Source organism: Methylobacterium sp. Leaf456 (assembly GCF_001425465.1).
In the GTDB taxonomy this organism is placed as follows: domain Bacteria; phylum Pseudomonadota; class Alphaproteobacteria; order Rhizobiales; family Beijerinckiaceae; genus Methylobacterium.
Genome location: NZ_LMQV01000044.1, coordinates 279839 through 391610, shown reverse-complemented (window position 1 = coordinate 391610; position 111772 = coordinate 279839). Strand labels below are relative to the sequence as shown.

At 70.1% G+C, this 111772-nt stretch carries 105 protein-coding genes; 50 read left to right on the top strand and 55 right to left on the bottom strand.

The features are described 5' to 3' along the window. Window positions 1-82 precede the first annotated feature (82 nt). Window positions 83-226, top strand: coding sequence for a hypothetical protein (locus ASG52_RS27565; RefSeq protein ID WP_156384118.1), 144 nt, complete (start codon window positions 83-85; stop codon window positions 224-226). 16 nt (window positions 227-242) lie between these two features. On the opposite strand, the gene ASG52_RS25685 is transcribed toward ASG52_RS27565, so the two are convergent. From ASG52_RS25685 to ASG52_RS25675, 4 genes are all read right to left on the bottom strand, one after another. Then, window positions 243-449, bottom strand: coding sequence for a hypothetical protein (locus ASG52_RS25685; RefSeq protein WP_056249850.1), 207 nt, complete (start codon window positions 447-449; stop codon window positions 243-245). Between the two features lie 80 nt (window positions 450-529). Beyond that, a complete protein-coding gene (locus ASG52_RS28580; RefSeq protein ID WP_286159170.1) occupies window positions 530-730 on the bottom strand; it encodes a dihydrofolate reductase family protein in 201 nt (66 codons plus the stop codon). 290 nt (window positions 731-1020) lie between these two features. Then, window positions 1021-1194, bottom strand: coding sequence for a hypothetical protein (locus ASG52_RS28575; protein ID WP_286159169.1), 174 nt, complete (start codon window positions 1192-1194; stop codon window positions 1021-1023). A 23-nt stretch (window positions 1195-1217) separates the two neighbouring features. Then, complete coding sequence (locus ASG52_RS25675) at window positions 1218-1427, bottom strand: hypothetical protein (protein ID WP_082552732.1); 210 nt, start codon at window positions 1425-1427, stop codon at window positions 1218-1220. 137 nt (window positions 1428-1564) lie between these two features. On the opposite strand from ASG52_RS25675, the gene ASG52_RS28110 reads away from it, so the two are divergent. Next, window positions 1565-1726, top strand: coding sequence for a hypothetical protein (locus ASG52_RS28110; RefSeq protein ID WP_210170421.1), 162 nt, complete (start codon window positions 1565-1567; stop codon window positions 1724-1726). Here the strand turns inward: ASG52_RS28110 and ASG52_RS25670 are convergent. Further along, window positions 1698-2066, bottom strand: a complete 369-nt coding sequence (locus ASG52_RS25670; protein ID WP_056249847.1) for an HVO_A0114 family putative DNA-binding protein — start codon at window positions 2064-2066, stop codon at window positions 1698-1700. The genes ASG52_RS28110 and ASG52_RS25670 overlap by 29 nt on opposite strands. A gap of 169 nt (window positions 2067-2235) precedes the next feature. On the opposite strand from ASG52_RS25670, the gene clpS reads away from it, so the two are divergent. The 3 genes from clpS (at window position 2236) to ASG52_RS25655 (ending at window position 5525) form a co-directional block, all read left to right on the top strand. Next, on the top strand, window positions 2236-2634 hold the full coding sequence (gene clpS, locus ASG52_RS25665; RefSeq protein WP_056249844.1) for an ATP-dependent Clp protease adapter ClpS: 399 nt from the start codon (window positions 2236-2238) through the stop codon (window positions 2632-2634). Window positions 2635-2656: 22 nt separating this feature from the next. Further along, window positions 2657-5155: an ATP-dependent Clp protease ATP-binding subunit ClpA gene (clpA, locus tag ASG52_RS25660; protein WP_056249841.1), complete on the top strand. Its 2499-nt coding sequence runs from the start codon at window positions 2657-2659 to the stop codon at window positions 5153-5155. Window positions 5156-5252: 97 nt separating this feature from the next. After that, window positions 5253-5525, top strand: a complete 273-nt coding sequence (locus tag ASG52_RS25655; protein ID WP_056249837.1) for a hypothetical protein — start codon at window positions 5253-5255, stop codon at window positions 5523-5525. 108 nt (window positions 5526-5633) lie between these two features. Here the strand turns inward: ASG52_RS25655 and hemA are convergent, their stop codons facing one another. Genes hemA through bchF form a run of 14 tightly spaced genes read right to left on the bottom strand, consistent with a single transcriptional unit; the run spans window position 5634 to window position 21177 of the window. Continuing rightward, window positions 5634-6851: a 5-aminolevulinate synthase gene (gene hemA / locus ASG52_RS25650; RefSeq protein ID WP_056249835.1), complete on the bottom strand. Its 1218-nt coding sequence runs from the start codon at window positions 6849-6851 to the stop codon at window positions 5634-5636. Between the two features lie 50 nt (window positions 6852-6901). Beyond that, complete coding sequence (gene puhE / locus ASG52_RS25645; RefSeq protein ID WP_056249832.1) at window positions 6902-7708, bottom strand: putative photosynthetic complex assembly protein PuhE; 807 nt, start codon at window positions 7706-7708, stop codon at window positions 6902-6904. A gap of 1 nt (window position 7709) precedes the next feature. Next, window positions 7710-8798: a magnesium-protoporphyrin IX monomethyl ester (oxidative) cyclase gene (gene acsF, locus ASG52_RS25640; RefSeq protein ID WP_056249830.1), complete on the bottom strand. Its 1089-nt coding sequence runs from the start codon at window positions 8796-8798 to the stop codon at window positions 7710-7712. Further along, a complete protein-coding gene (locus tag ASG52_RS25635) occupies window positions 8795-9091 on the bottom strand; it encodes an O2-dependent cyclase accessory protein (protein WP_056249827.1) in 297 nt (98 codons plus the stop codon). Before ASG52_RS25635 ends, acsF begins: the two co-directional genes overlap by 4 nt. A 13-nt stretch (window positions 9092-9104) precedes the next feature. Continuing rightward, a complete protein-coding gene (puhC, locus tag ASG52_RS25630; protein WP_056249825.1) occupies window positions 9105-9590 on the bottom strand; it encodes a photosynthetic complex assembly protein PuhC in 486 nt (161 codons plus the stop codon). Window positions 9591-9608: 18 nt separating this feature from the next. Then, on the bottom strand, window positions 9609-10277 hold the full coding sequence (gene puhB / locus ASG52_RS25625; RefSeq protein ID WP_056249821.1) for a photosynthetic complex putative assembly protein PuhB: 669 nt from the start codon (window positions 10275-10277) through the stop codon (window positions 9609-9611). Then, complete coding sequence (puhA, locus tag ASG52_RS25620) at window positions 10274-11047, bottom strand: photosynthetic reaction center subunit H (protein ID WP_056249818.1); 774 nt, start codon at window positions 11045-11047, stop codon at window positions 10274-10276. The genes puhB and puhA overlap by 4 nt, the downstream gene beginning before the upstream one ends. Before the next feature lie 14 nt (window positions 11048-11061). Then, window positions 11062-12498 (bottom strand): BCD family MFS transporter, encoded by a 1437-nt coding sequence (locus ASG52_RS25615; protein ID WP_056249815.1) that lies wholly within the window; start codon window positions 12496-12498, stop codon window positions 11062-11064. Next, on the bottom strand, window positions 12495-13217 hold the full coding sequence (bchM, locus tag ASG52_RS25610; RefSeq protein WP_056249812.1) for a magnesium protoporphyrin IX methyltransferase: 723 nt from the start codon (window positions 13215-13217) through the stop codon (window positions 12495-12497). The genes ASG52_RS25615 and bchM overlap by 4 nt, the downstream gene beginning before the upstream one ends. A 12-nt stretch (window positions 13218-13229) precedes the next feature. Beyond that, on the bottom strand, window positions 13230-14123 hold the full coding sequence (gene bchL / locus ASG52_RS25605) for a ferredoxin:protochlorophyllide reductase (ATP-dependent) iron-sulfur ATP-binding protein (RefSeq protein WP_056249809.1): 894 nt from the start codon (window positions 14121-14123) through the stop codon (window positions 13230-13232). Beyond that, window positions 14120-17836 (bottom strand): magnesium chelatase subunit H, encoded by a 3717-nt coding sequence (locus ASG52_RS25600; protein WP_056249806.1) that lies wholly within the window; start codon window positions 17834-17836, stop codon window positions 14120-14122. Before ASG52_RS25600 ends, bchL begins: the two co-directional genes overlap by 4 nt. Then, a complete protein-coding gene (gene bchB / locus ASG52_RS25595) occupies window positions 17811-19403 on the bottom strand; it encodes a ferredoxin:protochlorophyllide reductase (ATP-dependent) subunit B (RefSeq protein WP_056249802.1) in 1593 nt (530 codons plus the stop codon). The genes ASG52_RS25600 and bchB overlap by 26 nt, the downstream gene beginning before the upstream one ends. A gap of 2 nt (window positions 19404-19405) precedes the next feature. Continuing rightward, window positions 19406-20677, bottom strand: coding sequence for a ferredoxin:protochlorophyllide reductase (ATP-dependent) subunit N (locus ASG52_RS25590; protein ID WP_056249799.1), 1272 nt, complete (start codon window positions 20675-20677; stop codon window positions 19406-19408). Then, a complete protein-coding gene (gene bchF, locus ASG52_RS25585; protein ID WP_056249797.1) occupies window positions 20674-21177 on the bottom strand; it encodes a 2-vinyl bacteriochlorophyllide hydratase in 504 nt (167 codons plus the stop codon). The genes ASG52_RS25590 and bchF overlap by 4 nt, the downstream gene beginning before the upstream one ends. A gap of 252 nt (window positions 21178-21429) precedes the next feature. Here bchF and ASG52_RS25580 point away from each other — a divergent pair, with 252 nt between their 5' ends. From ASG52_RS25580 to ASG52_RS25525, 12 genes are all read left to right on the top strand, one after another. Beyond that, window positions 21430-22317, top strand: coding sequence for a cobalamin B12-binding domain-containing protein (locus ASG52_RS25580; protein ID WP_056249794.1), 888 nt, complete (start codon window positions 21430-21432; stop codon window positions 22315-22317). 27 nt (window positions 22318-22344) lie between these two features. Then, window positions 22345-23811, top strand: coding sequence for a transcriptional regulator PpsR (gene ppsR / locus ASG52_RS25575; protein WP_056249793.1), 1467 nt, complete (start codon window positions 22345-22347; stop codon window positions 23809-23811). A 177-nt stretch (window positions 23812-23988) separates the two neighbouring features. Then, complete coding sequence (chlG, locus tag ASG52_RS25570; protein WP_056249790.1) at window positions 23989-24876, top strand: chlorophyll synthase ChlG; 888 nt, start codon at window positions 23989-23991, stop codon at window positions 24874-24876. Beyond that, a complete protein-coding gene (locus ASG52_RS25565; RefSeq protein ID WP_056249787.1) occupies window positions 24873-26228 on the top strand; it encodes a BCD family MFS transporter in 1356 nt (451 codons plus the stop codon). The genes chlG and ASG52_RS25565 overlap by 4 nt, the downstream gene beginning before the upstream one ends. A 4-nt stretch (window positions 26229-26232) precedes the next feature. Beyond that, window positions 26233-27426, top strand: coding sequence for a geranylgeranyl diphosphate reductase (locus tag ASG52_RS25560; protein WP_056249783.1), 1194 nt, complete (start codon window positions 26233-26235; stop codon window positions 27424-27426). Continuing rightward, complete coding sequence (locus ASG52_RS25555) at window positions 27423-27920, top strand: TspO/MBR family protein (protein WP_056249781.1); 498 nt, start codon at window positions 27423-27425, stop codon at window positions 27918-27920. The genes ASG52_RS25560 and ASG52_RS25555 overlap by 4 nt, the downstream gene beginning before the upstream one ends. Before the next feature lie 13 nt (window positions 27921-27933). Then, entirely contained in the window at window positions 27934-28197 is a 264-nt protein-coding gene (locus ASG52_RS25550) for a hypothetical protein (protein WP_286159168.1), read from the top strand. 136 nt (window positions 28198-28333) lie between these two features. Continuing rightward, window positions 28334-29929: a c-type cytochrome gene (locus ASG52_RS25545; RefSeq protein WP_056249776.1), complete on the top strand. Its 1596-nt coding sequence runs from the start codon at window positions 28334-28336 to the stop codon at window positions 29927-29929. Window positions 29930-30190: 261 nt separating this feature from the next. Continuing rightward, on the top strand, window positions 30191-31183 hold the full coding sequence (gnd, locus tag ASG52_RS25540; protein ID WP_056249771.1) for a phosphogluconate dehydrogenase (NAD(+)-dependent, decarboxylating): 993 nt from the start codon (window positions 30191-30193) through the stop codon (window positions 31181-31183). Next, window positions 31180-31911 carry a 6-phosphogluconolactonase gene (pgl, locus tag ASG52_RS25535; RefSeq protein WP_082552731.1) on the top strand — a complete coding sequence of 244 codons (732 nt, stop codon included), beginning with the start codon at window positions 31180-31182 and terminating at the stop codon, window positions 31909-31911. The genes gnd and pgl overlap by 4 nt, the downstream gene beginning before the upstream one ends. Before the next feature lie 154 nt (window positions 31912-32065). Further along, window positions 32066-32572: a hypothetical protein gene (locus tag ASG52_RS25530; RefSeq protein ID WP_056249768.1), complete on the top strand. Its 507-nt coding sequence runs from the start codon at window positions 32066-32068 to the stop codon at window positions 32570-32572. An 82-nt stretch (window positions 32573-32654) separates the two neighbouring features. After that, on the top strand, window positions 32655-33464 hold the full coding sequence (locus ASG52_RS25525; protein ID WP_502691113.1) for a DUF1194 domain-containing protein: 810 nt from the start codon (window positions 32655-32657) through the stop codon (window positions 33462-33464). 245 nt (window positions 33465-33709) lie between these two features. Here the strand turns inward: ASG52_RS25525 and ASG52_RS25520 are convergent, their stop codons facing one another. Next, complete coding sequence (locus tag ASG52_RS25520) at window positions 33710-34807, bottom strand: 2'-deoxycytidine 5'-triphosphate deaminase (protein WP_056249763.1); 1098 nt, start codon at window positions 34805-34807, stop codon at window positions 33710-33712. Continuing rightward, window positions 34804-35274: a hypothetical protein gene (locus ASG52_RS25515; RefSeq protein WP_056249759.1), complete on the bottom strand. Its 471-nt coding sequence runs from the start codon at window positions 35272-35274 to the stop codon at window positions 34804-34806. Before ASG52_RS25515 ends, ASG52_RS25520 begins: the two co-directional genes overlap by 4 nt. Window positions 35275-35411: 137 nt before the next feature. On the opposite strand from ASG52_RS25515, the gene apaG reads away from it, so the two are divergent. The 3 genes from apaG to ASG52_RS25500 are packed head-to-tail and all read left to right on the top strand — an operon-like array spanning window position 35412 to window position 37893. After that, the gene (gene apaG, locus ASG52_RS25510) at window positions 35412-35804 is read left to right on the top strand and encodes a Co2+/Mg2+ efflux facilitator ApaG/CorD (protein ID WP_056249756.1); all 393 of its coding nucleotides are present in this window, start codon (window positions 35412-35414) and stop codon (window positions 35802-35804) included. 1 nt (window position 35805) lies between these two features. After that, the gene (argE, locus tag ASG52_RS25505; protein WP_056249754.1) at window positions 35806-36969 is read left to right on the top strand and encodes an acetylornithine deacetylase; all 1164 of its coding nucleotides are present in this window, start codon (window positions 35806-35808) and stop codon (window positions 36967-36969) included. 3 nt (window positions 36970-36972) lie between these two features. Then, a complete protein-coding gene (locus ASG52_RS25500; protein WP_056249752.1) occupies window positions 36973-37893 on the top strand; it encodes a bestrophin family protein in 921 nt (306 codons plus the stop codon). Between the two features lie 91 nt (window positions 37894-37984). On the opposite strand, the gene ASG52_RS25495 is transcribed toward ASG52_RS25500, so the two are convergent. The 3 genes from ASG52_RS25495 to motA all read right to left on the bottom strand — a co-directional run bounded on the left by ASG52_RS25495 (window position 37985) and on the right by motA (window position 40301). Beyond that, window positions 37985-38284, bottom strand: a complete 300-nt coding sequence (locus tag ASG52_RS25495; RefSeq protein ID WP_056249750.1) for a hypothetical protein — start codon at window positions 38282-38284, stop codon at window positions 37985-37987. Beyond that, complete coding sequence (locus tag ASG52_RS25490) at window positions 38268-39281, bottom strand: flagellar motor switch protein FliM (RefSeq protein WP_056249966.1); 1014 nt, start codon at window positions 39279-39281, stop codon at window positions 38268-38270. The genes ASG52_RS25495 and ASG52_RS25490 overlap by 17 nt, the downstream gene beginning before the upstream one ends. A 147-nt stretch (window positions 39282-39428) precedes the next feature. Further along, entirely contained in the window at window positions 39429-40301 is an 873-nt protein-coding gene (gene motA / locus ASG52_RS25485) for a flagellar motor stator protein MotA (protein ID WP_056249748.1), read from the bottom strand. 180 nt (window positions 40302-40481) lie between these two features. On the opposite strand from motA, the gene hslV reads away from it, so the two are divergent. From hslV to ASG52_RS25470, 3 genes are all read left to right on the top strand, one after another. After that, window positions 40482-41012 (top strand): ATP-dependent protease subunit HslV, encoded by a 531-nt coding sequence (hslV, locus tag ASG52_RS25480; protein ID WP_056249745.1) that lies wholly within the window; start codon window positions 40482-40484, stop codon window positions 41010-41012. A gap of 101 nt (window positions 41013-41113) precedes the next feature. After that, window positions 41114-42427 (top strand): ATP-dependent protease ATPase subunit HslU, encoded by a 1314-nt coding sequence (gene hslU / locus ASG52_RS25475; protein WP_056249742.1) that lies wholly within the window; start codon window positions 41114-41116, stop codon window positions 42425-42427. 303 nt (window positions 42428-42730) lie between these two features. Beyond that, the gene (locus ASG52_RS25470) at window positions 42731-43585 is read left to right on the top strand and encodes an EamA family transporter (protein WP_056249740.1); all 855 of its coding nucleotides are present in this window, start codon (window positions 42731-42733) and stop codon (window positions 43583-43585) included. On the opposite strand, the gene ASG52_RS25465 is transcribed toward ASG52_RS25470, so the two are convergent. Continuing rightward, window positions 43582-44025, bottom strand: a complete 444-nt coding sequence (locus ASG52_RS25465; RefSeq protein WP_056249736.1) for a DMT family transporter — start codon at window positions 44023-44025, stop codon at window positions 43582-43584. The genes ASG52_RS25470 and ASG52_RS25465 overlap by 4 nt on opposite strands. A gap of 111 nt (window positions 44026-44136) precedes the next feature. Between ASG52_RS25465 and ASG52_RS25460 the strand changes: the two genes are divergently transcribed. Further along, window positions 44137-45024 (top strand): LysR family transcriptional regulator, encoded by an 888-nt coding sequence (locus ASG52_RS25460; protein WP_056249733.1) that lies wholly within the window; start codon window positions 44137-44139, stop codon window positions 45022-45024. 6 nt (window positions 45025-45030) lie between these two features. Here the strand turns inward: ASG52_RS25460 and ASG52_RS25455 are convergent, their stop codons facing one another. The 4 genes from ASG52_RS25455 to ASG52_RS25440 all read right to left on the bottom strand — a co-directional run bounded on the left by ASG52_RS25455 (window position 45031) and on the right by ASG52_RS25440 (window position 49810). After that, the gene (locus tag ASG52_RS25455; RefSeq protein ID WP_056249730.1) at window positions 45031-46731 is read right to left on the bottom strand and encodes a methyl-accepting chemotaxis protein; all 1701 of its coding nucleotides are present in this window, start codon (window positions 46729-46731) and stop codon (window positions 45031-45033) included. A 119-nt stretch (window positions 46732-46850) separates the two neighbouring features. Further along, window positions 46851-47912, bottom strand: coding sequence for an MBL fold metallo-hydrolase (locus tag ASG52_RS25450; protein WP_056249727.1), 1062 nt, complete (start codon window positions 47910-47912; stop codon window positions 46851-46853). A 52-nt stretch (window positions 47913-47964) separates the two neighbouring features. Beyond that, on the bottom strand, window positions 47965-48378 hold the full coding sequence (locus tag ASG52_RS25445; protein WP_056249722.1) for a DUF1036 domain-containing protein: 414 nt from the start codon (window positions 48376-48378) through the stop codon (window positions 47965-47967). A 118-nt stretch (window positions 48379-48496) separates the two neighbouring features. After that, complete coding sequence (locus ASG52_RS25440; protein WP_056249719.1) at window positions 48497-49810, bottom strand: glycerate kinase type-2 family protein; 1314 nt, start codon at window positions 49808-49810, stop codon at window positions 48497-48499. Window positions 49811-50014: 204 nt separating this feature from the next. On the opposite strand from ASG52_RS25440, the gene ASG52_RS25435 reads away from it, so the two are divergent. Beyond that, window positions 50015-50785: an N-formylglutamate amidohydrolase gene (locus tag ASG52_RS25435; protein WP_056249717.1), complete on the top strand. Its 771-nt coding sequence runs from the start codon at window positions 50015-50017 to the stop codon at window positions 50783-50785. Window positions 50786-50831: 46 nt separating this feature from the next. On the opposite strand, the gene ASG52_RS25430 is transcribed toward ASG52_RS25435, so the two are convergent. Beyond that, on the bottom strand, window positions 50832-52007 hold the full coding sequence (locus ASG52_RS25430) for a hypothetical protein (RefSeq protein WP_056249714.1): 1176 nt from the start codon (window positions 52005-52007) through the stop codon (window positions 50832-50834). A 101-nt stretch (window positions 52008-52108) separates the two neighbouring features. Further along, window positions 52109-53518: a malonyl-CoA decarboxylase gene (locus ASG52_RS25425; RefSeq protein WP_056249709.1), complete on the bottom strand. Its 1410-nt coding sequence runs from the start codon at window positions 53516-53518 to the stop codon at window positions 52109-52111. Between the two features lie 284 nt (window positions 53519-53802). Between ASG52_RS25425 and ASG52_RS25420 the strand changes: the two genes are divergently transcribed. From ASG52_RS25420 to ASG52_RS27730, 3 genes are read left to right on the top strand one after another with little or no spacing between them, the layout of a single operon-like run. Then, window positions 53803-55116, top strand: a complete 1314-nt coding sequence (locus tag ASG52_RS25420; RefSeq protein WP_056249704.1) for a pilus assembly protein — start codon at window positions 53803-53805, stop codon at window positions 55114-55116. Beyond that, window positions 55113-55715 carry a TadE/TadG family type IV pilus assembly protein gene (locus ASG52_RS27735; RefSeq protein WP_056249698.1) on the top strand — a complete coding sequence of 201 codons (603 nt, stop codon included), beginning with the start codon at window positions 55113-55115 and terminating at the stop codon, window positions 55713-55715. Before ASG52_RS25420 ends, ASG52_RS27735 begins: the two co-directional genes overlap by 4 nt. After that, window positions 55715-56341: a TadE/TadG family type IV pilus assembly protein gene (locus tag ASG52_RS27730; protein ID WP_056249694.1), complete on the top strand. Its 627-nt coding sequence runs from the start codon at window positions 55715-55717 to the stop codon at window positions 56339-56341. The genes ASG52_RS27735 and ASG52_RS27730 overlap by 1 nt, the downstream gene beginning before the upstream one ends. A 49-nt stretch (window positions 56342-56390) precedes the next feature. Here ASG52_RS27730 and ASG52_RS25405 read toward each other — a convergent pair whose 3' ends face one another. Continuing rightward, a complete protein-coding gene (locus ASG52_RS25405) occupies window positions 56391-56591 on the bottom strand; it encodes a hypothetical protein (protein WP_056249692.1) in 201 nt (66 codons plus the stop codon). A gap of 244 nt (window positions 56592-56835) precedes the next feature. Between ASG52_RS25405 and ASG52_RS25400 the strand changes: the two genes are divergently transcribed. Further along, the gene (locus ASG52_RS25400; RefSeq protein WP_056249689.1) at window positions 56836-58011 is read left to right on the top strand and encodes an MFS transporter; all 1176 of its coding nucleotides are present in this window, start codon (window positions 56836-56838) and stop codon (window positions 58009-58011) included. Here ASG52_RS25400 and ASG52_RS25395 read toward each other — a convergent pair. Next, the gene (locus ASG52_RS25395; RefSeq protein WP_056249965.1) at window positions 58004-58996 is read right to left on the bottom strand and encodes a threonine-phosphate decarboxylase; all 993 of its coding nucleotides are present in this window, start codon (window positions 58994-58996) and stop codon (window positions 58004-58006) included. The genes ASG52_RS25400 and ASG52_RS25395 overlap by 8 nt on opposite strands. 4 nt (window positions 58997-59000) lie before the next feature. Between ASG52_RS25395 and cbiB the strand changes: the two genes are divergently transcribed. Both cbiB and ASG52_RS25385 read left to right on the top strand, forming a co-directional pair. Then, window positions 59001-59996 (top strand): adenosylcobinamide-phosphate synthase CbiB, encoded by a 996-nt coding sequence (cbiB, locus tag ASG52_RS25390; protein ID WP_056249685.1) that lies wholly within the window; start codon window positions 59001-59003, stop codon window positions 59994-59996. 223 nt (window positions 59997-60219) lie between these two features. Beyond that, on the top strand, window positions 60220-61320 hold the full coding sequence (locus ASG52_RS25385; RefSeq protein WP_056249679.1) for a DUF3616 domain-containing protein: 1101 nt from the start codon (window positions 60220-60222) through the stop codon (window positions 61318-61320). Here ASG52_RS25385 and ASG52_RS25380 read toward each other — a convergent pair. Beyond that, window positions 61296-62762 carry a cobyric acid synthase gene (locus ASG52_RS25380; RefSeq protein ID WP_056249963.1) on the bottom strand — a complete coding sequence of 489 codons (1467 nt, stop codon included), beginning with the start codon at window positions 62760-62762 and terminating at the stop codon, window positions 61296-61298. The two genes, ASG52_RS25385 and ASG52_RS25380, sit on opposite strands and share 25 nt — an antisense overlap. Before the next feature lie 386 nt (window positions 62763-63148). On the opposite strand from ASG52_RS25380, the gene ASG52_RS25375 reads away from it, so the two are divergent. The 6 genes from ASG52_RS25375 to ASG52_RS25350 all read left to right on the top strand — a co-directional run bounded on the left by ASG52_RS25375 (window position 63149) and on the right by ASG52_RS25350 (window position 71206). Next, window positions 63149-64411, top strand: a complete 1263-nt coding sequence (locus tag ASG52_RS25375) for an FAD-dependent oxidoreductase (protein WP_056249674.1) — start codon at window positions 63149-63151, stop codon at window positions 64409-64411. Between the two features lie 9 nt (window positions 64412-64420). Next, window positions 64421-65332, top strand: a complete 912-nt coding sequence (gene ppk2, locus ASG52_RS25370) for a polyphosphate kinase 2 (RefSeq protein ID WP_056249671.1) — start codon at window positions 64421-64423, stop codon at window positions 65330-65332. A gap of 192 nt (window positions 65333-65524) precedes the next feature. Continuing rightward, window positions 65525-67888, top strand: a complete 2364-nt coding sequence (gene rnr / locus ASG52_RS25365; protein ID WP_056249667.1) for a ribonuclease R — start codon at window positions 65525-65527, stop codon at window positions 67886-67888. Between the two features lie 29 nt (window positions 67889-67917). After that, complete coding sequence (locus ASG52_RS25360) at window positions 67918-68406, top strand: DUF983 domain-containing protein (protein WP_056249960.1); 489 nt, start codon at window positions 67918-67920, stop codon at window positions 68404-68406. A gap of 31 nt (window positions 68407-68437) precedes the next feature. Beyond that, on the top strand, window positions 68438-69130 hold the full coding sequence (locus tag ASG52_RS25355) for an NUDIX hydrolase (RefSeq protein WP_286159166.1): 693 nt from the start codon (window positions 68438-68440) through the stop codon (window positions 69128-69130). A 123-nt stretch (window positions 69131-69253) separates the two neighbouring features. Beyond that, window positions 69254-71206 (top strand): methyl-accepting chemotaxis protein, encoded by a 1953-nt coding sequence (locus ASG52_RS25350; protein WP_056249661.1) that lies wholly within the window; start codon window positions 69254-69256, stop codon window positions 71204-71206. A gap of 169 nt (window positions 71207-71375) precedes the next feature. Here ASG52_RS25350 and ASG52_RS25345 read toward each other — a convergent pair whose 3' ends face one another. From ASG52_RS25345 to ASG52_RS25335, 3 genes are all read right to left on the bottom strand, one after another. Next, window positions 71376-72251 (bottom strand): SDR family oxidoreductase, encoded by an 876-nt coding sequence (locus ASG52_RS25345; protein ID WP_056249656.1) that lies wholly within the window; start codon window positions 72249-72251, stop codon window positions 71376-71378. Between the two features lie 127 nt (window positions 72252-72378). Continuing rightward, window positions 72379-73548, bottom strand: coding sequence for a tRNA epoxyqueuosine(34) reductase QueG (queG, locus tag ASG52_RS25340; RefSeq protein WP_286159173.1), 1170 nt, complete (start codon window positions 73546-73548; stop codon window positions 72379-72381). A gap of 32 nt (window positions 73549-73580) precedes the next feature. Continuing rightward, on the bottom strand, window positions 73581-74273 hold the full coding sequence (locus ASG52_RS25335; RefSeq protein WP_056249650.1) for a glutathione S-transferase family protein: 693 nt from the start codon (window positions 74271-74273) through the stop codon (window positions 73581-73583). A 253-nt stretch (window positions 74274-74526) separates the two neighbouring features. Between ASG52_RS25335 and ASG52_RS25330 the strand changes: the two genes are divergently transcribed. Both ASG52_RS25330 and ASG52_RS25325 read left to right on the top strand, forming a co-directional pair. Beyond that, complete coding sequence (locus ASG52_RS25330) at window positions 74527-75378, top strand: undecaprenyl-diphosphate phosphatase (RefSeq protein WP_056249646.1); 852 nt, start codon at window positions 74527-74529, stop codon at window positions 75376-75378. Between the two features lie 144 nt (window positions 75379-75522). Next, window positions 75523-77340, top strand: coding sequence for a methylmalonyl-CoA mutase subunit beta (locus tag ASG52_RS25325; protein WP_056249645.1), 1818 nt, complete (start codon window positions 75523-75525; stop codon window positions 77338-77340). 173 nt (window positions 77341-77513) lie between these two features. Here ASG52_RS25325 and ASG52_RS25320 read toward each other — a convergent pair whose 3' ends face one another. Then, window positions 77514-77888, bottom strand: a complete 375-nt coding sequence (locus ASG52_RS25320) for a flagellar biosynthesis regulator FlaF (protein WP_056249640.1) — start codon at window positions 77886-77888, stop codon at window positions 77514-77516. 169 nt (window positions 77889-78057) lie between these two features. On the opposite strand from ASG52_RS25320, the gene ASG52_RS25315 reads away from it, so the two are divergent. Next, window positions 78058-78306: a hypothetical protein gene (locus tag ASG52_RS25315; protein ID WP_056249637.1), complete on the top strand. Its 249-nt coding sequence runs from the start codon at window positions 78058-78060 to the stop codon at window positions 78304-78306. 13 nt (window positions 78307-78319) lie between these two features. Here ASG52_RS25315 and ASG52_RS28570 read toward each other — a convergent pair whose 3' ends face one another. The 7 genes from ASG52_RS28570 to ASG52_RS25285 all read right to left on the bottom strand — a co-directional run bounded on the left by ASG52_RS28570 (window position 78320) and on the right by ASG52_RS25285 (window position 82674). Continuing rightward, complete coding sequence (locus ASG52_RS28570; RefSeq protein WP_286159175.1) at window positions 78320-78454, bottom strand: hypothetical protein; 135 nt, start codon at window positions 78452-78454, stop codon at window positions 78320-78322. A 159-nt stretch (window positions 78455-78613) separates the two neighbouring features. Continuing rightward, entirely contained in the window at window positions 78614-78928 is a 315-nt protein-coding gene (locus tag ASG52_RS25310; RefSeq protein ID WP_056249635.1) for a hypothetical protein, read from the bottom strand. Window positions 78929-79055: 127 nt separating this feature from the next. Continuing rightward, entirely contained in the window at window positions 79056-79625 is a 570-nt protein-coding gene (locus ASG52_RS25305; protein WP_286159165.1) for a metallophosphoesterase family protein, read from the bottom strand. A 79-nt stretch (window positions 79626-79704) separates the two neighbouring features. After that, window positions 79705-80832, bottom strand: coding sequence for a cell envelope integrity protein TolA (tolA, locus tag ASG52_RS25300; RefSeq protein ID WP_056249631.1), 1128 nt, complete (start codon window positions 80830-80832; stop codon window positions 79705-79707). A 4-nt stretch (window positions 80833-80836) separates the two neighbouring features. Further along, entirely contained in the window at window positions 80837-81301 is a 465-nt protein-coding gene (tolR, locus tag ASG52_RS25295; RefSeq protein ID WP_056249627.1) for a protein TolR, read from the bottom strand. Window positions 81302-81422: 121 nt separating this feature from the next. Beyond that, window positions 81423-82127, bottom strand: coding sequence for a MotA/TolQ/ExbB proton channel family protein (locus ASG52_RS25290; RefSeq protein WP_056249622.1), 705 nt, complete (start codon window positions 82125-82127; stop codon window positions 81423-81425). 88 nt (window positions 82128-82215) lie between these two features. Continuing rightward, on the bottom strand, window positions 82216-82674 hold the full coding sequence (locus tag ASG52_RS25285; protein WP_056249619.1) for a hypothetical protein: 459 nt from the start codon (window positions 82672-82674) through the stop codon (window positions 82216-82218). Window positions 82675-83167: 493 nt separating this feature from the next. Here ASG52_RS25285 and ASG52_RS25280 point away from each other — a divergent pair, with 493 nt between their 5' ends. Further along, window positions 83168-83599 carry an Hsp20 family protein gene (locus ASG52_RS25280; RefSeq protein WP_056249615.1) on the top strand — a complete coding sequence of 144 codons (432 nt, stop codon included), beginning with the start codon at window positions 83168-83170 and terminating at the stop codon, window positions 83597-83599. Window positions 83600-83710: 111 nt separating this feature from the next. Further along, window positions 83711-83983 carry a BQ00720 family protein gene (locus ASG52_RS25275; RefSeq protein WP_056249613.1) on the top strand — a complete coding sequence of 91 codons (273 nt, stop codon included), beginning with the start codon at window positions 83711-83713 and terminating at the stop codon, window positions 83981-83983. A 129-nt stretch (window positions 83984-84112) separates the two neighbouring features. On the opposite strand, the gene ASG52_RS25270 is transcribed toward ASG52_RS25275, so the two are convergent. After that, entirely contained in the window at window positions 84113-86260 is a 2148-nt protein-coding gene (locus ASG52_RS25270; RefSeq protein ID WP_056249611.1) for a S9 family peptidase, read from the bottom strand. A 409-nt stretch (window positions 86261-86669) separates the two neighbouring features. On the opposite strand from ASG52_RS25270, the gene ASG52_RS25265 reads away from it, so the two are divergent. Both ASG52_RS25265 and ASG52_RS25260 read left to right on the top strand, forming a co-directional pair. Then, window positions 86670-87107, top strand: a complete 438-nt coding sequence (locus tag ASG52_RS25265; RefSeq protein ID WP_056249606.1) for a Ros/MucR family transcriptional regulator — start codon at window positions 86670-86672, stop codon at window positions 87105-87107. Between the two features lie 660 nt (window positions 87108-87767). Further along, window positions 87768-88604, top strand: a complete 837-nt coding sequence (locus ASG52_RS25260) for a DUF6456 domain-containing protein (RefSeq protein ID WP_056249604.1) — start codon at window positions 87768-87770, stop codon at window positions 88602-88604. A gap of 260 nt (window positions 88605-88864) precedes the next feature. Here ASG52_RS25260 and ASG52_RS25255 read toward each other — a convergent pair whose 3' ends face one another. From ASG52_RS25255 to ASG52_RS25245, 3 genes are all read right to left on the bottom strand, one after another. After that, the gene (locus ASG52_RS25255) at window positions 88865-89290 is read right to left on the bottom strand and encodes a SufE family protein (RefSeq protein ID WP_056249600.1); all 426 of its coding nucleotides are present in this window, start codon (window positions 89288-89290) and stop codon (window positions 88865-88867) included. 65 nt (window positions 89291-89355) lie between these two features. Next, window positions 89356-90405: a sensor histidine kinase gene (locus tag ASG52_RS25250; RefSeq protein ID WP_056249596.1), complete on the bottom strand. Its 1050-nt coding sequence runs from the start codon at window positions 90403-90405 to the stop codon at window positions 89356-89358. Between the two features lie 174 nt (window positions 90406-90579). Further along, on the bottom strand, window positions 90580-94224 hold the full coding sequence (locus ASG52_RS25245) for a PAS domain S-box protein (RefSeq protein ID WP_056249592.1): 3645 nt from the start codon (window positions 94222-94224) through the stop codon (window positions 90580-90582). Window positions 94225-94882: 658 nt separating this feature from the next. Here ASG52_RS25245 and ASG52_RS25240 point away from each other — a divergent pair. Both ASG52_RS25240 and ASG52_RS28020 read left to right on the top strand, forming a co-directional pair. Continuing rightward, window positions 94883-95386 (top strand): hypothetical protein, encoded by a 504-nt coding sequence (locus tag ASG52_RS25240; protein WP_056249957.1) that lies wholly within the window; start codon window positions 94883-94885, stop codon window positions 95384-95386. A gap of 87 nt (window positions 95387-95473) precedes the next feature. Continuing rightward, on the top strand, window positions 95474-95638 hold the full coding sequence (locus ASG52_RS28020) for a hypothetical protein (protein WP_200945662.1): 165 nt from the start codon (window positions 95474-95476) through the stop codon (window positions 95636-95638). Window positions 95639-95920: 282 nt separating this feature from the next. Here ASG52_RS28020 and ASG52_RS25235 read toward each other — a convergent pair whose 3' ends face one another. Together ASG52_RS25235 and ASG52_RS25230 are read right to left on the bottom strand one after the other, a co-directional pair. Beyond that, a complete protein-coding gene (locus tag ASG52_RS25235) occupies window positions 95921-96361 on the bottom strand; it encodes a VOC family protein (RefSeq protein WP_056249589.1) in 441 nt (146 codons plus the stop codon). A gap of 76 nt (window positions 96362-96437) precedes the next feature. Next, window positions 96438-97199 (bottom strand): cupin domain-containing protein, encoded by a 762-nt coding sequence (locus tag ASG52_RS25230; RefSeq protein WP_056249586.1) that lies wholly within the window; start codon window positions 97197-97199, stop codon window positions 96438-96440. 379 nt (window positions 97200-97578) lie between these two features. Between ASG52_RS25230 and ASG52_RS25225 the strand changes: the two genes are divergently transcribed. The 3 genes from ASG52_RS25225 (at window position 97579) to ASG52_RS25215 (ending at window position 104055) form a co-directional block, all read left to right on the top strand. Continuing rightward, window positions 97579-98523, top strand: coding sequence for a hypothetical protein (locus tag ASG52_RS25225; protein ID WP_286159164.1), 945 nt, complete (start codon window positions 97579-97581; stop codon window positions 98521-98523). A gap of 265 nt (window positions 98524-98788) precedes the next feature. Further along, a complete protein-coding gene (pepN, locus tag ASG52_RS25220; protein WP_056249583.1) occupies window positions 98789-101446 on the top strand; it encodes an aminopeptidase N in 2658 nt (885 codons plus the stop codon). 182 nt (window positions 101447-101628) lie between these two features. After that, on the top strand, window positions 101629-104055 hold the full coding sequence (locus tag ASG52_RS25215; RefSeq protein ID WP_082552727.1) for a PAS domain-containing sensor histidine kinase: 2427 nt from the start codon (window positions 101629-101631) through the stop codon (window positions 104053-104055). A 136-nt stretch (window positions 104056-104191) separates the two neighbouring features. On the opposite strand, the gene ASG52_RS25210 is transcribed toward ASG52_RS25215, so the two are convergent. The 4 genes from ASG52_RS25210 to ASG52_RS25195 form a co-directional block, all read right to left on the bottom strand. After that, window positions 104192-104437 (bottom strand): DUF6894 family protein, encoded by a 246-nt coding sequence (locus ASG52_RS25210; protein WP_056249581.1) that lies wholly within the window; start codon window positions 104435-104437, stop codon window positions 104192-104194. Window positions 104438-104511: 74 nt separating this feature from the next. After that, complete coding sequence (gene zwf, locus ASG52_RS25205; RefSeq protein ID WP_056249576.1) at window positions 104512-105990, bottom strand: glucose-6-phosphate dehydrogenase; 1479 nt, start codon at window positions 105988-105990, stop codon at window positions 104512-104514. A gap of 99 nt (window positions 105991-106089) precedes the next feature. After that, a complete protein-coding gene (locus ASG52_RS25200; RefSeq protein ID WP_056249573.1) occupies window positions 106090-110364 on the bottom strand; it encodes a glycosyltransferase in 4275 nt (1424 codons plus the stop codon). Between the two features lie 456 nt (window positions 110365-110820). Further along, window positions 110821-111243 carry a PilZ domain-containing protein gene (locus tag ASG52_RS25195; protein ID WP_056249571.1) on the bottom strand — a complete coding sequence of 141 codons (423 nt, stop codon included), beginning with the start codon at window positions 111241-111243 and terminating at the stop codon, window positions 110821-110823. A 257-nt stretch (window positions 111244-111500) separates the two neighbouring features. Here ASG52_RS25195 and ASG52_RS28015 point away from each other — a divergent pair, with 257 nt between their 5' ends. Next, a complete protein-coding gene (locus ASG52_RS28015; protein ID WP_200945661.1) occupies window positions 111501-111662 on the top strand; it encodes a hypothetical protein in 162 nt (53 codons plus the stop codon). Window positions 111663-111772: the final 110 nt, after the last annotated feature.

Here is a 111772-nt window from a genome sequence, read left to right as displayed (position 1 = left end):
CGCATAGCGGCCAAGCTTGCATCGGACACAGCTACAGTAATAATTGCCCCAAGCCGGCAAAGCCCGGTAGGGGGTAGGCATCATGACGTTTGAGATTTTTCTGGCCGCGATGCTGATGGTGTCGCTCGTGTCGGTGCTGGTGCTGTACTCGCGGGCGTCGGAGGGGCCGACCTATATGCGCCGAGGGGGGAAGGCGATCCGTTGGGACCCGCCGACGCGGTGCTAACCGAGTCGAACAGGGCTCAATGAAACTGAGGCCCGTCTTCGTCGCGGGACAGATGCGCTGCCTCCCGCACGATGCGCGTTTCCAGAGCGCTCGCATTCGCCTCAAACTCGTCGGCTATGGCGCGGAGCTGATTAGCGATTTGATCGTGCTGTCCAATGAAGGTATCCGCCAGCTGCTGGAACAGTTTGGCCTTTTCACGGAAGTATGCGGCAGCGACCTTCATGCCGGCTGCATATCATATCTTGATTTGCGAGAGCTGGTCACGACTTCGCGAGGCTAGCCCGTTAGGTGCAGGTGAGCTTGCTACCTAATTCCGCAGATGTGGCGGAGCGCCTGCCCTGCCCCTGGGCGCTCGTCGGGCCCGCCCTGGTACTCGAAGATGCTCTGCACGCCGGCGAGGCCGTCAACGGCCGGCTGGATAAGCACGCTGATTTCGTCGATCAGCCCGGCCTTCAGGAAAGCGCCGTTAATGGCTGCCCCGCCCTCCAGCACGAGGGTCTCCATGCCGAACGTCTCGCCGAGCGCATCAGGGCCTTGGCGAGGTCCCGTCCGTCCGGGCCGGCGAGCACATAGGATACGCCGTCCTTCCGCAATTCAGTGAGGTAGGCGTCGGGCACCGCCTCCGACAGCACGGCGACGGCATGGTCCCCATGCAGGTGATCCTGCCCGTAATGGACCTTGCCGTTCGGGTCGATGGCGACCGCGAGGTCCCGGTCCCGGCGGTCGCCGACGAACGGGTCGCGCGAGGAGACGCCCGGGCCGGCCGCCGTCCGTGCCTTGCCTTTCGAGATGTCCTACATGGTCACACGCCCGCACATCCAGCCGTGTGCGCCGAGCCGGGGCGAGACCTCGTCGTAGTGCTTGCGGAGCCGTGCGGCGTCGACGCCGGCGGCCGGCACGGTGAATCGGCTCGGATGCAGCTTGCCGTCGATGGACGTCACCCTGTGGCAGATGATCTTCAGACGCATCGCGTGGCCTCCTTCGCCTCGCCTCATGCCGCCTCCGGCATCCGGTCGAGAAGCTTGTTCAAGGTGATCGGGTAATCGCGCACGCGGATGTCGGTGGCGTTGTGGACGGCGTTCGCCGCCGCGGCGCCGACCCCGCAGATGCCGAGCACGGCCTCGACCTCCGGGGCGGCCAGGGCCTCGTGTAGGCCACTCGCCCCGAGCATCCCGGAGGCGCCGAGAACGATGAGCGTCATGAGGGTGTGCGGTGGTCCGGGTCGAGGATCCGCTGCACCTCCCCTCGCGACGGCTAGGCGTTCAGCCGCGCCTACGCTCAGGCGGCCCGCAAGCTGACCTCCCGAGGGTCCGCAATGGGTCGAAAGCAGCCCCTCGCATGGTCAAGCTGATCGAGATTTGGGCCCTTGAGGCCTTTACCGGCCCTGCCTCAAGCCTCGTCATTCTCGACGCGATCGACCCCTTCCGTCAGGCGCTCGAAGCGGAAGTGAAGGCGTTCGGAGCGCCCGGATTCAGGCGGCGATCCGGATGGTCGAGGTGATCGCATCGATCTCACGCGACAGGCGCCCGCCCTCGCCGCGCAGCACGAGGCCGAGTTCGGCCAACGTCGTCACATCCTCGTGGACGCGCCGCACATCGCGGTTCAGGGCGCGTGCCGGCGCGCGAACCCCGCTCTCGGGCGTGCGCCGGAGATGGCGCAGCAGCTCGGAGCGCTTCGGGGTCATGACTGCGTAGAGAGCCGACCGATCCCGGACGACGATGCGGCCGTCACCCGCGACCGCTTGGCCGTCCTGCGCCGCCTTCCGGGCCTCGGCGACATCCGCCGCCACCGCGCGCAGGTCGCGGCCGACCTCGGTTTCGATCGTTCGTCCGCTCGCCATCGGCCCACCTCCTAAAATCACGCGCGGCGCAATCGTCATTCCCAGGCACGGACAGTTTCACGCACCTCACTGGCGCACTCGTTTTCCGGCCTATAGATTGCCTGGTAAGGGCGCCGCTCCCGTCGGGGGCGGGCACGAAAAGACCGCCAACAAGGTCGCTGCGATTCAGATGACTCTTACGTCGATCCAGGAGGGCGCGGCATCGCGGGCGGAGCGGGGGCTCCGGCCCGTCGTCGCGGCCTCGACCCCGCGCGGGCCGGGCGACGACGACCGGTCCGGCACCGCCATCATCACCCGCACCAAGCCGCGGGCGAAACGGCCGAGCCTGTACCGCGTGCTACTGCTGAACGACGACTACACCCCGATGGAGTTCGTCGTTCACGTGGTCGAGCGGTTCTTCAACAAGAGCCACGACGACGCCTACCAGATCATGATGCACGTCCACCAGAACGGTGTGGGGGAGTGCGGCGTGTTCACCTACGAAGTGGCGGAGACGAAGGTGACGCAGGTGATGGATTTCGCCCGCAAGCACCAACACCCGCTTCAGTGCGTTATGGAAAAGAAATAGGCATCCAGCGAAGGCCAGAGCATTGCCCAGCTTCTCACGTAGCCTCGAGCAAGCCCTCCACCGCGCCCTCGCGCTGGCCGGCGAGCGCCGCCACGAATACGCCACCCTCGAACATCTCCTGCTCGCCCTGGTGGACGATCAGGACGCCGCCGCTGTGATGCGGGCCTGCAACGTCGAACTCGACGTGCTGCGCCGCAACCTCGTCGAATACGTCGACACCGAACTGTCGAACCTCACCGGTGACGGTCGCCAGGACGCCAAGCCCACGGCCGGCTTCCAGCGGGTGATCCAGCGCGCGGTGATCCACGTGCAGTCGTCGGGCCGCGAGGAGGTGACCGGCGCCAACGTGCTGGTCGCGATCTTCGCCGAGCGCGAAAGCCACGCCGCGTATTTCCTGCAGGAGCAGGACATGACGCGCTACGACGCCGTGAACTACATCAGCCACGGCATCGCCAAGCGCCCCGGCGCCTCCGAGGCCAAGCCCGTGCGCGGCGCCGAGGAGGAGGGCCCGTCCGAGCGCCCGAGCGGCGGCGACGACGGCGAGGCGCGCCCGAAGAAGAAGGGCGACGCGCTGGACGCCTACTGCGTCAACCTCAACAAGAAGGCGAAGGACGGCAAGATCGACCCGCTGATCGGCCGCCACTCGGAGGTCGAGCGCACGATCCAGGTGCTGTGCCGCCGCCAGAAGAACAACCCGCTGCTGGTGGGCGACCCCGGCGTCGGCAAGACCGCGATCGCGGAAGGCCTCGCGCGAAAGATCATCCAGAACGAGGTGCCCGAAGTCCTGGCGGACGCCACGGTCTTCTCCCTCGACATGGGCACGCTCTTGGCCGGCACCCGCTACCGCGGCGACTTCGAGGAGCGCCTCAAGCAGGTGATGAAGGAGATCGAGGCGCACCCCAACGCCATCATGTTCATCGACGAGATTCACACCGTGATCGGTGCGGGCGCCACGTCGGGCGGCGCGATGGACGCCTCGAACCTCCTGAAGCCCGCGCTCGCCTCCGGTAGCCTCCGCTGCATCGGCTCGACCACCTACAAGGAGTACCGCCAGTACTTCGAGAAGGACCGCGCCCTGGTGCGCCGGTTCCAGAAGATCGACGTCAACGAGCCGTCGGTGCCGGACACCATCGAGATCCTCAAGGGGCTCAAGCCGTACTTCGAGGAGTTCCACAAGCTCAAGTATACGACCGATGCAGTGAAGGCCGCGGTCGAGCTGTCGGCGCGCTACATCAACGACCGCAAGCTCCCCGACAAGGCGATCGACGTGATCGACGAGACCGGCGCCTCGCAGATGCTGGTGCCGGAGGCGCGCCGCAAGCGCACCATCGGCGTCAAGGAGATCGAGGCGACCATCGCGACGATGGCGCGGATTCCCCCGAAGACCGTGTCGAAGGACGACGCGGTGGTGCTCAAGAACCTGACCGAGAACCTGAAGCGCGTCGTCTACGGCCAGACCAACGCCATCGAGGCGCTGACCTCGGCGATCAAGCTGGCCCGCGCAGGGCTACGCGATCCCGACAAGCCGATCGGTGCCTACCTGTTCGCGGGCCCGACCGGCGTCGGCAAGACGGAAGCGGCCAAGCAACTCGCCTCCTCGCTCGGCGTCGAGATGCTGCGGTTCGACATGTCCGAGTACATGGAGCGCCACACGGTCTCGCGGCTGATCGGTGCGCCCCCCGGCTATGTCGGCTTCGACCAGGGCGGCCTGCTCACCGATGGGATCGACCAGCATCCCCACTGCGTGCTCCTGCTCGACGAGATCGAAAAGGCGCATCCGGACCTGTTCAACATCCTCTTGCAGGTGATGGATCACGGGAAGCTGACCGACCACAACGGCAAGCAGGTCGATTTCCGCAACGTCATCATCATCATGACGTCGAATGCGGGCGCCGCCGACATGGCGCGCTCGGCCTACGGCTTCACGCAGACGAAGCGCACGGGCGACGACGTGGAGGCGATCAACCGGCTGTTCGCGCCGGAATTCCGCAACCGCCTCGACGCGATCATCTCGTTCGGTCACCTGCCGAAGGAGGTCGTCGCCAAGGTTGTGGACAAGTTCGTCCTGCAACTCGAGGCGCAGCTCGCCGACCGCAACGTCACGATCGAACTGTCCGACGAGGCGCGCGACTGGCTGGTGGAGAACGGCTACGACGACGCCATGGGCGCCCGCCCCATGGCCCGCCTGATCCAGTCCACCATCAAGACGCCGCTGGCCGACGAGGTGCTGTTCGGCAAGCTCAAGGATGGTGGCGCCGTGCGCGTCGTGCTCCAGCGGCCCGAGGGCGAGGACGCCAAGGTGCTGGCCAAGGGCAAGGGGGCGCTCGGCTTCGAGTTCCCAGCCGGCCCGGTGACCCCGAAGCCCGAGAAGGACGTGACCAACGCAGCCAAGCGCCACAAGCGCTCGAAGCCCCGCTCCGCGCCGCGCAAGAAGGCGACCAAGGGCGACGGCGGCAAGGGCGGCCCCGCGAATGGTGGCGGCGGCGTCCGCACCGTGCCGAAGGTGCCGCTGAAGGTGTGATCCCAAGGCGGCACGGGTTGCGTTCCCGTGCCGCCTTGCGGATATGAGCGGCCTCGCGGCCATGTCGGCGCCGCGGGGTCGAGAAGATGGGGGACGCATGACGAGCGACGCGCAGGAGGAGCCCCTCAGGCCGGTCGCGACGCCGCCCGCTCCACCACCGAAGCCCAAACCCTCCGCCCGCGAGCAGCGCCGCCGCCGCCGCCGCGCCCGCCACCGCGGCGAGGAAATCCTGGGTTGGATCCTCGTGCCGGTGATCCTGTTCGGAATCTACTGGGGCGTCACCGCCGGGCTCGAGGCCATGGGCACCAGCCCCGGCGTGGTCTGGGACCAGCTGATGCAGGTGAAGGCGGCGCTCGAAAAGAAGATGTGACGGCGCGGGTTGGCGGGAGCCGGCGCAGCAGCGCCCGCGCTGCACGGCGCGATGCGGCCGGGATTATCGCCCGGCCGCCGTCTCAATCCTCGAAAAAGTCCCGAAAAACTACTCGGCCGCCTGACGCTGCAGGCCGATGCGGCCCCAGATCGTGCTCAGGGCATCGACCAAGTGGTCGATGTCGGCGTTGGAGTGCAGCGGCGAGGGCGTGATGCGCAGGCGCTCGGTGCCGCGCGGCACGGTCGGGTAGTTGATCGGCTGAACGTAGATGCCGAACTCGTCGAGCAGGCTGTCGCTGATCGCCTTGCACAGCACCGGATCGCCGACCATCACCGGGACGATGTGGCTGCGGTTGGCCAGCACCGGGATGCCGGCGGCATCGAGCGCCTGGCGCACCCGGGCGACCCGCTCCTGATGCCGGGCACGCTCGACGCTGCTGCCCTTGAGGTGCCGGATGCTCGCCGCCGCACCCGCCGCGACCGCCGGGGGCAGCGAGGTGGTGAAGATGAAGCCGGAGGCGAAGCTGCGCACGAAGTCGCACAGGCGGCTCGACCCGGTGATGTAGCCGCCGTGGACCGCGAAGGCCTTGCCGAGCGTGCCCTCGATCACGTCGAGCCGGTGGGCGAGCCCCATCCGCTCGGAGATGCCGCCGCCGCGCGCGCCGTAGAGGCCGACCGCGTGGACCTCGTCGAGATAGGTCAGCGCGCCGTGCGCCTCGGCCACGTCGCAGATCTCGTCGATCGGGGCGATGTCGCCGTCCATGGAATAGACCGACTCGAAGGCGACGAGCTTGGCCCGGCCGGGCTCGATCAGCGACAGCTTGCGGTTCAGGTCCTCCGGGTCGTTGTGACGGAAGATCTGGCGCTCGGCTCGGCTTGAGCGGATGCCCTCGATCATCGAGGCGTGGTTGCCCTCGTCGGAGAAGATCACGCAGCCGGGCAGCTTCGAGCCGAGCGTGCCGAGCGCCGCCCAGTTCGAGACGTAGCCGGAGGAGAAGATCAGCGCCGCCTCCTTGCCGTGGAGGTCGGCCAGCTCCTGTTCGAGCAGCACGTGGTAGTGGTTGGTGCCGGAGATGTTGCGGGTGCCGCCCGCGCCGGCGCCGCAGCGCTCGATCGCCTCGTGCATGGCGCGCACCACGGACGGATGCTGACCCATCCCGAGATAGTCGTTCGAGCACCAGACCGTCACCTCGCGCTCGCCCGCGGGGCTATGGTGGGTGGCGTAGGGGAAGCGCCCGGCCTGCCGCTCCAGATCGGTGAAGACCCGGTAGCGACCCTCCCGGTGCAGACCGGTGATCTCGCTGTCGAAGAAGGCTTCGTAGTCCATGGCCGTCCTCCCATGCCCGCGGCTCTCGCGTCCGCCTGAGGTCTGAATCGTCAATCGTGGGGCGTGGCGCCGCCCTCCGGCGCGTCGGCGGCGGGCGCGGCCCGCCCCGGCAGGCTCCAGTTCCACAGGGCCGCCGAGGGCAACGGCAGCATCAGGAACCAGTGCTCGAGGGTGGCGAGCGCGCTGAGCGTCGCCAGAAGGGTGAGGCCGGTGGCGGGGCCGGCGGCGATGTCGGGCGCCAGCGCCCCCTGGATCAGCAGGGCGGTGATCGCCGTGCCGAGGGTCACCGAGAACGGGAACAGCGGGTTCATCGGCCGCCGCGACAGGTAGCAGGCGAGGTAGCCGAGATGGGCCGGGAGGAACTCGGCATGCAGGTTGCGCACGCCGAGGAACAGGTTGAGCCGGGCCGAGGCGTTCATCAGCGTCAGCAGCGCGTAGGTCCACAGCGCGATGCGGTTCTCCTGGCCCCAGGTGAGGCAGAGGATGGCCAAGCCGCCGGCCAGGATCGCGAATTCGTGCCACAGGCTGGTGGCGAGCGCCGCGAAGAACCGGTCGAGCCCCCGCACCGACGGGGCGCAAGCGGCAGGCCGCGGGCCGGAGACGAAGCCCATGTAGTAGCTCATCTCCTGCCAGCCCCACACCGCGATGGCGGCGCTGAAGCCGAGATAGGCGCCGGTCTCCGACGGGTCGCCCGCGCTCGCCCGGATCCCCCAGAACGCGCCCGCCAGCCCGACGCTCGCCGCCACCATCAGCCGGGCATGGTGCGGCCGCGGCCGATGCTGGAGCACCAGCACCAGCCCGGTGGCGGACCACCACAGCAGGACGGCGTAGAGCGCCGGGGCGGCGAGGTCGCCCACGCTACCAGACCGGCTGGAGGCGGATGTCGGCGGGCATCGCGTGTTCTTTCACCGGCAGCAGGTAGAGCCGGGCGAAGATGCCCGCCGCCCGCAGGGACTGGACGCCGTGCTTCAGCTTACCCGCGACGCCGCCTTGCGCCTTCGCCTCCGAGATCTTCCGGGCGCAGTCGAGCAGCCGGTCGAGTCCGGCCTTGAAGCGCGGATCGTCGATGTCGAGGGTGATCGGGAAGGTCTGCTTCGAGATCTCAGACGTGATGCGGAAGACCTTGAAGTCGTACTCGCTCGGATCGACGCCGAGCGCCTTGTGGAACGCCGGGCGGCAATGGTCGCGCACGTACATCGTTGCGTAGACGGCGAGCAGGAAGAAGCGGATCCAGTAGCGGTTGACGCCCGAGGTCAGCTTCGGGTCGGCCCGCATCAGGAGCGCGAAGGCCTCGCCGTGGCGGAACTCGTCGTTGCACCACTTCTCGAACCACTTGAAGATCGGATGGATGCGCCGGTCGGGATTGCGTTCCAGCTCGCGATAGATGGTGATGTAGCGCGCGTACCCGATCTTTTCGGACAAGTACGTCGCGTAGAAAATAAACTTGGGCTTGAAGAAGGTGTACTTCTTCGACTTTGTGAGAAAGCCCAGGTCGACGCCGATACCGAAATCCTTCAGCGTGTCGTTGATGAAGCCGGCGTGGCGCGCCTCGTCTCGGCTCATGAAGCCGAACAGCTCCTTGATGTCCTTGTTCTTGGCGCGCTTGCGCATCTCGGCATAGAGCACGCAGCCGGAGAACTCGGCGGTGATCGAGGAGACGAGGAAGTCCAAAAACTCCTTCCGCAATTCGGGATCGAGATGCGACAGGTCGCAATCGAATTCCTCGTTGCGGGTGAAGTGGCGCTTGTTCGGGTCGGAGCGCAGCTCCTCGATCAGGATGTCCCATTCCTTGCGCACCGGCTCGACGTTGGTGCGGTCGAGTTCGACGAAATCCGTCGTGTAGAAGCGCGGACTGAGGAAGGTGGTCTCCTGGGCGGCCTTGGTCGATTCGTTGACCGGCTGGCGCGGGAGCGGGGTCCCGGCCTGGGGCTGGACATTGGCGTTCACAGCGTCCTCCGTTCGGAAAAGCTCACCTCGTAGAGCTCGGTCAGCTCGAGATGGGCGATCAACTTGGTCCAGGCTCGCTCCAGGCGGCCGGCGCGGGTGACGGTGGCCGTGCGGCGGACAATGAGGCGCTCGCCGTAGGGCACTTCGGTCGGTGCGTCGTGGACCTGCACCTCGTCGCCGGGCTCGATGTCGAAGCCGGCATCCAGCGTGACGTGGGCGTGCAGGCTCTCGGGCGTCTGCTCGATCTCGACGGTGCAGGGCACCTCGACGATCCGTTTGCCGATCCATGTCATGGACGGCCCTCCCCTATTTCGTTTCGTAGCCGGGCAGGAGGCGGGCGAAGGCGGCGGCGTTGGTGGCGCCGAAGGCCTCCAGCGCGACATGGCGCCCGGTGGCCGCATCCTCCAACGCCAGAGTGCCGTTGTCGAATCGTGTGAGCGTGAACGGCTGCTCCGGCCCCAACCCCTCGCGCTGCCGGGCCTGCGCCAGACCCCGCAGGGTGCCGCGCATGAAGCCCCCCTCGCCCGGATTGATGCGGGCGACGAGCCGGTTGTCCTCGGCGCCCATCAGCTCGACCGCGCCGTCCGGCCGGTCCTCGGCACGAAAGCCGAGGCTCGCGACCGGGCGGCCGGGGGGCAGCTCGGTGAGGCCGACGCCCTCCCGGCGACCGACGAACACCGCGAGCATCACGACCCCGAGCAGCACGCCCATGCCGATCACAGCGTACGATTGGGGCGAGCGACGCGGAGGCGGCGGGCTCGACGGGCGGCGGGCGGGGAGTTCGACCGGCATCGCTCACACTCCTCGTTGTCAGCCGGCGGCGGCGAGGCGACCCGGCCGCGAGGCGGGGCGCGGACGCTCGGCCGGCGCGACGGAGACACCTTCGACGACGCGCGGCCCCTGGGCGGCCAGCGCTCCGACCAGGATTTCGGCGACCGCGCGGGCGTCCGGCACCGAGCGCAGCATCGGCTCGGGGCGGCTCACGCGCCAGGGCCGGGCGTGGGGCCACAGATGCAGGTAGGCGATCCGCTCGCCCGGCGGCAGTTGCAGGGGGATGTCGCCGCTGCCGTCGGCGAAGAGATGCAGGCCCGCTCCCTCCGTCCGCGCGTGGGGAAGGTTGAGCGTGATCGGCAGGGCGATGCCGACATGCATGACCACGCGCCGGTCGGTGACCGTGTAGACGGTGGTGCGGTGGACGAGCCATGCCAGCACGGTCAGCAGGGCGATGCCGCTCGCGCCGATCAGCAGCGTCGGCGCGACCACCGTGAGCGCGCTCACCGCCCCGCCCTGCGCGGCAGCGGCGATGCCGAACAGGGTCGCGGTGCCGGCAAACCACGCCAGCACCGGGCGGACGTGGAAGACCTGGGTGAGCACGCCGCGCCAGGTCGGGGCGCCGCGCCACAGGATGCGTTCGCCCGCAGGCAACGGGCCGGGCATCCCGCGCAGGGTGCCCTCGGGGAGGAATTCCGACTCGCTCACAGCAGCGGCTCCGCGCGGGCCGGCGTGGCGTAGAGGGTGCCGGCGCCGAAATAGGCCATGACCCGCTCCTCTTCGAGCAGCGTCACCGAATCCGGGTCCTTGTGGTCGGGAATGTCGGCGAATTGCGAGGCCAGCAGCGCCTCGGTCGTGACCGTCTTGGTGAAGATGCTGGTCGAGCAGAAGGTCGACGGCATCAGCACCTTGCGCCCGCCCGCGCCGAGTTCGACCTCGTAGTAGCGCACGAACGACTCGCCGCGATCGACCCAGAGATCGACGACCGTGCCGGCGACGTTGCGGTCGGCGCCGAGCACCGACATGCCGATCGGGTTCGGTCCGTCCTCGTGCACGACGAAGCTGTCGGCGACGCGCAGCGGCACGATGCGGTAATGGCCGTCCCAAGTGCGGTCGTGCTCGTCGTGGCGCGGCGTCCACGAGCCCGGTCCGACGCCGGCCCGCAGCGAGGTGTCGGTGCGGTCATACGGGGCACCGGGCCACGGCTCGCGCTTGGCCGCCGGGATGCCGGTCTCGTAGGCGACGTCGGTGCGCGGCGCATACATGGTGTGGCCGCTCGACAGCTTGAACGCCTTCGGCGTCGGCAGCAGGATCGGGTCGTAGGCCTTGAGGCGGCCGGCGGCCTCGTTCTCGAGAGGGTAGCCCTCGCGGCGGTCCTCGCGGCGCAGGTAGAACACCAGTCCCGCAAAGAAGAGAAAGAACGCGTAGAGCGTCACCTGTGCGACGTCGATATAGCCGGTGATCTCGCCTCTGGGCATGGCGCTGCTCCCGATCAGGTGGGACGGTTGACGAGGGGGTCGAAGGTGCGCGCGCGTCCCTTGTCCGGGCGCGCGGAATCGATGCGGACCAGGGGGCCGATCGCCACCAAGGTGGCGAACAGCAGCGCGATCTCGACGTGGTAGACGATGAGGTAGCCGATGGCCGGCTCGTTCATGCCCTCGCCGAGCACGCCCGATTGCGCCACCGCGGCACCCACATCGCGCAGGATGCCGCTCGCCGCGATCGCGAGGCCGGCCGCCGTGGCCTGGACGGCGCCCCAGGCGCCGAGCGCCAAGCCCGTATCGTCCGGGCCGGCCTTGGCCATGGAGGCCGTGAGCGTGCCGTGGGCGAACAGCCCGCCGCCGATGCCGATCAGCGTCACGCCTGCGGCGAACAGCCGAGCGGAGGCCAAGGGGGCTGCGAAGATCACCGCCGAGAAGGCCAGGATGCCGATGACCGAGCCGACCGCGGCGACGCGGTAGGGATCGCCGCCGCGGGCGAGCCAGCGCGCCGCCGCGACGAGGCCGAGGCCGCCGCCCGCCGCGAGCATGGTGGTGAGCGCCGTGGTCTGGCCGACGCTGAGGTTGAGGATCTGCCCGCCATAGGGTTCGAGCAGGATGTCCTGCATCGAGAAGCCCGCGGTGCCGAGCCCGATGGCGACGAGGCGGCGCCGGGCCGTCGGCTCGCCGGCATAACCATGCCAGGATTCCGAAAAGGTCGGGCGCGGGGCGTCGCGGGCGGTGCGGGCCGCATTGCGCGGCTCCTGCTTCCACAGGGCGATGCCGTTAAGGACGATGGTGACGAGGGCCGCCCCCTGGATCACCTGGATCAGCCGGATGGCGGAGAAGTTGGCGAGCGCCAGCCCGAACAGCAGGGCGCTGCCCATCATGCCGACGAGCAGCATGGCGCAAAGCAGCGCCACCACCTTCGGCCGGGCATGCGCGGGGGCGAGATCGGTGGCGAGCGCGAGGCCGACGGTCTGCGTGGTGTGGAGGCCGGCGCCGACCAGCAGGAAGGCGAGCGCGGCGGCGACATGCCCGACCCAGGCCGGGCCGGTGGTGTCGCCCGACAGGATCAGCAGGGCGAACGGCATGATCGCCAGCCCGCCGAACTGCAGCAACGTGCCGAACCAGATATAGGGCACGCGCCGCCAGCCCAGCACCGAGCGGTGCGTGTCGGAGCGGAAGCCGACGAGCGCACGCAACGGCGCGAACAGCAGCGGCAGGGACAGCATCACCGCCACGATCCAGGCCGGGACCGCCAGTTCGACGATCATGACGCGGTTGAGCGTGCCGATCAGCAGCACGGCGGCCATGCCGACCGTGACCTGGAACAGCGACAGTCGCATCAGCCGCCCGAGCGGCAGCTCCTTCGTCGCGGCGTCGGCGAAGGGAAGGATCGCCGGGCCGAGGCGCAGGAGGGCCTGCGTGAGGGCGAGGCCGGTTTTCATCGGCGCTCCCCTGCGGGGGAGGTCCGGCCGTTCCTCAGCTCGATCGCGTTCGAGAGATAGAAGCCGCTGTTGATGCGCCGGGTGCGGCCGACCGCGAAGCGTTCCAGGGCCGGCTCGCGGGCGATCCGGCGGCGTAAGGCCCCCTCGGTGATCGGGACGATGGCGGGTGCCCGGTCGGCCTTCGGGAAGAATTGTCCGGCCGCGTGCATCAGCGTCAGCAGCGCGGTGCGGGGTGCCACCGTGAAGACCACGCTACCGTCGGTGCGCAAGCTCAGTTCGGCCAGCGCCCGGACGATGTCGGGCGCCTGATAGTGGATCAGCGAATCCATCGCGACGACGTGGTCGAAACGGCCGAGCCACGGATCGAGCATGTCGCCGACCCGGAAGTCGATCGAGCCAGGGCCCGCGATCTCAGGCAGGCGCTCGCGGGCCAGCCCGATCAGCGTCGGCGACACGTCGATGGCCGTCACCGTGGCGCCGCGGCGAGCGGCTTCAACGCTCAGCGCGCCGGTGCCGCAGCCCGCGTCGAGCAGGCGCAGGCCCGTCATGTCGGCGGGCAGCCAGTCGAGGAGCGTCGCCCGCATGGCGTCGCGGCCGGCCCGCACGGTGGCGCGGATCTTCGAGACCGGCGCATCGGAGGTGAGCCGCGACCACGCTTCGACCGCGGTGCGGTCGAAGTAGGTCTCGAGCTGGGTGCGGCGGGTGGCGTAGCTGCTCATCGCGCGAACCGATCAATCGAAGCCGAGGAATTCGAACAGGTCGCGGTCCTTCATCGGCACCGCCTCGCAGGGGTCCTCCCCGGCCCAGAGCGTCTCGGCGAGTCGCATGTACTCGTCGGTCACGGCCCGCAGTTCGGGCGTATCCTCCATCTCGAACAGGGTCGACTTCTTGAGGCGCGAGCGGCGCACCACGTCGAGATCGGGGAAGTGAGCGAGGCGGCGCAGGCCCACCGCGTCGTTGAAACGGTCGATCTCGTCGGTCTTGGCCGAGCGGTTGGCGATGACGCCGCCGAGCCGCACGCCGTAATTCTTCGACTTGGCGTGGATCGCGGCGACGATGCGGTTCATCGCGAAGATCGAATCGAAGTCGTTGGCGGTGACGATCAAGGCCCGGTCGGCATGCTGGAGCGGCGAGGCGAAGCCGCCGCAGACCACGTCGCCGAGCACGTCGAACACGACGACGTCGGTGTCCTCCAACAAGTGATGCTCCTTCAGGAGCTTCACCGTCTGGCCGACGACGTAGCCGCCGCAGCCCGTGCCCGCGGGCGGTCCGCCGGCCTCGACGCACATGACGCCGTTATAGCCCTCGACCACGTAATCCTCGGGCCGCAGCTCCTCGGAGTGGAAGTTCACCGATTCGAGGGCGTCGATGACGGTGGGCGCGAGGCGCTTCGTCAGGGTGAAGGTCGAATCGTGCTTCGGGTCGCAGCCGATCTGGAGCACGCGCTTGCCGAGCTTCGAAAAGGCGACCGACAGGTTCGACGAGGTGGTCGACTTGCCGATGCCGCCCTTGCCGTAGACGGCGAAGACTTTTGCCGTCTCGATCTTGTCGGTCGGATCGAGGGCGACCTGGACGCTGCCCTCCTCGCGGCGCAGCGGCACGGGATTCCGAATGGCGATGTTCATGCCGCGACTCCTGCGGTGATGCCGGGTGTCACGCCCTCGAGCCGGTCTTCCAGCTCCTCCTCGGCGCGGTCGAGCGCGTCGCGGGTGGCGGCGTCGGGGGTCCAGAAGCCTCGGCGGTGGGCTTCGATCAGGCGGCTCGCGACCTTGGCGCAAGCCGTGGGATTCAGCGCCGCCATGCGCTCACGCATGGCGGGGTCGAGCACATAGGTCTCGGTGATGCGCTCGTAGATCCAGGGCTGGACCGCGCCGGCGGTGGCCGACCAGCCGACGGTGTTGGTCAGCGTCGCCTCGATCTGGCGCACGCCCTCGTAACCGTGGCCGAGCAGGCCCTCGTACCATTTCGGGTTGAGCATGCGGGTGCGCGTCTCCAGCGCCACCTGCTCGTCCAGCGATCGCACCCGGCCCTCGCCCCGCGTCTGATCGCTGATGTAGACCGGCACCGCCGTGCCGCGGGCGCGGGCCACCGCCCGGCTGACGCCGCCGAGTCCGTCGAAATAGTGATCGACACTCGTGACGCCGAGTTCGACCGAATCGAGGTTCTGGTAGGCGAGATCGACCTTGGCGAGCACCGCCCGCATCAGCTCGCGCTGCGGCGCCGGGCGGCCGTTGCGGCCGTAGGCGAAGGACTTGCGCTTGGAGAACGTCTCGCAGAGTTCGTCCGCGTCGTCCCAGCGACCAGACTCGACGAGGTGGTTGACGTTGGCGCCGTAGGCGCCTTCCGCATTGGAGAAGACGCGCAAAGCCGCCGTCTCCATGTCGCAGCCCTGCTCGGCCTGGATCGCCAAAGCGTGCTTGCGCACGAAATTCTTGTCATCGGGCTCGTCGGCCGTTGCCGCGAGATAACTCGCTTCGGCCAGGAGCTTGGTTTGCAGCGGCAGCAGATCGCGAAAAATGCCGGAAAGAGTGACGACCGCGTCGATGCGGGGGCGGCCGAGGGTTTCGAGCGGGATCAGCTCGGCACCGGTGAGCCGGCCGTAGCCGTCGAAGCGCGGCGCGGCGCCGATCAAGGCGAGCGCCTGGGCGATCGGGCCGCCCTCGCTCTTGAGGTTGTCGGTGCCCCACAGGACGATGGCGACACTCTCCGGCAGGGGTTGCCCCTCGGAGGTGTAGCGTTCGAGGATCCGCGCGACTTGGCGGGCGCCGTCGGCGACGGCGAAGGCGGAGGGCAGGCGGTAGGGGTCGAAGCCGTGCAGGTTGCGCCCCGTCGGCAGGATCGCCGGGTTGCGCAGCAGGTCGCCGCCGGCGACCGGGGGCACGAAGCGGCCGTCGAGCGCCCTCAGCAGCGCCGGAATCTCGTGGTCGCGCGACAGGTCGCGGTCGATGCGGGCCAGATCCGCGAAGGCGGTGCGGCCGGTCTCGTCGAGGGGCAGGCCCGCGGCGGAGAGCGCCTCGTTGAAGGCCGCGCCCTCGATCAGCCGTTCGATGCCGGCGCGTGCCGGCTTCAGGCCGTGCGAGGCTTCGGCCAGCGCCATCAGCAGATCGACGCGCTCTTCCGCCGGCATCGCCTCGCCCACGATGTGGAGGCCGTGCGGGATCAGGGTCTGTTCGAGCTCAGCAAGCGCTGCGGCGAGCGCCGCGACGCGGGCCGGGACATCGCCGTGCCACGCCGGCTCGGCGGCGGTGAGATCGAGCGCCGCGCCCTGCGACTGGATCACCTCGGCGAGGCTCGCCCGCTCGGCGACGGCTTCCGGCTCCAGCGCGCGCCAGCGCTCGACCGAGGCCTTGAGGTCGATGAGCCCGCGATAGAGGCCGGCGGCGGCGAGGCTCGGGGTCAGGTAGCTCACCAGCGTCGCGGCCGAACGACGCTTGGCGATCGTCCCCTCGGAGGGGTTGTTGGCGGCGTAGAGGTAGACGTTCGGGAGCGGGCCGATGAGCCGCTCGGGCCAGCACCGCTCCGACAGGCCGGTCTGCTTGCCGGGCATGAATTCGAGCGCGCCATGGGTTCCGAAGTGGAGCACCGCGTCGGCAGCAAAATCCTCGCGCACGTAGCGATAGAAAGCGCTGAAGGCGTGGGTCGGGGCGAAGCCGTGCTCGAACAGCAGCCGCATCGGGTCGCCCTCGTAGCCGAAGGCGGGCTGCACCCCGACGAACACGTTTCCGAGTTGGACGCCGAGGACGAGGATGTCGGCGCCGTTGCTCTGGTGCCGGCCGGGCGCGGGCCCCCATTGCGCCTCGATCTCGGCGAGATGCGGCTCGCGGCGGACATGATCTTCCGCCGAGATGCGGGTGTGGACGTTGGCCTGCGTGCCGAAGCGCGCGGCGTTTCCGCCGAGAATCCTTTCACGCAGAGCATCGACGCTCTCGGGCACCTCGACGTCGTAGCCGTCGGCGGCCAGCCCCCGCAGGGTGTTGAGGAGCGAGGCGTAGACCGAAAGGAAGGCGGCGGTGCCGGTGGCACCCGCATTCGGCGGGAAGTTGAACAGGACGAAGGCGAGGCGCCGCTCGGCCCTGGCCTTGCGCCGGAGCGACACCAGCCGCTCGACCCGCTCGGCCAATCGCGCGGCGCGCTCGGGGTGGACGCGCATGTCGCGGGCGTTGTCCGGACCGGAGGCCGAGGAGCGGCCGCCGAACACCATCGGCGCGGTGGCACCGTCGAGTTCGGGAATCGCGACCATCATGGTCGCCTCGACCGGCGAGAGGCCGCGGTCGCCCTCCTGCCATTGTTCGATCGTCTGGAATTCGAGCGCTTGCGCGGCGAGATACGGCACGTCGAGCCGCGCCAGCAGATCCTGGGCCGCCGCCGCGTCGTTGTAGGCGGGGCCGCCGACCAGCGAGAAACCGGTGAGCGAGACCAGCGCGTCGATGGCGGGGCGCCCGTCACGCATGAAGAACGCCTCGACCGCCGGACGGTTGTCGAGACCCGCGGCGAAGGCCGGCACCACCGAGAGGCCGCGAGCTTCGAGCGCGGCGACGACGCCGTCGTAATGGGCGGTGTTTCCGGCCAGCACGTAGGAGCGCATCAGTAGGAGGCCGACGCGGCCTCGAGCGCCCGGCACCGTCGGCACGTGGGAAAAGTCCTCACTCAGGCGGCCCGGCATGCGCGGGTGGTACAGCCCGGTCTCGGGATAGTGCTGCGGGGCGGGCGCGGCGGCGATCTCGCGCCAGACCGCACGGGGGCCGGCGGCGTAGCGCTGCACGAGGAAGCGGACGAGGCCCGCCACGTTCTCGTCGGAGCCGGCAAGCCAGTATTGCAGCGTCAGGAAGTAGGCCCGCACGTCCTGGGCCGAGCCGGGGATGAAGCGCAGGATCTGCGGCAACTTGCGCACCAGCGCCATCTGGCGGGCGGCGTTGCCCTCGGCGCCCGGCTTGCCGCGCAGCTTCTTCAGGAAATCCAGCGCCGAGCGCTTGGTGCCGCTCATGTCGAAGCGGTTGAGCCGCGTCGTGCGGACCACCTCGGCGGCCGAGAGGCAGCCGACCATGGCGTCGCAATGCGGGCGCCGCGCCAGCAGGGCGGGCAGGATCGCGCGGACGTGGTCGTCGAGGAACAGCATGGCCGAGACGACGATGTCGGCCCGGGCGATCTCGTCCCGGCAGGCGGCGAACGCGGACGGGTCGGTCTCCCACTCCGCGGCGGCGTGGAAGCTCAGGGTGAGGCCCGGCATCTCGCGGGCGAGGCGCAGGCGTGCCCGCTCCACCGCGCTCGCCAAGTGATTGTCGAGCGTGACGATGGCGATGCGGATGTCGGGCCTACCGGCCGAAATGCGCTTTGGCATCGTAAAGGGTCTCGAGGGTGATGAGCGGGAGCTGCCGCTCGCGGGCGAAGCGCTCGGTGTTGGCGCGGGCTTTTCCGCGCACGAAGAACGGGATTTTTTTCAACTCTTTCTCGGCGTCTGGACTCCAAGGCGCCGTGGTCGGGATCGGTGTGAGCGTGACCTGCGCGGCCTCGACGACCATCGGAGCGGGCGCCGGGGCGGGCGGTGCAGCCTCCTGCATCATGGCGGGCCCGGCATGCGTACGACCGAGATGCGAGGGGGCGGCGCCATCGTGGAACTCGGGGTCCTCGCGGAACATCCCGAGCAGGTGCTCTTCCAGGCCCATCATCAGCGGATGGACCAGGGTGTCGAACAGGACGTTGGCGCCCTCGAACCCCATCTGCGGCGAGTGGCGGGCCGGGAAGTCCTGCACGTGGACCGGCGCCGAGATCACCGCGCAGGGGATGCCGAGCCGCTTGGCGACGTGGCGCTCCATCTGCGTGCCGAGCACGAGCTCGGGCTGCGCCGCCTGAATCGCCGCTTCCACGTCGAGATAGTCGTCGGCGATGATCGCCTCGATGCCGTGAAGGGCGGCCTCCGCTCGGACCTCGCGGGCGAACTCGCGGCTGTAGGTGCCGAGCCCGACGACGCGGAAGCCGAGTTCCGTGGCCGCAACGCGGGCGATGCCGAGCGCGTGGGTCGCGTCGCCGAAGATGAAGACGCGCTTGTCGGTGAGGTAGGTCGAATCGACCGAGCGCGAGTACCAGGGCAGACGCGAGGGTACGCCCGCCAGCACCGGCGCCGGATCGACGCCGGCCAGCGCGGCGACCGCCTCGACGAAGCGGGTGGTGGCGCCGACGCCGATCGGCACGATGTCGATGAAGGGCTGGCGAAACGTCTTTTCGAGATGCTGCGCCGCCGCGCGGGCGATCTCGGGATAGAGCACGACGTTGAAGTCGGCCTCCCTCAGCCGTCCGAGATCGGCCGGGCTCGCGCCGAGCGGCGCTACCACGTTCACGTCGATGCCGAGCGATTCGAGAATCTTCCGGATTTCGATCAGGTCGTCGCGGTGGCGGAAGCCCAGCGCGGTCGGACCCAAGATGTTGCACAGCGGGCGCCGCCCCTCGCGCGAAGAGCGCTCGACGGGCTGGCCGGCAAGGGCGCGCACCAGACGGTAAAAAGTCTCGGAGGCGCCCCAGTTCTCCTTCTTCTGGTAGGCCGGCAGCTCCAGCGGGATCACCGGGATCGGCAGGGCCAGAGCCTTGGCGAGGCCGCCCGGATCGTCCTGGATCAGCTCCGCCGTGCAGGAGGCGCCGACGATCATCGCCTGCGGCTGGAAGCGGGCATGGGCCTGCGCCACCGCATCCTTGAACAGCAGCGCCGTGTCGCCGCCGAGGTCGCGCGCCTGGAAGGTGGTGTAGGTGACGGGCGGGCGCTTCTCGCGCCGCTCGATCATGGTGAAGAGCAGATCGGCATAGGTGTCGCCCTGAGGCGCGTGCAGCACGTAGTGCAGCCCCTCCATCGCGGTGGCGACCCGCATGGCGCCGATATGCGGCGGTCCCTCGTAGGTCCAGACGGTGAGTTGCATCGCTACACCTCCAGCCGGGCGCGGCGGTGGAGCGGGCGCGCGAACAATTCGGCGAGGTCGCCGGCCTGGTCGTAGCCCTGGATCGGGGTGAACAAGAGCTCGATCGACCACTTGGTCGAGAGCCCTTCCGCTTCGAGCGGATTGGCGAGGCCGAGCCCGCAGACGGTGAGGTCGGGCCGCGCCGCGCGGCAGCGGTCGAGCCCGTCGTCGAGGCTCTGGCCCTCCACGATGGCGGTGGCGGCGGGCAGAAGCTCCAGCTCGGCCGCGAGGTGGGCGCGGTGCAGGTAGGGCGTACCGACCTCGACCAATTCGGCACCGACTTCGCGCGAAAGAAAGCGCGCCAGCGGCACTTCGAGCTGCGAATCGGGGAAGAAGAACACCCGCTTGCCCGCAAGCCGCTCGCGGTAGCGCTCCAGCGCCCGGTCGGCCCGCGCGCGACCAGGCGCCGTCACGGTCTCGAACCGGGCCGGATCGACCCCGAAGGCGTCGGCCGCGGCCTTGAGCCAGAGGGTGGTGCCCTCCGCGCCCAGCGGGAACGGCGCCGGGATGCGCTTGGCGCCGCGCTCGTCGAGCGCGCGAGCCGTCGCCGTCAGGAACGGCTGGGCCAGGAGGTAAGGCGTGCCGCGGGCCACCGCCGGCATCTCACCCGAGCGCCGCGCCGGCAGGAAGCGAGCGCGGATGCCCAGTCCCGAGAAGAGCCGCGCGAACTGATCCTCGACCACGTCGGCCAATGCGCCGACGACCAAGAGTTCGTCGCTGGCCGCTTGCCCCTGCGGCAGGCCGGGCACGAGGGCGTCGAGGCAGGCATCCTCGCCTTCGGTGAAGGTCGTCTCGATCCCCGAGCCCGAATAGTTGAGCACGCGCACGCCCGGCGAGAGCCGCTGCGACAGCCGGAGCGCGGCCCGCGACAGGTCGAGCTTGATCACCTCGGACGGGCAGGAGCCGACGAGGAACAGCAGCTTGATGTCCGGGCGCCGCTCGATCAGCCGGGTGACGACCCGATCGAGCTCCTCGTTCATGTCGGCGAGGCCGGCGAGATCGCGCTCGTCGATGATCGCGGTGGCGAATCGCGGCTCGGCGAAGATCATCACGCCCGCGGCCGACTGGATCAGGTGTGCGCAGGTGCGCGAGCCGACGACGAGGAAGAACGCGTCCTGAATCTTGCGGTGCAACCAGACGATGCCGGTGAGCCCACAGAAGACGGCACGCTGGCCGCGCTCGACCCGGATGTCGGGGCCGCACTCGGCGCTGGGGAGCGGAGCGTGGGCGTTCATCGGGCGCCCTCCCCGGCGAGCGCCACAGAGGTCGGCGCCTCGAGGCGGGCCGCCCGCAGCTTCAGCAGGAACTGCCCGGCATTGATCAGGTACGTGGCGTAGGCCGCCAGCGCGAGGACGAGCAGGCCGTGCGTGTCGAGGACGCCGAAGGTCAGCGCCGCGAGGTAGGCCGTGTGCAGCGCCAGGACCAGCATGCTGAACACGTCCTCCCAGTAGAAGGCCGGGGCGAACAGGTAGCGGCCGAACACGGCCTTCTCCCAGATCGAGCCCGTGATCATGATGGCGTAGAGGAGGAGCGTCTTGATCACGATCGAGGCGTGCGCGGCCTCGGCGCCCTGGCCGGTCGCCAGCGTGCGGAACACCAAGACGACGCTGACCAGGAAAACCACGAATTGCAGCGGGGCGAGCAGGCCCTGGACGAGAGTCCACGGGGAAGCGTCGCGCCGCCGGCGCTCTTCGCTCGTGTAGAGCGCTCTCTGCTGGCCCTGGCGTTGCCGCATGGCGTCCGCCTCCGCTCTGCCTCGGGCCCTGTCTGTGCAAGGCCTCTTCCCGAACGAAGCCTAGGCCGAGCCCGGCCAAAGTGTCAATCCAGCTTGACGCTCGGACACGCTGACACTTGTTGGCATTGTATTCATTCGAAGGCATTGCCAACGCACGGAACAGGCGTATCGTGAAGCTGAACACGTCCGGCTAAGAGGCGCGACAGGGTATCCTGCATTAAGCTGCTTGATCCGTGCTGTTGGGAGAGGCCTATGGGAGGCTGGAGGCATTACGGCGAACGCCTGGAACTCCCGGCGCCCGCGCGGGACTGCGGCGTAAGCACCGAGACGCTGGCGGCGTCCGCCTTCGACGTGCAGCCGGATGCGGAGCGCATGCGCCGCCGCCTCGCGGGCGTGGTCGAGGCCGAGATCCTGCCTCGGCTGATGCTGGTCCATCGTGCCCGCGCGAAGCCGGCGCTCCCGCCGCAGGACCGGCAACCGAATCCCGAGGACGTCGAGCGGCTCTGCGATCTGCTGCTGTCGCGCACCGACGGCGACCTCACCCTCCACCTGCTGCGCTTCCTCGACGAGGGGCTCACCCTGGAGAGCGTGCTGGTCGAGTTGCTGACGCCCGCCGCGCGCCATCTCGGGCGTCTGTGGGAGGACGACACCTGCGACTTCATCGAGGTGACGATGGCGCTCGGGCGGCTCCAGGCGGTCGTCCGCGATCTCTGCGCCCGGTTCGGCGACCACACAGTGGAGCCGCGCGGGCGCAGCATCCTGATGCTGCCCTGCCCCGGCGAGACCCACGTGTTCTGCCTCGCGGTGCTGGCCGGCATCTTCCGCGAATCGGGATGGGACGTGACGACCGCCGGGCAGGACGCCGGCGTCGAGCCGGCCGACCTCGTGGCACAGGAATGGTTCGACGTTGTCGGCCTGACGCTGTCCTGCGACGTGCTTGTCCCCAAGCTTTCGCAGACCATCGCGGCCCTGCGTCAGGCTTCGAACAACCCGGCCCTGAAGATCCTCGTCGGCGGACCGTATTTCGTGCGCCATCCCGACCACGTCAGCGTCGTCGGCGCCGATGCGACCGCCGAGGATGGGCGCCTTGCCCCCTTGATTTCCGAGAGCTTGCTTGAAATGCGGTCCCGAGCCTGTTGAAAGGACCTCCTTTCGCGCCATCACGAAGTGGTGATCTTGAGCAGCTTGGCGAGCCATCCCCCGCAGCGACCCTCTCCGGCGCTGCAACAGGCGGCCGGCCTCCTCGACAGCGAGGCGGCCGGGCTCCTGCTTGCGGCCACGAGCGACATCTCGCTGATCGTCGGCGACGACGGGGTGATCCAGGAGACCGCCTCCGGGGCGCTCGATCTCGAATCGGAGGATTTCGCCTCCTGGCGCGGTCGACTATGGGTCGACACCGTCACCGTCGAGAGCCGCCCGAAGATCGATGCGCTGCTGCGTGACGCCGCCGCCGGGACGATGACCCGCTGGCGGCAGGTGAACCACCCCTCCCGCAACGGCCCGGACGTGCCGATCCGCTACGCGGGCCTGCGTCCGCGCCAGGGCGGGCCGATCATCGTCGTGGGCCAGGATCTGCGGACGCTGGCCGGGCTGCAGCGGCGCCTCGCCGACACGCAGCAGGCGCTGGAGCGCGACTACGACCGGCTGCGCTCCGCCGAGACCCGCTACAAGCTGCTGTTCCAGCTCTCCGGCGAGCCGGTGTTGGTGGCCGATGCCGGCACGCGGCGCGTGACCGAGGCGAACCCGGCCGCCGCGCGGCTGCTCGGCCGGCCGCAGAAGCGCATCCTGGGCCAGGACGCCGCCGACCTGTTCGAGGCCTCGGCCACCCGCGACATCGCCGTGCTGTTCGCGGGGCTTCGTATCTCCGGCCAGGCCGCCGACCTCGTCGCGCGGCTCGGCGGCGGGCGGGGCGAGGCCCGGCTCTCGGCCTCGCTGTTTCGCGGCGAGGGCTCGACCTCGATCCTGCTGCGCCTCTCGCCGCTGGCCTCGGCACAGGCCGGGCCGTCCACGGACGGGGGCGCCCTCGACGTGATTCGGCGGATGCCGGAGGCCTTCGTCGTGACCGATCCGGGCCGGCACATCCTCACCGCCAACACCGCCTTCCTCGATCTCGTACAGCTCGCCACCGAGGAGCAGGTGCGCGGCCAGACCCTCGACCGCTGGCTCGGGCGCGAGGAAACCGAGGCGCTCGCCCTGTTCGCGACTTTGCGCGAGCACGGCTCGGTGCGCCATTTCTCCACGGTGATGCGCGGCGCCTACGGTTCGGTCGAGGAGGTCGAGGTCGCCGCCGTCTCGGCGCCCGCGGCCGAGCAGCCCTGCCTCGGCTTCACGATTCGGGCGACGCCGCGCCGGGCTGCGCCGGTCCACACCGCCGGGCACGACCTGCCCCGCTCCGTCGAGCAGATGACCGAACTCGTCGGTCGCGTCTCGATGAAGGCGCTGGTGCGCGAGACCACCGACCTGATCGAGAAGCTGTGCATCGAGGCGGCTTTGCGCATCACCCGGGACAATCGCGCCTCGGCGGCCGAGATGCTGGGCCTGAGCCGCCAGGGCCTTTACGCCAAGATGCGCCGCTACGGCATCGGCGACCTCGACGCGGGCGATGTCGAACTGGGGCCCGACCGCGAGCAGTGAGCCACGACCCGGATGGGAGGGGCCACCTTTCCGACCACGCCGATGCGGCGCAGGAGGCCGGTGCGAGCAGGCGGAATTATTTCGCTAGTCGGCAAAGCGGTCGGATGTCACAAGAACGCGACGGCGCAAGTGTAAAGTTCACTTGACACCCGGCCGTGCGGCTCACTAGCGTCGGGCATGGCCACGCCCGCACCCAGCGCAGTCGTCGAGCTCCTCAAGCCCATCACGTGGTTCGCCCCGATGTGGGCCTTCGCCTGCGGGGTCGTGTCCTCCGGTCAGGCGCCGACGGGGCAATGGCCTGTGATCGCCGCTGGGGTTGTATTGGCGGGTCCCCTGGTCTGCGCCACGAGCCAAGCCGCCAACGATTGGTTCGACCGCCATGTCGATGCAATCAATGAGCCGAACCGGCCGATTCCCTCCGGGCGCATCCCCGGCCGCTGGGGGTTGTACCTCGCGGCGGGCTGGACGGTGCTGTCGCTCCTCGTCGCTGCGATGCTCGGGCCGTGGATTCTCGGCGCCGCCCTGTTCGGCCTCGTGCTCGCCTGGATCTATTCCGCGCCGCCGATCCGGCTGAAGCGCAACGGCTGGTGGGGCAACGCCGCCTGCGGGCTCTGCTACGAGGGCCTGCCCTGGTTCACCGGAGCCGCCGTGATGGCCGCCGCGATGCCGGACGGCCGCGTCGTGGCGACCGCCCTGCTCTACGCCATCGGCGCCCACGGCATCATGACGCTCAACGACTTCAAGTCGATCGAGGGCGACCGGGCGCTGGGCCTGCGCTCGATTCCGGTGCAGATGGGCCCGCGCTACGCCGCCCTGTTCGCCTGCCTCGTCATGGCGCTGCCGCAGACCGTGGTGGTCTCGCTGCTGCTGAGTTGGGACCGGCCGTGGCATGCCGGCGCCGTCGGCCTGCTGCTCGCCGGCCAGCTCGCCCTGATGGCGCGCTTCCTGAAAGCGCCCCGCGAGCGCGCCGCTTGGTACAACGGCACCGGCACCACCCTCTACGTGGTCGGCATGCTGGTCGCGGCTTTCGCGCTCCGGCCCCTCGTGCAAGGGGTCGGGCCATGAGCACGATCCTCCCCTCTTCCTTTTCCTGGCTCCAGATCGTCCGGCTCGGCCTCGTCCAGACCGCGCTCGGCGCCGTCGTCGTGCTGATGACCTCGACGATCAACCGCGTCATGGTGGTGGAGCTGGCGCTGCCCGCGATGGTGCCGGGCGCGCTGGTGGCACTCCACTACGCCGCGCAGGTGCTGCGCCCGCGCTGGGGCTACGGCTCGGATGTCGGCGGGCGGCGCACCACCTGGATCGTCGGCGGCATGGCCGCCCTGTGTCTGGGCGGGTTCGGCGCCGCGGTCGCCACCGCTCTGGCCGAGACCGCGCTGACGGCGGGGCTCGCGCTCGCGGTCGCCTCCTTCCTCCTCGTCGGCATGGGTGCGGGCGCGGCGGGCACCAACCTCCTCGTCCTGCTCGCCACCGGCGTCGAATCGAGCCGGCGGGGTGCCGCGGCCACCATCGTCTGGGTGATGATGATCGCGGGCTTCGCGATCACCGCGCCGCTCGCCGGCCACTTCCTCGATCCGTTCTCGGGCCTACGGCTGGTTGCCGTCTCCGGCACTGTGTCGGCGATTGCCTTCGCGGTGGCGACGCTCGCCGTTCTGGGGCTCGAACCGCGCCGCCTGCCGTCGAGCGCACCCCAGACTCCCAAAAAACCGTTCCGTGCGGTGCTGGCGCAGGTGCTGGCGGAGCCCGCGGCGCGGCGCTTCACGCTGTTCGTCTTCGTCTCGATGCTGGCCTACAGCGCCCAGGAACTGATCCTCGAGCCCTATGCCGGCCTCGTTTTCGCGATGACGCCCGGCGCCACCACCAAGCTCGCCGGGCTCCAGCACGGCGGCGTGCTGGCCGGCATGCTGTTCGTGGCCGGCATCACCGTCTTCATCGGCGGGCCGCTGCTCGGCTCGTTGAAGTTCTGGACCGCCATCGGCTGCGGGCTCTCGGCGCTGGCGCTCGGAGCGATCGCCGTCGGCGGCCCGATCGGGCCGGATTTCCCGCTGCGCGCCGCAGTCGCGGCGCTCGGCTTCGGCAACGGCGTCTACGCGGTCGCCGCCATCGGCTCGATGATGGCATTGGCCGGCCGCGGCGGCGAGGCCGAGCGCGGCACCCGCATGGGCGTGTGGGGCGCGGCTCAGGGCATCGCCTTCGGTACGGGTGGCTTTCTGGGAACCCTCGCGGTCGATTGCGCCCGCCTCGTCGCGACCGAGCCCGTCACCGCCTACGCCGCGGTCTTCGCCTGCGAGGCGATGCTCTTCGTCGTCGCCCTGCTGATCGCCTTGCGCGTCGAGCACGCCTCCGTCGGGCGGCGCGCCAACCCGCTGGCGCAGGCGGCCTCCTTCCAGCTCAATCCCGGATTCGACGCGAGGTAGCCCCATGACCCACCCCGGCGCACCCGAGACCTTCGACGTCGTGGTGGTGGGCGGCGGCCCTTCGGGGGCGACCGCGGCGACCGATCTGGCGCGGGGCGGGCGAAAGGTGCTGCTCCTCGACCGGGCGGGCCGGATCAAGCCCTGCGGCGGCGCGATCCCGCCGCGGCTGATCCGCGACTTCGCGATCCCCGACGACCTGCTGCTCGCCCGCATCCGCAGCGCCCGGATGATCGCGCCGAGCGCGCGCCACGTCGACATGCCGGTGGGCGACGGCTTCGTCGGCATGGTCGATCGCGCCCAGTTCGATCCGTGGCTGCGCGACCGCGCCCGGCTGGCCGGTGCGGAGTGCCGCGACGGATCGTTCGAGCGCATCACCCGCGATGAGCCGGGCGCGACGACGGTGCATTACCGGGCGGGCAAGGACGGGCCGGACAGCCAAGTGAAGGCGCGCCTCGTCATCGGCGCCGACGGGGCCGGCTCGCCGGTCGGCCGCGCGGAAATTCCGGGCCACGCTAAGATGCGGCAGGTCTTCGCCTATCACGAGATCGTCCGTAGCCCCCCGCCCGAGACCCACGACGGCACCCGCTGCGACGTCTACTACCAGGGCCGCCTCTCGCCGGACTTCTACGCCTGGATCTTCCCCCACGGCGACACGATGAGCATCGGCACCGGCAGCATGCGGAAAGGCTTCTCGCTGCGCTCGGCGATCCGCGACCTGCGGGCGTCGACCGGCCTCGACGCCTGCGAGACGGTGCGCCGCGAGGGCGCACCGATCCCGCTCAAACCCCTGAAGCGCTGGGACAACGGCCGCGACGTGCTGCTCGCGGGCGACGCGGCGGGCGTCGTCGCCCCGGCCTCGGGCGAGGGCATCTATTACGCGATGCTCGGCGGGCGACTCTCCGCCGAGGCCGCCGAAGCCTTCCTCGCGACGGGTGATGCCAAGGCCCTGACCACGGCCCGCAAGAAATTCATGCGGCTGCATGGGCGCGTGTTCTGGATCCTCGGGATGATGCAGTGGGTCTGGTACCGCAGCGATGGCCTGCGGGAGCGCTTCGTCGCGATCTGCAAGGACAAGGATGTCCAGCAGCTCACCTGGGACGCCTACATGAATAAGGAATTGGTCCGAGCGAAGCCGGCTGCGCACGCAAAAATCTTCTTCAAGGATCTGGCGCATCTGTTCCGCTGGGTCTCGCCGTGACGGCATGGCTCGCGGGCGAGTGGGGCCCGGTTCTCGTCACCGCCTTCGCGGCGATCATCGTCGCCGTGGCGGGCGGGATGGCGACACGCACCGACGCTTGGTACTTCGCGCTGCGCGTCCCGGCCTGGAAGCCGCCGGATTGGGCGTTCGGCCCGATCTGGACCGTCATCATCGTGCTGACGGCGACCTCCGCCGTGCTCGCCTGGAACGCCGACCCGGACCCGGCCGCCCGCGCCCGGCTGGTGGCGGCGTTCACGGTCAACAGCGTTCTCAACATCGCCTGGAGCTGGATCTTCTTCCGCCTGCGCCGGCCCGATTGGGCCCTCGCCGAGGTCGGCCTGCTGTGGCTCTCCATCGTCGCGCTGGCGCTCACCGTGGGCCAGGCCTCGCTCGTCGCGGGGCTCCTGAACCTGCCCTACCTCGCCTGGGTCAGCGTCGCGGCCTGCCTCAACTTCACCATCGTGCGGCTCAACCCGCCCGCCAGAGGGGCATAAGATGGGGCGTGAGATGGCCGAGCTGTTTTCCAGTGGCCGCATCGTCGAGGTCATCCTGGCCCTGGTGGCGCTGGAGGCGCTGCTGCTCGTCGGCTTGCGGCTGCGGTTCGGCCGCGGCCCGAGACCCGCCGCTCTACTGTCGAACCTTGCCTCGGGCGCGGCGCTGATGCTGGCGGTGCGGGCCGCGCTGACCGGCGCGGACTGGCCTGTCGTGGCGGCGTGGCTCCTTGCCGCGCTTTTCGCCCATCTTACGGAAATGATGATCAGATTTCGGTGATTCCTGAGGTCGGGATCGCGTGCGTGTGACTGTTGGAGCTGGAACAACCGGGACTGTCTCGCGTTGCGAGCCCGTTCCTCTACTGACAACGAGACCAACCGAGGCCTGGGTCGTCATCTTTCGGGAGACCGCGTTCATGACACGACGTACCGCACGCGGCTCCGCCTGGATCGCCCTGGCCGCCCTGTTCACGGCCGGGCCGGCGCTGGCCCAAGGCGCCGATGCGGATCTGATCAAGCGCGGCGAGTATCTCGCGACGGCGGGCGACTGCGTCGCCTGCCACACCGCGCCGGGCGGCAAGCCCTATGCCGGCAATTACGGCCTCAACACCCCGATCGGCCTCATCATGACGCCGAACCTCACGCCGGACCCTGAGACCGGCATCGGCAAGTGGAGCTACGAGACCTTCGAGAAGGCGTTCCGCCACGGCATCGGCGACGAGGGCGAATACCTGTATCCGGCCTTCCCGTTCGCTTGGTACACCAAGGTCAGCGACGAGGACACCAAGGCGATCTTCGCCTTCCTCAAGTCGCTCGATCCGGTGAACGAGAAGCGGAAGGAGAGCCAGATCCCCTTCCCGTTCAACATCCGCACCGCGCTGATCACGTGGCGCACCGCCTTCTTCACCGAGGCCCGCTTCAAGCCCGATCCGAACGCGAGCGAGGAGGTCAACCGCGGCGCCTACCTCGTCGAGGGTCTCGGCCACTGCGGCATGTGCCACAACGAGCGCAAGATCGTCGGCAATTCGAGCCTCTCGGGCAAGCTCGGCGGCGGCGTCATCGATGGCTGGTACGCCCCCAACATCACGCCGGACGGGCACCAGGGCATCGGCGCGTGGGCCGACGACGAGGTCGTCACCTACCTCAAGACTGGCACGGCGCCGGGCAACCGCCCCGGCGTGGCCGCAGGCCCGATGCGCCAGACCATCGACGAATCGCTCTCGAAGATGACCGACGCGGACCTCAAGGCGATGGTCGCTTACTTGCGCACGGTGCCGGCCAAGCAGACCTACAAGGAAAAGGACCTCCAGGCCTTCAACCAGCCGGGCGCTCCGGGTGCCGACGTCTATCTCAGCTACTGCTCGTCCTGCCACCGGCCGGACGGCACGGGCGTTCCGGGCGCGATCCCGGCGCTCGCCGGTAACACCTCGGTCCAGTCGGCCGGGCCCGAGACGGTGTTGCGAGTCATCTATGGCGGCCTCGCGGCGCAGAGCGGCTACGCGCCGATGCCGGCAATCGGCCAGGACATGAGCGAGCAGCAGGTGCGTGATGTGACCGACTACATCCGCAACTCCTGGGGCAACAAGGCCCCGGTGATGAACTCGGGCGGCGCCGTCTCCGAGGCCAAGGCCGCGACGCAGACGATGCTGTCGGGCACCGCGCCCTGCGACGCGATCGCCGACGAGGCGGTGAAGAAGGCGATCGAGGACAACGGCATCGTCGCCGAACTGAAGGGCCTGACCGCGAACGACTTCATCCCCAAGCTCGTCGCCATCGTACCGAAGGTGAAGGGCGCGGCCTCGGGCGCCAAGGACGACGACATCGTCAACGGCCTCACCACCGCCTATTGCCAGGCCGCCCGCGACGAGCCGGGCGACGGCAAACTGAGCTGGCCCGCCCGGATCGGCTCCTTCGCCAACCTCGCCTACAGCCAGATCAAGCACCCGGAAAAGCAGGCCAGCGCCACGCCGGGCCAGCCGCCGGCCACCGGCACCAGCCCGACGAGGCAATAGGGTTTTTCGAGAAGCGATCGACTTGATGGCGAGCGGATCGGGCGGGGACTGAAAGGTCTCCGCCCGATCCGTTTTTTGCACTCCGTCAGTGCGAGGCGCGGGTCTGTCTGACTCGTCGCCCCGCTTCTTGAACACTCTACTCCCGCGTCAGCGCAGCCGTGCGGGCGATGCATGAGCAGCATCGGAACGCCGGCTTGGCCGACGCGTTCGAACCGTCGACGACCGTCTCCCGGGGGCGGCCTGCTGACGGGAGTGCGTACGATGCAAATCGGGATGATCGGGCTGGGCCGGATGGGCGGCAACATCGTCCGCCGCCTCATGCGCGACGGGCATACGGCCGTGGTGTTCGACCGCGATCCGGCGGCGGTGAAGGCGCTCACCGAGGCAGGCGCGACGCCCGCCGACAGCCTGGACGATCTGGTCCAAAAGCTCGATGCACCCCGCACCGCCTGGGTGATGCTGCCCGCCGGCCCCATCACCGAGGAGACGGTGGGGACGCTCGGCGGGCTGATGCAGGCCGACGACTGCATCATCGACGGCGGCAACTCGTTCTATCAGGACGACGTGCGCCGCGCCCGCGAACTCGACGCCAAGGGCATCCACTACGTCGATGTCGGCACCTCCGGCGGCGTCTGGGGGCTGGAGCGCGGCTATTGCATGATGATCGGCGGCCACAAGGCGGCGGTCGATCGGCTCGATCCGATCTTCCGCACCCTGGCGCCGGGGCTCGGCGACATCCCCCGCACCGTCGGCCGCGACGGGCGCGATCCGCGCGCCGAACTCGGCTACATCCATGCGGGCCCGAGCGGGGCCGGCCACTTCGTCAAGATGATCCACAACGGCATCGAATACGGACTGATGCAGGCCTATGCCGAGGGCTTCGACATCCTCAAGCACGCCAATTCCGAGCAGGTGCCGGAAGAACGCCGGTTCGATCTCAACCTCGGCGATATCGCCGAGGTATGGCGGCGCGGCAGCGTGGTGTCGTCCTGGCTGCTCGATCTGACCGCGACGGCACTCGCGGGCAGCGAGACGCTGGAGGAGTATTCCGGCTACGTCGAGGATTCGGGCGAGGGCCGCTGGACCATCAACGCCGCGGTCGAGGAGGCGGTGCCGGCCACCGTCCTGTCGAGCGCGCTCTACCGCCGCTTCCGTTCCCGCGAGGATGCGAGCTACGCCGACAAGCTGCTCTCGGCGATGCGCCAGGGCTTCGGCGGGCACAAGGAGCCGCCGCGCCGGGGGCCGACGCCGTGATCGCGCTTCCCGAGAACACCCAACTCTTGGACGATGCCGAGGCGACCGCCCGCGCGGCCGCCGAGCACCTGATCGAGCAGGTGACCAGCGCGGAGGGCGAGCGCGCCGCGGTGTGCCTGTCCGGCGGATCGACGCCCAAGCGCCTCTACGCGCTGCTGGCCTCCCCCGGCTTCGTCGAGCGGGTGCCGTGGGAGCGCGTCCACTGGTTCTTGGGCGACGACCGGGTGGTGCCGTGGGACGATGCCCTCAGCAATGTCCGCATGGTCCGCGAGGCCTTCGGCCACTCGACGCCGGTGCCGCCGACGCATCTGCACTTCATCCCCTCCGACGAGGGCGCGAAGGCCGGCGCCCGCGCCTATGAGGCGACGCTGAAGGATTTCTACGGCGCCGACCGGCTCGATCCGGCCCGGCCCCTGTTCGATCTCGTCCTACTTGGCCTCGGCAGCGACGGTCACACCGCCTCGCTGTTTCCGGGCAAGCCCGCGGTGAAGGAGCGCGCGGCCTGGGTCGCCCCCGTGCCGGAGGCCGGGATGGAGCCGTTCGTCCCGCGCATCACGCTGACCTTCCCGGCGCTCGCCTCCGCCCGCTCGGTGCTGTTCCTCGTCAACGGCGCGGGCAAGCGCGATCCGCTTCAACGCCTCGCGGCGGGGGAAGACCTGCCGGCTGCCCATGCGTCGAGCGTCGGCGCCCTGACATGGTTCATCGATCGCGAGGCGGCGGACGCCTGACTGTTTTGACCAAGCCCCCGAACACGACGAGAAATCCTGCGGTTTCCCGCGCAAAAACCGCGACATAAGCCGTAGATCATCGCCCCTGCCGCAATTTCGCCGTAGCTCTTGCCGGTGTGTGAACGCCTCACCGACGAGAAGACGGAGGGGTGCCGTGTCGGGAAGCGAGTTCGTCGTCGAGCCGGATCGGTGGTCGCTGCCGCGCCGCCAGATTTCCGCTGTGCGCGGTCCGTTGAAGACGGTTCCGCACCGCCGCACCATGCCGCTTTGGCCGCTGGGCCTCGGGGTGGTCGGCCTGTCGCTGGCGCTGGCCGTCTCCCTTGCATCGCGCCCTGCCCCCGCGCCCGCCGAGCCGGTCCCGGCGATGGTGGCCGAGACGCTGCCGACGCCGCGCATCGTGGGCGCGGCCGAGGTTCCGGTTCCCACTGCCACGTCGTCCGCTGTCGAGACCCCGGCCGCCGAGCCGGTCGCACCGCGCCCGCGGCCCGAGCCGGTGGCACCGCAGCGGGCCGCGGCTCCGGCGCTCGATGTCGGCCAGCTGCCCGTGCTCCAGCTCGATGCCGCCGCTTTCGACGCGGCCCCCATCGCCGAGACGGCCTCCCGCCCACCGGCCAAGCCACCCGCGCGTCACGCCGCCCCCCGGATCGCCGGACAGCCCTGACACCCGGTCTCCCGACTTCTGTCCGATGGTGCGCCCTGCGGGCTTCGACTACCCTCGCGAAAAGGTCGGCAGGGAGACGGGCGTGGCGTTCAGACCGATCCGGGCGTGGTGCGCCGCCCTGGCCCTCCTCGCCCTGGGGCAGCGGGCGAGCGCCGAGGACGGCGTCGCCACGGCGCTCGTGGTCTCGGTCGATGTCTCGGGCTCGGTCGATGAGACCCGCTACCACCTCCAGATGGAGGGCATCGCCGAAGCGCTGGAAGACGAGGCGGTGCTCGCCGCGATCCGGGCCAATCCCGGCGGCATCTACTTCGCGCTGGTGACCTGGGCCGACGGCGCCCGCCTCGCGGTCGATTGGCGCCGCATCGCCTCCAAAGCCGACGCCGCGGCGACCGCATTGCTGGTGCGGGCGGTGCCGCGGGTGCCGGGCGAGTTCACCTGCGTCGGTCAGATGCTGCGCACGGTCTCGGCGAGCGTGGTGCCGCGCCTGCCGGTCACTGCGGATCGGGTGGTGATCGACGTGTCGGGCGACGGCATCGACAATTGCAGCGATGTGGACGCGATCCACACCGAGCGCGATGCGCTTCTGTCGGCAGGCACCACCATCAACGGCCTGCCGATCCTCGTCCCGGGCGAGAACGACGTGGTCGGCGTCGGCGCCTATCGCGCCCCCGGCTACGGCCTGCGCGAGCTGCCGCGCCAGACCTATCGCGACGGCACCACGCTGGACGCATGGTACCGCGCGCACATCGTTGGCGGCCCCGGCCATTTCCTGCTCGCCGCCCGCGGCTACGGCGATTTCGCCCGCGCATTGAGGCAGAAATTCGTGATGGAGATCAGCGGGCTGGCGCCGGGTGCGACAGGGGATGAGCCGCGTTCCGTGGCGAGCCGGTGAAATCCACGGCTCTCTTCTTCGGTGCCTCCCACCTATCCCCTCATCCTGAGGTGCCGGAGCGAAGCGGAAGCCTCGAAGGAGGGCTCCAGGAATCGCGCGGCGGGCTGGAGCCCTCCTTCGAGGCTGCTTCGCAGCACCTCAGGATGAGGGGGTTTGATGGGAGGGGGGCGCATGCCGACCACCTCAAAGTCATTGACGAAAAAGCGTTATACGATTTTCGCGGAAACGGTATAACGCCCCTCGGCTCAAGCGAAGTGCTTCGACAGCTTCAGCCCCTGCGCCTGATAGTTCGAGCCCGCCCCCGCGCCGTAGAGGGTGGCGGGACGCTCCAGCATGCGCTCGTAGACGAGGCGGCCGACGATCTGGCCGTCTTCGAGCAGGAACGGCACGTCGCGCGAGCGCACCTCCAGCACCGCTCGCGCCCCGGTGCCGCCGGCCTCGCCGAGGCCGAAGCCCGGATCGAAGAAGCCGGCGTAGTGGACGCGGAACTCGCCAACCAGCGGATCGAACGGCACCATCTCGGCCGCGAAGTCGGCCGGCACGCGCACGGCTTCCTTGGAGGCCAGGATGTAGAACTGGCCGGGATCGAGGATCAGCGTGCGGGTGCCGTCGGCAGGCAGCGGCTCCCAAAAATCGCCGGTGCGGTGGGCGCCGGGCTGATCGACGTCGATGAGACCGGTGTAGCGCTTGGCGCGGTAGCCGATCAGGCCGCCGAAGCCCGCGAGATCGACCGAGACCGCCACGCCCCCGTGCAGCGACGGACTCGCGACATCGACCAGCGGGTCGCGGGCGTGGAGCGCCGAGAGGGCGTCCAGCGACAGCCGCGGCTCGCCCCGGCGGAAGCGCACCTGCGACAGGCGCGAGCCGGTCCGCACCCGCACCGGGAAGGTGCGCGGCGAGATCTCGGCGTAGAGCGGCCCGCGATAGCCGGCCTCGATCTGGTCGAAGGCGCTGGCGTAATCGGTGATGACGCGGGTGAACACGTCGATCCGGCCCGTGGAACTCTTCGGGTTGGCGCCCGCGCTGAGGTCGGCCGGCAGCGCGAGGCTTTCCTGCAATTCGGCGATGTAGACGCAGCCCGTCTCCAGCACGGCGCCGTTCGTCAGGTCGATCTCGTGCAGCGACAGCGCCTCGATGCAGGCCGAGACCGGGCGGCTGTGGCCGGGCAGGAAGCTGGTGCGCACCCGGTAGGCACGGCGCCCGAGCCGGAGGTCGAGGCTCGCGGGCTGGATCTGATCCGACGCGTAGGGCGTCGCGGGCAGGATCGCCCCGCTTTCCGTCAGTGCGGCGATGCCCTGAGCCGCCAGGATGCCGCCGTCGCGGCCCATATTGTCGTCGTTCATCGCGGCTCCCTCCCGCCCGTCTTGTCCTGCGCGGCCTCGCGCTCCGCCGCATCGAGCACGGCCACCATCCGGGCGAGCGCGATCCGGGCACAGGCCGCCATGGCGACGAGGCCGGCGAGCGTACAGGCCAGCAGCGGAAACAGGTTTGGCCGCAGCCACGCGCCGAGCGCGACGAGAAGGCCGCCGATCCAGACCGCGTTGCCGAGCATCAGCAGCGGCGAGGCCACGCCTTGGAACTCGGCCGCCACGCCGATGCGCGCGTGCACACACCGCACGACGATCCGCGCGACCGTATCGAGCACGAGGGCGAGGACGAGGGCGAGCGCGGCCCACGTATTCTGCGCCGGGTGCCACCACGCGAAAGTGAGCGCGGTCGCCAGGGTGACGAGGAGGCCGAGGGCGTCCGAAAGCGCCGGGCGCCGCGCGGCGGCAGCGACGGGGGCAACGTTCGGCGAGGCGTTCGGCACGAGGTCTCCGCCGGCTGATCCGGCCTGTCGGCCGGGTGGAACGCCGCGATTGACGGGATTTCGGGCGCCACGTACCACGACCCGAGGCAGATGTCGCGTCGCGGCCTGCGCTTCGTCCACGGAGACGGTTTCACGCGATGTACAAGGCCGAGACGCGCGGCATCATGGTGACGGTGGAGCCCCGCTTCGTCGAGGAGGAATCCTCGCCGGGCGAGAGCCGTTATTTCTTCGCCTACACGGTCGAGATCGTGAACAACGGCAGCGAGCAGGTGCAGCTGCGCTCCCGCCACTGGCGCATCATCGACGGGCGCGGCGCCTGCCAGGAGGTGCGCGGCGCGGGCGTCGTCGGCAAGCAGCCGGTGCTCGAACCGGGCCAGTCGTTCAGCTACACCAGCGGTTGCCCGCTCACCACGCCGGACGGGCTGATGGCCGGCAGCTACACCATGGCGACGATGGGCGGCGAGAGCTTCGAGGCGGAGATCCCGGCCTTCTCCCTCGATTCGCCGCACGTGCGCCGCGTCGTCCATTAGGATGGCCGGTGAGCGCCTGAGCCCGCTGGAATTGCTGGAGCGGCTCGTCGCCTTCGACACCGAGAGTTCGAAGTCGAACCTCGCCCTCATCGAGTGCGTGGCGGGCTATCTCGACGGCTGGGGCGTGCCCTACGTGCGCGTGCCGAACGCCGCGGGTGACAAGGAGGCGCTGTTCGCGACGCTGGGGCCGAGGATCGACGGCGGCATCGTGCTGTCGGGCCATACCGATGTCGTGCCGGTGACGGGGCAGGCCTGGACCACCGATCCGTTCCGGCTCCGGGTCGCCGACGGCCGCGCCTATGGCCGCGGCGCGGTCGACATGAAGGGGTTCGACGCGCTGGCGCTCGCCCTGGTGCCCGAGGCGCTGGCCGCCGACCTCAAGCGGCCGATCCACATCCTGCTCTCCTACGACGAGGAGACGACCTGCCTCGGCGTCGCCGACACGATTCGCCGCTTCGGTGCCGACCTGCCGCGGCCGGGCGCCGTCATCGTCGGCGAGCCGACCGGCATGCAGGTGGCCGACGCCCACAAGAGCATCGTGACCTACAACACCACCGTCCACGGCCACGAGGCGCATTCGGCGAAACCCATGCTCGGGGCCAACGCCGTGATGGCGGCGGCCGACCTGATCGCCGAGCTGAACCGCATCGCCGACGCGATGGTGGCCCGCGGCGACGCCTCGGGCCGGTTCGATCCCCCGAACACCACGGTCCATGTCGGCACGATCCAGGGCGGCACCGCCCGCAACATCCTGCCCAAGCTCTGCGCCTTCCACTGGGAGTTCCGCGGCCTGCCCGACCTCGACATGGGCGAGATTCCGGCCCTGTTCGAAGCGGCCTGCGAACGGGTGACCCGGGAGCGACTGAACCGCTACGGCGATTTCGGGCGGATCGAGACGGTCGAGGAGGTGGCGGTGCCGGGGCTCGCTCCCGATCCGGGCTCGGAGGCCGAGCGGCTGGCGCTGCGGCTGGCGCAGCGCAACCGCACGATCTCGGTGCCCTACGCGACCGAAGCCGGGCGCTTCCAGGGGGCCGGCCTCCCGACGGTGGTGTGCGGGCCGGGCTCGATCGATCAGGCGCACCAGCCGGACGAGTACGTCGCGCTGGACGAGTTGGAGCGCGGCCAAGCGTTCATGCGCCGGCTGCTGGCCGAGTGCGCCACCTGAGCCATGATCGTCCGCCCGCGGCCCAACGTCTTCACCATCCTGTTCGCGCTGCGCGGCTCGATCCTGCCCAAGGTCGCGCCGAAGGTGATCGCGATCTCAGGCCTCGCCTGCCTCGTGGTCGCGCTGGAGCAACGCCATGCCGAGTGGTTCCCGATCACTGCGGGCATCGGGCCGTTCACCCTGGTCGGCCTCGCGCTCTCGATCTTCCTGAGCTTCCGCAACGGCGCCTGCTACGACCGCTGGTGGGAGGCGCGCCGGGCGTGGGGCACGCTGATCGTCGAGATGCGGGCGCTCGCCCGGCTGATTCCGGCACTGCTGCCGGAGGCCGGACAGGCGGATCTGCGCCGCCGTAGCTTGCGCCGGGCGGTGGGCTTCGCCCAGGCGCTCCACGCCCGGCTGCGCGGCCTCGACGAGGCGGGGGCCGCCGAGCCGTGGCTGCCGCCGCAGGAAAGCCTGCCACTCGCCGACCGCCCCAACCCCGCCGACGCGGCGCTCGCCGGCCTCACCCACGACTTCGCTGGGGCGATGCGGGCGGGTGCCTTCGGCGAGGTCGGCTTTGCCACGCTGGAGCACAAGGTCGCGAGCCTCGGGGCGATCCAGGCGGTCTGCGAGCGCATCCACGGTACGCCGCTGCCGTTCGCCTACACGCTGCTGCTCTATCGCACGGCGTGGCTCTACTGCCTGCTGCTGCCGTTCGGACTCGCCGGCTCGCTCGGCTGGTCGACGCCGGTGGTCGCCGCGCTCGTGGCCTACGCCTTCTTCGGCCTCGACGCGCTCGGCGACGAGTTGGAGGAGCCGTTCGGCACCGACGCCAACGATCTGCCCCTCGACGCGCTGTTGCACGCCGCGGTGACGCCCGTGCTCGATGCGCTCGGCGAGCGCCGGCCGGACCCGCCGCGGGCGGAACGGTTCACGCTACGCTGAAGGCTTTTCCCACCCATCCCCTTCATCCTGAGGTGCGGAGCCGTAGGCGCAGCACCTCAGGATGAGGGGAATGGGTGGGAGAAGCGATCCCTTACGCCTTCGGCTCGCCCTTCGCTGCCAGCAGCGCGGCGCGGGAGGCTTCGAGGCTGGTGATCAGCGCCCGGGCCTCCTCGATCTTCACGCTCAGCGCCTCCAGAATCTCCCGCCCCTCGCCGGAAAAGCTGCGCACGGCGTCACCGGCCTGCGTCAGGGCGATGCCCGACGCCGTGACCGCCGCGCCGTACTCGGCCTGGACCCGGTCGAGGCGCTTGAGCTTGAGATACATCGGCACCACGCAGGCGCTCGTCGCGACCAGCGCGATGAGCAGGATGCCGTCAACCAAGGAGCCCATCCGCCCCCTCCTTCTCGGGATTGATCGCCTCCTCCACCCGCAGGACGTAGGCGCCCTGCGACTGGCCGGCCCGGCACCAGAACAGCGGCCGGTCGTTGCCCTCCAGCTTGATTCGCGTGTTGGGCGTGGCATCGAGTTCGAGCACCTGCCCCACTTTCAGCCCAGCGATCTCGCCGAGCGTCAGGTGGCGCTCCTCCAGCACGGCGCGCAGGCGCACCGCGGTCTTCTGCACCTCGGCCGTGATCTGCTGCGCCCAGCGCGGGTCGCGGGCGGCGGATTCGCCGGTCAGCACCTTGCCGAGTGCGGGGCGTAAGGGGTTCAGCACCGTCTGCGGGATGATCAGGAACATCTCGCCGCCGCGGTTTAGCGCCTGGAGCAGGAACTTGGCCTGCACCGACTTGTTGGAGCGCCGGCCGATGATGGCGAACTCCATCCGGGTCTCCATCCGCTCCAGACGGAACGGCGTCTGCGAGACGAGGCCGAAGGAGGATTCGAGCGCCTTGCCGACCTGCTCGAACACCATCTGGGCGATGCGCAATTCGATCGCGGAAAAGTTGCGCTCCTCCTCCACCGGCGGCTCGGAGCCGTCGGCACCGAACAGCACCTCGACCATCGTGTAGATGAAGTCGCGGTCGAGCCCGACGAGGATGTGCCCGTCCCACTCGGGGGCGTGGAAGATACCCACCACCGCGTTCGAATCGTAGGCGTCGAGCATCTCGCCGAAGCGCCCGCTCTCGACGCCGCTCAGCGAGTAGAAGGTCGAGGACGAGGCCAGATGCTTGGCCGCGTCGCTGCAGGCGGTGGCGAGCCGGTCGAAGATGACGCTCAGCATCGGCAGCCGGTCGAGCGACAGGCCGCCGGATTCCTGGATGCGGGCGCGGATGTCGGTGGCAGGCTTGGCCGCCGCCGTGAGCAGGGCGTCGAGAGCGGAGGCAGGCTTGGCGGCCGGCGTCTCGGCCGGCGCCTGAGCCGGCTCGCGATCCAGCGCGCGCGCCAATTCCTGGGCCGATCCCTCGACCGGCGCCGGAGCCGGCTCCTGCGCGGTCGCCAGCACGTCCTCGAACGCGGGCGCCTCGGCCTGAGCGGTCTCGTCTACGGTCCGGTCCACCGACTGGTCCACCGATTCTTGCACCGGTCCGCCCCCTTACGCGGCGGCCGGGGCGCGGCCACCCGGCACGGTGGCGGCCTCGACTTCGTCGATGGTCGGGCGGTCGGCCCCGGCGATGCCCTTGCGGCCGTGCTCGATCGCGACCTGGGGCAGCGCGCCGTTCATGTAGGCGATCAGCGTCTGCTTGATGATCGTGTAGGGGGTGCACTGCTTCTCGCGGATGCCCTTCACCTTCACGGCGAGCGGGGCGAGCATGCCGTATGAGGCGAACACGCCGATGAAGGTGCCGACGAGCGCCGCGCCGATGAGGCCGCCGAGGATCTGCGGCGACTGGTCCAGCGCACCCATCGCCTTCACGATGCCGAGCACCGCCGCGACGATGCCGAGCGCGGGCAGCGCCTCGGCGACCGTGTTGATCGCGGCGTAGGGCTTGAGCTTGTACTTCTTGTGCGTGCCGATCTCCTCCTCCATCAGCGCCTCGATCTCGTGCGAGCGGGCGTTGCCGATGAGGATCAGGCGGCAATAGTCGCAGATGAACAGCACCAGATCGGGATGCTTGGTGACTTCCGGGAAGTTCTTGAAGATCTCGGATTCGGTCGGGTTGTCGAAGTGGGCCTCGACCTCGTTGCGCGGCTTGGTCTTCAACTCGCGCATCAGGGCGTGCAGCAGGCCGAGGAGCGAGAGGAAATCCTGGCGCTTGGGGCCCTTGCCGGTGAAGGCCTCCATCGTGGCCTTGCCGGAATCCATCACCGTCTTCATCGGGTTGGCGATAACGAACGTGCCCGCCGCCATGCCGAAGATGATGACGAACTCCCAGGGCTGCCAGATGACGATCAGGTGACCGCCCATGGCCACGAAGCCGCCGAGCATGGAGCCGATGGCGATGACAAGGCCGACGATGATTCCCATGGCACTCGTTCCGCGGACGGCCGGCGACGAGAGCGCGGCCCTTGGGCCAGGGGAATAGGCGGGCAGGCTTGCGCGGGGCTTTGTCGGGCGTGCGGGTTGGAGGCGGCCGGCCGAGCGCATAACTGAGGCTCGTCATTCCGCCACCGGAGAACATCCTTGTCCCAAGACGGCCCGCCCCAGATGCACGCCACGACGATCCTGATGGTCCGCAAGGGCGGGCGCGTGGTGATCGGCGGCGACGGGCAGGTCAGCCTCGGCCAGACCATCGTGAAGGGCAACGCCCGCAAGGTGCGGCGGCTCGCCAAGGGCAGCGTCATCGGCGGCTTCGCCGGGGCGACGGCCGACGCCTTCACCCTGTTCGAGCGGTTGGAGGGCAAGCTGGAGCAGTATCCCGGCCAGCTCACCCGCGCCTGCGTCGAGCTGACCAAGGACTGGCGCACCGACCGCTATCTCCGCCGGCTGGAGGCCATGATGCTGGTCGCCGACAAGGAGGTGAGCCTGCTGCTCTCCGGCTCCGGCGACGTGCTGGAGCCCGAGACCGGCGTGATGGCGATCGGCTCCGGCGGCAATTACGCGCTCGCCGCCGCCCGCGCGCTCGAAGACGGCGATCTCGACGCCGAGGCGATCGTGCGCAAGGCGATGAGGATCGCAGGCGACATCTGCGTCTACACGAACGGCAATCTCGTCATCGAGACGCTGGACGCGGGTTGATGCGATCCTGCTCCGTCATTCCGGGGCCGCGACTGGAAAGCCCCTTCCGGCGCGCCTAGATCGAACTCCTCGGTGCCCGAGCGCCGTAGACTTGGAAAGCAATGACCACCTTCTCCCCCCGCGAGATCGTCTCCGAACTCGACCGCTTCATCGTCGGCCAGAAGGACGCCAAGCGCGCGGTCGCCATCGCGCTGCGCAACCGCTGGCGCCGCCAGCAGCTGAAAGGTCCGCTGCGGGAGGAGGTGGCGCCCAAGAACATCCTGATGATCGGCCCGACCGGCTGCGGCAAGACCGAGATCGCCCGCCGTCTCGCCCGGCTCGCGGGGGCGCCGTTCCTCAAGATCGAGGCGACCAAGTTCACCGAGGTCGGCTATGTCGGCCGCGACGTGGAGCAGATCGTGCGCGACCTCGTCGAGGTCGGCATCGGCCTGACGCGTGAGGAGAAGCGCAAGGCGGTCAAGGCCAAGGCGGAAGCCGCGGCCGAGTCGCGCATCCTCGACGCGCTGGTCGGCCCGTCCGCGAGCCCGGCGACCCGCGAGAGCTTTCGGAAGAAGCTGCGGGCGAGCGAACTCGACGACAAGGAGGTCGAGATCGAACTTGCGCCGAGCGGCGGGCAGGGCATGCCGATGTTCGAGATTCCCGGCATGCCCGGCGCTTCCATGGGGGCGATCAACCTCAACGACATGCTCGGCAAGGCGCTCGGCGGCCAGCGCGGCAAGCCGCGCCGGATGAGCGTCGCCGACGCCTACGCGCCGCTGATCGCCGAGGAGAGCGACAAGCTCGTGGACGACGACGCGCTGATCCGCGAGGCCGTGCGCGAGGTCGAGGACAACGGCATCGTCTTCCTCGACGAGATCGACAAGATCTGCGCCCGGGAAGGGCGCTCCGGTGCCGACGTGTCGCGCGAGGGCGTGCAGCGTGATCTGCTGCCGCTGATCGAGGGCACCACGGTGGCCACGAAGCACGGGCCGGTGAAGACCGACCACATCCTGTTCATCGCATCCGGCGCCTTCCACGTCTCGAAGCCGTCCGACCTGCTGCCGGAGTTGCAGGGGCGGCTCCCGATCCGCGTCGAGCTGCAGCCGCTCACCGTCGAGGACTTCAAGCAGATCCTCACCGCGACCGAGGCGAGCCTGATCAAGCAAACGGTCGCCCTGATGGAGACGGAAGGCGTCACCCTCGACTTCACCGACGATTCCGTCGATGCGCTCGCCCGCGTCGCCGTGGAGGTGAACGGCTCGGTGGAGAACATCGGCGCCCGCCGCCTCCAGACCGTGCTGGAGCGGGTGATCGACGACATCTCCTTCACCGCCACCGACCGTTCCGGCGAGACGGTGCGGATCGACGCGGCCTATGTGCGCGACCGGGTGGAGGATCTGGCGGCGAACGCGGATTTGAGCCGGTTCATTTTGTGAGGATGGGACTGCAGCCCCGTCTGGAATTAGGATCGAAACGACGGCCCGTGCATCCCCTCGCCCCGCCGTGCGGGGAGAGGGCCGCGACGACCTCGTCGTCGGCGCGGCGAGGCGGCAGCCGAAGGTGAGGGGGCTTATCTGCAGGAGGCTCCTCCGTCGAAGCCCCCTCACCGCCGCTTCGCTTCCTGCATGGACGACCAGGTCCATGCAGCCCTCTCCCCGCATGCGGGGAGAGGGGGGAGCCGGTGGCCTCCGGGGCGATCAGTCGGACGGCCCATCATGGAAGCCGGCAGGCGTATCCCCATGACCGAGCGATCCGGGAGCCTTCTGCTCCCCGTCGCAGCGGTGGTGGCCGCGATGGTCTCGATCCAGTCCGGGGCGGCGTTTGCCAAGACCCTGTTTCCCGTCGTCGGCCCCGCCGGGATGACGGCTTTGCGGGTCGGCTTCGCCGCGCTGATCCTGCTCGCGCTCCGGCGGCCGTGGCGGCGCAGCCTCTCGGCCCGAGACTTCGGTACTGTGGCGCTCTACGGCGCGGCGCTCGGGCTGATGAACCTGCTGTTCTACCTGTCGCTGCGCACGGTGCCTCTGGGGATCGCGGTGGCGATCGAGTTCACCGGGCCGCTCGCCGTGGCCCTGTGGGGTTCGCGCCGCCCGGCCGACCTCGCCTGGATCGGGCTCGCCGTCGTCGGCCTCGTCCTGCTGCTGCCGCTGCACGATGCGGCCCCCGTCGATCCCCTCGGCGCCGCGCTGGCGCTCGCGGCGGGCGGGTGCTGGGCACTCTACATCGTGTTCGGGCAGGCGGCGGGCCGGGCCGGCGGCCCTACGGCGGTGGCGCTGGGGATGAGCGTCGCCGCGCTCCTCGTCGCCCCGGTCGGGATCGCGCAGGCCGGCGCCGAGCTGCTGGTGCCCGCGACCCTCGCGGCCGGGCTCGCGGTGGCGGTTCTGTCGAGCGCCCTGCCCTACTCGCTGGAGATGTTCGCGCTGACCCGGATGCCGCGCCCGGCCTTCGGCGTGTTGATGAGCCTGGAGCCGGCCATCGCCGCGCTCGCCGCCATGCCGCTCCTCGGCGAGGTGCCGAGCCCGCTGCAAGGGCTGGCGATCCTGTGCGTCAGCGCCGCCTCGATCGGCATGACGGTCAGCGCGCAGCGAAGAGTTTAGCGCCGGATCAAAAACACCCCGCCGATCAGCAGGGCGATTCCCAGAAGGCGCGAAAGATCGACCGGGCGCTGCTCGAGGCCGAGCCAGCCGAAATGGTCGAAGGCGACCGAGGCGAGCATCTGCCCGGCCACGACCAGGACGATGAAGGTCGCCGCGCCGAGTTGCGGCACCAGCACGATGGCGAGCCCGATGAAGATCGCCCCGAATACCCCGCCGGTCCACGCCCACCACGGCGCCCGCAGCAGCACGGCGGCAGCGGGCGGCGGATCGCGCAGCGCCACGGCGAGCACGGCCATGCAGGCGAGCCCGACGAAGTAGCTGGCAAACCCCGACCACGCCGCCGAGGCGAGCGCGCCGCGCAGGTTCGCGTTGAGGATCTGCTGCGTGACGACGCTGATGCCGGCGAGCACGGCCAGGGTGGAGGGGATGAGGAGAAGCATTGGTGGGAGCCTCGTCGTGCCGCCAGAGCGGCGGACTTCGATGCTCCTTGACAATCACCGCAGCCCCATGCCGTCAAATGACCGAATTCGAAAAATCCATGTGGATCGGGCATGATGAATCCGGCCCATCTCGATCTCTTCCGGGCGGTGATCCGGCACGGCGGCATGACACGGGCGGCCCAGGCGCTCGGGCTCGGCCAGCCGCATGTGAGCCGGGCGATGGCCGCGCTGGAGGCCGAACTCGGTTTTCCGCTGTTCGTGCGCGGGCACGGCGCGGCCCTGCCGACCGAGGAGGGCGAGGCCTTCGCCCGCGAGGTCGAGCAGACCTATGCCGGCCTCGATCACCTGAGTCAGGCAGCCCGCCGCATCGCCGAGCGCGGCACCGGCGCCCTGTGGATCGCCTGCCAGCCGTCGCTCGCCGCCCGGCTGCTGCCGCGGGCGATCCGGCGGCTCGACGCGGAAGTGCCGGGGGTGCGCGTCTCGGTCCACGTGCCGAGCCCGGACACGATCTGGGCCTGGGCGGCCTCGGGCCAGTGCGACATCGGCCTCGCCCGGCCGCGCGAGGGTTTTTCAGGCGTGGCGGCCGAGCCGTTCCTGACGATGGATGCCGTCTGCGCCGTCCCGCGGGGGCACCGGCTCGCGGCAAAGCGCCATCTCGGCCCGGCCGATCTCGCCGAGGAGCCGTTGATCTCCGGCGGCCCCGGCCCGTTCGGGCAGGCGATCGAGGCCGCGTTCGCGGCGGAGGGCATCGCCCCGCGCATCGTCCTGACGGCGCAGTTCACGGCGGCCCGCTGCGGCCTCGTCGCCGAGGGGATGGGCGTCGCCATCGTCGATCCGGTGCCCGCCCGCGAGTTGTCGGGCCTGCCGATCGTCCTGCGCCCGTTCCGCCCCGCGCTCCCCATCGAGACGCTGCTGCTGATGCCCGCCGCCCGTCCGCCGGGCCGGCTGACGGAGCGGCTGGTGCGACTGCTCAAGGCGGAGCGCGACGCCTTGGTTTGAGAGCGATCAGGCCGCGACCGCCTTCAGGAACGTATCGATCTTCGCCTCCAGCCCCTGAGCCGACTCCGCCACCGAGGCGGCGGCGCCCTCGACGTCGCCGGCGGTGCCGGCGGCGCGGCGGGCGGCGTCGGTGATGGCGGCGAGCGCGGCGCCGATGGAGACGGCGGCGGTGGCGTTGTCGGAGGCGTTGCGGGAAATCTCGCCCGTCGCCGCGCCCTGCGCCGAGACCGAGGCGGCGAGTTCCCCGGTGGTGCCGCTGATGACGCCCATGCGGTCCGACATCCGGCGGATCGCCGCCACGGCGATGCCGGTGGCCTGCTGCACCTGCCCGATCTGGCCGGCGATCTCTTCCGTGGCCTTGGCGGTCTGGCCGGCGAGCTCCTTCACCTCGGAGGCGACGACCGCGAAGCCGCGGCCGGCCTCGCCCGCACGCGCCGCCTCGATGGTGGCGTTGAGGGCGAGCAGGTTGGTCTGCTCGGCGATGGCGCGGATCAGGCCGACCACGTCGCCGATGCGCTGGACGCTGCCGGCGAGTTCGCGGATGCCGGTGTCGGTCGCCCGCGCCTCGCCCGCCGCACCCTCGACCTCGTGGCGCGCGGCCTCGATCCGCACCGAAATCTCGGCGATGGAGGCGGTCAGCTCTTCGGCCGCGCTCGCCACGGCCTGAACGTGGAGCGCGGTGTCGTGGAAGCCCGCCGAGGCGCTGCCGACGCCGGATTCCGCCCGGCGCGACAGGTCGGACATCGTCGCGGCGCGCGCGGCCAGGGAGCGGGCACGGTCGCGCACCTCGTCCATGCTGCGGCCGGCCTCGGCGCGGAAGCGGGTGATCTCGCCGTCGAGATGGGCGCGGCGGCGGCTCTCGTCGCGGGCGGCGTCGCGCTGCTCGCCCTCCAGATCGCGGGCCCAGCGGCTCGTGGCGACGAGGCCGTTAAGCGCGCGGGCGACGGCGCCGATCTCGTCGGCGCGCTCGGTGTGGGTGATCGGGCTGTCGAGGTCGCCCTGCGCCAGCCGCTCGGTGCGCGCCGCGATGGCTTTCAGCGGGCGAAACAGCCGGGCGGCGATAAGGCCGACCGCGATGGAGGACAGGAGCGCCACGAGGGCCGCGGCCGCGCCCATGACCGTCATCGCCTCCCGGTAGAGGGCGTGATAGCGCTCAATCGGAATGCCGACATAGAGGATGCCGTTGACCTTGCCCGCGGCATCGAGCGTCGGGTGGTAGACGGTGAAGAAGCGGCGCCCGAACAGGTCGGCGGGCCCGGCATAGGCTTCGCCGCGGCGGAGTTTGGCTTGCGCCGGATGGTCGGCGGTGAGCACCGTGCCGACGGCGCGCTCGCCGTTCTCCTTCTTCACGTTGGTGATGCGGCGCACGAAGGCATCGCGGGCGGCATCGAACGTGAAGACCGTGGCGTTGCCGCCGACATAGGCGACCGTGCGATCGACGATGGTGAGGTCGGAGAGAGCGGACAGGTCGGGGGCCTGGACCGTGGTGAGCGTCCGGCCGTCGAAGCGGGGGCTCGCGCCGTCCTTTGCCTCGGCGAAGACGCGTGCAAGGGTGCCGATATTGAGTTGCCCCTCCTCCGCCTGCCGCGCCTCCAGTTCCGACCAGATCTCCCGGCTCGCGGCGAGCCAGAACGCGCCGGTAGTGAGGCTGACCGCGATCACGGCGAGCGCGATGACCTTGACGGTCAGGGTCTTGAAGCGGAGCATCGCGGGGCCGAGGGTTGCGGGAAACACAACCCCATAATGCGCCTTGCGCGTTAGCGCGCGCTTAACTGTTGGCGCGTCCGCGAAACGATTGAATTCAAGAGTGCGTGAGGGTCGCTGATCTATCCTTCCCAGACTTGCCCAGGGCGCAACGCCAGGAACCGCTCCGGCGGCAGGCCAGCTGCGCTCAAGGCCTCTGCCAGCGCCTCCACCGGTCGCTCGATGCCCTCGTCGGTGAGCCGGAAGGTGCCCCAATGGTGGCCGAGCGCCTGGGTCGCGCCGAGAAGGCCGAGCGCTTCCACCGCGTCGGCGGGGTTCATGTGCTGGGGCTGCATGAACCAGCGCGGCTCGTAGGCGCCGATCGGCAGCGTCGCGAGGCGGGGCGCCCCGAACGTCGCGCGGATGTCGCGGAAGATGGAGCCGTCGCCGAGGCCCGTATCGCCGACATGGTAGTGCACGCCCCGCGGCGTGGTGAGGCAGTAGGCGCACCAGAGCGCCATGCGCCGGTCGTTGACGCCGCGGGCCGACCAGTGGTTAGCCGGCGTCAGGTGGGCGGTGATGCCGCCGCCGAGATCGACCGAGCCACCCCAGTCGCGGGTCTCGACATGCATGGTGTCGTCGTAGCTGCGCAGGATCGCGTCGTTGCCGAGCGGGGCGACGATCAGCGGTTGGTGGTCCTGCCAGAGGCGGACTATCGCCGGACCGTCGAGATGGTCGTAGTGGTTGTGGGTGATCAGCACGGCATCGATCGGCGGCAGATCGGCGTAGACGATGCCCGGCGGGTTGACGCGCTTCGGGCCCGCGAACCGCACCGGGCTCGCCCGCCTAGAAAACACCGGATCGACCAGGATGTTGCGACCGGCCACCTGGAACAGGTAGCTCGCGTGGCCGATCAGGACGACGCGCATCCCCTCGACGCGATGCGGCGGCTTGTCCGGCGGAAACGGGCTCGGGAACGCGGCGGGCCACGCCTCGGGCTTGCCCTTCATGCGCCAGCGGGCCAAATCCGAAAAATTCTTGTCGGCGGGCTGGTTCGGGGCGTGGAAGCGCAGGCCGTCGAAATGGTCGCTCTTCGGCCCCTGGTAATAGGGGTTGCTGCCGCGCCGCCGCGCGGCATAGCCGACGCCGCCGAGGGTCATCACCGTGGCCGCGCTGGCGACCGTGAGCAGGCCACGCTTCTTCATACGGCCGAGATGGCTCCCGCGCGGCCGCGATCAAGCGCGGGGCGCGGTTTCATCACGGCCCGCCGGTCACCGGCTGGCCCGGATCGGAGAGCTGGATGGTCCAGTTCTTCTGCTGTCCGGTGTCGACTTCGATGAAGCCGTTGCGGTCGAAGCCGCGGGCGAGGCAGTCCTCGACGCCGCGGATGGTGAAGGCGGTGTCGCGGGTGCACATCATCGCCCGGCCGCCCCACTCGCCGCCGCGGGTGTAGTCCACCGCGTAGACGTAGTAGAACTGCGCCGCGAGCGTGCCCTTCTGCAGGGTCTCGCAGGAGCGGGGCTTCAGGTCCCACCAGCCCTCGGTCACCCAGCCCTGCGCGTCGCGGTAGCCGAGCGTCACCCCGACCTTGCTGCCGGTCTGATTGCACAGCCGCAGGTCAGCCAGCGCCGGCGTCGTCATCAACGCCAGCAGGCAAGCGCCGACCCCCATCAAGGTTTCGAAAGGACGAGTCCTTTCGCGGGTCCAGGGCAGAGCCCTGATCTTGGAGGGAAGCCGGGGCTCCGCCCCGGCGCCCCGCCAAAGGGATGATCCCTTTGGGAACCCGGATTCAACCGACGAGGATGACGCGGCAATCGTTGACATTCGTGCGGGTCGGACCGGGCTGGACGAGATCGCCGATGGTGGCGAAGAATCGCGTCGAATCGTTGTCCGTCAGCATGGCCTGCGGATCGAGCCCGGCGGCGCGGGCGCGCGCCAGGGTCGAGGGATCGACAAGGCCGCCGGCCGGATCGGTGGCCGCACCCCGGCCGCCATCGGTGCCGTCGGTGTCGGCGGCGATGCCGGCGATGTCCGCGGCGCCGTCGAGCGCGATGGCGAGCGCGAGCGCGTATTCCTGGTTCGGGCCGCCGTCGCCCTCGCCGCAGATCGTCACGGTGAGTTCGCCGCCGGAGATCAGGGCGACGCGCCGCCCGGCGGCCTTGGCGTCGAGCGCGAGGCGCGCGTGCTCGGCGGCGACCTCGCGGGCCTCGCCTTCGAGATCGGAGCCGAGCATCACCGGCTCGTAGCCGGCGCGCTTGGCCGCCTCGGCCGCCGCCTCCAGCGCATCGATGGGGCGGGCGATGATGCGGTACTCGGCCCGCGCGAAGGCCGGATCGCCCGCCTTCGGGGTCTCGTTGGCGGGGTCGTTGAGCAGGTCGATCGCGGAATCGGGCAGCGTGATGCCGCGGCGCTCGCAAATCGCGCGGGCGTCGGCCAGCGTCGAGGGATCGGGCACGGTCGGGCCGGAGGCGATGACGGACGGGTCGTCGTGCGGCACGTCCGAGATCGCCAGCGTCAGGATCTTTTTCGCATTTTGCGCCGCCACGGCGAGGCGTCCGCCCTTGATGCGCGAGAGGTGCTTGCGGACGGCGTTGATCTCGTTGATCGGCGCGCCGGAGCGCAGCAGCGCCTTGGTGATCGCCTGCTTCTCGGCGAGCGTCAGGTCGCCCGCGGGCGCGATCCAGTTGGCCGAGCCGCCGCCGGAGAGCAGCACCAGCACCTCGTCGTCCGGCCCGGCGCTCTCGGCCAGCGCCAGCGCCTCCTTGGTCGCCTCGATGCCGGCGGCGTCCGGCACGGGGTGGCCGGCCTCGACCATGCGGATGCCCGGCGCGTCCTCGCCGTAGCCGTGGCGGGCGACCGCGAGGCCGACGATGCGGTCCTCCGGCACGCCGTGCTCCTGGCGGTAGAACCGGCTCGCCATCGCGGCCATGGAGCCGCCGGCCTTGCCCGCGCCGAGGATGATCAGCCGGCCCGGCGTCGGCGCCGGCAGGTGGCCGACGAGGCACTTGCGCGGGTGGGCGGCGGCGATGGCCTCGTCGAGGATGGCGGACAGCAGGGCGCGCCGCTCCCGGATGGCCGGATCGGTCGGGGCTGGGGCGGTCATGGGCGTCCTCGCGGCAGCGTCTTGTTTGTCCCGTGCTTGCCCGAGCCCCGGCGGCGCGGCAAGCCTTCGCCGTTTCACAAAACTTTCGCAGGGCACAGCATTCTTTTTGTTGGTGCTTCCGACGAAACCGCACAATCGCGGCACCGATCCCGCATCGCCGCCGCCGGCTCTGTCGAAGCGGACGGAGCGGCCCAGATAGACGCCATGCTCAGCCCTACTCCCGCGCTCACGCTCCACCCGGAAGAGCCCGCCGAGATCATCGACGGCGATCCCGCCCGCGGCCTGCTGATCCTGTGCGAGCACGCCTCGAACCACGTGCCGGCCGACCTCGACCGGCTCGGCGTGCCGGAGCGGGAGTTTTCCCGCCACATCGCCTACGACATCGGCGCGGCGGCGGTGACGCGGCGGCTCGCGGGCCTGCTCGGCGTGCCCGCGGTGCTGACGCACTTCTCCCGCCTCATCATCGATCCGAACCGGGGAAAGCGCGACCCGACCCTGGTGATGCGCCTGTCCGACGGGGCCATCGTGCCGGGCAACGCCCGCATCGACGCCGCCGGCATCGCGGAGCGCATCCGACGCTTCTACGCGCCGTTCGACCGGGCGGTGGACGAGGCGGTCGCCCGCGCCGAGCATGTCGGCGCGCCGCCGATGATCCTGACGATGCACAGCTTCACGCCGTTCTGGCGCACGGTCGCCCGGCCCTGGCAGGTCGGCGTGCTCTACGACGGCGACGCGCGGATGGCGCAGCCGATCATCGAGGCGCTGAAGGCCGACCCCGCCGGGCTGTGCGTGGGCGACAACCAGCCCTACGGCGGAGGCCTGCCCGGCGACACCATCGACCGCCACGCCACCGCCCGCGGCCTGCCGAACGCCCTGATCGAGATCCGGCAGGACCTGATCGGCGGGCCAGAGGGGCAGGCGGAGTGGGCGCAAAGGTTCGCGGGGCTTTTGCGGCCGATGCTGCGAGGGAATTGAAGACAGGGCGGCACCACAAGGGAGACGCCGCGCCACGTGCTGTTCCTCAGGGGCGACCGCGCAGGGAGGCCGGCTGGCCCGGCAGCGCCAGGCGAAAGCCCGTATCCCGGATCGCGTCACCCTCGATCCGGTACACGCCGAGACTGCGGTCGGTGTAGTTGCCGATGTAGACGTAGCCGCCGCTCGGGTCGAAGGCGATGCCCTGGACCACGGCACCGGCCGGCGCCTCGCCGAGCCGGCGCAGGCGCCCCTCCGGCTCGATCGCCACCAGCACGGCCGCGCTTCCTGGCGTGTAGGCGGGGCTCGCCTGCGGTGCCGCGGAGCCCTTCACCACGGCGATGGCCGCCCGGCGCCCGTCGGGGCCGATCGCCAGCGTTTCGGCGGTGTCGCCGACCCCGAGATGATCGAGAACGACCGGACGGGCGGAGCCAGTGCGGATCAGCGCGACCGTGTCGGCATGGCCGTCGCTCGGAGCCGGGCCAGCGTTGCCGGACAGCGCGAAGGCCCCGTCCGGCGTCACCTCCAGGCCGTAGGTGCCGGCCCCGACCGGCATGTCGAGGGCGGGGTCGTGGCGCCATTGTCCGTCGGCGAGGGTGAGGATTCCGACCGTGCCGGCCTTGTTCTTGGCCACATACGCCCGCCGTCCGTCCGGTGCGAGAGCAACCGCCGCGACCTCGGCCCCGATCTCCACCTCGGCCACGACGCGAACCTTCCGCTCGCCGAGCGCCAGGACCGACACGCTGCGGCTCTCGCGGTTGGCCACCAGCGCGACGTCCCCGGCCTTCGCGATGGCGAGACCGGAGGGCTGCCGGCCGACCCGGATCGTCTCGACCAGGGCGGGCGGCTCGGCGGCGAGATCGACGACGTACAGGAGATCGTCGGCTTGCGCCCACCAGTTCTCGCCCTCCTGCCGCATGGTGACGGGGCTGGTGATCAGGCCGAGGCGGCCGTCCGGCGTGATCTGGAGATTGGTCGGCGGCCCATAGACGGAGGTGTCGAGCTTCAAAACATGGGCAAGACGCGGCCGGGCCGGATCGGCGATGTCGATGACGGCAAGCCCATCCTGGCCGTTCGGCCCGTTCACCGGGCCTTCGGGCCGGAAGAACGTCTTCCCGTCGAGCCCCGCGATCAGGAGAGAGCGCCCCTCCCCCGCCCAGGCATGTCCGCTGAGGATCAGGACCGCCGCAAGCAGCCCAGCCCTCTCGTATGCGCCGACCCGCATCGCATTCCCCCGACCCATCCGATGCCGACGAACCGCTCGCTTTCGTCCGAGGGGCCGTGACGGCGCGAAATCGTGACCCGGCGCATCGATCGACGCGCTCCCTACTCCGCCTCCGCCAGCACCACCGCCCGCGGCGGCGGCAGGTTCGTGCGCAGCTCGCGGCTGACCGTAGAGGACGCCGCCACCGTGCCGAGGTTGGCGTAGGTCTCGTGGTTCTTCTCGATCGCCGAGAGGTCGTAGAGGTAGTTGACCATCAGCCCGTAGGACTGGCGCATCCCGTTCTTCGAGGTGTCGCCCAAAAAATTCATCCGCTCCAGCCGGGCGCCGTTGCCGAGATGGAACCGAGCGACCGGGTCGAGGGGGCGACCGCGGGGGTTCTTGGCGCGCAGAAAATAGGCGGCCGCCGCCGGCAGCATGGCGCGGCGCACGGCCTCGCAAGCCGCTTTGTCGTGGCGCCACGCGTCGCCGTCGAGGGCGCGCAACGTGTCCACGTCCTCGCGGGTCAAGCCCTGCGGCGCGTCGGCCCGGCGCTCGCGGTCGAGCCAAGTCCGGAAACCCGGCACGGGGGAGAGGGTCACGAAGGTCTTGAGCGAGGGGATCTCGCGGGCCAGATCCTCGACCACCTGCTTGATCAGGAAGTTGCCGAAGGTGACGCCGGCCAGGCCCTTCTGGCAGTTCGAGATCGAGTAGAAGATCGCGGTCGTGGCCGCGCGCGCCGGAATCGTCTCGCGCTCGTGGGCGAGGATCGGCTGGATCGCCGGCGCAATGGCGGTCGTCAGCGCCACCTCGACGAAGATCAGCGGCTCGTCGAGCAGCGCCGGGTGGAAGAAGGCGAAGCAGCGCCGGTCCGGCGGCTCGATCCGGCGGCGCAGCTCGTCCCAGTCGGCGATCTCGTGGACCGCCTCGTAGCGGATGATCTTCTCGAGGATGTCGGCGGGCGTCGACCAGTCGATGTGGCGCAGCACGAGGAAGCCGCGGTTGAACCACGAGGCGAACAGGTGCTCGAAATCGCTGTCGAGGCTATCGACGGCGTCGAGCGTCGCGGGCGCGGCGCCCTGATCCTTGAGGCGCTTCCTCAGCACGAACAGATCCTCGCGCATCCGCACCAGCGCCAGCGTGCCGCCGCGGGCGAGGTTGAGGCGGCGGATCAGTTCCTGCGAGCGCGGCTCGGCGGCCTCGTGCAGCACGCCGAGGCGGGTGCGGCTCGGCTGGGCGCGGTAGGCGGTGATCGCCTCCTCCACCGCCGCGTGGTCGGCGTCGAACTCGTCGGCGACGAGGCCGAGGAAGGCGAGGCGCTCGTCGAGCGGCAGGGCGGCGTAGCGCTCCAGCACGAGGCGGGCGAGCGCCACGCCCGAGGCCTCGCCACGCCGCGAGATCAGGTCCTCGCACAGCTTGGCGAGGTCGGCGGCGCTCGCCGTGCGGGCGAGGTCGCCGCGGCCGAAGCTGATGAGGTCGCGCCCGCGGTCGCTGATGGTCTGGAGAAGGTCGCCGAGGAACGAGATCGCCGCCATGACCGTCAGCTCCCGCGAAGCCGGGGCCGGCGCCCCGGACGGGCGGCCAAGCCTCTCTTCAAATTAGGGCCACGCCGCCCGCTTCGCCAGCGTCGGAGGCCAGAGGTCACGGGGATTTCGGTGCATGCCCAGATCGTGAACAGGCGAAGGATTCGGACGACCGGCCGGGCGACGGCAACGTGTTCTTAGGGATAGGCCCGATTCCGGAACAACCGTTTAAACGTTTCTCAATCGGCAGCGAATACAAGCCAGACGTCCGTCTTATCGAAGTCTTCGCCGCCGCCATGCCCCGCTTTCACAGATTCAAGCGCCTGCGCCAAGACGACCGGGGCTCGCTGCCGGTCATCCTCGCAGTGATGATGGTGCCGCTGGCCGGTATCGTCGGCGGGGCAGTCGATTTCGGTCACGCCGTCTCCGAGCGAACTCGCCTCAACACGGCGCTGGACGCCGCGGCGCTCGTCGCCGCCCGGGCGGCGCAGGACGCCGACGCCGCCGGCAAGTCGGACACGGAGATGCGTACCATCGCCGAGAAGGCCGGCGCCGACTACTTCAACGCGATGAAGAACCTGCCCAAGGACGCCGCCGGGCGGGTCGAGGTCGCGATCGCCGACCGGGTCGCCACCATCAGCGCGAGCTACACGGCGTCTATGCCAACGACGATGCTCGGCGTGCTGGGCGTCAAATGGTTGCCGATCAGCAGCAAGGCATCCTCGACCGTCAGCCTGTCGCCGCTGGTCGACATCCACCTGCTGATCGACGTATCGGGCTCGATGGCAATCGGTGCGACCGCCGCCGACATCACCAAGCTCCAGGGCCGCTTCGGCTGCGCCTTCGCCTGCCACGACGGCGTGCCGGTCATCGACACGGTGACGACCGGCCCTTGGTACAACCGGAAGACCACAACCACCACCTACGCCGATTCGTTCGACTGGGCGCAGAAGAACAACGTCAGCCTGCGAATCAATGAGATCAATAAAGGCATCTCGGACTTCGTGGACAGCTTGCTCGCGCAGCCGTCGTCGAGCAAGCGGCTGCGTATCTCGGTGCATTCATTCAGCAACGACCTCAGCCAGATCGTGGCGCTGACCTCGGTGCTCGGCACCGCCAAGTCCGCGCTGCCGAAGACGCCGAGCGCGTCCGGCGAGTACGATGGCGCGACCCATTTCACCGAGAATATGCCGGCCTTCGCCAACTTCGTCGGCAAACCTGGCGACGGCACGACCAAGCCGCAGAAGCTCGTCATCATCGCCACGGACGGCGTGCAGGACCCCAACCGCACTTGGACTTGGAACACACCGCTGCGGGCCGATGTCCGGCCGTTCGCCCCCAGCGATTGCCGCAAGCTCGATCCCAACGTGCAGGTCGGCGTACTCTACGCGCCCTACATCGACCTGTCGCCGGATTGGGGCTACCTCGCCACCCTCGGGCAGCCGAGCCAGATCGGTAACAGCGGCACCCGCTTCAACGACATCGTGCCCCAACTCAAGGCCTGCGCGAGCACGCCGAAGCTGTTCATCGACGCCTCCACCGCGACCTCGATCGGGGACGCCTTCAAGGCGCTCTGGGACACCTACAAGCTCGCGAGGCTCTCGAAATGAGCCCACAGGACGATCGACAACCCGCCCGCCGCCGCTTCGTTCGCGACGAGGGCGGCGCCTACGCCGTCGAGTTCGCCTTCTTCGGCTCGCTCCTGATCGCGGTGATGCTGATCCTGATCCAGTACGCGGTCGTCCACCTCGCGCGCCAGAACCTCGAAGCCTCGCTGCAGGTCGCGACCCGCGCCCTGCTCACGGGCTCGTTCCAGTCGACGAATGGGCCGACGCTGACCGCAGCCGATACGCTGAAGAACCTGCGCGCGCTGATGTGCGGCAGCAGCGGCGCCCCGGCCGTGTTCTTCAAGTGCGACAACCTGAAGATCGACGTGCAGATTTCCTCGACGGGCTTCGATACCAATGCCTGGAGCGCCTCCGCGGTCGATCCGAGCACCAAGACGTGGTCGAAGACCTTCGGCACCAATTTCCAGTGCCCCGGCTCCCAAAACGTCGCCATCGTGCGCGCCGCGGTCAAGCTGCCGCTGGTCGCGCCGCTGTTCCTCCAACTCGGCATGAAGAGCTTTGGCGACGGAGCCGTGCTGCTGCAATCGGCCTCCGTGTTCCGGGTCGAGCCCTACAACAAGAGCCCCACCGGAGCCTGCTGATGCGCTTCGTGCCCCATCGGCCGGAAGGCCGCTTCTCCGAGGACGAATCCGGCATCGCGACGCTCGAATTCGCGATCCTCGTGCCGCTGCTGCTCCTCTTGGTCTACGGCGTCGCCGAGTATGTGAACGCTGCCGATCACCGCAACAAGGTCAGCGCTCTGGCCCGAACGCTGGCCGATCTGACTTCACAGAATACCTCCAAGCAGGTCACGACGGATACAATGACGGACAACCTGCGCGCGGCCGGGCCCGTCCTTGCCCCATTCAACCCCGCGCTGGCGACGATCCAGATTTCCGCGATCGGCGTGAACGCGAACAGCGCGAACTTCATTTGCTCGACATGGCCGAAAACAGGCGGCCTGCGCACCGTCGGCAAAGACACGACGCTCCTCGTGCCGACGAACTTCCAGCGGGCCGGAGCACGCTACATCCTCGCCGAGGTGCAAATGGACTACAAGCCGCTCTTCAGCACGATCATCAACCGACTGCTGAAGACCGCCAAGTTCAATTTCAAGTGGTCGGAGAGCGTCTCCTGGCCGATCCGCGGCGGCCAGAGCCTCGGCACCGGCCTTGATGCCGAGGTCGTGTTGCCGGACGGCTCGGACTGCAAACCAACGGCGACCTAACGGCGCAACGCCGCGGAGCCGTCAGGCCGAAAGAATTCCTCGGGCGGGATCAATCCTCCGAGCGCCCGCCCGCGAGCGCCGCGATGTCGGCGCGCTCGCGCCAATCGGTCACGCCGTGGTTGCGGGCGAAGCGGATTTCGGCGGCGCGCAGCGCCCGCCCGGCATCGCGCGCCCGGCTGATGTCGACATGGCCGACCGTGAACGGAACCCCAAAGATCTCCTTCGCGAACTGGATGCGGTAGCTCGACATGCAAGGCTCCCTGGTGTCGTGAACGTGTCGTGCGCCCCCGCGGACGAGGCGGTCGGCCGCGCGTCGCGGCGTCCCGGCCCGATCCGCCCGATGCCCCTGGCCCTTGGCCCCTGACGGATCGAGGGCTTTCCGGGCGGTCGTCGGAAAAGCGCACAAAGGACATATAGGCAACCGGCGCGCGCATGCCAGCGTGGCCGCGGGCCGGGCTGGCGCGACGCAGCGTCTCCGGCGTAGAGCGCGCGGTATGCAGACTCCCTCGCGCGACCTCTCCCGGCCGACCCGGATCGGGCTGACCCTGATCGCGGGCGGGGCGGTCGCCACCATCTATTACAACCAGCCGCTGCTCGCCGTGCTGGTGGCCGAGTTCGGCGAGCGGGCGGCGCTGCTGGTGCCGACCGCCAGCCTCGTCGGCTACGGGCTCGGCATCCTGTTCCTCGTGCCGCTCGGCGACGCGCTGCCGCGCCGCGACCTGATCGTGCGCCAGCTCCTCGGGCTGGCGCTCGCCCTCTTCGCGGCGGCGGTCGCGCCGAACCTCGCGGTGCTGACGCTCGCCAGCCTCGCCATCGGCGTGCTGGCCTGCGCGGCGCAGCAGGCGGTGCCCTTCGCCGCCGAACTCGCCCCCGACGCCACCCGCGGGCGCATCGTCGGCGGAGTCATGACGGGGCTGCTCTCCGGCATCCTGCTGGCCCGGACCGCGAGCGGGCTCATCGGCGCCCATTACGGCTGGCGCAGCGTTTTTTTCGTAGCGGCCGTGGTGTCGGTGGCGTTGGCGGGCGTCGCATGGCGCACCTTGCCGCGGATCGTGCCGACGCAGCGCCTGCGCTATCGCGCCCTGATGCTCTCGCTCGTCCATCTGGTGCGGACGCAAGCCGTGCTGCGCAAGGCCAGCCTGACCCAAGCGCTGCTGTTTGCGAGCTTCAACGCGTTCTGGGCAACGCTGGCGCTGCTGGTCGAGGCGCCGCCCTTCGGGCTGACCGCCGCGGGCGCCGGACTGTTCGGCGTCATCGGCGTGGCGGGCGCGCTGATCGCCCCGTATTCCGGGCGCTACAGCGACCGGCGCGGGGCGCGGCCCGTGGTGATCGCGGGCAGCGGGTTCGTGGCCGCCGCCTTCGCCGTGCTGGCGCTTGCCGGGCAGACCTCGCTCGTCGCGATCGGGATCGGCGTGCTGCTCCTCGATATCGGGCTGAACGGCGCGCTCATCGCCAACCAGACCCGCGCCTACGCCCTGGTGCCCGGCGCGCGGGGGCGCATCAACACCGTGCTGTTCACCGCGATCTTCGTCGGCGGAGCGGCGGGTGCGTTCGCCGGCTCGCGCGCCTTCCTCTATGCCGGCTGGCCCGGCGTCTGCGCGGTGGGTGGAGTCTGTGCGCTGGCCGCGCTCGCCGCGGCGCTGCTCGACCGGGGCAAAGCAGCTATTTGAGAACGCGCGAAATCCGGCACCACGCCGCCTTGTCCGGCGGCAGGCCGAAGCGCAGCTCGTCCGGCCGCTCGGGGAAACGCCGGACGTAGATCCCGGCCTCGCCGAGCCGGCGAAAGAGCCCGGGCCCGTCCTCGTAGACGGCGGTGCGGAACAGGACTGTCCCGCCGATCACCCGGCCGCTACTGCGAAGAATCATGCGATCGAGGCGGGCGGCGTCATGGCCCCGCGCTTCCGCCGCCTCCCGGCGCCAGCCCGCATCGGGGAGCGCGAGACAGCCCGCCGCGATGGCCGGGCCCGAGACCGCCCAGGCCCCGAGCGCCGCCTCAAACCGCCGGACCAAAGCCGGCTCGGCGAGCGCAAAGCCGAGCCGCAGGCCCGCGAGCCCAAAAGTCTTGCCGAAGGAGCGCAGCACCACGAGGCCGGGGCCGGGCACGGCCGGCTCGGTGTCCTCGAGGTCCGCAAAAGCCTGATCCAGCACCGCGAGCCCGCCCGGTGCGACCGCGCGGCGAAGCTCTTGCGGCGAAAACACCCGTCCGTCCGGGTTGTTGGGGCTCACCGCCACGACGACGTCCGCGCCTTCCGCACCCGCGAGATCGGGCACCATCTCGACCACGTGCCCGCCCCGCACCCAGGCGGCCGCGTGCTCGGCATAGGTCGGGCCGACCACCGCGACGCAGGTTTTTCTCGGAATCAGCCGCGGCAGCGTCTCGATCAGGATCTGCGTGCCGGGCGCCGCCGCGACGTGGTCGGCATCCGGCGCGCCGTAGGCCTCCGCGGCGGCCCTCTTCAGCCGGGCGAGGTCGTCGGGCGAGGGCAGGCGGTGGAGTGCGCTGGCCTCGAACGGCGGCAACGGGTAGGGCACCGGGTTGATGCCGGTCGAGAGGTCGATCCACGGCTCGGGCGCCGCCGGAAACAGCCGGCGCGCCGCGCCGAGATCGCCGCCGTGCGGGATCACCTCCGGCCCTTCCTCCACGCCGCTCCCCATCGAGATGCCCTGGACCGCCCTGACCCACCCGCCCGACGCCCTCGGCATCCTCGCGCTCGCGCTGCTGGTCGAGGCTCTGTGCGGCTATCCCGACGGCCTCTACAGGGCGCTCGGCCATCCTGTCACCTGGATCGGCCGGTTGATCGCCCGGCTCGACGCTGGGCTGAACCGCGGGGAATTCAACGCGCGGCGCCTTAAGGGCGTGCTCGCGCTGCTGGTGCTGCTCGCGGTCGTGGCGGCCTTCACCCTGGCGCTGACGGCGCTGGCCGGACTCGTCGGCGAGATTTTCGGCATCCTGATCCTGGCTTTCCTCGCGGCCAGCCTGCCGGCGCAGCGCAGCCTGTTCGTCCACGTGAGGCGGGTCGCCGCCGCGCTCCGGCACGAAGGACTGGCGGGCGGGCGCCGCGCCGTCTCGATGATCGTCGGCCGCGATCCCGAGAGCCTCGACGAGGCCGCGGTCTGCCGCGCCGCCATAGAGAGCCTGTCGGAAAACTTCTCCGACGGCGTGGTGGCGCCGGCCTTCTGGATCGGCGCCGGGGGGCTGACCGGCGGGGCGCTCTACAAGGCGATCAACACCGCCGACAGCATGATCGGCCACCGCACCCCGCGCCACGAGGCCTTCGGCTGGGCCGCCGCGCGCCTCGACGACCTCGTCAACCTGCCGGCCTCGCGCCTGACCGCCCTCCTCCTGATCGCCGCCGCTTCCCTCGACCGCGACGCATCCGCCGGCGCGGCCTGGCGGGCGGTGCGCCGCGACGCCCGCCACCACCGCTCGCCGAACGCCGGCTGGCCCGAAGCCGCCATGGCCGGCGCGCTCGGCCTGCGGTTGGCCGGCCCCCGCACCTACGGCGCCACCCGCGTCGAGGATGCCTGGATGGGCGACGGCCGCGCCGAGGCCGGCCCCGCCGATATCGAGCGGGCGCTGCGGCTCTACAGGCGGGCCTGCGGGTTGATGTTCGCCGGGGTCGTGGTGGCCGTTGGCGTAACCTTCGGGCTGTAGGCAATCTCGCAAACACCCCCGTCATTCCGGGGCGCGAAGCGAACCCGGAATCCACGACTGGCCGCGACGCCTCGTACAGCCGCCCATCACGGGTGGATTCCGGGTTCCGCTACGCGGCCCCGGAATGACGGTGCTGGGTTTGATGACGGTGCCCAGTTTGGGAACGCCGCGCGTTGACACCACGCCGCCCCGCCCCCGACACTTCACGAAGCCACATCGGATCATGCTGTTGCGTTCGTTCCTCCGCCTCTCGACCGTCCTTTCAGCCCTTTTCACGGTGGCGCCGGCCATGGCCTCCGAGCCGATTTTGCAACCCGATCCGCAAACCTACGAACTCGCGGGCGACCTCTGGGCGCCGGGCAAAGACGAGGCGGGACAGAAGAACGTCGCCGAGGACATCAGCGGCATCGCTTGCATCGATCTGGGGGGCGGCAAGCGGCGCTGCCTGCTGATCAACGACGAGGGCGGCAAGGCGCAGTTCGCCACCATCGAGGACTTCAGGATCGAGCCGAAGAAGCGCGTCGATCTGATCGGCGAAGGCCCGAACCCGGCGACGCTCGGCCGACAACCGAAGGAGCCGGGCTGCCCGGATCCCAGACAGAGGTTCAAGGAACTCGACGGCGAGGGCGTGGCCTATGCCGCCCCCTACTTCTACGTCACCGGCTCGCATGGCTGCGCCCGTCGCGCGAAGGCGTTCACGCTCTCGGCGATGCTGCTCGCCCGCATCCGCGTCACGGCCGACGGCAAGGCCGACGTCGCCGAGGGCGCGGAGCCGGAGGGCGCGGTCGAGACCACGTGGCGGCTCGGCGATGCGCTGGCGCGGGCCGAGACCGTCGGCGCCCACTTCCTCAAGGACCTGACCGACGAGAACGGCCTCAACATCGAGGGCCTCGCGGTCGTCGGCGACGACCTCTATGCCGGCCTGCGGGCGCCCTCGCTCGACGGCAAGGCGTTCCTCGTCGCCGTGTCGGTGGAAGCGTTGTTCGCCAAGGGCCATGAGCCCTACGCCGGCACGCCGCGGGTGATCCCGATCGAGGTCGGCGAGGGGGCCGGCATCCGCGACCTGACGGTGCTGCCCGATGGGCAACTGCTCGTGCTGACCGGCCCGGCCCAGTTCCAGGACGTGCCCTACCGCCTGTTCCGCTTCGACCCGAAGGGCACGGCGACGCCTGTCGCGCTCGGTCGCCTCGCCCCGCTCGACGAATCGGAGAAGCGCGGCAAGCCCGAGGCGATCACCCTCGTGGGCGGGGACCGCGTGCTGGTGTTCTTCGACAGCCTGAGGAACGGCGCGCCGCGCAGCTACACCGTCCCCGGCCGGCGGTAGGGCTCGGCGAGCGCCAGCAGCCGGTCGCAATCGAGATGCGTCTCCAGATGGTCGGCGAAGCGGTCGAGCACCGTCTCGATGCCGGCCTCGTAACTCTCGGACGAGGCCGGCGCGCCGAGCCGGGCGAGCCACGCCGCCCGCTGGCGGTCGTCGGAAAACAGCCCGTGGACATAGGTGCCGGACACGAGCCCGTCGGCCGAGACCGCGCCGTCCGGCCGCCCGTCGGCGAAGCGCAGAAGCGGTTTTTCGGTATCCGGCCCGGTCGTATCGCCGATATGCATCTCGTAACCGGTGAAGGGTGCGCCGTCGCTGACCGTCGCGCCGGTCACGGCGACGAGGCGCTTTTCGCCCCGCATCACCGTCTCGATATCGAGCAGGCCGAGGCCGGGTAGGTTACGCGGCGCGCCCTCGATCCCGTCCGGGTCACTGATGCTGCGACCGAGGATCTGGTAGCCGCCGCACAGCCCCAGCACCGGCCGTCCGCGCCGCACATGGGCCAGGATGTCGATGTCCCAGCCCTGGGCGCGGACGAAGGCGAAATCGTCGATGGTGGTTTTTGATCCCGGCAGCACGATCAGCGCGGCCTCCGCCGGGATCGGTGAACCGGGGCGTACGAAGGCGACCGCGACGCCCGGCTCCTGCCGCAGCGGGTCGAGGTCGTCGAAGTTGGCGATGTGCGGCAGCACCGGCACCGCCACCAGGGGCACGCCTTGACGGGCGCGCTCGGGCGCGTCGAGCGCCACCGCGTCCTCCGGCGGCAGGCGGGCGGCGTCCGCGAAGAACGGCACGAGGCCGAGCGGGGCCCAGCCGGTGCGCGCGGCGATCAGCGCCATGCCGTCGGCAAACAGCGTCGGGTCGCCGCGGAAGCGGTTGACGATGAAGCCGCGGATCATCGCCGCGTCGTCCGCCTCGATCACGGCTTGCGTGCCGACCAAGCTGGCGATGACGCCGCCGCGGTCGATGTCGCCGACCAGCACCACCGGCGTGCCGGTGGCGCGGGAGAACCCCATATTGGCGATGTCGCCCCGGCGCAGGTTCACCTCCGCCGGGGAGCCGGCGCCTTCGACCAGCACGAGGTCGGCCTCCGCGGAGAGTCTTTCGAAGCTGTCGAGGACGGACGCCATCAGGCGCGGCTTCCAGCTCTGGTACTCGCGCGCCTTGGCGGTGCCGATCATCCGCCCCTGCACCACCACCTGCGAGCCGACATCGCTCTGCGGCTTCAGCAGCACCGGGTTCATGTGCACTGACGGTTCCACCCGCGCGGCCCGCGCCTGGAGCGCCTGCGCCCGGCCGATCTCGCCGCCATCCGCCGTGACGGCAGCGTTGTTCGACATGTTCTGCGGCTTGAACGGGCGCACCCTCAGGCCCCGCCGGGTGAAGGCGCGGGCGAGCCCCGCCACCAGCAGCGACTTGCCGACATCGGAGCCGGTGCCCTGGATCATCAGGGCGCGGGTCACGGGAAAGGGCTCGTGGATGGACGCATCCGCCTCGAATGGCACCAAGGGGCCGTGCGGTCGAGGGTTTCGCGGCAGTACCGGTGCGCGGCAAGAAAACGAATGCGCCGTCATTCCGGGGCGCCGCAGGCGAACCCGGAATCCACGCCTGGCCGCAGCGGGTTGCAGGGCGTCGCATCACGGGTGGATTCCGGGCTCCGCTACGCGGCCCCGGAATGACGGCGGAGGGGTGTGAAAGAAGTACGGAAGTCCTGTCTGCGCACTCTGCCAAGTCGCGCGACGGCCACGTCCGGCCTACCCCTTGCCCCACCGCCAGCACGGCAACCCGAACCGTCCCATGCCGGGGCGACGCGTTCCGCCTCGGATCAAGCGCGATGCCGATCGAACGACCCGGCGACCTTGAGCCCATCGATGTCGCGGTGATCGGCGCCGGGCTCGGCGGCACCGCGGCGGCCTCGCTGATCGCGCGGGCCGGGCACTCCGTCGCGCTGATCGATTCGCACGCCGTGTTCCCGCAGGAATTCCGCGCGGAAAAGCTCGGGGGCGCGCATTGGGCGCTATTCGAGCGGCTGGGTCTCGCCGAGGCCGCGCGCCCGGCGCTCACGGGGATCGGCTCGATCGACATCCATCGCCCCGGTGCGCGGCCCCTGCGGCGGGTCGCCGACGAGTACGGCTTCGCCTATTCCGACCTCGTCAACGCGCTCCGCGCCGGCCTGCCGCCGGGGGCCAGAGTGCAGGTCGGGCGCGTCGAGGCGCTAGAGACCGGGCCGGATCGGCAACTCGTGACGCTGGCCGACGGGAGACGCATCGCGGCCCGCCTCGTGGTGGTCGCCACGGGGCTCGGCGACAGCGTGCGCCGCAAGGCCGGAATCGGTCGCGTGATGAGCCGGTCCGGCCATTCCCTGTCGCTGGGCTTCTTCCTCGACCGGCGGGCCGCCGCCTACCCGTTCGAATCGCTGGCGTGGTACGGGCGCGGCCCGTCCGACCGCACCGCCTACCTCACGCTGTTTCCCGTCGGGGACGCGATGCGGGCCAACCTGTTCGTCTACCGCGAGGCGGGCGAGGACTGGACCCGCGCCTTCCGCCGCGAGCCGGCCCCGACACTCGGCGCACTGCTGCCGGGGATCGAGCCGGCCTGCGGCGGGCTCGGCATCGCGGGCCGGGTGCAGGTGCGCCCCATCGATCTCACCGTCTCCGAAGGCTATCGCCGCGACGGCGTGGTGCTGCTGGGCGACGCGTTCTGCACCACCTGCCCGGCGCCGGGCGTCGGGGTGCGGCGGGTGCTCACCGATGTCGAGCGGCTAGCCCAAGTGCATCTGCCGGGCTGGCTCGCGAGCCCCGGCATGGATGCCGTCAAGATCGGCGCCTTCTACGACGACCCGGTGAAGCGGGCGAGCGACGCGGCGGCGATCCGGGCGAGCGTGTTTTCCCGCGCCATGGCGGTCGAGCCCGGGCCCCTCTGGACGGCGCGGCGCCTGCGTAACGGCTGGGTGCGCCGAGCCGCATCCCTGTTCGGTACCCGGATCGCCGAGGTGCTGCCGGATTGGCCGCCGACGATGATGGGACCGGACAAAAGCTTCGCCGGCCTGTCACATGAGGGTGCTCTAAGCGGCGGGACGAACGACCCCCGACCTTGAGCCCCGACGATGAGCGAAGACGGCAGCCGCCTCGGATACGATGAACTCGAAGCGATCCGCCGCGAGATCGCCGACAGCTACGACGAGGAATGGGAACTCGACCTCGACGAAGCCCGCCTCGACCGCCTGGAGGCCGGCGCGGGCGACGGCATCGACCGGCGCACCTACTTCCGCGAGCTGCTGCGGCTCCAGCACGAGCTGGTGCGGCTGCAGGACTGGGTGAAGGCCGAGGGCCTGCGCATTGTCGTCCTGTTCGAGGGGCGCGATTCGGCCGGGAAGGGCGGGGCGATCAAGCGCATCACCCAGCGCCTCAACCCCCGCATCTGCCGCGTCGCCGCGCTCCCCGCGCCGAGCGAGCGGGAGCGGACGCAATGGTACTTCCAGCGCTACGTCAGCCACCTGCCGGCCGCGGGCGAGATCGTGCTGTTCGACCGCTCGTGGTACAACCGCGCCGGCGTCGAGCGCGTGATGGGCTTCTGCACGGAGGCCGAGGTCGAGGAGTTCTTCCGCTCCGTCCCCGAATTCGAGCGGATGCTGGTGCGCTCCGGCATCGTGCTGGTGAAGTACTGGTTCTCGATCACCGATGCCGAGCAGGCGATGCGCTTCCGCATGCGCATCCACGATCCACTCAAGCAGTGGAAGCTCTCGCCGATGGACGTCGAGTCGCGCCGCCGCTGGGAGGACTACACCCGCGCCAAGGAGGACATGCTGGCCCGCACCCACATCCCGGAGGCGCCGTGGTGGGTGGTCGAGGCGGTGGACAAGAAGCGCGCGCGCCTCAACTGCATCAGCCACCTGCTCGATCAGGTTCCCTACGGCACCGTCGCGCATCCGCCCGTGGTGCTGCCCGACCGGGTGCGCCACGCCGACTATCTGCGCCATCCGGTACCGCCGGAGATGTTCGTTCCGGCGCGGTACTGACGGAGCGAGGCGGGCAGGGAAGCGAGCATCCGGGAGCGGGATGACTTCGGCGAAACTGTTGGTGCAGCAATCCGAACCGTTGTGGCGTTGCCGATAAAGGCCCATGTTGGGCGCACATCACGGTCCCGCACCGTTCTCACCCCTTCAGATGACCCCGGCGCCTTCCAGAAAGATGCCGCGGCGGACCCCTCCTTGGCCAGACGCATCGATCCGCAGGGCAAGCGCCCGCCTCTCCCCACCCGCGAGCAGATCCTCGCCTTCGTCGCGCAGACGCCCGGTCCCGCGGGAAAGCGCGAGATCGCCAAGGCCTTCGGTCTCAAGGGCGCCGACAAGATCGGGCTGAAGGCGATCCTCAAGGAGATCGAGGGGGACGGCGCCCTGGAGCGCCAGCGCGGCGGCTTTCGAAAAGGCGGCAGCCTGCCCGACGTGGTCGTCGCCGACATCGTTTCGCGCGACCGCGACGGCGATCTGGTGGCGCGGCCGGCGCAGTGGGAGGGCGAGGGCGAACCCCCGAAGATCGTCGTCGAGCTGCCGCGGGCGGGCCGCCAGGGCAACCGCCCGGCGCCCGGCATCGGCGACCGGGCGCTGATCCGCGTCGCGCCCGACGGCGAGGCGGCGAACCGCTACACCGGCCGCATCATCAAGGTGATCGGCAAGAACCGCTCCGAGATCGTCGGCATCTATCGCGCCGGGCGCGACGGCGGCCGCATCCTGCCCGTCGACAAGAAATCCCAAGGGCGTGAGATCGCGATCCCCCCCGGCGAGGAGGGCGAGGCGCGCGACGGCGACCTCGTCAGCGTCGCGGTGGAGCGCGAGACCCGCTTCGGCCTGCCCCGCGGCCGGGTGCGCGAGCGGCTCGGCGCGCTCGGCAGCGAGAAGGCGGTGAGCCTGATCGCGCTGCACGTCCACAACATCCCCCACGTCTTCCCGGCGGCCGTGCTGGCCGAGGCGGACGAGGCCAAAAGCGCGACGAAGCGCGGGCGCGAGGATTGGCGCAAGGCGCCGCTCGTCACCATCGACCCGCCCGACGCCAAGGACCACGACGACGCGGTGATGGCGCAAGCCGATCCCGATCCGGTCAATGCGGGCGGCTTCGTCGTCACGGTGGCGATCGCGGATGTCGCCGCTTACGTGCGCCCCGGCTCGGCGCTCGACCGCGAGGCGCTGCTGCGGGGCAACTCGGTCTACTTCCCCGACCGGGTGGTGCCGATGCTGCCCGAGCGCATCTCGAACGATCTCTGCTCGCTGCGCCAGGGCGAGGACCGCCCGGCCATTGCGGTCCGCATGGTGATCGGCGCCGACGGGGTGAAGCGCTCGCATACGTTCCACCGCATCCTGATGCGCTCGCACGCCAAGCTCGCCTACGCCCAGGCGCAAGCCGCCATCGACGGCAACCCCGACGAGACGAGCGGGCCGATCCTCGATTCGGCGCTCCGCCCGCTCTACGCTGCCTACGAGGCGATGAAGCGGGCGCGCGACGACCGCGGGCCGCTCTCCCTCGATCTGCCCGAGCGCAAGGTGCTGCTGACGCCGGACGGCGGCGTGGACCGGGTGATCGTGCCGGAGCGGCTGGAGGCGCACCGGCTCATCGAAGAGTTCATGATCCAGGCCAACGTCGCGGCGGCCGAGACTCTGGAGAAGGCGAACTCCCCGCTGATCTACCGCGTCCACGACGAGCCGGCGCTGGAGAAGATGCGGGCGCTCTCAGAGGTGCTCGCCTCCATCGGCATCAAAATCGTCAAGGCCGGAGCGCTGAAAGCCTCGCTGTTCAACCGCATCCTGGCGCAGGTGGCCGAGAGCGAGCACGCCATCTTCGTCAACGAGGTGGTGCTGCGCTCCCAGGCCCAGGCCATCTACGCCGCGCAGAATCTCGGCCATTTCGGGCTGAACCTGCGCCGCTACGCCCACTTCACCTCGCCGATCCGCCGCTACGCCGACCTCATCGTCCACCGCGCGCTCGTGCGCACCTGCAATCTCGGCAAGGACGGGCTCCCCGCCGACACGACGCCCGGCATGCTCGATGCCGTCTCCGAGCAGATCTCGGGCGCCGAGCGGCGGGCGATGGCGGCCGAACGCGAGACCATCGACCGGCTGATCGCGGGCTATCTCGCCGACCGCGTGGGCGCGACCTTCGAGGGCCGCATCTCCGGCGTCACGCGCGCGGGTCTCTTCGTCAAACTCGCCGAGACCGGGGCCGACGGCTTCGTGCCCGCCGCCACCATCGGCGCCGACTTCTACCGCCACGACGAGACCCTGCACGCGCTGGTCGGCGACCGCACCGGCGAGACGTACCGCCTGGGCGATCCGGTCGAGGTGCGCCTCGTCGAGGCCGCGGCGGTGGCCGGCGCCTTGCGCTTCGAGATCCTGTCCGAGGGGCGCAGCCGCTCCGGCGGGGCGCGCCGGCCCGGCGCGACCAAGCCCGGCAAGGCGAAGTTCGGGTCCAGAGCGAAGATCGACAAGGCGAAATCCGCCCAATCCCGGCCTGGCCGCGCTCCCGCAAAACCGCCAGCCACCGAGGGCGACGGGTCGCGGCGTCATCGCGGCTCGCGCCGCTGAGCCGGAGCGGCTAGGGTCGGATCATGGATATCGAGGCTTTCCCCCCGCCGGACGCGGCGGCCGCCACGCGCACACGTCTGGTCCCGGCCATGGCCCGCGGCTTCCTCAACCGCTGCCCGCATTGCGGGAAGGGCAAACTGTTCGGCCGCTTCCTGAAGGTGCGGCCGGAATGCGAGGCTTGCGGCCTGTCGATGGAGGGCCACCGGGCCGACGACCTGCCGCCCTATCTGGTGATTTTCATCGTCGGCCACATCGTCGGCTACCTCGTTTGGAAGTTCGAGATAGGCTACGACGTGCCGCCCTGGCCGCTCTGGGTGTCGTGCACGGTCTGGCCGCTACTCGCCGTCGTCATGGCGCTCGGCCTGCTCCAGCCGGTCAAGGGCGCGGTGATCGGGCTGCAATACGCGCTCGGCATGCACGGTTTCGGCGTGGCGCCGCCCGTTCTCGGCGCAGGGGAGAGGCGCGGCGGTGAGGCAGGAACCCGAACAGGCATCACTCCCGGACTCGGCAACGCCTGAAGCCCCCTCCCCGGCTCCCGCCAAGGAAGTGGTGAAGACCGCGGCGCTCCGCCCGCGCGAGGCCGCGACGCTGATCGTGCTCGATCGCTCCCGCAAGGCCCTGCGGGTGCTGATGGGGAAGCGCAACGCGCGGCTCGCCTTCATGGGCGGCAAGTTCGTCTTCCCCGGCGGGCGGATCGAACCGTCCGACCGGCAGATGCCGGTGGCCGGCGCCCTGTCGCAGCGGGCCGACGACGCCCTGCGGGCGAAATTGCCCCGCGCCCCGCACCATCTCGGCCGCTCGCTCGCGCTCGCCGCCATCCGCGAGACCTACGAGGAGACGGGCCTCCTCATCGGCACCCGCGATTACGGCCCGCCGGAGACGGCGCCCGAGGGCGCGTGGCAGGCTTTTCTGGAGGAGGGCGTGATGCCCGATCTCGAAGGCCTGCATCTCGTGGCCCGCGCGATCACCCCGCCCAAGCGCCCGCGCCGGTTCGACACCCGCTTCTTCGCGGTGGACCGCAAGAGCGTGACCGCCGAGCGGCCGGGCCTCGTCGGGCCGGACTCGGAACTCACCGAACTCGCCTGGGTGAGCCTCGACGACGCCCGGAAACTGGAATTGCCGCGCATCACCCGGATCGTCCTCGACGATCTGGAAGGCGCGGCGCAGGCGGGCTTCCCGCCCTACCGGCCGATCCCGTTCTACTTCGAGCGCCACGGCAAGAGTCTGCGCGAGGACATCTAATGTCCGACACCGTACGGTTTGGCAGCGACAAAATGCATCAAATGCTGCTGTTCGCCCAAACCGTAGGGCGACCTTAACGCGATACCCGGCATTCGAGGGCGACAACGTCAGCCCGGATCAAACATGCTCGCCTTCAGGGGCCGCTCCAGCGCCAACGCCCAGCTCGAGGCGCTGCATCGCTCCCAGGCCGTCATCACCTTCGCCCTGGACGGCACCATCGAGGAGGCCAACGCGAACTTCCTCGGCCTGATGGGCTACCGCCTCGATGAGGTGCGCGGACGCCATCACCGGATGTTCGTCGCGCCCGAGGAGGCCGCCGCCCCCGCCTACGCGGCGTTCTGGGAGGGCCTGCGGCAGGGCGCGTTCCAGGCCGCCGAATACCGGCGCATCACCAAGGACGGGCGCGAGGTCTGGATCCGTGCGACCTACAACCCCGTGCTCGACGCCCGCGGCCGACCGTTGAGGATCGTCAAGTTCGCCCTCGACGTTACCGCCGAGCGCCTTGCGTCGGCCGAATCCACCGGCCAGCTCGCCGCCATCGACCGGTCGCAGGCGGTGATCCAGTTCGACCTCGACGGCACCATCCGCCACGCCAACGCCAACTTCCTCGCCGCGCTCGGCTACGATCTCGCCGAGGTGCAGGGCCGCCACCACCGCCTGTTCGTCGATCCGGCGGAAGCCGAATCGGCGGAGTACCGCGACTTCTGGCAGGCCCTGGCGCGGGGCGAGTACCGGGCCGGCGAGTTCCGGCGCCGGGCCAAGGACGGCCGCGATGTCTGGATCCAGGCGAGCTACAACCCGATCCTCGATCTCGCCGGGCGCCCGTTCAAGGTGGTGAAGTACGCCAGCGACGTGACCGCGGCCAAGACCGTGGCCGCCGACATGGCCGGACAGGTCGAGGCCGCGCGCCGCTCGCAGGCAGTGATCGAGTTCGGCATGGACGGCACGGTGCTGGACGCCAACGAGAATTTCCTGAGCGCCATGGGCTACACCCTGGCCGAAGTGGTGGGTCGGCATCACAGCCTGTTCGTGACGCCGGACTACGCCCGCAGCGCCGCCTACGCGGCGTTCTGGGAAGGTCTTCGGGAGGGCCGATTCAGCTCGGCCGCCTATCAGCGGGTCGGCAAGGGCGGGCGGGAGGTCTGGATTCAGGCCTCCTACAACCCCGTGCTCGATGCCGCCGGGCGGCCGGTGAAGGTGGTGAAATACGCCTTCGACATCACGCAGAGCATGACGGTGCGCTCCAGCGCGCTCGCCATGGCGGAGCAGACGCTCGGCCGCGTGCGCGGGGTCGCGGCGGCCTCGGAGGAGATGCACCGCACCTCGACCGACATCGCCGGGCAGATGGAGCGCTCGAACCGGGCGGTCGGCGAGATACAGGAGCGGATGGCGGCGGCGGGCCAGCTCTCGGAGCGGCTCGGAGCGGCGGCCTCCGCGATGAACGGCGTCGTCGAGGCGATCACCTCGATCGCCGACCAGATCAACCTGCTGGCGCTCAACGCCACCATCGAGTCCGCGCGTGCCGGCGCGGCGGGCCGGGGCTTCGCCGTGGTCGCGACCGAGGTGAAGAGCCTTGCCGAGCAGGCGCGGGCGGCGACCTCGCGTATCACCGGCGAGATCGGGGCGATGCAGACGGTGTCGCGCGAGGTCGGCGAGGCTTTGTCCTCCACGGCCTCGGTCGTCGACACGGTCCAGGACTTCATCACCCAGACCGTCACGGCGAGCACCCAGCAGCGCGCCACCACCGGCCAGGTCAGCGCCGACATGCAGGCGACCGCCGAGACCGTGGCGAGCTTCGCCGAAAAACTCGATTCGTGGAGCGTCGGCCTGGAGGAGCGCCGGGGCGACGACCGGGTGCGCCGCCTGATGCCGATTCGCGTCAGCTTCGTGCCGGAGCGCGGCGGCGAGCGGACCGTCGCGGCCGTGCTGCTCAACCGCTCGAAGACCGGTGCCAAGCTGTCGATCGAGGATCGGACCGTGCCGGACCGCCTCACCCTGCACCTCCCCGGCGAGCCGCCGCGGGCGTGCGAAGTGGTACGGCGGATCGGCGAGGAGTTCGGCGTGCGGTTCGTGTAAGCCCTTAGTTTCGATCAGCAAATCATCCCACCCAACCCCCTCATCCTGAGGTGCCGCGAAGCGGCCTCGAAGGAGGGCTCCAGGGATCGCGCGATCCCTTGGAGCCCTCCTTCGAGGCTCCGCCTTCGGCTGCGCACCTCAGGATGAGGGGGTTGGGTGGGGGCGGCCGTCAGGCCTCCCGCTCGGCATCGGCGACGAGCACGGCCAGCCCCTCGCGATAGGTCGGGAAGCTCAGATTCACGCCCAGCTCCTCGCGGATCAGGTGGTTTCGCACCCGCTTGTTCTCGCCGTAGAAGCTGCGGGCCATCGGGCTGAGATCCGCCGTCTCGAAATCGACCGCGGGGGGCAGCGGCAGGCCGGTGAGTTCGGCCGCGTACTCGATCACCGTCTGGGGCGGGGCCGGCTCGTCGTCGGTGACGTTGTAGACCGCGCCGTTGCGCGGGCGCGCGATCGAGGCCGCGAGCGTCGCTGCGATGTCGGCGACGTGGATGCGGTTGAACACCTGCCCCGGCTTGACGATGCGCTGGGTGCGCTTGTCCCGCAGCTTCACGATCGGGTTGCGGCCGGGGCCGTAAATGCCCGACAGCCGAAACAACTGCACCGCCTTGCCGGTCTTATGGCCGAAAGCGAGCCATGCCTCCTCGACGGCGAGGCGTTCCCGCGAGCGGGCGCTTTTCGGAGTGGCGGGCGTGGATTCGTCGATCCAGGCGCCGTCCTGGTCGCCATAGACTCCGATGGTCGAGAGGTAGCCGATCCAACGGATGCGGCTTTTGGCGATGGCCGCGCGGTAGCGGGCGAGCGCGGTGTCGCCGCCGGGGCCCGGCGGGGCGGAGACGAGGAGGATGTCGGTGTCGGCGAGGTCGTCCGCGATGGCGGAATCGTCGGCGTCGGGGCCGAAGGCGCGCAGGGTGAATCCGGTCTCGGCTGCGATCTTTTCGGCGCGCGCGGCCTCCGTCACCGTCCCGCGGACTTGGTCGAAGCGGGCTCGCTCGGATTCGGCGAAATGCCGGGCGGAGAAGCCGAGGCCGAAGACGAACAGGTTCATGCGCAACGGGTCTCCGTGGGAAACGCGCGAAGCTACCGGCTCCGACAGGGCCGGTGAAATCGCGGGCTCTCCTCCCCCTGTGGGGAGGCGGTGGGAGGTGGGGGTAGTGCAGGAGGCACCGTGGCGTTCAATCCTGAACCACCCCCACCCCTGCCCCCTCCCCACAAGGGGGAGGGGAAGAGTTCTGCGGATGCCGAGCGGCGGTCCATTCCGCCCTCACATGGGCATCGGTTTCGGCTTGGCCATGGGCGTCGAACAGCGCCCCGAGTTGCGCGGGCGGAAAAAGCCGGCCGCAGGCCCACACCGCGGCGCCGCGCACGACCGGGTCCGGATCGGCGAGGCAGCGGGCGGCGTCCTCACCGAGGGACATGTTTCCGGAATTGCCGATGGCGATGAGCACGTTGCGCAGGATGCGGTCGCGGCCGGTGCGCTTGATCGGGGTGCCGGCGAAGAACGCGCGGAATCCCGCCTCGTCGAGCCGGGCCAACTCGGCGAGCGGCGGCGCCGCGAGGTCGGTCCGTGCCGCCATGCGGGTCTCCCGCGCGCGTTGCGCGAACTTGTTCCAGGGGCAGACCGCGAGGCAGTCGTCGCAGCCGAAGATGCGGTTGCCGATCTTTTCGCGGAATTCCGTCGGGATCGGCCCGGCATGCTCGATCGTCAGGTAGGCGATGCAGCGCCTTGCATCCAGGCGGTAGGGCGCCGGGAAGGCGTCGGTCGGGCAGGCGTCGAGGCAGCGGCGGCAGGAACCGCAATGGTCGCTCTCGGGCGGATCGACGGCCAAGTCGGCCACACAAAAAATCGCGCCGAGCATCAGCCAGTTGCCGTGCTCGCGCGAGAGCAGCACCGTGTGCTTGCCCTGCCACCCGAGCCCGGCGGCCTGGGCCAGCGGCTTCTCCATCACCGGGGCGGTATCGCAAAACACCTTCACCGGGCGACCGGAGCGGGCCGAGAGGAAGCCGCCGAGTTCCTTCAGCTTGCCCTTGATGACCTCGTGATAGTCGCGCCTTTGCGCGTAGGTCGCGATGGCGCCGCACTCCTTCTGCGCCAGCAGGGCGAGCGGGTCGGCCTCCGGGCCCGCGTTCATGCCGAGCACGATCACGCTGCGGGCCTCGGGCCACAGCACGGCGGGGTCGGCGCGCTGCTCGGCGCGTTCCTCCATCCAGTCCATGCTGCCGTGATGCCCGTCGGCGAGCCAAACGGGCAGGCGCGCGCGGGTGAGCGGCACCGCATCGGGCCGGGTGACGCGAAAGCCGTCGAAACCCAGCTTCTTCGCCCGCGCCTCGACGACCTCGCGCAGCGCGGCGCCGTCCAGAAAAATCTTGTCGGCTTTCAGAAATCCAGGTCCGCGTAATGCGCCGCCGGCGGCATGCCGGGGGCGCGGTCGGACAGGAGCGGACGGAAGGACGGGCGGGACTTCACCCGCGCGTACCAGTCCTTCGCCATCTCGTCCTCGTCCCATGGCACGTCGCCGAGATAATCCACGCAGGAGAGATGGGCCGCCGCCGCGAGATCGGCATAGGTCAGGTGGTCTCCCGCCAGCCAGCGGCGCTGGCCGATGAGGTAGCCGATGTACTTCAAGTGATAGCGCACATTGGTGCGCGCGGCACGGATGGCGTTCATGTCCGGCGGGCCGCCGCCCTCGGAACTCGGCATGAAGCGCTTGTCGATCTTTTCCGTCACCAGATACTCGGTCACCTCGCCGTTGAACTTGACGAGGAACCAGTCGAGCAGGCGGCGCACCTCGACCCGCGCCGTGGTGGTGTCGGGCAGGAGGCGGCGCCCGTTGAGCCCGAGCCCCCGCGTCTCGTCGAGATATTCGGCGATCACACCCGCGCCCGGCACGGCGAGCCCGGTCTGCTCCACCAGCACCGGGGTGGTGCCGGCCGGATTGACGATCAGGAAGTCGCGGCGCCGCTCCCAGGCGCGTTCCTCCACGAGCACCGGCTCCATGCCCATCTCGGTGAGCGCGAGGCGGATGAAGCGGGAGTTCGGGCAGAACGGAGCGTGGTGGAGCGTCGCCATGAGGCCGTGGTTCAACGTGACGTTCTGATGAGCCGCCGGCTCGGCAACCCGCCGCAGCCGAACGAGGCTCCAGCCGACGGGCCAGGATTATGTCCGGTTCGTTTCGTCCGCGTTAACACGCTTGCCGCATCGCGGTAACCGCTTGGCAACCCTGCCGCCGCAAAGCTGCCGCACCGCCGTCGTCTGCCCAGCCTCAGCGGCCGCCCTCGCGGCGCGGAATGTGCGTCCCCCGGCGCCGAGGAGCAGCAGACCCATGGATTTCGTCCAGATCGCGAAAGCGCTCGTGCTCGCCGTGGTGGAGGGGGCCACCGAGTTCATCCCGGTCTCCTCGACCGGCCATCAGCTGCTGGTCGGCCACTTCATCGGCTTCCACTCGCCCAACAACACCTTCGAGGTGCTGATCCAGCTGGGCGCCGTGCTGGCGATCCTCTTCGTCTATTTCGGCAAGCTGTGGGGCATCGCCACCAGCCTGCCGAACGACCCCAAGGCGCGCCGCTTCGTGCTCGCCGTGCTCATCGCGTTCCTGCCCGCGGCGATCGTCGGCGGCCTGTTCTCGAAATACATCAAGTACTACCTGTTCAACCCGTGGATCATCTGCGCCACGCTGGTCGCGGGCGGGCTCGTGCTGCTCGTGATCGACGACATGGTCGGCGAGCCCAAGGCCACGCCCACGGACGAGAGCCACACCGACACGGTCGAGACCCCGCGCAAGACCGACGTGTTCGAGTTCAGCCTGCCGATGGCGCTCAAGATCGGCCTGTTCCAGTGCCTCGCGATGATCCCCGGCGTGTCGCGCTCGGGCGCCACCATCGTCGGCGCGATGCTGATGGGCGCGAGCAAGCGCTCGGCCACCGAGTTTTCGTTCTACCTCGCCATGCCGACCATGGCCGGCGCCTTCGCCAAGGACCTGCTCGACAACTACAAGAACCTCTCCTCCGACGACGCGGCCCTGATCGTGATCGGGTTCGTGGCCGCCTTCGTCTCGGCCCTGATCGTGGTGCGCACCGTGCTCGACTACGTCTCGCGCCACGGGTTTTGGCTGTTCGCGTGGTGGCGCATCATCGTCGGCTCGCTCGGCTTTGCCGGACTGATTATTTTTGGCTGAGCCTTCAGGATTTTGAACGAGGTCGAGGCCCGAACCCGGACTAAAGTCGGTTGTCGTCCAGCCTGACGCCGTGCGAGGGCTTGCGGCCACGCCGCCGCTCTCTCACAGAAGCGGGACGAAAGACGCCGCACGCCAGGGTTCACGATGGAAGACCGTCCGCTTGCCGAGTTGTTCGAGCCCGCGACAGCCGAGCGCTGGCGCAAGGCGGTCGATGCCGCGCTGAAGGGCGGCGACTTCGAGAAGCGCCTCGTCTCCAAGACCGCGGACGGCCTGCGTATCGAGCCGCTCTACGGGCCGGCCGAGCCGACCACCCAGCCGGTGCGGGCGCCGGGCCCCTGGCGCCTCGCGCAGCGGATCGACCATCCGGACATCGAGAAGGCTGCCGCGCAGGCGCTAAGCGATCTCGAAGGCGGTGCCGACGCGCTGGTTCTGGTGGACGCGGGGGCGCCGGCCGCCCGCGGCTTCGGCCTCGACCTGACCGACGTGGACGGGTTCGAGGCCGCGTTCAAGGGCACGATGCTGCCGCTGATCGCGCTCCGGCTCGATGCGGGTGCGCGCGGCTTCGCGGTGGCGGGTCTCCTCAAGCAACTGGTCGAGCGCCGCGGCGACGATCCGGCCGAACTCGACATCGATCTCGGCCTCGACCCGATCGGCACGCAGGCCGCGACCGGGCAGACGAGCGAGGGCTGGGAGGGCAAGCTCTCCCAGGCCCTCACCGATTTCGCCGCCTATCGCGGGCGCGTCGCGTTGGCGGATGCCCGCCCCTATCACGAGGCCGGCGCCAGCGAGGTGCAGGAACTCGCCGTCGTGCTCGCCACGGCGGTCGCTTATCTCCGCGCGCTGGAAGCCGGCGGGCACGATCTGGAGCGGGCACGCGCGGCGATCTCGGTGCTGCTCGTGGCGGATGCCGACGAGTTCCTGACCATCGCCAAGTTCCGGGCGATCCGCCGGCTCTGGGCCCGGATCGAGGAGGCCTGCGGCCTGGAGCCCAAGCCGCTCCGCGTGCTGGCCGAGACCGCGTGGCGGATGATGACCCGCCGCGATCCCTTCGTGAACATTCTGCGCACCGCCATGGCGTCCGCTTCCGCGGGCCTCGGCGGTGCCGATTCGGTCACCGCACTACCCTACACCCTGGCGCTCGGCCTGCCCGATACCTTCGCCCGGCGCGTGGTGCGCAACAGCCAGATCGTTCTGGTGGAGGAATCGAACCTCGCCAAGGTCTCCGACCCGGCCGCAGGCGCGGGCGGCTTCGAGGCGCTGACCGCCGAGCTGACCGAGAAGGCCTGGGCTGCGTTTCAGGAGATCGAGCGCGAGGGCGGGATCGAAAAAAGCCTCGCCTCCGGCGCGCTCGCCAGCCGGATCGAGACGGTGCGCAAGGCCCGCGAGCGCGCGGTCGCGACCCGCAAGCAGCCGCTCACCGGCGCCAGCGAGTTCCCGTTCCTCGCCGAGAAGCCGGTGGCGGTGCTCGACGTGAAGCCACGTGACGCGGCGCGGGCGAGCGGCGCCCTCCCCTCGCTGCGCCTCGCCGAGCCCTACGAGGCCCTACGCGACGCCTCCGACGCGGTGCTGGCCGATTCGGGCAAGCGCCCGGCTGTGTTCCTGGCCAATCTCGGGCCGGTGGCGGTCCACAACGCCCGCTCGACGTTTGCCGCCAACGCCTTCGCGGCGGGCGGCCTCGAGGCGCTCGGCAATGACGGGTTTTCCGATGCGGACGGGCTCGCCGAGGCCTTCAAGGCGTCGGGCGCAAAACTCGCCTGCCTGTGCTCGTCGGACAAGCTCTACGAGTCCGAGGCCGTGCCCGCGGCCAAGGCCCTGAAGGCGGCGGGCTGCATCACCCTCTACCTCGCCGGCAAGCCCGCCGACGAGGCGGCCCTGCGCGAGGCCGGCATCGACGGCTTCCTGTTCGCGGGCTGCGATCTGCTGGCGCTGCTGACGGAGGCGGGGGAGAAGGCGAAGGGATAGGGCGGACGGGCCCGCTCCTTCACCCACCCCCGTCATTCCGGGGCGCGAAGCGAACCCGGAATCCACCCGTGATGCGGGATACCCGGCCGAAACCGAACCGTCGTGGCCAGTCGTGGATTCCGGGTTCTCGCCTGCGGCGAGCCCCGGAATGACGGGGAGAATTTCACAAAAAACTACGCACCCGCGCCGGGGTCGCCCTGCAGACCCGCGGCGATGTGGTTGTTCAGCGACACGAGCGATTCGATCTTCTCGCGGCTCGGGGCGATCATCGCGTCGATGATGGTGCGGAAGACGTAGACCGAGAGGCGGCTGATGCCGAGGCGGATCTCGTCGGGGAGCGGGTTGGCCGGGTCGGTCGCCGCCGAGGCCAGGATCGTCCAGACCTTCTGGTTGAACACCAAAGCTTCGTTGAGGATCGGGCCGGAGCCGACATCGGGGCCGAGCGCCTGGAGCTTGCCCGCGGCCTTCAGCAGCACAGCGGCTTCCGCCTCGCGGGGCGGGAGCGCGACGCGCGCGACCTTCGCGTAGGCACTGGCCCCATACGACATCCCCCGAACTCCCCTGCGCCGGACGCATGCGCGGTCCGCAGGTTCCGTGTGACATCGGTTTGTTAAAAGGCGGTGTGCGAGACCGGTCGCCGTAATGGCGCCCCGAAAGGGAGCGAGGTGTCCGTTGTGGACAACTCGTGCCGCGAGCCGGGTCCGGGACCCGACAGGTATGACGAACTTTTTTCTCGGTCTCATCGCCGGCTGCATCATCGCCGGCGTCGTCACCATCTCGGCGGCGCGCAACCCGTCGGTCCAGACGCGCCTCGGGCTGATGCCGGCCGCTCAGGCCGCCGCGCCGGCGCCCGCACCGGTCGCCCGCATCGAGCCGCCGCACTGCCCGGAAGCCCGGGCCGAGACGACCGTCGGGCGGACCGACATGCTGTTTTCGCGAAGCCGGCTCTGGTCGATCAAGCCCTGACGGACCGACCGTCTCAGACGCTGGTGCCGATTAGGAACATCACCATGGTGGTGGCCAGCGTGCAGCCGAGGAAGCCGCAGAGCGCGGCCGCGAAGGACGGGCCGGTCTGGAGCGGGGCGGTCTGGGCGGCGATCTCGACAGTGTTCACGGCTGGGCTCCGAATCGGGCGGTGTCGTTGGGAAGACGATGCGGCGCACGGCCACGCTCGGCGGTGCGGGGACGCACGTCGATGGCGGGCACGGCGAAGGTTTCGCCGCGCGACTTCAGTTTTCGGAAGTCCTTCAGGAGCGGCGCCGGGCGCGCCCGGCTAGTCGCAGCGGTTCAGACGCTTGGCGACCCGCAGGTCGCGCAGCTCGCTGCGCAGATCGATCGCCACCACGTCGGCACCGCAATCCTCGAACGCGTCCTGCGCTTCGTGGAAGCGGTCGCCCACTTCGTCGAGGGTGTCGCAGACCCGGTCTCGATTGCCGAGACGGGCCTCTTGGTTGGCTTGGTAGCGCAGCGCGCTGGCCTCCTGCATCTTGCGGCGGCCGTCGAGGCAGCCGGGAGCCGCGAGGGCCGAGGTGGCGAGGCTGGCGCCGACGAGGACGGCGGTGAGGCCGGCAAGAAGATTGGAACGCATGGCAGGACCGAGGTTGTTTCGACCGAGGTCGTGAAGGTCTTGGATTGGCGGGTGCGGTGCGCGTCACGATGCCCTTGGGCTTTCGCTGCGGTGCATCGCCTCGCTGTCGGTCTGATGAACGGTGCGGCTAAGCCGATGGTTCCGGTCTCTTTTCGCCATGCTTGACGGAACCTTTGCCGGACTTGTCCCCTCCCCCGCCGCGGCGGCGGGAGGTCAGAATCCGCTCCAGCGTGACAGGCCGAAGCCCCTGCGGATCGACGCCGACATCGTATTGGCGCGGGATGGCTTTAAGCCGCCCATGCGAGTGGCCGTGCAGGTTGATCGCCCCGCGCCCGAGCCCGTTCCAGGTCCGGAAGGCGTAGTGGCACAGCACGAGCCGGCGCTCGTCCACCGTGATCTCGGCGTAATGCGCCACCGAGGCCCAGCCGGGTGCCGCGAGCGTCGCCGGGCCGTCGTTGTTGCCGACGATGAGGTGCTTGCGGCCGTGGAGCGACGCCAGGATCTCGGCCACCCGCTCCGGCGGCGGCCCGAGGGCGAAATCGCCGAGATGCCAGACCTCGTCGTCGGGCCCGATTTCGGCGTTCCAGGCCTCGATCAGGGCGCGGTCATGGCTCGGCAGGTCGGGAAACGGACGGCGGTCGATCCGCAGGATGCGCGGATCGCCGAAATGCGTGTCGCTGGTGAAATACGTGGTCATCCCCGCCCGCATCGTGGCTTCGGTGGGGGAGTTGTAGCGCGGCGGAGCCGGGCGGCAGGCCCGGCCCCGCGGTGAAGCGTCAGAACCGCATCGGCACCGTCACCGTGAGGTTCGACTGCTCGAACCCGGCGGGGGCCGCCGGCAGCGAGCCTCGCACCGCGGCGAGCGCGGCGGAGTCGATGGCGGGGACGCCGCTGCTCGACACCAGCGAGGCGCTGGTCACCGAACCGGAGCGGCTCACCGTGAAGCGGACGGTGGCGACGCCGCCGGCGGTGCCCGCCGCCGCGCCGCGGTTCATGCGGCCCTTGATGCTCGAAGCCAGCATTCCCTTCCACGCGGCCAGCGCGTTCGGATCGCCGCCGCCGCTGCGCTGGGGCCGACTCTCCCGCCGGGTCGCCTCGGCGGCACCCTGGGCGTTTTCGGTCTTCCGGCGGGCGGCGTCGCGCTCGGCCTTGGCTTTTGCGGCCGCCTTGCGGATCTCCTCGCGCTTCTCTTCCTTCTTCGCCTCGATCAGCTCGCGGCGCTTGGCCTCCCGCTCTGCCTCGCGCTTCTTCTCCAGCAGCTCCTTGCGGCGGGCCTCGGCGACCTTGGCCGGATCGGGCTCCTTCGGCTTCGGCTTGACCTCCCGCACCGGCACGGGCGGCGGCGGCGCCAGCGGCTCGGCCTCCGGCGCCTGCGAGGTGATCACCTGCTCCTCCGGCGGCGGGGGCGGGGTCTCCGGCGGCGTCTCGGCGACCGCCTCGGGCGGCGGCGGGGGCTGCACCTCTTCCGGCACGACCTGAGTCATCTCGGTCGGCGGCGGCGGCTTCACCTCCTCCGGCAGAACTTGCGTCATCTCCGGCGGCGGGGGGGGCGTCGCCTCGTCGGGCTGAGCCTCCGTCACCTCCTCCGGCGGGGGCGGCGGGACCGGGGCTTCCTGCGTCTCGACCGGGTTGACCGTGGTCGGCTCTTCCTCGGGCTTGGCCTCGTCCGGCACGGGCTCGGACGGGGCGGCCTCCATCGCCTCGACCGGCGGGGCCTCCTCCATCGCCGGGCTCAGGTCGAGCGTGACCTGCTGCTCGCCCGCCGCCTCGGGCGGCGTGGTGCGCATGAAGGCGAGGCCGGCCAAAGCCGCGAGATGCAGCAGCAGCGCGACGGCGAAGGCGGCGGCGAGCGGACCCTGGCCGCCGTCGGGGCCGCCGGGCGCGCGTTCAACGTGAGCGGTCATCGGCTTACTTGGCGGCACCAGAGGGGGCCGCGCCGCCCGGCGCCTGGGCGATCAGCGAGACCTTGGTGAAGCCGGCCTGCGCCACGACGCCCATGGTCTCGAGGATCTTGCCGTAATTCGCGTCGCGGTCGCCACGCACCAGCACGACCTGATCGGGGTTCTCGGCTCTAAGCTCCTTGAGGCGCGGCAGCAGCGTCTGCGCCGTGAACGGGTCCTTGGCGATGAACGGGTTGCCGTCCTTGTCGATGGAGACTTCCAGCGGCTTCTGCGCCTGCGCGACCTTGGCCGCGGCGGTCTTCGGCAGTTGCACCGGCACGCCGGTCGTCATCAGGGGCGCGGCCACCATGAAGATGATGAGCAGCACCAGCATCACGTCCACCATCGGGGTGACGTTGATGTCCGACATCGGCGTGGCGTCGAGGCCGTCCTCGTCGTCACCGCCCCCCGAACGCAGGGAACCCATGGCCATGTGTCTCGCCCTCCCGGGCGTCGCGCGGGCCGCCGGCCGGGCGGGCGCCTACGTCGAATTGGAGTGGAGTGGGGTCGGCGGCGCGGATCGCGCGCCCGCCGGGATGATCGCGGCTCAGCGCTTACTCGGCGGCGGCGGCGCGGGCGTGCGGGCTACGGTCGCGGGCGAGCCGGTTGCCGAGCACGGCGATGCACGAGACGAAGCCGGACTGGAGCCGGGCGAGGTCGCCGGAGAGCTTGTTGTAGGCCATCACCGCGGGGATCGCGACGACGAGGCCGATGGCGGTGGCGAACAGCGCCTCGGCGATGCCCGGCGCCACCACGGCGAGGCTGGTGTCCTGACTCTTCGCGATCGAGGAGAACGAGTTCATGATGCCCCACACCGTGCCGAACAGGCCGATGAACGGGGCCGTCGAGCCGGAGGTGGCGAGCAGGGGCAGGCCGCCCTGGAGCCGCTTCACTTCGAGGCCGAGCGCGCCCTTCATCGCCCGCTCGATGCGCTCGCGGCGCTCGGCCCGGCTCTCGCTCGGGTCCTGGTCGCGCCACGCGTCGAGCCCGGCATGGGCGATGCGGCCGGCGATGCCGTCCTGCTTGGCGTCCACGGCGCCGTCCTTGCGCACCATCGCCTCGAACGCCTTGGCCTGACGCTTGGCGGCGGCGAGCCGCACGACCTTCTCGAACACCACGGTCCAGCAGGCCAGCGAGGCGACGACGAGAAGGATCATCACGCCCTTCACGATCGGATCGGCCTGGAGGAACAGTCCGACGAACGAGAAGTCGTGGCCGGCGGCAGTCGCGGCTTCCACGGGTGCGGATGTGGGATCCATCTCGGTATTCCTCGAATGTCGGTTTCGGTAAGCCGCCTCTCGCGCCTTGCGACGGTCGGGCGGCTCTCGGATCGGCGGTCGAAGGCCGTTAGCGGTCGAAGGCCGCCTGGGTCTTGGTGGCGGTCTCGATCCGCTCCAGGCAGGTCTCGCGGCTGGTGTCCGCGCCCTCGCAGGCGAGCACGTCGTTGAGCAGGATGCGGCCGATCTTCGGGCAGGACAGGCCGGCGAAGTCGAACAGCCGCACGACCGTCTTCTTCTCCTGCACGGGGCCGAGTTCGACGGCGAGGCGCTTCTGCGCGACGCCCTCGGTGTCGAAGGCGAACAGATCGACCTTGAGCGACTTCAGCGCGGGGCCGCGGCCGTTGTCGACCAGCATGTAGGTGCGGCAGGCCTCGCCCGCGGGCTCGAGCCGGTTCAGCTCGATCTTGAGCGGCGCGCCCTTCGCCGACCCTTGGGTGGCGCTCTCCTGCGCCAGCGCACCGGTCGTCGCGAGCGCGATGCTCCCGGCCACTGCGATCCCGCGCATCATTCCCCCGACTGCCTGCATCACGACGCTCGATCCTCCTTGGCCGCTCCGGCGCCGTGCCGCGCCGCGGGCCTCGATTGCGCCCGGTCGAGGGCGGAAACTCTGCCGGAGCGCCACGGGAACTTCCTCGCGGCAACGGCCCGCGCGTCAGTTCCCGCGATGTCCGGATACGACAATGCGCAAGGCACGGCGCTCACAGCACAGAGCGCCGCTCTTATTCGGTGGGGTGCGTATCCGACAAACCGGTTCGGGATCAAGGCGACGACTGAATTTCAGAGCAATTCCAAACTGTTAATCGACCTCAGCTTGGCCGCCGGGAATTGCCGTTTCATCCCGAATATTCTTGCGGCATGATCCCGAAGAACCCGCCCGGAGTCAGCCCCGGCCGCGCTCTTGATCGGCCCCGATCCGCTTTCCATATCAACGCTCAAGGGTGCTGCCGCAGGGCGGGCCCGAGACCGCGGGGTGCCGCCGGGACTTGTCCCCAGGGCCCCGCCGCAGGTTCGAGTTGACGATGACGCGGCCATCCCCGTTCGGGCACCCGTTCCTGCTCGGCTTCGACGAGATCGAGCAAGCGCTCGACCGCGTGGCGAAGGCCGGCAGCGACGGCTATCCGCCCTACAACATCGAGCGCGTGCCCCGCGGCGAGCGCGAGCCCGAGCGCCTGCGGATCACGCTGGCGGTCGCCGGCTTCACCCAGGACCAGCTCGACGTCTCGCTCGAAGAGAACCAGCTCGTCGTGCGCGGCCGACAGGTGGACGACAAGTCGCGCCAGTTCCTGCATCGCGGGATCGCGGCCCGGCAGTTCCAGCGGGCCTTTCTGCTCGCCGACGGCATGGAGGTGCTCGGCGCCGACCTGTCGAACGGGCTCCTGTCGATCGACCTCGTCCGGCCGGAGCCGGAGCGGGTCGTGCGCAAGATCGCGATCTCCTCGAAGGACGACTGACGCGGCGACGCACCGCAGCCGATCCGCACGTCTCTCACCCAATGCCGGGTTTGTGGTCGCCCATCGTGGGACCATATCCGGATCATGCTCTGCCTCGGAAGGAGGGCCATCATGAACGACCTGACCATCACGGAAGCGGCCACCGCCCCCGCCATCGATCCGGCCGAGTTCGCCGCACTCGGCGAGGGCCACATCGCCTATGTCCGCCCGATCCGCTCCGACGAGGTGCGGGCACTGTTCCCGGAGGCGCCCGAGATGAGCCCCGGTCTCGACCTCTTCGCCCTGCTCTCGGCCTCGGGCGCGCCGATCATGCTGACCGACTCGCGGGAAGTCGCCTTAGCCAACGCGATGGCGCATTCGCTCTACCCGGTCAGCCTGCACTGATACTTTTTGAGGGCCGTGTCCGACTCGCACGTGGCGGGTCGGATGCAGCTCTTCTTTATTCACCCGGCAACTACGCTTCCCCCCTCCCCGCACGCGGGGAGGGGGGAAGCGCGGCCCGCCTTCGCCTCGTCAAACAATCCGCTTGTCCGCATCCGCCGCCATCAGCGCGAACGCGTAGATCAGCCCCACTTCCTCCAACCGGTCGAACCGCCCGGCGGCGCCGCCGTGGCCGGCTTCCATGTTGATGCGGCAGAGGATCGGCCCGCCCCCGGTCATCGTCGCACGCAGCCGCGCGACCCATTTGGCCGGCTCCCAATAGGTGACGCGCGGGTCGGTGAGGCCGCCGAGCGCCAGGATCGCCGGGTAATTTTTGGCCGCGACATTGTCGTAGGGCGAGTAGGACAGGATCGTCTCGAACGCCGCCTCGATCTCGGCCGGGTTGCCCCATTCGGGCCATTCCGGCGGGGTGAGCGGCAGCTCGGCGTCGAGCATGGTGTTGAGCACGTCCACGAACGGCACGTCGGCGACGATGCCGGCGAACAGGTCGGGGGCGAGGTTGGCGGCCGCCCCCATCAGCATCCCGCCCGCGCTGCCGCCATGCGCCACGATGCGCCCTTCCGCCGTGTAGCCCGCCTCGATCAAGGCCTGCCCGCAGGCGACGAAATCCGTGAATGTGTTGGGCTTCTTCTCGCGTTTTCCCTCGAGATACCAGTTCCAGCCCTTCTCGGTGCCGCCGCGGACATGGGCGATGGCGTAGACGAAGCCGCGATCGACCAGGCTGAACAGGTTGGTGCGGAACGAGGCCGGCATCAGCGTGCCGTAGGAGCCGTAGCCGTAGAGCAGCAGCGGCGCCGTGCCGTCGAGGGCGAGATCGCGGCGGTGGATCAGCGAGACCGGCACGGTCGCGCCGTCGGGCGCGGTCGCGAACAGGCGGCGGGTGACGTAGTCGGCGGGCTCGTGGCCGCTCGGCACGCTCTGGCGCTTGCGCAGGATGCGGGCGCGGGTGACGCAATCGTAGTCGTAGGTCTCCGACGGCGTCGTCATGGAGGAATAGACGAAGCGGATGCGGTTGGTCTCGAACTCGTAGCCGGACAGCAGCCCGAGCGAATAGGCTTCCTCGGCGAACGAGACCGTGTGTTCCTCGCCCTTCAGGTCGCGCACGACGATGCGCGGCAGGGCGTTCTCTAGTTCGAGCCGCACGAGGTGGTTCCCGAGCACGTGCAGATGCCGGATCATCACGCCGGGGCGGTAGGGCACCGCATCGACCCAATTCGCGCGTGCCGGCGCGTCGAGCGGGCAGGTGACGATCTTGAAGTCGACCGCCCCGTCCGCGTTCGTCAGAATGACGAGGTGCGAGGCCCAGTGCTCGACCGAGTAGATCAGCTGCGGCTCACGCGGCGACACGACGGTGAGCGGGCCCTCGTCGTTCGCCCGGTCCAACAGATGGACCTCCGCGGTCTCGTGGTCGCTCGCCGTCACGGTGAGATAGGTGCCGGATTGCGTCCGGCCGATGCTGACGAAGAAGCCGGCGTCCGTCTCCTCGTAGACGATCCGGTCGTCGGCCTGCGCCGTGCCGAGGCGGTGGCGTAGGACCCGGGCCGGGCGGTGATTCTCGTCGAGCGCGACGTAGAAGAAGGCCGTGCCGGCGGCGTTCCACACCGCATCGCCCGCGGTGTTCTCGATCCGCTCGTCGCGATCCGTGCCAGTGTCGAGGTCGCGGATGCGCAGGGTATGGAGTTCGGAGCCCTTGGTGTCGGCGCCCCAGGCGAGCAGGCGGTGATCGTCGGAATGGGCCGCGCCCGCGATCTCGAAGAAGGCGAGCCCCTCCCCTTCCCGGTCGCCGTCGAGCAGGATTTCCTCGCCGGTCTCGGCCTCGCCGGCTTCCTCGGCGATGCGGTGCACGGTGCGCGGGCGGCGGCAGATCAGCGGGTGCTGCCCACCCTCGCGATGGCGGGTGTAGTAGGCGAACGGCCCGTCGGGATCGGGCACCGATCCGTCGTCCTCGCGGATGCGCCCGCGCATCTCCGCCACCAGTTTTTTGCGGAGTTCACCGGTCTCGCCGAAAGCCGCCGCCGCGTAGGCGTTCTCGGCTTCCAGATAGGCGCGGATGTCGGCGGGCAGCGCGCCTCCGTCCTTCAGCACCTCGCGCCAGTTCTCGGCCTTCAGCCACGCGAACGGGTCCTCGATGGTCCGGCCGTGTACGGTGAAGGCGTGGGGGCGCGCCTCGGCGCGAGGCGCCTGGGCGGGCAGGGTGAAGGCGGGACTGGCAAGGGTCATGGGCCGGGACTCCAGCGTCGTTTGCGCCGGATGTGCCGCGGGAGCGGCCCGCCCGCAAGGCGCCAGCGGTCGCGGGGGACAGCGGGACAATTCGGAAATGATCGGCGCCGGGAGAAGGAAACCGAATCACGCGGGGGCGGCGAATGCCGATGAACCGCCGCGCCCGCTTCGCCACGATGGTGTTGAGGAAACTCTGGGCAGGACACGTCCTGCATACCGGCCCTGTCTTGCAGGTCTAATCTGATTGATCTAGGTAGAGCATGTGATTGCGGGGGGCGTCACACTCAACCGATAACGTGCGGGCCGCGCGCTCTAAGCCGCCCTTTCCTGCTCGATCCGCGCGTCGCTCCTTGCGGAGCCGAACGCTGGACCGTGTGCGGGGCACCGCATCAAGGGACAGAATGGAATCATGAACGAAACCGAGACGCCGGTCGACTATGTCGTCCTCACCGCCGACATCGTCGCTGCCTACGTCACCAAGAACCCCGTGCCGGCGGGCGAGCTCGGCCACCTGATCGGCGCCGTCCACGGCGCCCTGCTCCAGGTCGGCACCGGCCGCGTCGCCCCGAAGGCGGAGCCGACCGAGCCGCAGCAGCCGGCTGTGCCGGTCAAGAAGTCGATCCAGCCCGACTACATCGTCTGCCTGGAGGACGGTCGCACCTTCAAGTCCCTCAAGCGGCACCTGCGCGCGAAGTACAACCTTTCGCCCGAGCAGTACCGCGCCAAGTGGGGCCTGCCGCCCGAATACCCGATGGTCGCTCCGAACTACGCCAAGGCCCGCTCCGACCTCGCCAAGGCGATCGGCCTTGGCCAGCCGCGCCCGGGCAACTACGACGAAGCCGCCTGATCAGGCCGCGACCGGCTCGGCGCCGCAGATTGGCGTCCCGCTCCGTCATTGCGAGCGTGAGCGAGAAACACGGTTCCACAGCACTACGGTCTTTGGATGGGACGCGGGTCCCCTCCCCCTTGTGGGGAGGGGTTCGGGGTGGGGGTGGTGCCGGACAAGGCTCGGCGATCCATCCTGTCCCCCACCTCCTCCCTCCTCCCGACAAAGGGGAGGAGAACGTCTCACTCCGCTCGCATTGCGCCTCTTCGAGAGGGTGGCGGCGCCGGAGGACCGACAGTCGCCGCGCCGGTGTTTGCTTTCAGCTTGTGGAAAAGCCCGTCGTCCCGATCCACGGGGCGGCGGGCTTTTTCGTGATTGCGTCCGGGGACGCCGAATCAAGTTATCAACAGGCCAATCAATCGCGTCCGAACGCCGGCATTCGGCCGCGTGTCATGCTCCGCCGACACCCGAACAGGCCGGCTTCGCCCGCACCGTGCGCCCTCCGCGTCCGAGGCGACTTCCACAGCCTGACACGGCGCTCCGATCGACCGCCAAAGGCATACCTGAGGTTAAAATCGCCAGCGTGACGCTGCAACCTCAAGGCGCACGATCAGCCTGTCAAGGCTTGTTTTAGGATCATTGTCCTTTAGCATTTGGTCGTCGGTGGCTGACAGGTGCGCGATGTCGAAGGAACAAAACACGAACAAACAGGGCGGCGGGCTCGGCCGCGAGGCGGAACGGCTGCTCGTGGCGCTGGCGCCGGAGGGGGCCTACGCCTTCCCGGACCCGTCGTCGCCCGACACGCTGATCGTGCGCGGCGGCGGGCGCGGGGTCTCGCTCGGAGGCGGACGCTTTCCGGCCCGCGCCGGCGAGGCTCTGGTCGCCGCCGACCTCGCGGCCCGCGACGACGGGCGCCGCAACCGCCTCGTCATCGGCGCGGCCGGCCGCGCCCGGCTGCGGCGGGCGCTGGAGCCGCGCGAGGACGCCTTCCGGTTGCAGCATCTCGATCCCATCCGGGAAGGGACCGGCGAAAACATGCGCCTGCGCGACGCCTCGGAAAGCCCGCTCGCCTGGATGGCGCGGCGGCGCGGGCGCGACGGCGAGCCGATGATCGACGCCGCCGCCTTCGCCGCGGGCGAGCGCCTGCGCCACGACCTCTCGGCGGCGCAGATGCTGCCGGGCGTCACCGCCAACTGGACGGCGCAACGCGTCGATGGCGGCGGCCCGCGCGACCCGTCCGCGGCCACCGACCGGACGATCGCCGCGCGCCAGCGGGTCGATCACGCCCTCACGGCGGTCGGCTCCGACCTGTCGGGCCTGCTGATCGACCTGTGCGGCTTCCTCAAGGGTCTGGAGCGGATCGAATCCGAGCGCAAATGGCCGGCCCGCTCGGCCAAGGTGGTCGCCCGCATCGCGCTCGGGCGGCTCGCCGAACATTATGGCATCGAGCGCGAGGCGCGCGGGCCGGAGCGGGGCCGGACCCGGCAGTGGCGGGCGGGGGGTGACGGGGCGGCGTGAGGAGGTCGTGTGATTGCCGAACAATGCCGCGCATCCCCTCTCCCCCGCACGTTGGGAGAGGGCTTCGATGACCTCGTCGTCATCGAAGCGAGGCAGCAGCCGAGGTGTGAGGGGGCTTGTCCGGAAGAGCCTCTTCCGTCGATTCCCCCTCACCGCCGCTCCGGCTTCGCCTCCGCTTCCCGCATGGACGACAAGGTCCATACGGGCCTCTCCCCGCGTGCGGGGAGAGGGGAAGGCCGGCGCATTACGGCCAAGACGAACTACGCCGCCGCGAGCCGCCCGGCGTCGCGATGAATCCGCTCCACCATCGCCCGCACGCCGTTGGAGCGCTTCGAGGTGATGTGGGCGCCGAAATCGAGGCGCTTGAGCAGGTCGAAGCCGTCGGCCTTCAGGGCCTCGTCCGGGGTGCGGCCGCTGTAGAGCGCGACCATCAGGGCGACGAATCCCTTGACGATGTGGCTGTCGCTGTCGCCGGCCAGCGCGATCCGCGGGGGCTGGGCCGCGTCGTCGAGGCCGACGTCGAGCCAGACTTGGCTCTCGCAACCGTGGACCCGTTTGGCCTCGACATGCTGCTCGGGCGGCAGCGCGGGCAGGGTCTTGCCGAGTTCGATGACGTACTCGTAGCGGTCCATCGGATCGTCGAGGATCTCGAAGTTCTCGATGATCGTGTCGAGGTTCGGCAGCATGGCTCACAGACAAAGCGAAGGGACGTGCCCGATATAGGCACGTCGGCCCGGACCGCCTAGCACCGTCAGGGCGCGGAAGGCCGCAGGTCGGGCCTGACTTCGGGGAGTTCGAGCAACAGCGGGTCGGCGCTCGTGGCGGTGCCGCTCGCCGCGATCTCGGCCTGGGCGGCGTAGGCCGCGATCAGCCGGGGGCCGAGCATCGGCACGCCGGGCTTGCCCTCCGCCGCCGCCTCGCCGCTGCCCGAGACGACCGACAGGCGCACCGGCGCGGTCGCATCGATCCGGATGGAGATGAAGCAGCTCACGGTCTCGGCGGTGGCGTCGAGGCATTCGGCAACGACTTCGGCCACGATCATGCCCAGCGCGTTGGCGGTGCGTGGCTCGACGAGGCTGGTGTTGCCGCCCTCCACGATCACGCCGATGCGGCCGGGCCGGCGCAGGTTTCCGAGGCCCGCGGCGAGGCGCCGGAGATAGTCCTGAAGGTCGATCGAGGCGATGTGCGGCGCCTCGTGCAGGTGCTGCTGCACCAGCGCGATCGCCCGCACCCGCTGGCCGAGCGCGTCGAAGCTGCCGCGGCAGGGTTCGGGTGCGGCGCGGCCGTAGAGGCCGATCAGGCTCACCATCACCTGAAGGTTGTTGCGCACCCGGTGATAGATCTCGGCGAGCAGCGTCTCCTTCTCGACCAGCGCGCGGGCGGAATCCTCCTCCGCGTTCTTGCGGTCGGTGATGTCGAAGCAGGAGCCGAGAAAGCCGTGGAAGGCGCCGTCCTCGCGCAGCGGGCGGCCGGTGTCGAGCAGCCAGCGATAGGCGCCGTCGTGGCGGCGCAGGCGGTACTCGATGGTGAAGGCCTCCTGCGCCGCGAACGCCGCATCGACGGTCGCCGCGTGGCGCGCGAAATCCTCCGGGTGCAGGCCGCAGCGCCAGCCGCCCTGCAATTCCTCGTCGAGGGAGCGGCCGGTGAACCGGAGCCAACTCTCGTTGTGGTAAACGGTGCGCCCGGCATGGTCCGTGCGCCACATCATCAGCGGCACATGGTCCGCGAAACGGCGGAAGCCGTCGCCGAGATCGAACGGGCTCGTCGCCACCCCCGTCTCCGCTGGAATCTCCTCTGCCATCCGCTCTGTGTTCGCTCTGCCCTGACGCTGCGAGCGCGCCGTCATGTTGGTTACGCGCCGGTCAACGTGTGCGGACAGGGGCCGTTCCGGTCCGTCCACAAGTGGACCGAACGCCACGCCCGTACCCGGCAGCGACGATAACCCGGCTCGCCGCTTTCGCAGCGCGGCCGAGCTTCACGAAAGCTCGATCATGGCGCGGATGCGGGTGGCGAGCGCCTTCACCGGGAACGGTTTGGTGATCATCTGCGTGCCCGGATCGCGGTCGTCGCCGCCGAACAGGGCGTTCTCGGCGTAGCCGGTGATGAACAGCACCTTCAGCTCGGGCCGCCCGGCGCGGGCCTGCTCGGCGAGTTGGCGCCCGTCGAGGCCGGGCAGGCCGACATCGGTGACGAGGAGGTCGATGCGCGTCTCCGAGCGCAGGATGCGCAGGCCCGCCGGCCCGTCCTGAGCCTGGATCGCCCGGTAGCCGAGTTCGCGCAGGGTCTCGACCACGAGGTCGCGCACCACCGGCTCGTCCTCGACCACCAGCACGGTCTCGCCGCGGCCCGCAGTCGCCGCCTCGCTGGCCGTCGGTTCGGGCGCGGGGGCGACGGTGCCGCGATGGCGCGGCAGGTAGAGGAGCACGGCTGTGCCGCGGCCGGGCACCGAATCGAGCCGGACATGGCCGCCGGACTGGCGGGCGAAGCCGTAGATCATCGAGAGGCCGAGGCCCGTGCCCTGGCCCATGGGCTTGGTGGTGAAGAACGGCTCGAAGGCGCGGGCCACCACCTCCGGCTCCATGCCGAGGCCGGTGTCGCGGACGCTCACGGCGACGTAGTCGCCGGGCTCGATCTCCGGCGGGAGGCGCGGGTCGGCAGATTCCAGCCGGGCGTTCTCGGCCGTGATCGTGAGCGTGCCGCCGTCCGGCATCGCGTCGCGGGCGTTGATCGCGAGGTTGAGGATCGCGTTCTCGAGCTGATGCGAATCGCACAAGGTCGGCCACAGCTCGGGGCCGGTCGTCACGTCGAGCCGCACGGCCTCGGTGAGCGTGCTGCGGAGCAGCGCCTCCATGCCGGCGAGCAGCGCTGCGACATCGACCGGCTTCTGCTCCAAGGGCTGGCGCCGGGCGAAGGCGAGCAGGCGGTGGGTCAGCGCCGCCGCGCGCTCGGCGGAGGACAGCGCCGCGCCGATGTAGCGCTCCAGCGTGTCGATCCGCCCCTGGCCGATCCGCGTGCGCATCAGGTCGAGCGAGCCGACGATGCCGGTGAGCAGGTTGTTGAAGTCGTGGGCGATGCCGCCGGTGAGCTGGCCCACCGCCTCCATCTTCTGGGCCTGCCGCAACTGCTCCTCAGCGAGGCGCTGCTGGGTGATGTCGCGGCCGACGATGTGGAAGCGGTCGCCCTCCGGCACCGCGGTCCACATCACGGTGAGCCGCCGCCCGTCCCGGCTGAGCACGCGATCGACGAAATCGGTGACGGATTGCCGGTTTCCGAGGCGGCGGAAAACCGCGCCGGTCTCGGGATGGTCCTCCGGGTCGATCAGGTCGAGGAAGGGCCTTGCGAGGAGTTCGGTCTCGCTCCAGCCGAGCAGCCGGGTCCAGGCCGGGTTGACGCTGCGCAGATAGCCGTCGAGGCCGGCGGTGCCCATCAGGTCGTTGGTGGTCTGCCACAGCCGGTCGCGCTCGCGGGTGCGGGCATCGACCTCGCGGGACAGAACCTCCTCCATCCGCTTGCGGTCGGTCACGTCGAGGGCGAACAGGTAGGCGCCGTCGGCCACGCCCTCCGGGGTCAAGCGCGGCCGGTAGCGGATCTCGGCGACGCGGCGGCGCCCGTCGCGGTTGGGCCAGGCCCGCTCGAAGCGGGCCTCGCGGCCGGCGAGCGCGCCCTCGAACCCTGAGCGGTCGGTGGAGTAGGCGTCGCCGATCAGTTCGGGAAGCGTGCGCCCGTCGGGCGCCGTGCCGCCGAACCAGTCCGCCCCCGCGGCGTTGGCGAAGCGGCAGCGCCCGCTCGCGTCGAAGAAGGCGATCAGCACCGGCAGCGAATCGGCGATCAGGCGCAGTTCGCGCGCCTGCGCCCGGGCGGCGAGTTCGGCCCGCGCCCGCTCGGCGGCGTGCCAGACCCGCTGCGCCACGTCCTCGACGAGGGCGACGTCGTCCGCCGTCCAGGCCCGCGGCTCGGGCTCGTGCAGGTAGACGATGGCGCGTAAGCGCCCCTCGCGGATCAGCGGCACGACGACGAGCGCGCGGCAGCCGATCGAATCCCACACCGCGGCGTAGCGCCGTCCGGCGCGGGAATCACTGTAGCAATCCTCCACCGTCAGCGTCCGCCCGGCCCGCAGCTCGGCCACCACCGCCGGCCCGAACCCGTCGAGGATGCGCGATTCGCCCGCCAGGCTCTCCATGGAGGCGTCGCGGGTCCAGTCGCGCTCGACCCGGACGACCTCGCCCGCCGCGTCGATCTCGCCGTAGCCGACCCGCGCCGTGTTCATCCGGATACCCAGCGCCGCGGCGGCCGCGAGCGTCACCGCGGTCGGGTCGGGCGCCTCGCGCAGTGTGTCGTTGAGGGCGAGCAGGAAGGCCTGGCGCTCTTCCGCGAGCTTGCGGTCGTGGATGTCGGTGCAGGTGCCGAACCAGCGCACGATCCGCCCCGAGGCGTCGCGCAGGGGCTTGGCCCGGCCCAGCACCCAGCGATACCGGCCCGAGCGGTGCCGCAGCCGGTACTCGATGCCGTAGGTCTCGCCGGTCTCCAGGCTGTGGCGCCACACCGCCCAGGCGCGCTCCTGATCCTCGGGATGGAACATGCCGTTCCACGCCGCGCCGTCGGTCGAGCCGTCGGGCATGCCGGTGAACTCGTACCAGCGGGCATTGTAGTAGTCGTGGAACCCGTCGGGCCGCGTGGACCAGACCATCTGCTCGATCGTGTCGGCGATGCCGCGGAACCGGTCCTCGCTCTCGCGCAACGCCGCCTCGGTGCGCTTGCGCTCGGTGATGTCGGAGCTGACGCCGGGAAAGCGCGTCGGTCGCCCGGCGGCGTCGTGGATGCAGCGCCCCTCGGCCGCGGCCCAACGCACGGAGCCGTCGGCCTGGACCAGCCGGTACTCGGCGGCGAACGGCGCACCGTTGGCGAGCGCCGCCTCGATCCGCCGCCGGACCTCGGGCAGGTCGTCGGCGTGGATGCCGCCGAAGAAGGTGGCGATCGGCGCGCCCTGCTCGGCCACGGCGGGATCGACCCCGTAGAGCCGGGCGAAGCGCGAATCCGCGGTCACCCGGTCGGCGGCCACGTCCCAGTCCCACACGCCGATGCTGCCGCCGGCCGAGAGCGCCAGATCGAGCCGCTCCTCGCTGCGCTCGCGGGCGCGCTCGGCCAGCACCTCGGCGGTGGTCTCGGCGGTGATGCAGAGCATGCCGTTGACCGCGCCGTCGTCGTCGCGCACCGGCGAATAAGTGAAGCTCCACCACGATTCCTCGGGCACGCCGTGGCGGTCCATCATCAAGAGCCGGTTGCGCTGGGACACGCTGCGCCCGGAAAGCGTCGCCTCGACCAGCGGGCCGATGTCGTCCCACAGGTCGGCCCAGATCTCGCGGAAGCGCGCGCCGAGCGCCCGGGACTGCCGGTCGCCGAAGACCGGGCGGTAGGCGTCGTTGAAGAAGACGATGCCGTCCGGCCCCCAGGCCAGGAACATCGGCGCCGGGCAACCCAGCATGGTGGCGAGCGTGCTGCGGAGCGCCGGCGGCCAGGTCGCGAGCGGCCCCAGCGCGTGGCCGGACCAATCGTAGGCGAGGATTTCGCGCCCGGTCCGCCCGGTCTCGGCCAGGAACGCGAGGGAGGCCGGCACGCTCATCGGGCGGCCCGCAGGACAGGACGGCACGCGGCACCGGAACGGGGAACGGAGGGGACGGCCGGACGGAGTGGGCACACCGTGTCGCTATACCGGAGTTCAACCGCAGGCGTAAGCGCAGGCGGCGCAGCGGAACCGGCACGGCAAATGCTTAAGCTCGAACGCCCGACGCGCCGGGCATCGCTCACGGCAAGTCGAGGGACGGCCGTTCCGTCATGGCTTGCACAATTGACAACATATGCAATGCCACATTGCCCCGCAACGAACATGCTGCGGCGTATCATCGGCAGTCTGGAATTGTTTTGCATCGCAAAAAGAACAGTCACCGACGCGCCCTTATCTCGGGACGCGCGGAGGGATGCAGCAAAAGCGCTTGCGCAGGGCGGCGCGGCGTGCTCTGTAACTCTTCGTCCGTATCAGACCCTGCGGAAGAGCCCAGTCCGGCGGCAACGCCGGTCATGGCGTCGAGGAGCGACCGCCCCCGGAAGCTTCGCGGCACAATTCCACAGGGTTGGACGATCTGGAGGGTGGCGTGTCGCGCGCCGCTCCGGAGGGCTCGCGTGACCGGCTTCCACGCCGGTGAGCCCCCAGGAACCCATGACAGAGGGGGGCACGAAGTGCTGGCAGCGGGCATTTCGAAGCCCGCGTCGTGGGGAGCATGATGGACAGAGATTCTTACGATTTCGACGCCCCCGATTCCGACTGGAATTACGAGCCATCGCGGGCCGAGCTTTTCCGGCAGATCGCCGCGCCGCTCTACACCACCGACGCGGACGGGTGGCTGACCTACTACAACGACGCGGCGGCGGAGCTGTGGGGCTTCCGCCCCGTGCTCGGCAAGGCGCGCTGGTGCGGCGCATGGCGGCTCTACCATCCGGACGGGTTGGCGCTGCCGCACGACCTCTGCCCGATGGCCGTGACGCTCCGCGAGGGTTTTGCCGTGCGCGGCGTCCAGGCGGTGCTGGAACGGCCCGACGGGAGCCGGGCCGCCTTCATGCCCTACCCGACGCCCCTGCGGGACGAGACCGGGGCGCTCGTCGGCGGCTCCAACATCCTGCTCAAGGTCGAGCGGATGGCCCGCCGCCCCTTCATGCTCCGCGGCGCCCGCCCGGTGCCGGCCGCGCGCTCTGCCCGTTTCGTGGGCATGCACGGATGTTCGGCGTGAGCGTTGCCGCCCCCGGCACGCCGAACCACGTCGAAACGAGGCGCCGCGCGGCCTGAATCGCGGCGTGCGAACGACAGGAGGACACCGATGTCGATCGAAACCCACTGGAGCCTCGACGCCGTCCAGAGCCTGCGCAGCCTCGCCCGCGATGGGCTACCGGTCTCGGTCATCAGCCTGAGACTGAAACGCCCGGTCGAAGCGGTGAGCGCCAAGCTGGCGGAGTTGGGGATCGTGCCGAAATTGGAGGCGTGATCGCGGCAATCGTTAAGCCGCGAAGCAATACGCGCATCCCCCCTCCCCGCACGCGGGGAGAGGGCTTCGGCGACCCCGTCGTCGCCGAAGCGAGGCGGCAGCCGAGGTGTGAGGGGGCGGCTCAGGACGAGCCTCTTCCGTCGAGTCCCTCTCACCGCCGCTTCGCTCCCTGTAGGGACGACAAGATCCCTACAGGCCGCTCCCCGCGTGCGGGGAGAGGGGGGAACCGCTGGACCGAAGGTGCTCAGTCTTCAGGAGGCGGCTCGGTGCGCGCCTGCCGCCCTACCAAGTCCCGGTATTCTCCATCGAAGCCCACGGCTCCTGCGGCGGCTTGGCCTCGCCCTTCTGCAGGATCTCGATCGAGATGCCGTCGGGCGAGCGGACGAAGGCCATGTAGCCGTCGCGCGGGGGGCGGTTGATGGTGATGCCGGCCTCCTTCAGCCGGGCGCAGAAGGCGTAGATGTCCTCGACCCGATAGGCGAGATGGCCGAAGTTGCGCCCGCCGGAATAGTCTTCCGGGTCCCAGTTGTAGGTCAGCTCGACCATCGGCGCCTTTTCCGACTTGGCGCGCGCGACGTCGCCGGGGGCGGCGAGGAAGACCAGGGTGAAGCGACCCTTCTCGTTCTCCACCCGGCGCACCTCCTCGAGGCCGAAGGCATCGACGTAGAAGGCGAGCGCGCGGTCGAGATCGGCCACGCGGACCATCGTGTGCAGGTATTCCATGACCGTTCCGCGAGTTCACCTGAAGAGGTGAGCGCCTATCTGGCTCGCGGCGGAGACGCGTCAACGGGGCCGCCGGTCACGCCGCGACCTCCTCCAGCCGGCGCACCGGCGCGGCCTCGATCGCGTCCCGACGTTCGGTGGCGAGTCGACGCAGGGCGGCGGTGGCGAGGGCGGCCACCCCTTGCGTGACGGGGAAAACCCGGTCCTCGGGCAAACTGGCCGCATTCTCGGCGGCGTCCTGGACGCAGGTAAAGAACAGCCGGCTCACCGGGTCGGAGGCGGGATCGAGCACCGCCCCATGCAGGGAAGCGAGGTCCGGCAACCGGTTCGCCAGCCTATCCACAACGAGCGCCCGCGGCAGGACGAGGCCGGTCGCCCGGACCGGGCCGACGACGAGGGTGGCGGGCTGGGCGAGATCGAGCACCACACCCTGCAGGCGGCCGAACGCGACCGTGCCGCCGGGCCACGTCATCCGGCCCACGCCGTCGAGCCAGAACAGGACCATCAGGTCGTCGCTAGAATCGCGCCCGACCACGTTGGGTCGGGTGACGCCTCTAGCCTCTTGTTTTGCCGCGCTTTCTTGCAACGAACCGGTGCCCACTTCGTCGGAAAGCGCTCCAGCCGGCCTCGGAGTCCGCCGGAAGGTCTGGGCCGGCGCCGTCATCTCGATCAGCGTCATTGGCCCGAGGCGATGCCGGGTCAGAGCCAACAGGCCCGGCGCCGGATCGCGCTCCGCGGGTGCCATGTCGAGGAACGGCGCCAGCGCACCGGCCCAAGCCCGGCGGCGCTCGACCGCATCATGAGGTAATTCGACCGCAAGACTGCGTAGAGCGTTCATCGAACCGAGGCTTTCCGGCCGCGAAGAACGGTCGTGCCCAGGCGCAGGCCTCGCCTCGACGCTTCGCAGGAGGCCTTTGTCATCGTTCGTCCTAAGAAGCGTCGCCATTGACGCTGCCTTGGCTAGCGGTTTCCCGAGTCGCGTTGCAATCGGACCGGCTTGGCAAATTCTGCGTCGATCTCGTTTGGCAGGGAACCCTGTCCCTTCCGCACAGCGGAGCGTCCCGTTGCGCTCTCTGCATCGTGAATGCTGACGGTCGAGGCCTGACGGCCTAGCTCGATTGGATAGGGGTGACGCGACGCGTTCAAAAACTTTTGACGGCTCCATGGCCGACATCGCGTTGCGGCCCCGCCGCAGCAGGCTAGAACGCCGGCCGACCATGACATTTCTTTCTGAGAGCCAGACGCCCGCCTCAGACCCGCGCGAAGACGCTGCGCCGGTCGGCGCCCTGCCGGCTCATCGCTCGGCCGAGGAGATCCTGGCGCATCCCGACTTCCCGGCCGCGCGCCGCCTGTTCGTCGCCGAGCACGCCAAGGTCTACGAGGCCGGCACCTTCCCGGCGCAGCTCGGCGCCGATGTGGGCCGGGTGACGACGCTCGCCATCATCGTCTGCATCTACGCCGCCTACGACCCCGCCGACCGTGAGACCTGGCCGACGCTCAACCGGCTCAAGGACCACGTCGCCCGGTTCGGCTTCGCCAGCCCCCGGCTGATCGACGACTTCGCCGCCCGGCTGGCCCAGACCGGCTATGTCGAGATGGAGCGCCAGCCCGAGGACAACCGGGTGCGCCTCCTCAAACCCACCGAGCGGCTGCTCGACTGGGACCGGGAATGGATCGCCGCCCACTACGCGCCGCTCGATCTCCTCTACCCCGAGCCCGGCTACGGCCCGCCGCTGCGGCGCGACCGGGCGTTTCAGGCGGCCCATGCGGGCGCGGCGCCCGCGGCCTTCGACGCCATCGCGGCGATGATGTGGGTCAACCTGGAGATCGTGTTCTTCTTGAGCGCCACGAGCGCGCTCATCATTCTGCTGGCCTTCTTCGAGATGGGCGGCGCCGACCCCGACGCCCGCATCCGCGAAGGCGACATCGCCCATCTGGCCCCGCGCTTCGGCGTGTCGCGCACCCATATCCGCAACATCCTGACCGTGGCGCAGGAGCGCGGCTTCGTGGTCCGCTCCGGACCGCGCAACGCCTTCCTCCACCTGACGCCGCGCTGGATGAGCGCCTTCGACCGTTTCATCGCCGACAGCCTCGTCCAGTCGGACCTCACCTACAGGCTGGCGCTCAGGGCCATGGGGATCGAGGCGCCGTACCGGAGTTGAGGATACACAATCCTCGCTCACCAACCGCCGTCATTCCGGGGCGCCGTAAGCGAACCCGGAATCCACGACTGGCCGCGACGCCTGCCATAGCCGCGCATCACGGGTGGATTCCGGGTTCCGCTGCGCGGCCCCGGAATGACGGCGGTGAGTTGGAGGGTCCGGTCGTCAGCGCAGCTTGGCCCAAGGCCCGGGCCGATGAGGTTCCGTCGCGGGCGAAAACCTCTAAAGGTCGGGCGACCCCGCAGGCGAGCCCGGATCAAAACCCATGCGCACCGAGACGCCCCCGACCGTCCGCCTGGAGGATTACCGCCCGAGCGATCACCTGATCGACCGGGTCGATTTGGATGTCCGCCTCGATCCCCACGACACCCGCGTCACCGCCCGCCTCGCGATCCGCCCGAACCCCGCCGGCCGGCCGGGCGCGGCCCTGGTGCTGGACGGCGACGACCTGCGGTTGGTGGCGCTCGACCTCGACGGCGCGCAGCTCGCGCCCGCCGCCTTCCGGGTCGCGCCCTCGGCGCTGACCCTGCCGGAGCCGCCGCAGCGGCCGTTCACCCTCACGGTCGAGACGCGGCTCGACCCGACCGCCAACACCAAGCTGATGGGGCTCTACCGCTCGAACGGCGTCTACTGCACCCAGTGCGAGGCCGACGGCTTCCGGCGGATCACCTACTTCCTCGACCGGCCGGACGTGCTGGCGGTCTACACCACCCGGATCGAGGCCGAGGAAGCGCAGGCACCGGTCCTTTTGGGCAACGGCAACAACATCGAATCGGGTAGGATCGAGGGGACGGAACGTCACTTCTCGATTTGGCACGACCCGCACCCGAAGCCCGCTTACCTGTTCGCCCTGGTCGGCGGACGCCTCGATCGGGTGAGCGCGCCGTTCACCACCATGGAGGGTCGGGCGGTCGAACTCGCCGTCTATGTCGAGCCGGGCAAGGCCGAGCGGGCGGCCTACGCCCTCGACGCGGTGGCGCGCTCGATGACGTGGGACGAGCAGGTGTTCGGCCGTCCCTACGATCTCGACGTGTTCAACGTCGTCGCCGTGTCCGACTTCAACATGGGCGCGATGGAGAACAAGGGCCTCAACATCTTCAACGACAAGTTCGTCTTGGCCTCGCCGGAGACCGCGACCGATGCCGATTACGCGGCGATCGAGGCGATCATCGCACACGAGTATTTCCACAACTGGTCGGGCAACCGCGTCACCTGCCGCGACTGGTTCCAACTCTGCCTGAAAGAGGGCCTGACGGTCTTCCGCGATCAGGAATTCTCGTCCGACATGCGCTCGCGCGACGTCCACCGCATCGGCGAGGTGCGGACCTTGCGCGCCCGTCAGTTCCCGGAAGATGCCGGCCCCTTGGCCCACCCGGTGCGGCCGAAGCAATACGCCGAGATCAACAACTTCTACACGGCCACCGTCTACGAAAAGGGCGCCGAGATCGTCCGGATGTTGCGCACGCTGATCGGCGAGACCGCCTTCCGCGCCGGCATGGACCGCTATTTTTCCGACAACGACGGCACCGCGGCGACCGTCGAGGACTTTTTGCGAGCCTTCGAGGCGGAGAGCGGCCACGACCTGTTGCACTTCGCCGAGTGGTACGAGCGCCCCGGCACGCCCCGCGTCGCGGTTTCCGGCCATTACGATGACGCGGCAAGGACTTACCGGCTCGACTTCCGCCAGACCCGGCCCGGCGCCGGGGCCGACGCGCCGCCGGTCGTCATCCCGGTCCGGCTCGGCCTGATCGGCCCGGACGGCCCCCTCGACGGGGCGACGAGCCCGCAGGTCGAGGCAAAGGGCGAGGAGTGTGTGTTCGTCCTCGACGCCGCCGAGGCTTCGGTGACGTACGAGAATGTCCCCGCGCCGCCGGTGCCGTCGCTGTTTCGCGGCTTCTCGGCCCCGGTGCGGGTCGACATGAGCGTGGAGGATGCCGACCGGCTCACCCTGCTGCGCCACGACACCGACGGCTTCAACCGCTGGGAGGCGGCCCAGCGCGTCGCCGCCCGGCTGATGAACGGGGCGCTGCGCGGCGAAGACACCGCGGCCGGGGCGGACGCCTTCGCGGCGGCGCTCGGCGCCTTCCTCGACGAGCGGGCGCTCGCCGACCCGGCCTTCGCCGCCCTGGTGCTGGCGCTGCCGAGCGAGAGCGACCTCGCCGACGAGATCGGCAGCGAGATCGATCCGGACGCGATCTTTACCGCGCGCCGCGCCCTGCGGGTCCGCCTCGGCGCCGCCTTGAGCCCACGCCTGCACGCTGTACGCGACGCGCTGGCTGAGCCCGCGGGCACGCCGTTCTCGCCGGACGCGGCCTCCGCCGGGCGGCGGGCGCTGCGCAACGCCGCCCTCGACTGGATCGCGGTCGCCGACCCGGCGGAGGGCGCGGCTTTGGCCGGCGCGCAGATCGCCTCGGCCACCAACATGACCGACCGGCTCGCCGGCCTCTCGACGCTCGCGCTGCTGCCGGGCGAGCCGCGCGAATCGGCGCTCGCCGCCTTCGCCGCGCTCTACGCCGACGAGCCCCTGGTGCTCGACAAGTGGTTGGCGATCCAGGCCATGATCCCCGAGGACGGCACGGTCGAGCGGGTGCGCCGGCTCCAGGGCCATCCGGCCTTCGCCATGACCAACCCGAACCGGGTGCGCTCGCTGGTCGGCAGCTTCGCACTCGCCAACCCGACCCAGTTCAACCGGGCCGACGGGGCGGGCTTCGCCCTCGTCGCCGAGACGGTGCTCGCCCTCGACCGGACCAACCCGCAGGTCGCCGCCCGGCTGATGACCGCCTTCGGTTCCTGGCGCCGCCTGGAGCCGCAGCGCCGGACTGCGGCGGACGCCGCCCTGCGTCGCATCCTTGCCACGCCCGGCCTTTCCCGTGACGTCGCCGACATCGCCGGCCGCAGCCTTGGCGATTCGTTAACCGCCTGAAGCGACTCGCCTTTCGGGAATCGGAATGCGCGGCGGACGGACTCCGATCGCGGCTTTGGTCAACGCCCTCCCCCAAATTGGGCGTGGACAAAGCGACCCCCGCGATGCTCAATATGAATACGATTCGAAAACAGCCGGTGCGGCACCGGCCGGGTCGGATTCATCATCTGCGAGGTTCCGATATGCCGGGGGCGGTTTCCGCGTCCCTGTCCGCGCGTGCGCGCGCGGACACGATTCTCGGGGTCCAGCGTCCCACCGGCACCGCGCAGGTCCGTCTCGTGCGAGCGGAGGCTTGGCTGCGCTATGCCTTGCCGGCGCTCCTCGTGCTGTTCCTGTTGGGCCTCACCGCCCTGTCGGCGTTGCAGCTGCGCGCGCCCTACGAGGCGGCGATCAGTGCGAGCCAGCGCGAGGTCGAGGCCTTCGCCCGGCTCGCCGCCGCCGCGCTCTCTCCGACCGAGGCCGGGGCGCGGCTCGACCGCTCCTTACCGATGCATCTCCTGCCCGTGGGCAGCCGTGTGCTCGTCACCGACGCCGCGGGCGCGATCCGCGCCGCCCATCCGGCCCTGCCGAGCGGCACCGGCACGCTGAGCGCCGTGCTGGCCGGCGGCGAGCCGCTGACCATCCTCGGCGAGAGCGCGGGCGCCATGACGGTCGGCCTGCACGGGGGCGGGCAGGCCATCGCCGCGGCCACGCACCGGCCCGGCTCCGCGCTTCAGGTCGCCGTGATCCAGCCGCTGGCACCGATCGACGCCGCGTGGTGGCGCTCGTTCTGGAGCCACGCCATCGTCCTGTGCGCGGTCGCCCTGATGCTCACCGGCATCGCCGCCGCCTACATGATCCAGACGCGCCGGGCGCGCTCGGCGGACGAGGTCTGCGACCTCGTCAAGGAGCGACTCGACACGGCGCTGGGGCGCGGGCGCTGCGGTCTATGGGACTGGGACATCGCCCGTGGGACGATCTTCTGGTCGGATTCGATGTTCGCCCTGCTCGGCTACACGCCGGAGAAGGATCTGCTGTCGTTCGGCGACGTCAACGCCCTGCTCCACGACGAGGACGGCGACCTCTACGAGCTGGCCCGCCAACTCGCGGCGAGCCACGCCACCCTCGACCACGAGTTCCGGATCCGCGACGCCTCCGGCGCCTGGGTCTGGCTGCGCACCCGCGCCGAGATCGTCGAGGATGCCGGCGACGGCAGCCGCCATCTCGTCGGCATCGCCATGGACGTGACCGAGCAGCGTCGGCTGGCCGAGACCAACGCCACCGCCGACATGCGACTGCGCGACGCCGTCGAGGCGGTGTCCGAGGCCTTCGTGCTGTGGGATGCGGGCAACCGCCTCGTCCTGTGCAATTCAAAGTTCCGCGATCTCCACGCGTTGGCGTGCGACGACGCGGTGCCGGGCCGCCGCTACGACGAGATCATGGGCCAGGGCGCGCTGCCGACGGTGCGCCGGGGCATCCCTGGCCCGGAGCGCGGGCCGGCCCGCACCTTCGAGCTGGAGCTGGCCGACGGCCGCTGGCTGCAGGTGAGCGAGCGGCGCACCAAGGACGGTGGCTACGTCTCCGTCGGCACCGACATCACCAGCCTCAAGCGCCATCAGGAGCAGCTCGTCGCCTCCGAGCGCGAGCTGATCGAGACGGTCAAGGATCTGAAGCGCTCGCGGCGCACGCTCGAACTCCAGACACAGCAGCTCGCCGACCTCGCCGAGAGTCATCTCGACCAGAAGGGCCGGGCCGAGATCGCCAACCAAGCGAAGTCCGAATTCCTGGCCAACATGAGCCACGAGCTGCGCACGCCGCTCAACGCCATCATGGGCTTCGCCGAACTGATGGAGAGCGAGGTCTACGGCTCCCTCGGTTCGCCCCGCTACGGCGACTATTGCCGCGACATCCAGCAGAGCGGCACCTACCTGCTGTCCGTCATCGACGACATTCTGCACATGTCGCGGATCGAGGCGAAACGGGTGACGCTGGTGCCGCGCGAACTCGCCCTAGACGCCGCGATCTCGGCCGCCGTGATGATGGTCGCCAAGGAAGCGGCGAGCAAATCGGTGACGATCCGCATCGACGTGCCGGCGACGCTCAAGGTGTTCGCCGACGAGCGGGCGCTCCAGCAGATCCTGCTCAACATCGTCCAGAACGCCGTGAAGTTCACGCCCGAGGGCGGGCGGGTCGGCCTGCGCGGTCGCGCCTGCGGCGGCTCCGTCCACCTGTTCGTGGCGGATACCGGTATCGGCATCCCGAAATCGGCCATCGCCAAGCTCGGCCGCCCGTTCGAGCAGGTCGAGACCAACCTGACCCGGACCTACAAGGGCTCGGGCCTCGGGCTCGCCATCGCCCGCTCCACCGCCGAGCTACACGGCGGAGGCTTACGCATCCGCTCCGAGGAGGGTCAGGGCACCATCGTGCTGGTGCGCCTGCCCCAGCCGGCGCCGACCGCCGAGACGGTGCGGGCGCCCGTGCGGCCCGACCGGGACCGCGCGACAAGCCGGGCGCCGGAACCCGCCCGCGACGCGATCGCGCCGCTGCGGATCACCACCGTCACCCCGCTGCCGCCGGGGATCGTCCGGGGCGCCGGCCGGTCGGTGCGGGAGATGGCGCATCTGGTGTGAAGTGGCTTCCGGCCGGTCGCGCCGGTAACGCGCATCCCCTCTCCCCGCGTGCCGGGAGAGGGTGGAGCCCACCGCCTTCGCCGCGATCAATCGGGACGCGTGTGATCAAGCGCCGAATGGCGAAGCACGCACCCCGTCACCCCGGATGCCCCACGAGCCAGCCGGCCCGCACCGTCAGTTCGGTGCGGTAGACCGGCACCCCGGTCGCGTCGCGGGCGGTGACGGACATCTGGCGCTCGTTGTGGGCCACGACCTCATATCGGGCGATGTCGAGGAGCGTGCGCAGCGCCAGCGTGGCGACGGCCTCGCCGCCGTCGAGTTCGGTCCCCTCCTCATCGACCGTGAGGCCGCCGTTCTCGACGTCGAAGTAGTAGCGCGACATTCCCTCGGACCCCGGTGACGACCCTGTCGCTCGTTAACCGGCATCCGAGCCGCGGTTTCCTGAAGCCGTCGAACCTAAGGCAATTCCTCGTGCCAAGTGCGTCCGTCGCGCTCGATCAGGGCGATGGCGGCGGTCGGCCCCCAGCTTCCGGCGGCGTAGGGGCGCGGCGGCTCGGGGCGGTCGGCCCAGGCCTTGAGCAGGGTGTCGGCCCAGGCCCAGGCGACCTCGACCTCGTCGCGGCGCATGAACAGGGTCGCGTTGCCGCGCACCACGTCCATCAGCAGCCGCTCGTAGGCATCGGGGTAGCGCTGCTGGAAGGTTTTTTCGAACGAGATGTCGAGGTTGGTCGGGCGCAGGCGCATGCCGCCGGGGCCGGGATCCTTGGTCATCACTTCGAGCTTCATCCCCTCCTCCGGCTGGAGGCGGATGACGAGGCGGTTCGGCTCGCGCCCGAACGATTCCTCGGGGAAGATCGAGAACGGCGAGGCGCGGAACTGCACCACGATCTCGGAATGCTTCTTCGGAAGGCGCTTGCCCGTGCGCACGTAGAACGGCACGCCGGCCCAGCGCCAGCTCTGCACTTCGAGCTTGAGCGCCACGAAGGTCTCGGTGCGGCTCGGGGGATGGTCGCCGAGATCGGTCTGGTAGCCCGCCACCGGCTGGCCGCCGACCGCGCCCGCGGCGTACTGGCCGCGCACGGTCACGCTCTGCACGTCGGCGGCGGTGATGGGCTTCAGGGCGCGCAGCACCTTCAGCTTCTCGTCGCGCACCGAGTCGGCGTCGAGCGAGATCGGGCTCTCCATCGCGGTGAGGCACAGCAGCTGGAGGATGTGGTTCTGCACCATGTCCCGCAGCGCGCCGGAGGTGTCGTAGTAGCCCGCCCGGCCCTCGACGCCGACGGTCTCGCCCACCGTGATCTGGACGTGGTCGATCACGTCGGCGTTCCATAGCCGCTCGACGATCGTGTTGGCGAAGCGCAGGGCCAGCAGGTTCTGCACCGTCTCCTTGCCGAGATAGTGGTCGATGCGGAAGATCTGGCTCTCGGGGAAGACCGCGCCGACGGCGTCGTTGATGGCGCGGGCCGATTTGAGATCCTTGCCGATCGGCTTTTCCAGCACGACGCGGGTCTTCTCGCCGATCAGGCCGTAGCGGTCGAGGTTTCGGCAGATCGCGCCGTAGAGGTCGGGCGACGTGGCGAGGTAGAACGGGCGGATGCGGTCGGGCCGCTCGTCGAGCAGCCGCTTCAGCGCGGGCCAGCCGTCGTCGCCGAGCGCATCGACCGCGACGTAGAACAGGTGGTCGAGGAAGCCTTCGAGCTTGGTCTCGTCGATGTCGGAGGCCGGGACGAAGCTCAGCAGCGCGTCGCGGGCGCGGGCCCGAAACGTCTCGGTGTCCATCTCGGTGCGGGAGGCGCCGATGATGCGGCTCGTTTCCGGGATCTGCGCGTCGCGATAGCGCTGGTAGAGCGCGGGCAGCAACTTGCGCTGGGTCAGGTCTCCGGTCGCGCCGAACACGACGTAATCGAAGGACGAGACGGGGATGATGGTGGCCACGAAACGGCTCCCATGGTTCGCGCGCGACGAGCAGCGTCCGCGGGGTCTGGCCCGAGGGTTACCGGCCCGGACCCGACCCTTGCAAGGGCCCGGCCGGCGTCAGATGCGGAACGGCACGTCGGCGATGGTGAAGGCCGAGAGGTCCGGCGCGTAGAGGCCGAGCACCGGACCGCTCGCGCTGTAGCCGAAGAACCGGGCGACCGCCTCGTCGAGATCGGACCGCAGGGCGGCGCAGACCTGAAGGCGGCGCACCGAGGACGGCGGCAGGATCAGGTAGTCCGCCGTGAGCTGCGCGGCCACGACGCCGTGCATCCGCGGCGAGAACTGCCATGCGGTCACCGAGGGCGCGATCTTGAGCGGCATCTGGTCTTCGAAGACCGTGTCGCCGTCCGGCCCGCGCTGGCCCTTGTAGAGCCGCCCGGTCAGGGCATCGAAGCGCCCCTGCGCCGAGGCCGCGGCGTAGACCGCCGCCCAGCGGCCGGACAGGGCGTAGTCGGCGCCGATCAGCAGCAGCGATTCGTCGTCGAGCCGTTCGCAGCATTCGGCGAGCGCCGCCGGGACGCTGTCGAACGGGCTCACCGCCCCGTCCGGCGCGACGCCCTCGGCGCCCCCGCCGGTCGGCCACGCGGCGAAGACGCGCCGATCCGTCGCAAGGGCGCGGTTGGCCTCCTTCCACGTCTCGAACGCCTCCGGCCCGCTGGCGTGGACGAAGACCACCAGCGACGGCGCGGCGATCGTCCCCTTGGACGCGCGCAGATCGGTCAGCGGCGTGGGCAGGCGCAGCAGGGCGAGGTTGGCGAGGTGGTCCTCGACGAAGGTGATCTGGTTGTCGGCGCGGGCGATCCGGTAGCGCCCCAGCGTCACCGGCAGGAAGGCCGGCGGGCGCTCGACGGTGTAGCGCAGGATCAGTTCCCAATCGACCAGCCGCCGCATGCTCTCGTTGAAGCCGCCGAAGCGCTCGAACGATTCGCGGCGGTGCATGAAGACGTTGAGATCGATGAAGTTGCGCTGCTCCAGCCGGGCGCGGTTGAACGGCGCCATGCGGACGAAGCGGAACTCGTCGCGATCGAGGCTCGGCAGATACTCCCACACCTCCTGGCCCGCATAGGCGCTCGTCGCATCCGGCTGCTGACGGAAGGCGTCGAGCATGACCGCGAGGTAGTCCGGGCTCCAGACGTTGTCGGAATCGATGTAGGCGACGAACGCGCCCTTGCCCTCGCGCAGGCCCGCGTTGCGGGCGGTCGAGACACCGCCGTTCTGCGGCAGTTCGATCAGCCGGATGCGGGGGTCGTCGAAGGTCTTCACCACCGCGACGCTGTCGTCCTTGCTGCCGTCGTCGACGATGATCAGCTCGAAGTTGGCGTAGGTCTGGGACAGAACCGATTCGATCGCCTCGCCGACGATCTTCTCCCGGTTGAACACCGGCATCACCACGGTGACCAGATCGGTCTGCGGCACGTCCCGGGAGCGCGAGACCCGCAGCGTGCGCTCGAAATCGATCGCCTCCAGGATCACCGGGATGCGGTCGAGCTGGCCGTAGGGCATCCGCTCTTCGCTGTACGACCAGCGCAGGAACTGCTCGAAGGTGAAGCCGTTGCTGAAGCCGCGGCTCGGATTGACGACGTTGACCTGCCGCTTGGCGAGCACCTGCTGTCGGCCGGCGAGGCGCAAAGTCGCCTCGACGTTGGCGTAGTCGAACGCCTCGTTCGGCAGCGGGATCTGGAACGCGTGGTCGCCGTCGCCGATCCCGGCCTTTTCCAGGTCGGCCCGGTAGAGACCCGCCTCGACGTTCTGGACCGTGATGCTGGTCTGCGAGTCGAGATCGACGGTGACGTCGACGAGGGTCGAGACGCCGGGATGGGCCGCATCGTAGGCCCAGCCGTTCAGCCGCCCGGCGACGATGCCGCCGAAGGCGGCCTTGTGGTCGGTGGCGCGCCGTTCGAGCTGGGGCCGGTCCTCGGGCGGTCCGTCGATGCCGTCGACGAAGGGCACGCGGCGGCCGTCGCCCCGGCTGCGCAGCTCGAACTGGTGCGCCTCGCCGTCGGGCACGACGAAGGAAGCCGCAGTGTTGAGGCCGGATCGACGGGCGAAGCCCGCGCCCTCGACGTCGCCGCGATCGTCCGTCACGTCGATACCGCGCACCGGCGAGCCGTCGCGGAACACCCAGAGCTGGCCCGGCCCCCAGCGTCCGTCGCGATCCCGCTCGGCGATCCAGCCCTGCACCAGGCCGCCGCCGAACCGCTCGATCCGGCCCTCGGCGGCGACGACGTCCCGGAGGTCCACCCGATCGAGGCGGGCGGGCAGGTCGATGTGACCGCTCACTCCCTTGCGGCCGTCCTCGATCGCGGCGGCGACGCCGCGCTCGAACACCCGGATCAGGCCGGGATTGACCCGCTTGATCTTCTCCCGCCACGGCGCCACGAAATCGCGCTGGATCGCGGCGGCGACGGCGTCGGCGTTGTAGGCGCCGCCGCCGAGCGTCTTGCCCCAGCGCGCGGTGAAGACGAACCGGTTCCGAAGCAGGTAATAGGTGTAGTAGAGCGCCGGGAAGTCACCCGCCTTCGAGCGCTTGTTGTGAGCGACCCGGGCCGTCGGGCAGACCACGCACTTCACGCCACGGTCCTTGAACGACAGGCACCAGTGGGTCTCCTCGTAATAGAGGAAGTAGTCCTCCGGGATGTGACCGATCTTCGGCAGCAGGGCGAGCGGCACGAACAGCGCGCAGCCGTTGAGGACATCGACCTCGTAGGGTTCCTTCGGCAGCACGCCGACGGCCTGCCCCTCGAACAGCTGGTTGACGACGATGCCCTCGGCGCTGGCGAACACCACGCCGCCGCCATAGCCGACATGCCCGTCCGCGTTCATCACCGCGGGCGCCAGCACCGCGTCGGGCCGGGCGTGGTCGAGCAGCGTCTCGAAGGTCGCGGCGGTGACGGCGACGTCGGGATTGAGGATGAAGCCGTACTCGCAGCCGTCCTGCCGCATCAGTTCGAGCAGGGCGTTGTTGCCGCCGGCATAGCCCGAATTGGTGCCGTCATGGGCGTAGACGTGGGCGCGCTCGATCAGGTTGCGGTTCGGGCGCCGGCCCGCGGAGTTGTCGAACACGTAGACCCGCACGTCGCGCCCGCGCACGCTCTCGGGCAGCTTGGCGATCAGCGCCTCGATGTCCTCGACGCTGAAGTAGTTCACCACGGCGACGCCGACGGCGCCCTGCGCCGCGCGGGTGCGGCGGTAGACCGAGACCGGGCGCTTGCGGCCCTCGATCTCCAGGGTGACGCGCTCCGGGGTCAGCGCCGCACGGATCTTCTTGAGGTAGTCCTCGGCATGCGTGCCCCAGGCGTTGCGCTTGGCGAAATCCTTCGCCTTGGCGCCGAGCGCCGCGGTCTCGGCGGGGGCTGCGAGCGCCTGGAGCATCGCCTCGCGCAGGCCGTCGGGCGCGGCGGCGTCGTAGGTGAGGCCCATGCCCTCCTCGGCGACGAAGTCGAGGGTCGGGGTGCTCGGCACGATCACCGGCTTGCCGTAGGAGGCGGCGAGCAGCACCGAGCCCGAGGTCAGGATCTCGCGATAGGGCAGCACGATCGCGTCGGCCGCGGTGCAGATGCGGGCGAGATCGTGGGGCGGCAGGAAGCCGGTGAGCACCCGCAGCTTGGGGTTCATCTCGGCGAGCAGCTTGATGCTGGCGGGCGAGAACGGCGCCACCGGCTTGCCGGCGACGACGAGGTAGGCGTTCGGGTGGCGCGCGGACACCTCCTCGAAGGCGGCGAGCAGGAGGTCGATGCCCTTGTAGGGGCGCAGCTGCCCGACCATGGCGAACAGGAACGCGTCCTCGGGCACGCTCAGGAGCCAGCGCGCCCGGTCCTTCGGCGGGCCCGGCGGGTAGTAGCCGACATAGCTGCCGTGGGGGACGACGATCACCTTGGCGGGATCGACCGGGTAGACGGCGTTGACCGCCTCGATGGCGGCCGCGGAGTGGAGATGGATCACGTCGGCGAGCGCCGACAGCTCGGCGAGGAAGGCGACCTCGAAATCGCCCAGGCGCCGGTCGTGCGAGAGTTTGTTGTGGATGGTCCAGACGAACAGGCCGCCGCCCGCCCGGAACAGCCGCACCGCGGACACGAACTCGTCGGCCCGCGCCTGGAACTCGTGCAGGTCGGCCGCCCCGCCGAAGATCGGCTCGGGCCAGTGCAGGTGGAACACGACCTGTCTCGATTCGCTCGGGAGGGCGGCGAGCGCCTCCTCGATCGTCCCGTAGGAGACCTCGCCGGCCTTCTCGGCGGCGCTGTAGAGGCCGGTCTGATAAGGGTTGTTGGAGGAATAATCGGGGAAGACGAACAGGCGGACATCGCCCCGCGGCTTGGCCGCGGCCGGAGCCACCTTCGCAGCGGGCGGCGGGGGCGCGGCGGGAGCGGGAGCGGACGGCGCGGCTTCGGCAGCGGGTGTCGAACCGGATTGACGCCCGAACCACCGATTGACGTTCACCATCGTCACGCTTCTCCAGAGCCTGCCGCGGCCTCGCACGGGGGCGAGGCGCTCGGCCGTACAGCCTTGCGAGGAAATCGCATCACGCGTTTCGCGAGCGCGTTCTTGCGCACCGCACCTACTATGCGCCGCCCCGCCCCGCAAGGGCGCGGCCCGCCGGCTCAACCGGGTAAAGACTGCATTGACGAGCGGTTGGACAGGCACCGGCCGCACAAGCGCAGATAAACGCTCCGATTAGACAATATCTCGCCCACCAGCCCGGCACGGGAACATCGGGCGAGATCGCTTGGCGGTCGGCATTGAATCTATCGAGCGCCTCGAGAAGAGCCAGCGATCCGGCGGACGCCTTGCTCAGGCTCCGTGGAAACGACGACTGCGCGTGCCGATCGAGTCGTAGTCGGGTTTGGGCCCCTCGACCGGGGCCGCGGCCTCCACCGCCGGAGGCAGCTTGGCGATGCGGTCGATATGCACGCCCGCGAAATGGCCGCGGCGCCACGCGAGGCTTACCCGCATGACGAAGTCGCGGCCGACCACCTTGAGCATGAAGGAGGCCGGCAGCTCCCAGGAACTCGGCACGCCGAGCTTCGCCCCGGATTTGGAAATGTCCTTGACGTTGCAGGGGATCTCGGTGCCGTCGAACAGCCGGATCATCGCGATCCAGTTGGTGGCCATGCGGGCCTCGCGCCGCGGCACGAGGCCGTCCGCGGCGGCCTCGCCCGAGCCCGCATCCACGAGGGCCGAAAGGAGGGCGTCCTGGCTGTGATGGTCCGACATCGAACGGTTCGCATTGGCTCCGGCCAACGTAACGTATCGAGAATGTCTTTCCACAAAGTTCTAGGTCGGTTTTTCCGCGCTGGTTGCATCGGCGCGCATCGCTCGCCGCGTCGCACAAATAGTCGTCTTATCTTGCGGTGCAGCATGCAATTCTGCAACGAGGAAGCGGATTCTTCGCTTGCAAGACTTGAACGACTGATTAACGTAGCCCCCGTTCCGACGCGTTCGAAGATTGGCCCCAGGCAGGGAGTGGTCCCATGTCCGAGCACATTCGCGTGAAACCGACCCAGGACGGCACCTACACGGTCTACCGTGGCACGCTCGCCCTCATGTCGGGCCTCACTCGGCTGCAAGCCGAACGCTACGAGGCCAGCATCGCCCAGCGGCAGCGCGCTGCCTCGGCGATGGTTGCCGGCTAGAGCATCGTCCCGAAAGGTGGTTTCCGGCTTTCGGAAAAAGACGATGCGGCACAACAACATAGAGCATCGTCCTGGATCCTATGTCTAGGACGATGCTCTTGAGCGGCCGG

Excerpts from the sequence above, each read along its gene's own strand:
- ASG52_RS27565 (WP_156384118.1), top strand. The coding sequence starts at position 83 with ATGACGTTTGAGATTTTTCTGGCCGCGATGCTGATGGTGTCGCTCGTG.
- ASG52_RS25685 (WP_056249850.1), bottom strand. The coding sequence starts at position 449 with ATGAAGGTCGCTGCCGCATACTTCCGTGAAAAGGCCAAACTGTTCCAG.
- ASG52_RS28580 (WP_286159170.1), bottom strand. The coding sequence starts at position 730 with ATGGAGACCCTCGTGCTGGAGGGCGGGGCAGCCATTAACGGCGCTTTC.
- ASG52_RS28575 (WP_286159169.1), bottom strand. The coding sequence starts at position 1,194 with ATGCGTCTGAAGATCATCTGCCACAGGGTGACGTCCATCGACGGCAAG.
- ASG52_RS25675 (WP_082552732.1), bottom strand. The coding sequence starts at position 1,427 with ATGACGCTCATCGTTCTCGGCGCCTCCGGGATGCTCGGGGCGAGTGGC.
- ASG52_RS28110 (WP_210170421.1), top strand. The coding sequence starts at position 1,565 with ATGGTCAAGCTGATCGAGATTTGGGCCCTTGAGGCCTTTACCGGCCCT.
- ASG52_RS25670 (WP_056249847.1), bottom strand. The coding sequence starts at position 2,066 with ATGGCGAGCGGACGAACGATCGAAACCGAGGTCGGCCGCGACCTGCGC.
- clpS (WP_056249844.1), top strand. The coding sequence starts at position 2,236 with ATGACTCTTACGTCGATCCAGGAGGGCGCGGCATCGCGGGCGGAGCGG.
- ASG52_RS25655 (WP_056249837.1), top strand. The coding sequence starts at position 5,253 with ATGACGAGCGACGCGCAGGAGGAGCCCCTCAGGCCGGTCGCGACGCCG.
- hemA (WP_056249835.1), bottom strand. The coding sequence starts at position 6,851 with ATGGACTACGAAGCCTTCTTCGACAGCGAGATCACCGGTCTGCACCGG.
- ASG52_RS25635 (WP_056249827.1), bottom strand. The coding sequence starts at position 9,091 with ATGACATGGATCGGCAAACGGATCGTCGAGGTGCCCTGCACCGTCGAG.
- puhC (WP_056249825.1), bottom strand. The coding sequence starts at position 9,590 with ATGCCGGTCGAACTCCCCGCCCGCCGCCCGTCGAGCCCGCCGCCTCCG.
- puhA (WP_056249818.1), bottom strand. The coding sequence starts at position 11,047 with ATGCCCAGAGGCGAGATCACCGGCTATATCGACGTCGCACAGGTGACG.
- ASG52_RS25615 (WP_056249815.1), bottom strand. The coding sequence starts at position 12,498 with ATGAAAACCGGCCTCGCCCTCACGCAGGCCCTCCTGCGCCTCGGCCCG.
- bchM (WP_056249812.1), bottom strand. The coding sequence starts at position 13,217 with ATGAGCAGCTACGCCACCCGCCGCACCCAGCTCGAGACCTACTTCGAC.
- bchL (WP_056249809.1), bottom strand. The coding sequence starts at position 14,123 with ATGAACATCGCCATTCGGAATCCCGTGCCGCTGCGCCGCGAGGAGGGC.
- ASG52_RS25600 (WP_056249806.1), bottom strand. The coding sequence starts at position 17,836 with ATGCCAAAGCGCATTTCGGCCGGTAGGCCCGACATCCGCATCGCCATC.
- bchB (WP_056249802.1), bottom strand. The coding sequence starts at position 19,403 with ATGCAACTCACCGTCTGGACCTACGAGGGACCGCCGCATATCGGCGCC.
- ASG52_RS25590 (WP_056249799.1), bottom strand. The coding sequence starts at position 20,677 with ATGAACGCCCACGCTCCGCTCCCCAGCGCCGAGTGCGGCCCCGACATC.
- bchF (WP_056249797.1), bottom strand. The coding sequence starts at position 21,177 with ATGCGGCAACGCCAGGGCCAGCAGAGAGCGCTCTACACGAGCGAAGAG.
- ASG52_RS25580 (WP_056249794.1), top strand. The coding sequence starts at position 21,430 with ATGGGAGGCTGGAGGCATTACGGCGAACGCCTGGAACTCCCGGCGCCC.
- chlG (WP_056249790.1), top strand. The coding sequence starts at position 23,989 with ATGGCCACGCCCGCACCCAGCGCAGTCGTCGAGCTCCTCAAGCCCATC.
- ASG52_RS25565 (WP_056249787.1), top strand. The coding sequence starts at position 24,873 with ATGAGCACGATCCTCCCCTCTTCCTTTTCCTGGCTCCAGATCGTCCGG.
- ASG52_RS25560 (WP_056249783.1), top strand. The coding sequence starts at position 26,233 with ATGACCCACCCCGGCGCACCCGAGACCTTCGACGTCGTGGTGGTGGGC.
- ASG52_RS25550 (WP_286159168.1), top strand. The coding sequence starts at position 27,934 with ATGGCCGAGCTGTTTTCCAGTGGCCGCATCGTCGAGGTCATCCTGGCC.
- ASG52_RS25545 (WP_056249776.1), top strand. The coding sequence starts at position 28,334 with ATGACACGACGTACCGCACGCGGCTCCGCCTGGATCGCCCTGGCCGCC.
- gnd (WP_056249771.1), top strand. The coding sequence starts at position 30,191 with ATGCAAATCGGGATGATCGGGCTGGGCCGGATGGGCGGCAACATCGTC.
- ASG52_RS25520 (WP_056249763.1), bottom strand. The coding sequence starts at position 34,807 with ATGAACGACGACAATATGGGCCGCGACGGCGGCATCCTGGCGGCTCAG.
- apaG (WP_056249756.1), top strand. The coding sequence starts at position 35,412 with ATGTACAAGGCCGAGACGCGCGGCATCATGGTGACGGTGGAGCCCCGC.
- argE (WP_056249754.1), top strand. The coding sequence starts at position 35,806 with ATGGCCGGTGAGCGCCTGAGCCCGCTGGAATTGCTGGAGCGGCTCGTC.
- ASG52_RS25500 (WP_056249752.1), top strand. The coding sequence starts at position 36,973 with ATGATCGTCCGCCCGCGGCCCAACGTCTTCACCATCCTGTTCGCGCTG.
- ASG52_RS25495 (WP_056249750.1), bottom strand. The coding sequence starts at position 38,284 with ATGGGCTCCTTGGTTGACGGCATCCTGCTCATCGCGCTGGTCGCGACG.
- motA (WP_056249748.1), bottom strand. The coding sequence starts at position 40,301 with ATGGGAATCATCGTCGGCCTTGTCATCGCCATCGGCTCCATGCTCGGC.
- hslV (WP_056249745.1), top strand. The coding sequence starts at position 40,482 with ATGCACGCCACGACGATCCTGATGGTCCGCAAGGGCGGGCGCGTGGTG.
- hslU (WP_056249742.1), top strand. The coding sequence starts at position 41,114 with ATGACCACCTTCTCCCCCCGCGAGATCGTCTCCGAACTCGACCGCTTC.
- ASG52_RS25470 (WP_056249740.1), top strand. The coding sequence starts at position 42,731 with ATGACCGAGCGATCCGGGAGCCTTCTGCTCCCCGTCGCAGCGGTGGTG.
- ASG52_RS25465 (WP_056249736.1), bottom strand. The coding sequence starts at position 44,025 with ATGCTTCTCCTCATCCCCTCCACCCTGGCCGTGCTCGCCGGCATCAGC.
- ASG52_RS25460 (WP_056249733.1), top strand. The coding sequence starts at position 44,137 with ATGATGAATCCGGCCCATCTCGATCTCTTCCGGGCGGTGATCCGGCAC.
- ASG52_RS25455 (WP_056249730.1), bottom strand. The coding sequence starts at position 46,731 with ATGCTCCGCTTCAAGACCCTGACCGTCAAGGTCATCGCGCTCGCCGTG.
- ASG52_RS25450 (WP_056249727.1), bottom strand. The coding sequence starts at position 47,912 with ATGAAGAAGCGTGGCCTGCTCACGGTCGCCAGCGCGGCCACGGTGATG.
- ASG52_RS25445 (WP_056249722.1), bottom strand. The coding sequence starts at position 48,378 with ATGGGGGTCGGCGCTTGCCTGCTGGCGTTGATGACGACGCCGGCGCTG.
- ASG52_RS25440 (WP_056249719.1), bottom strand. The coding sequence starts at position 49,810 with ATGACCGCCCCAGCCCCGACCGATCCGGCCATCCGGGAGCGGCGCGCC.
- ASG52_RS25435 (WP_056249717.1), top strand. The coding sequence starts at position 50,015 with ATGCTCAGCCCTACTCCCGCGCTCACGCTCCACCCGGAAGAGCCCGCC.
- ASG52_RS25430 (WP_056249714.1), bottom strand. The coding sequence starts at position 52,007 with ATGCGGGTCGGCGCATACGAGAGGGCTGGGCTGCTTGCGGCGGTCCTG.
- ASG52_RS25425 (WP_056249709.1), bottom strand. The coding sequence starts at position 53,518 with ATGGCGGCGATCTCGTTCCTCGGCGACCTTCTCCAGACCATCAGCGAC.
- ASG52_RS25420 (WP_056249704.1), top strand. The coding sequence starts at position 53,803 with ATGCCCCGCTTTCACAGATTCAAGCGCCTGCGCCAAGACGACCGGGGC.
- ASG52_RS27735 (WP_056249698.1), top strand. The coding sequence starts at position 55,113 with ATGAGCCCACAGGACGATCGACAACCCGCCCGCCGCCGCTTCGTTCGC.
- ASG52_RS27730 (WP_056249694.1), top strand. The coding sequence starts at position 55,715 with ATGCGCTTCGTGCCCCATCGGCCGGAAGGCCGCTTCTCCGAGGACGAA.
- ASG52_RS25405 (WP_056249692.1), bottom strand. The coding sequence starts at position 56,591 with ATGTCGAGCTACCGCATCCAGTTCGCGAAGGAGATCTTTGGGGTTCCG.
- ASG52_RS25400 (WP_056249689.1), top strand. The coding sequence starts at position 56,836 with ATGCAGACTCCCTCGCGCGACCTCTCCCGGCCGACCCGGATCGGGCTG.
- ASG52_RS25395 (WP_056249965.1), bottom strand. The coding sequence starts at position 58,996 with ATGGGGAGCGGCGTGGAGGAAGGGCCGGAGGTGATCCCGCACGGCGGC.
- cbiB (WP_056249685.1), top strand. The coding sequence starts at position 59,001 with ATGCCCTGGACCGCCCTGACCCACCCGCCCGACGCCCTCGGCATCCTC.
- ASG52_RS25385 (WP_056249679.1), top strand. The coding sequence starts at position 60,220 with ATGCTGTTGCGTTCGTTCCTCCGCCTCTCGACCGTCCTTTCAGCCCTT.
- ASG52_RS25380 (WP_056249963.1), bottom strand. The coding sequence starts at position 62,762 with ATGATCCAGGGCACCGGCTCCGATGTCGGCAAGTCGCTGCTGGTGGCG.
- ASG52_RS25375 (WP_056249674.1), top strand. The coding sequence starts at position 63,149 with ATGCCGATCGAACGACCCGGCGACCTTGAGCCCATCGATGTCGCGGTG.
- ppk2 (WP_056249671.1), top strand. The coding sequence starts at position 64,421 with ATGAGCGAAGACGGCAGCCGCCTCGGATACGATGAACTCGAAGCGATC.
- ASG52_RS25350 (WP_056249661.1), top strand. The coding sequence starts at position 69,254 with ATGCTCGCCTTCAGGGGCCGCTCCAGCGCCAACGCCCAGCTCGAGGCG.
- ASG52_RS25345 (WP_056249656.1), bottom strand. The coding sequence starts at position 72,251 with ATGAACCTGTTCGTCTTCGGCCTCGGCTTCTCCGCCCGGCATTTCGCC.
- ASG52_RS25335 (WP_056249650.1), bottom strand. The coding sequence starts at position 74,273 with ATGGCGACGCTCCACCACGCTCCGTTCTGCCCGAACTCCCGCTTCATC.
- ASG52_RS25330 (WP_056249646.1), top strand. The coding sequence starts at position 74,527 with ATGGATTTCGTCCAGATCGCGAAAGCGCTCGTGCTCGCCGTGGTGGAG.
- ASG52_RS25325 (WP_056249645.1), top strand. The coding sequence starts at position 75,523 with ATGGAAGACCGTCCGCTTGCCGAGTTGTTCGAGCCCGCGACAGCCGAG.
- ASG52_RS25320 (WP_056249640.1), bottom strand. The coding sequence starts at position 77,888 with ATGTCGTATGGGGCCAGTGCCTACGCGAAGGTCGCGCGCGTCGCGCTC.
- ASG52_RS25315 (WP_056249637.1), top strand. The coding sequence starts at position 78,058 with ATGACGAACTTTTTTCTCGGTCTCATCGCCGGCTGCATCATCGCCGGC.
- ASG52_RS25310 (WP_056249635.1), bottom strand. The coding sequence starts at position 78,928 with ATGCGTTCCAATCTTCTTGCCGGCCTCACCGCCGTCCTCGTCGGCGCC.
- ASG52_RS25305 (WP_286159165.1), bottom strand. The coding sequence starts at position 79,625 with ATGACCACGTATTTCACCAGCGACACGCATTTCGGCGATCCGCGCATC.
- tolA (WP_056249631.1), bottom strand. The coding sequence starts at position 80,832 with ATGACCGCTCACGTTGAACGCGCGCCCGGCGGCCCCGACGGCGGCCAG.
- tolR (WP_056249627.1), bottom strand. The coding sequence starts at position 81,301 with ATGGCCATGGGTTCCCTGCGTTCGGGGGGCGGTGACGACGAGGACGGC.
- ASG52_RS25290 (WP_056249622.1), bottom strand. The coding sequence starts at position 82,127 with ATGGATCCCACATCCGCACCCGTGGAAGCCGCGACTGCCGCCGGCCAC.
- ASG52_RS25285 (WP_056249619.1), bottom strand. The coding sequence starts at position 82,674 with ATGCAGGCAGTCGGGGGAATGATGCGCGGGATCGCAGTGGCCGGGAGC.
- ASG52_RS25280 (WP_056249615.1), top strand. The coding sequence starts at position 83,168 with ATGACGCGGCCATCCCCGTTCGGGCACCCGTTCCTGCTCGGCTTCGAC.
- ASG52_RS25275 (WP_056249613.1), top strand. The coding sequence starts at position 83,711 with ATGAACGACCTGACCATCACGGAAGCGGCCACCGCCCCCGCCATCGAT.
- ASG52_RS25270 (WP_056249611.1), bottom strand. The coding sequence starts at position 86,260 with ATGACCCTTGCCAGTCCCGCCTTCACCCTGCCCGCCCAGGCGCCTCGC.
- ASG52_RS25265 (WP_056249606.1), top strand. The coding sequence starts at position 86,670 with ATGAACGAAACCGAGACGCCGGTCGACTATGTCGTCCTCACCGCCGAC.
- ASG52_RS25260 (WP_056249604.1), top strand. The coding sequence starts at position 87,768 with ATGTCGAAGGAACAAAACACGAACAAACAGGGCGGCGGGCTCGGCCGC.
- ASG52_RS25255 (WP_056249600.1), bottom strand. The coding sequence starts at position 89,290 with ATGCTGCCGAACCTCGACACGATCATCGAGAACTTCGAGATCCTCGAC.
- ASG52_RS25250 (WP_056249596.1), bottom strand. The coding sequence starts at position 90,405 with ATGGCAGAGGAGATTCCAGCGGAGACGGGGGTGGCGACGAGCCCGTTC.
- ASG52_RS25245 (WP_056249592.1), bottom strand. The coding sequence starts at position 94,224 with ATGAGCGTGCCGGCCTCCCTCGCGTTCCTGGCCGAGACCGGGCGGACC.
- ASG52_RS25240 (WP_056249957.1), top strand. The coding sequence starts at position 94,883 with ATGGACAGAGATTCTTACGATTTCGACGCCCCCGATTCCGACTGGAAT.
- ASG52_RS28020 (WP_200945662.1), top strand. The coding sequence starts at position 95,474 with ATGTCGATCGAAACCCACTGGAGCCTCGACGCCGTCCAGAGCCTGCGC.
- ASG52_RS25235 (WP_056249589.1), bottom strand. The coding sequence starts at position 96,361 with ATGGAATACCTGCACACGATGGTCCGCGTGGCCGATCTCGACCGCGCG.
- ASG52_RS25230 (WP_056249586.1), bottom strand. The coding sequence starts at position 97,199 with ATGAACGCTCTACGCAGTCTTGCGGTCGAATTACCTCATGATGCGGTC.
- ASG52_RS25225 (WP_286159164.1), top strand. The coding sequence starts at position 97,579 with ATGACATTTCTTTCTGAGAGCCAGACGCCCGCCTCAGACCCGCGCGAA.
- pepN (WP_056249583.1), top strand. The coding sequence starts at position 98,789 with ATGCGCACCGAGACGCCCCCGACCGTCCGCCTGGAGGATTACCGCCCG.
- ASG52_RS25215 (WP_082552727.1), top strand. The coding sequence starts at position 101,629 with ATGCCGGGGGCGGTTTCCGCGTCCCTGTCCGCGCGTGCGCGCGCGGAC.
- ASG52_RS25210 (WP_056249581.1), bottom strand. The coding sequence starts at position 104,437 with ATGTCGCGCTACTACTTCGACGTCGAGAACGGCGGCCTCACGGTCGAT.
- ASG52_RS25195 (WP_056249571.1), bottom strand. The coding sequence starts at position 111,243 with ATGTCGGACCATCACAGCCAGGACGCCCTCCTTTCGGCCCTCGTGGAT.
- ASG52_RS28015 (WP_200945661.1), top strand. The coding sequence starts at position 111,501 with ATGTCCGAGCACATTCGCGTGAAACCGACCCAGGACGGCACCTACACG.